At 63.2% G+C, this 114108-nt stretch carries 102 protein-coding genes, 1 tRNA gene and 1 pseudogene (2 of these 104 only partly in view); 52 read left to right on the top strand and 52 right to left on the bottom strand.

The window, feature by feature from the left end; all coding sequences use genetic code 11:
* The 3 genes from dnaK to radC all read left to right on the top strand — a co-directional run.
* A protein-coding gene (gene dnaK / locus QF118_RS02210) for a molecular chaperone DnaK (protein ID WP_282301009.1) crosses the window boundary here: on the top strand, positions 1–1816 show its 3' portion. It extends 104 nt beyond the left edge of the window; 1816 of the gene's 1920 nt are visible here — the last part of the coding sequence; its start codon lies off the left edge, out of view; the stop codon is at positions 1814–1816.
* An 80-nt stretch (positions 1817–1896) separates the two neighbouring features.
* Positions 1897–3042, top strand: a complete 1146-nt coding sequence (gene dnaJ / locus QF118_RS02205) for a molecular chaperone DnaJ (protein ID WP_282301008.1) — start codon at positions 1897–1899, stop codon at positions 3040–3042.
* A gap of 97 nt (positions 3043–3139) precedes the next feature.
* Complete coding sequence (gene radC / locus QF118_RS02200) at positions 3140–3904, top strand: RadC family protein (RefSeq protein WP_282301007.1); 765 nt, start codon at positions 3140–3142, stop codon at positions 3902–3904.
* 15 nt (positions 3905–3919) lie between these two features.
* On the opposite strand, the gene QF118_RS02195 is transcribed toward radC, so the two are convergent.
* The 7 genes from QF118_RS02195 to QF118_RS02165 all read right to left on the bottom strand — a co-directional run bounded on the left by QF118_RS02195 (position 3920) and on the right by QF118_RS02165 (position 10991).
* On the bottom strand, positions 3920–5482 hold the full coding sequence (locus QF118_RS02195) for a phosphate ABC transporter substrate-binding/OmpA family protein (RefSeq protein ID WP_282301006.1): 1563 nt from the start codon (positions 5480–5482) through the stop codon (positions 3920–3922).
* A gap of 21 nt (positions 5483–5503) precedes the next feature.
* Positions 5504–6475 (bottom strand): translocase, encoded by a 972-nt coding sequence (locus tag QF118_RS02190; RefSeq protein ID WP_282301005.1) that lies wholly within the window; start codon positions 6473–6475, stop codon positions 5504–5506.
* A 341-nt stretch (positions 6476–6816) separates the two neighbouring features.
* A tRNA-Ser gene (locus QF118_RS02185) sits at positions 6817–6906 on the bottom strand.
* A 183-nt stretch (positions 6907–7089) separates the two neighbouring features.
* Positions 7090–8769, bottom strand: coding sequence for a KpsE/RkpR family capsule polysaccharide export protein (locus QF118_RS02180; protein WP_282301004.1), 1680 nt, complete (start codon positions 8767–8769; stop codon positions 7090–7092).
* A complete protein-coding gene (locus QF118_RS02175) occupies positions 8747–9406 on the bottom strand; it encodes an ABC transporter ATP-binding protein (protein WP_282302389.1) in 660 nt (219 codons plus the stop codon). Before QF118_RS02175 ends, QF118_RS02180 begins: the two co-directional genes overlap by 23 nt.
* A 216-nt stretch (positions 9407–9622) precedes the next feature.
* Complete coding sequence (locus QF118_RS02170) at positions 9623–10648, bottom strand: permease (RefSeq protein ID WP_282301003.1); 1026 nt, start codon at positions 10646–10648, stop codon at positions 9623–9625.
* Positions 10641–10991 carry an ArsR/SmtB family transcription factor gene (locus QF118_RS02165; protein WP_282301002.1) on the bottom strand — a complete coding sequence of 117 codons (351 nt, stop codon included), beginning with the start codon at positions 10989–10991 and terminating at the stop codon, positions 10641–10643. The genes QF118_RS02170 and QF118_RS02165 overlap by 8 nt, the downstream gene beginning before the upstream one ends.
* 100 nt (positions 10992–11091) lie before the next feature.
* On the opposite strand from QF118_RS02165, the gene QF118_RS02160 reads away from it, so the two are divergent.
* Positions 11092–11673 (top strand): uracil-DNA glycosylase family protein, encoded by a 582-nt coding sequence (locus tag QF118_RS02160; RefSeq protein WP_282301001.1) that lies wholly within the window; start codon positions 11092–11094, stop codon positions 11671–11673.
* The gene (locus tag QF118_RS02155; RefSeq protein ID WP_282301000.1) at positions 11670–12458 is read left to right on the top strand and encodes an SseB family protein; all 789 of its coding nucleotides are present in this window, start codon (positions 11670–11672) and stop codon (positions 12456–12458) included. The genes QF118_RS02160 and QF118_RS02155 overlap by 4 nt, the downstream gene beginning before the upstream one ends.
* Positions 12459–12597: 139 nt before the next feature.
* On the opposite strand, the gene QF118_RS02150 is transcribed toward QF118_RS02155, so the two are convergent.
* From QF118_RS02150 to QF118_RS02110, 9 genes are all read right to left on the bottom strand, one after another.
* Positions 12598–13602: a P1 family peptidase gene (locus tag QF118_RS02150; RefSeq protein ID WP_282300999.1), complete on the bottom strand. Its 1005-nt coding sequence runs from the start codon at positions 13600–13602 to the stop codon at positions 12598–12600.
* Position 13603: 1 nt separating this feature from the next.
* Positions 13604–15088, bottom strand: coding sequence for a glycerol kinase GlpK (gene glpK / locus QF118_RS02145; RefSeq protein ID WP_282300998.1), 1485 nt, complete (start codon positions 15086–15088; stop codon positions 13604–13606).
* 166 nt (positions 15089–15254) lie between these two features.
* A complete protein-coding gene (locus QF118_RS02140) occupies positions 15255–15995 on the bottom strand; it encodes an SDR family oxidoreductase (RefSeq protein ID WP_282300997.1) in 741 nt (246 codons plus the stop codon).
* Positions 15996–16008: 13 nt separating this feature from the next.
* The gene (locus tag QF118_RS02135) at positions 16009–16734 is read right to left on the bottom strand and encodes an SDR family NAD(P)-dependent oxidoreductase (protein WP_282300996.1); all 726 of its coding nucleotides are present in this window, start codon (positions 16732–16734) and stop codon (positions 16009–16011) included.
* A 115-nt stretch (positions 16735–16849) separates the two neighbouring features.
* Positions 16850–18286, bottom strand: a complete 1437-nt coding sequence (locus tag QF118_RS02130) for an aldehyde dehydrogenase family protein (RefSeq protein WP_282300995.1) — start codon at positions 18284–18286, stop codon at positions 16850–16852.
* Positions 18276–19913, bottom strand: coding sequence for an ABC transporter ATP-binding protein (locus QF118_RS02125; RefSeq protein ID WP_282300994.1), 1638 nt, complete (start codon positions 19911–19913; stop codon positions 18276–18278). The genes QF118_RS02130 and QF118_RS02125 overlap by 11 nt, the downstream gene beginning before the upstream one ends.
* A complete protein-coding gene (locus QF118_RS02120) occupies positions 19910–20725 on the bottom strand; it encodes an ABC transporter permease (protein ID WP_282300993.1) in 816 nt (271 codons plus the stop codon). The genes QF118_RS02125 and QF118_RS02120 overlap by 4 nt, the downstream gene beginning before the upstream one ends.
* Complete coding sequence (locus QF118_RS02115) at positions 20722–21666, bottom strand: ABC transporter permease (protein ID WP_282300992.1); 945 nt, start codon at positions 21664–21666, stop codon at positions 20722–20724. Before QF118_RS02115 ends, QF118_RS02120 begins: the two co-directional genes overlap by 4 nt.
* Positions 21667–21711: 45 nt before the next feature.
* Complete coding sequence (locus QF118_RS02110; RefSeq protein WP_282300991.1) at positions 21712–22656, bottom strand: LysR family transcriptional regulator; 945 nt, start codon at positions 22654–22656, stop codon at positions 21712–21714.
* 132 nt (positions 22657–22788) lie between these two features.
* Between QF118_RS02110 and QF118_RS02105 the strand changes: the two genes are divergently transcribed.
* Positions 22789–23001 carry a hypothetical protein gene (locus QF118_RS02105; RefSeq protein ID WP_282300990.1) on the top strand — a complete coding sequence of 71 codons (213 nt, stop codon included), beginning with the start codon at positions 22789–22791 and terminating at the stop codon, positions 22999–23001.
* A gap of 3 nt (positions 23002–23004) precedes the next feature.
* On the opposite strand, the gene QF118_RS02100 is transcribed toward QF118_RS02105, so the two are convergent.
* The gene (locus QF118_RS02100) at positions 23005–23886 is read right to left on the bottom strand and encodes an alpha/beta fold hydrolase (protein ID WP_282300989.1); all 882 of its coding nucleotides are present in this window, start codon (positions 23884–23886) and stop codon (positions 23005–23007) included.
* 5 nt (positions 23887–23891) lie between these two features.
* Positions 23892–25361: an ABC transporter substrate-binding protein gene (locus QF118_RS02095; protein ID WP_282300988.1), complete on the bottom strand. Its 1470-nt coding sequence runs from the start codon at positions 25359–25361 to the stop codon at positions 23892–23894.
* Positions 25362–25509: 148 nt separating this feature from the next.
* On the opposite strand from QF118_RS02095, the gene QF118_RS02090 reads away from it, so the two are divergent.
* From QF118_RS02090 to QF118_RS02075, 4 genes are all read left to right on the top strand, one after another.
* Entirely contained in the window at positions 25510–26850 is a 1341-nt protein-coding gene (locus tag QF118_RS02090) for a DMP19 family protein (protein ID WP_282300987.1), read from the top strand.
* 83 nt (positions 26851–26933) lie between these two features.
* Positions 26934–27767 carry a 3-methyl-2-oxobutanoate hydroxymethyltransferase gene (gene panB, locus QF118_RS02085; RefSeq protein WP_282300986.1) on the top strand — a complete coding sequence of 278 codons (834 nt, stop codon included), beginning with the start codon at positions 26934–26936 and terminating at the stop codon, positions 27765–27767.
* Positions 27764–28606, top strand: a complete 843-nt coding sequence (gene panC, locus QF118_RS02080) for a pantoate--beta-alanine ligase (RefSeq protein WP_282300985.1) — start codon at positions 27764–27766, stop codon at positions 28604–28606. Before panB ends, panC begins: the two co-directional genes overlap by 4 nt.
* A gap of 81 nt (positions 28607–28687) precedes the next feature.
* Positions 28688–29959 carry an acetylornithine deacetylase/succinyl-diaminopimelate desuccinylase family protein gene (locus tag QF118_RS02075; protein WP_282300984.1) on the top strand — a complete coding sequence of 424 codons (1272 nt, stop codon included), beginning with the start codon at positions 28688–28690 and terminating at the stop codon, positions 29957–29959.
* A gap of 9 nt (positions 29960–29968) precedes the next feature.
* On the opposite strand, the gene QF118_RS02070 is transcribed toward QF118_RS02075, so the two are convergent.
* Complete coding sequence (locus QF118_RS02070) at positions 29969–30940, bottom strand: DUF2125 domain-containing protein (RefSeq protein WP_282300983.1); 972 nt, start codon at positions 30938–30940, stop codon at positions 29969–29971.
* A 67-nt stretch (positions 30941–31007) separates the two neighbouring features.
* On the opposite strand from QF118_RS02070, the gene QF118_RS02065 reads away from it, so the two are divergent.
* The 3 genes from QF118_RS02065 (at position 31008) to QF118_RS02055 (ending at position 35041) form a co-directional block, all read left to right on the top strand.
* Positions 31008–31535, top strand: coding sequence for a gamma-glutamylcyclotransferase (locus QF118_RS02065; RefSeq protein WP_282300982.1), 528 nt, complete (start codon positions 31008–31010; stop codon positions 31533–31535).
* 65 nt (positions 31536–31600) lie between these two features.
* Positions 31601–32773 (top strand): biopolymer transporter ExbB, encoded by a 1173-nt coding sequence (locus tag QF118_RS02060; RefSeq protein ID WP_282300981.1) that lies wholly within the window; start codon positions 31601–31603, stop codon positions 32771–32773.
* Between the two features lie 3 nt (positions 32774–32776).
* Positions 32777–35041: a peptidoglycan -binding protein gene (locus tag QF118_RS02055; RefSeq protein WP_282300980.1), complete on the top strand. Its 2265-nt coding sequence runs from the start codon at positions 32777–32779 to the stop codon at positions 35039–35041.
* Between the two features lie 52 nt (positions 35042–35093).
* Here the strand turns inward: QF118_RS02055 and QF118_RS02050 are convergent, their stop codons facing one another.
* From QF118_RS02050 to QF118_RS02040, 3 genes are all read right to left on the bottom strand, one after another.
* Positions 35094–35294, bottom strand: coding sequence for a hypothetical protein (locus tag QF118_RS02050; protein ID WP_282300979.1), 201 nt, complete (start codon positions 35292–35294; stop codon positions 35094–35096).
* Positions 35295–35401: 107 nt separating this feature from the next.
* Positions 35402–36568 (bottom strand): geranylgeranyl reductase family protein, encoded by a 1167-nt coding sequence (locus QF118_RS02045; protein ID WP_282300978.1) that lies wholly within the window; start codon positions 36566–36568, stop codon positions 35402–35404.
* Positions 36565–37113 carry a L,D-transpeptidase gene (locus QF118_RS02040; RefSeq protein ID WP_282300977.1) on the bottom strand — a complete coding sequence of 183 codons (549 nt, stop codon included), beginning with the start codon at positions 37111–37113 and terminating at the stop codon, positions 36565–36567. The genes QF118_RS02045 and QF118_RS02040 overlap by 4 nt, the downstream gene beginning before the upstream one ends.
* Before the next feature lie 121 nt (positions 37114–37234).
* On the opposite strand from QF118_RS02040, the pseudogene QF118_RS19810 reads away from it, so the two are divergent.
* Together QF118_RS19810 and trxA are read left to right on the top strand one after the other, a co-directional pair.
* Positions 37235–37336: pseudogene (locus QF118_RS19810) on the top strand (hypothetical protein); the annotation flags it as partial.
* A gap of 18 nt (positions 37337–37354) precedes the next feature.
* The gene (gene trxA / locus QF118_RS02035; RefSeq protein WP_394357080.1) at positions 37355–37690 is read left to right on the top strand and encodes a thioredoxin; all 336 of its coding nucleotides are present in this window, start codon (positions 37355–37357) and stop codon (positions 37688–37690) included.
* Between the two features lies 1 nt (position 37691).
* Here trxA and QF118_RS02030 read toward each other — a convergent pair whose 3' ends face one another.
* The 3 genes from QF118_RS02030 to QF118_RS02020 are packed head-to-tail and all read right to left on the bottom strand — an operon-like array spanning position 37692 to position 39268.
* On the bottom strand, positions 37692–38378 hold the full coding sequence (locus tag QF118_RS02030) for a MotE family protein (RefSeq protein ID WP_282300975.1): 687 nt from the start codon (positions 38376–38378) through the stop codon (positions 37692–37694).
* A 9-nt stretch (positions 38379–38387) separates the two neighbouring features.
* A complete protein-coding gene (locus tag QF118_RS02025) occupies positions 38388–38738 on the bottom strand; it encodes a hypothetical protein (protein WP_282300974.1) in 351 nt (116 codons plus the stop codon).
* Positions 38739–38749: 11 nt separating this feature from the next.
* On the bottom strand, positions 38750–39268 hold the full coding sequence (locus tag QF118_RS02020; protein ID WP_282300973.1) for a flagellar basal body-associated FliL family protein: 519 nt from the start codon (positions 39266–39268) through the stop codon (positions 38750–38752).
* A 117-nt stretch (positions 39269–39385) separates the two neighbouring features.
* On the opposite strand from QF118_RS02020, the gene fliF reads away from it, so the two are divergent.
* The 4 genes from fliF to fliP are packed head-to-tail and all read left to right on the top strand — an operon-like array spanning position 39386 to position 42604.
* Entirely contained in the window at positions 39386–40993 is a 1608-nt protein-coding gene (gene fliF / locus QF118_RS02015; protein ID WP_282300972.1) for a flagellar basal-body MS-ring/collar protein FliF, read from the top strand.
* Positions 40990–41598, top strand: coding sequence for a FliH/SctL family protein (locus tag QF118_RS02010; RefSeq protein ID WP_282300971.1), 609 nt, complete (start codon positions 40990–40992; stop codon positions 41596–41598). The genes fliF and QF118_RS02010 overlap by 4 nt, the downstream gene beginning before the upstream one ends.
* Entirely contained in the window at positions 41591–41878 is a 288-nt protein-coding gene (locus QF118_RS02005) for a FliM/FliN family flagellar motor switch protein (protein ID WP_282300970.1), read from the top strand. Before QF118_RS02010 ends, QF118_RS02005 begins: the two co-directional genes overlap by 8 nt.
* 3 nt (positions 41879–41881) lie before the next feature.
* A complete protein-coding gene (gene fliP / locus QF118_RS02000; RefSeq protein ID WP_282300969.1) occupies positions 41882–42604 on the top strand; it encodes a flagellar type III secretion system pore protein FliP in 723 nt (240 codons plus the stop codon).
* A 49-nt stretch (positions 42605–42653) separates the two neighbouring features.
* Here the strand turns inward: fliP and QF118_RS01995 are convergent, their stop codons facing one another.
* The 3 genes from QF118_RS01995 to trhO all read right to left on the bottom strand — a co-directional run bounded on the left by QF118_RS01995 (position 42654) and on the right by trhO (position 46161).
* Positions 42654–44024, bottom strand: coding sequence for an aspartate aminotransferase family protein (locus tag QF118_RS01995; protein WP_282300968.1), 1371 nt, complete (start codon positions 44022–44024; stop codon positions 42654–42656).
* Positions 44025–44138: 114 nt separating this feature from the next.
* Positions 44139–45092, bottom strand: a complete 954-nt coding sequence (locus QF118_RS01990) for an aldose epimerase family protein (RefSeq protein WP_282300967.1) — start codon at positions 45090–45092, stop codon at positions 44139–44141.
* A 148-nt stretch (positions 45093–45240) separates the two neighbouring features.
* Positions 45241–46161, bottom strand: coding sequence for an oxygen-dependent tRNA uridine(34) hydroxylase TrhO (gene trhO, locus QF118_RS01985; protein WP_282300966.1), 921 nt, complete (start codon positions 46159–46161; stop codon positions 45241–45243).
* Between the two features lie 113 nt (positions 46162–46274).
* Between trhO and pncA the strand changes: the two genes are divergently transcribed.
* The 6 genes from pncA to QF118_RS01955 all read left to right on the top strand — a co-directional run bounded on the left by pncA (position 46275) and on the right by QF118_RS01955 (position 53279).
* Complete coding sequence (gene pncA, locus QF118_RS01980) at positions 46275–46868, top strand: bifunctional nicotinamidase/pyrazinamidase (RefSeq protein WP_282300965.1); 594 nt, start codon at positions 46275–46277, stop codon at positions 46866–46868.
* Positions 46869–46964: 96 nt separating this feature from the next.
* Positions 46965–49319, top strand: a complete 2355-nt coding sequence (locus QF118_RS01975) for a PAS domain-containing hybrid sensor histidine kinase/response regulator (RefSeq protein WP_282300964.1) — start codon at positions 46965–46967, stop codon at positions 49317–49319.
* Positions 49256–50545, top strand: coding sequence for a nicotinate phosphoribosyltransferase (gene pncB / locus QF118_RS01970; RefSeq protein ID WP_282300963.1), 1290 nt, complete (start codon positions 49256–49258; stop codon positions 50543–50545). The genes QF118_RS01975 and pncB overlap by 64 nt, the downstream gene beginning before the upstream one ends.
* 63 nt (positions 50546–50608) lie before the next feature.
* Positions 50609–51694, top strand: a complete 1086-nt coding sequence (gene hisC, locus QF118_RS01965; RefSeq protein WP_282300962.1) for a histidinol-phosphate transaminase — start codon at positions 50609–50611, stop codon at positions 51692–51694.
* Complete coding sequence (locus tag QF118_RS01960) at positions 51691–52611, top strand: prephenate/arogenate dehydrogenase family protein (protein WP_282300961.1); 921 nt, start codon at positions 51691–51693, stop codon at positions 52609–52611. Before hisC ends, QF118_RS01960 begins: the two co-directional genes overlap by 4 nt.
* Positions 52608–53279 carry an extensin-like domain-containing protein gene (locus QF118_RS01955; protein ID WP_282300960.1) on the top strand — a complete coding sequence of 224 codons (672 nt, stop codon included), beginning with the start codon at positions 52608–52610 and terminating at the stop codon, positions 53277–53279. Before QF118_RS01960 ends, QF118_RS01955 begins: the two co-directional genes overlap by 4 nt.
* 52 nt (positions 53280–53331) lie before the next feature.
* On the opposite strand, the gene QF118_RS01950 is transcribed toward QF118_RS01955, so the two are convergent.
* From QF118_RS01950 to QF118_RS01935, 4 genes are all read right to left on the bottom strand, one after another.
* Entirely contained in the window at positions 53332–55014 is a 1683-nt protein-coding gene (locus QF118_RS01950) for a flotillin family protein (protein WP_282300959.1), read from the bottom strand.
* A 16-nt stretch (positions 55015–55030) separates the two neighbouring features.
* Positions 55031–55786: an OB-fold-containig protein gene (locus tag QF118_RS01945; RefSeq protein WP_282300958.1), complete on the bottom strand. Its 756-nt coding sequence runs from the start codon at positions 55784–55786 to the stop codon at positions 55031–55033.
* 170 nt (positions 55787–55956) lie between these two features.
* A complete protein-coding gene (locus tag QF118_RS01940; protein ID WP_282300957.1) occupies positions 55957–56895 on the bottom strand; it encodes a sterol desaturase family protein in 939 nt (312 codons plus the stop codon).
* Complete coding sequence (locus tag QF118_RS01935) at positions 56892–57284, bottom strand: hypothetical protein (protein ID WP_282300956.1); 393 nt, start codon at positions 57282–57284, stop codon at positions 56892–56894. The genes QF118_RS01940 and QF118_RS01935 overlap by 4 nt, the downstream gene beginning before the upstream one ends.
* Positions 57285–57415: 131 nt before the next feature.
* Between QF118_RS01935 and QF118_RS01930 the strand changes: the two genes are divergently transcribed.
* Positions 57416–57772: a hypothetical protein gene (locus QF118_RS01930; RefSeq protein WP_282300955.1), complete on the top strand. Its 357-nt coding sequence runs from the start codon at positions 57416–57418 to the stop codon at positions 57770–57772.
* A gap of 478 nt (positions 57773–58250) precedes the next feature.
* Positions 58251–59003, top strand: coding sequence for a Crp/Fnr family transcriptional regulator (locus QF118_RS01925; protein ID WP_282300954.1), 753 nt, complete (start codon positions 58251–58253; stop codon positions 59001–59003).
* A 16-nt stretch (positions 59004–59019) separates the two neighbouring features.
* Here QF118_RS01925 and QF118_RS01920 read toward each other — a convergent pair whose 3' ends face one another.
* From QF118_RS01920 to QF118_RS01905, 4 genes are all read right to left on the bottom strand, one after another.
* Complete coding sequence (locus tag QF118_RS01920; RefSeq protein ID WP_282300953.1) at positions 59020–59526, bottom strand: CBS domain-containing protein; 507 nt, start codon at positions 59524–59526, stop codon at positions 59020–59022.
* Positions 59527–59748: 222 nt separating this feature from the next.
* Positions 59749–60570: an ATP-binding cassette domain-containing protein gene (locus QF118_RS01915; protein ID WP_282300952.1), complete on the bottom strand. Its 822-nt coding sequence runs from the start codon at positions 60568–60570 to the stop codon at positions 59749–59751.
* 1 nt (position 60571) lies between these two features.
* Positions 60572–61696, bottom strand: a complete 1125-nt coding sequence (locus QF118_RS01910) for an ABC transporter permease (protein ID WP_282300951.1) — start codon at positions 61694–61696, stop codon at positions 60572–60574.
* Between the two features lie 83 nt (positions 61697–61779).
* Positions 61780–62730, bottom strand: coding sequence for a sugar ABC transporter substrate-binding protein (locus tag QF118_RS01905; protein ID WP_282300950.1), 951 nt, complete (start codon positions 62728–62730; stop codon positions 61780–61782).
* 177 nt (positions 62731–62907) lie between these two features.
* Here QF118_RS01905 and QF118_RS01900 point away from each other — a divergent pair, with 177 nt between their 5' ends.
* Positions 62908–63912 (top strand): LacI family DNA-binding transcriptional regulator, encoded by a 1005-nt coding sequence (locus QF118_RS01900; RefSeq protein ID WP_282300949.1) that lies wholly within the window; start codon positions 62908–62910, stop codon positions 63910–63912.
* Here QF118_RS01900 and QF118_RS01895 read toward each other — a convergent pair.
* The 3 genes from QF118_RS01895 to QF118_RS01885 are packed head-to-tail and all read right to left on the bottom strand — an operon-like array spanning position 63909 to position 67070.
* On the bottom strand, positions 63909–65042 hold the full coding sequence (locus QF118_RS01895; RefSeq protein WP_282300948.1) for a Gfo/Idh/MocA family protein: 1134 nt from the start codon (positions 65040–65042) through the stop codon (positions 63909–63911). The two genes, QF118_RS01900 and QF118_RS01895, sit on opposite strands and share 4 nt — an antisense overlap.
* 11 nt (positions 65043–65053) lie before the next feature.
* Positions 65054–65947 (bottom strand): TIM barrel protein, encoded by an 894-nt coding sequence (locus QF118_RS01890; RefSeq protein WP_282300947.1) that lies wholly within the window; start codon positions 65945–65947, stop codon positions 65054–65056.
* 19 nt (positions 65948–65966) lie between these two features.
* On the bottom strand, positions 65967–67070 hold the full coding sequence (locus QF118_RS01885; RefSeq protein ID WP_282300946.1) for a Gfo/Idh/MocA family protein: 1104 nt from the start codon (positions 67068–67070) through the stop codon (positions 65967–65969).
* Between the two features lie 123 nt (positions 67071–67193).
* Here QF118_RS01885 and iolD point away from each other — a divergent pair, with 123 nt between their 5' ends.
* From iolD to iolG, 5 genes are read left to right on the top strand one after another with little or no spacing between them, the layout of a single operon-like run.
* The gene (gene iolD, locus QF118_RS01880; protein ID WP_282300945.1) at positions 67194–69062 is read left to right on the top strand and encodes a 3D-(3,5/4)-trihydroxycyclohexane-1,2-dione acylhydrolase (decyclizing); all 1869 of its coding nucleotides are present in this window, start codon (positions 67194–67196) and stop codon (positions 69060–69062) included.
* Positions 69062–70042 (top strand): 5-dehydro-2-deoxygluconokinase, encoded by a 981-nt coding sequence (gene iolC, locus QF118_RS01875; protein WP_282300944.1) that lies wholly within the window; start codon positions 69062–69064, stop codon positions 70040–70042. The genes iolD and iolC overlap by 1 nt, the downstream gene beginning before the upstream one ends.
* 12 nt (positions 70043–70054) lie before the next feature.
* On the top strand, positions 70055–70912 hold the full coding sequence (locus QF118_RS01870; protein ID WP_282300943.1) for a 5-deoxy-glucuronate isomerase: 858 nt from the start codon (positions 70055–70057) through the stop codon (positions 70910–70912).
* Entirely contained in the window at positions 70909–71739 is an 831-nt protein-coding gene (locus QF118_RS01865) for a class II fructose-bisphosphate aldolase (protein WP_282300942.1), read from the top strand. The genes QF118_RS01870 and QF118_RS01865 overlap by 4 nt, the downstream gene beginning before the upstream one ends.
* Before the next feature lies 1 nt (position 71740).
* Entirely contained in the window at positions 71741–72730 is a 990-nt protein-coding gene (iolG, locus tag QF118_RS01860; RefSeq protein ID WP_282300941.1) for an inositol 2-dehydrogenase, read from the top strand.
* A gap of 81 nt (positions 72731–72811) precedes the next feature.
* Here iolG and QF118_RS01855 read toward each other — a convergent pair whose 3' ends face one another.
* A complete protein-coding gene (locus QF118_RS01855) occupies positions 72812–73282 on the bottom strand; it encodes an Lrp/AsnC family transcriptional regulator (RefSeq protein ID WP_282300940.1) in 471 nt (156 codons plus the stop codon).
* Positions 73283–73405: 123 nt separating this feature from the next.
* On the opposite strand from QF118_RS01855, the gene QF118_RS01850 reads away from it, so the two are divergent.
* Complete coding sequence (locus QF118_RS01850; RefSeq protein WP_282300939.1) at positions 73406–76825, top strand: indolepyruvate ferredoxin oxidoreductase family protein; 3420 nt, start codon at positions 73406–73408, stop codon at positions 76823–76825.
* A gap of 296 nt (positions 76826–77121) precedes the next feature.
* Here the strand turns inward: QF118_RS01850 and QF118_RS01845 are convergent, their stop codons facing one another.
* Positions 77122–77592, bottom strand: a complete 471-nt coding sequence (locus QF118_RS01845) for an ester cyclase (RefSeq protein ID WP_282300938.1) — start codon at positions 77590–77592, stop codon at positions 77122–77124.
* A gap of 95 nt (positions 77593–77687) precedes the next feature.
* Positions 77688–78035, bottom strand: a complete 348-nt coding sequence (locus QF118_RS01840) for a DUF2218 domain-containing protein (protein WP_282300937.1) — start codon at positions 78033–78035, stop codon at positions 77688–77690.
* 35 nt (positions 78036–78070) lie between these two features.
* Here QF118_RS01840 and QF118_RS01835 point away from each other — a divergent pair, with 35 nt between their 5' ends.
* On the top strand, positions 78071–78925 hold the full coding sequence (locus QF118_RS01835; protein ID WP_282300936.1) for a LysR substrate-binding domain-containing protein: 855 nt from the start codon (positions 78071–78073) through the stop codon (positions 78923–78925).
* On the opposite strand, the gene QF118_RS01830 is transcribed toward QF118_RS01835, so the two are convergent.
* Positions 78883–79815, bottom strand: coding sequence for an IS5 family transposase (locus QF118_RS01830; RefSeq protein ID WP_282299042.1), 933 nt, complete (start codon positions 79813–79815; stop codon positions 78883–78885). The genes QF118_RS01835 and QF118_RS01830 overlap by 43 nt on opposite strands.
* A 30-nt stretch (positions 79816–79845) precedes the next feature.
* Between QF118_RS01830 and QF118_RS01825 the strand changes: the two genes are divergently transcribed.
* Positions 79846–80487 (top strand): IS66 family transposase, encoded by a 642-nt coding sequence (locus tag QF118_RS01825; protein ID WP_282300935.1) that lies wholly within the window; start codon positions 79846–79848, stop codon positions 80485–80487.
* Between the two features lie 776 nt (positions 80488–81263).
* The gene (locus tag QF118_RS01820) at positions 81264–82196 is read left to right on the top strand and encodes an IS5 family transposase (protein ID WP_282299042.1); all 933 of its coding nucleotides are present in this window, start codon (positions 81264–81266) and stop codon (positions 82194–82196) included.
* A gap of 65 nt (positions 82197–82261) precedes the next feature.
* Here QF118_RS01820 and secA read toward each other — a convergent pair whose 3' ends face one another.
* Positions 82262–84985, bottom strand: coding sequence for a preprotein translocase subunit SecA (gene secA / locus QF118_RS01815; protein ID WP_282300933.1), 2724 nt, complete (start codon positions 84983–84985; stop codon positions 82262–82264).
* Positions 84986–85157: 172 nt separating this feature from the next.
* Here secA and QF118_RS01810 point away from each other — a divergent pair, with 172 nt between their 5' ends.
* The 3 genes from QF118_RS01810 (at position 85158) to QF118_RS01800 (ending at position 87698) form a co-directional block, all read left to right on the top strand.
* Positions 85158–86006 carry a peptidylprolyl isomerase gene (locus QF118_RS01810; protein ID WP_282300932.1) on the top strand — a complete coding sequence of 283 codons (849 nt, stop codon included), beginning with the start codon at positions 85158–85160 and terminating at the stop codon, positions 86004–86006.
* Positions 86007–87233 carry a bifunctional glutamate N-acetyltransferase/amino-acid acetyltransferase ArgJ gene (gene argJ / locus QF118_RS01805; protein ID WP_282300931.1) on the top strand — a complete coding sequence of 409 codons (1227 nt, stop codon included), beginning with the start codon at positions 86007–86009 and terminating at the stop codon, positions 87231–87233.
* A gap of 66 nt (positions 87234–87299) precedes the next feature.
* Entirely contained in the window at positions 87300–87698 is a 399-nt protein-coding gene (locus QF118_RS01800) for a (deoxy)nucleoside triphosphate pyrophosphohydrolase (protein WP_282300930.1), read from the top strand.
* A gap of 397 nt (positions 87699–88095) precedes the next feature.
* Here QF118_RS01800 and infB read toward each other — a convergent pair whose 3' ends face one another.
* The 4 genes from infB to rimP are packed head-to-tail and all read right to left on the bottom strand — an operon-like array spanning position 88096 to position 93405.
* On the bottom strand, positions 88096–90573 hold the full coding sequence (gene infB / locus QF118_RS01795; RefSeq protein WP_282302388.1) for a translation initiation factor IF-2: 2478 nt from the start codon (positions 90571–90573) through the stop codon (positions 88096–88098).
* A 9-nt stretch (positions 90574–90582) separates the two neighbouring features.
* On the bottom strand, positions 90583–91218 hold the full coding sequence (locus tag QF118_RS01790; RefSeq protein ID WP_282300929.1) for an RNA-binding protein: 636 nt from the start codon (positions 91216–91218) through the stop codon (positions 90583–90585).
* A 7-nt stretch (positions 91219–91225) separates the two neighbouring features.
* The gene (nusA, locus tag QF118_RS01785) at positions 91226–92833 is read right to left on the bottom strand and encodes a transcription termination factor NusA (protein ID WP_282300928.1); all 1608 of its coding nucleotides are present in this window, start codon (positions 92831–92833) and stop codon (positions 91226–91228) included.
* 5 nt (positions 92834–92838) lie between these two features.
* Positions 92839–93405, bottom strand: a complete 567-nt coding sequence (gene rimP / locus QF118_RS01780) for a ribosome maturation factor RimP (RefSeq protein WP_282300927.1) — start codon at positions 93403–93405, stop codon at positions 92839–92841.
* 622 nt (positions 93406–94027) lie between these two features.
* Between rimP and QF118_RS01775 the strand changes: the two genes are divergently transcribed.
* Positions 94028–94213, top strand: coding sequence for a hypothetical protein (locus tag QF118_RS01775; protein WP_282300926.1), 186 nt, complete (start codon positions 94028–94030; stop codon positions 94211–94213).
* Between the two features lie 25 nt (positions 94214–94238).
* Here the strand turns inward: QF118_RS01775 and QF118_RS01770 are convergent, their stop codons facing one another.
* The gene (locus QF118_RS01770; RefSeq protein ID WP_282300925.1) at positions 94239–95168 is read right to left on the bottom strand and encodes a heparin lyase I family protein; all 930 of its coding nucleotides are present in this window, start codon (positions 95166–95168) and stop codon (positions 94239–94241) included.
* 344 nt (positions 95169–95512) lie between these two features.
* Here QF118_RS01770 and QF118_RS01765 point away from each other — a divergent pair, with 344 nt between their 5' ends.
* The 11 genes from QF118_RS01765 (at position 95513) to QF118_RS01715 (ending at position 111361) form a co-directional block, all read left to right on the top strand.
* On the top strand, positions 95513–96832 hold the full coding sequence (locus tag QF118_RS01765) for a nucleotide sugar dehydrogenase (protein ID WP_282300923.1): 1320 nt from the start codon (positions 95513–95515) through the stop codon (positions 96830–96832).
* Between the two features lie 16 nt (positions 96833–96848).
* A complete protein-coding gene (locus tag QF118_RS01760) occupies positions 96849–98324 on the top strand; it encodes a glycosyltransferase (RefSeq protein WP_282302387.1) in 1476 nt (491 codons plus the stop codon).
* A 19-nt stretch (positions 98325–98343) separates the two neighbouring features.
* Complete coding sequence (locus tag QF118_RS01755) at positions 98344–99537, top strand: hypothetical protein (RefSeq protein ID WP_282300921.1); 1194 nt, start codon at positions 98344–98346, stop codon at positions 99535–99537.
* A gap of 23 nt (positions 99538–99560) precedes the next feature.
* Positions 99561–100985, top strand: coding sequence for a mannose-1-phosphate guanylyltransferase (locus QF118_RS01750; RefSeq protein WP_282300920.1), 1425 nt, complete (start codon positions 99561–99563; stop codon positions 100983–100985).
* A 4-nt stretch (positions 100986–100989) separates the two neighbouring features.
* Complete coding sequence (locus QF118_RS01745; RefSeq protein ID WP_282300919.1) at positions 100990–102540, top strand: NosD domain-containing protein; 1551 nt, start codon at positions 100990–100992, stop codon at positions 102538–102540.
* The gene (locus tag QF118_RS01740) at positions 102537–103289 is read left to right on the top strand and encodes a hypothetical protein (protein WP_282300917.1); all 753 of its coding nucleotides are present in this window, start codon (positions 102537–102539) and stop codon (positions 103287–103289) included. Before QF118_RS01745 ends, QF118_RS01740 begins: the two co-directional genes overlap by 4 nt.
* A 35-nt stretch (positions 103290–103324) precedes the next feature.
* Complete coding sequence (locus QF118_RS01735) at positions 103325–104641, top strand: alginate O-acetyltransferase AlgX-related protein (RefSeq protein ID WP_282300916.1); 1317 nt, start codon at positions 103325–103327, stop codon at positions 104639–104641.
* Positions 104641–107391, top strand: coding sequence for a tetratricopeptide repeat protein (locus QF118_RS01730; RefSeq protein WP_282300915.1), 2751 nt, complete (start codon positions 104641–104643; stop codon positions 107389–107391). Before QF118_RS01735 ends, QF118_RS01730 begins: the two co-directional genes overlap by 1 nt.
* Positions 107392–107398: 7 nt before the next feature.
* Entirely contained in the window at positions 107399–108415 is a 1017-nt protein-coding gene (locus tag QF118_RS01725; protein ID WP_282300914.1) for an alginate lyase family protein, read from the top strand.
* 47 nt (positions 108416–108462) lie between these two features.
* Positions 108463–109023, top strand: a complete 561-nt coding sequence (locus tag QF118_RS01720; RefSeq protein WP_282300913.1) for an NUDIX hydrolase — start codon at positions 108463–108465, stop codon at positions 109021–109023.
* A gap of 133 nt (positions 109024–109156) precedes the next feature.
* Complete coding sequence (locus QF118_RS01715; RefSeq protein ID WP_282300912.1) at positions 109157–111361, top strand: NADP-dependent isocitrate dehydrogenase; 2205 nt, start codon at positions 109157–109159, stop codon at positions 111359–111361.
* Positions 111362–111457: 96 nt separating this feature from the next.
* On the opposite strand, the gene QF118_RS01710 is transcribed toward QF118_RS01715, so the two are convergent.
* The 3 genes in view from QF118_RS01710 to QF118_RS01700 are tightly spaced (at most 2 nt apart) and all read right to left on the bottom strand, a layout consistent with a single transcriptional unit that may run on beyond the window.
* Positions 111458–112516, bottom strand: coding sequence for a DUF1513 domain-containing protein (locus QF118_RS01710; RefSeq protein ID WP_282300911.1), 1059 nt, complete (start codon positions 112514–112516; stop codon positions 111458–111460).
* Between the two features lie 2 nt (positions 112517–112518).
* The gene (locus QF118_RS01705; protein WP_282300910.1) at positions 112519–113499 is read right to left on the bottom strand and encodes an imelysin family protein; all 981 of its coding nucleotides are present in this window, start codon (positions 113497–113499) and stop codon (positions 112519–112521) included.
* Positions 113499–114108 carry the final stretch of a di-heme oxidoreductase family protein gene (locus QF118_RS01700; RefSeq protein WP_282300909.1) on the bottom strand. Its footprint extends 932 nt past the window's final position, so the window shows 610 of its 1542 coding nt (coding positions 933–1542); its start codon lies beyond the right edge, outside the window — the gene reads right to left on this strand; the stop codon is at positions 113499–113501. The genes QF118_RS01705 and QF118_RS01700 overlap by 1 nt, the downstream gene beginning before the upstream one ends.

Here is a 114108-nt window from a genome sequence, read left to right as displayed (position 1 = left end):
CACCCCCTCGATCGTCGCCTTCACCGAAGACGAACGTCTTGTGGGTCAGCCGGCCAAGCGCCAGGCTGTGACCAACCCGGAAAACACCGTGTTCGGCGTCAAGCGCCTGATCGGCCGTCGCAATGACGACGCGAACCTTGCCAAGGACCGCAAGAACATGCCGTTCGAAGTTGTCGATGGCGGCAACGGCGACGCATGGGTCAGGGCGCGCGGCGAAAAGTATTCGCCCAGCCAGATTTCCGCCTTCATCCTGGGCAAGATGAAAGAAACCGCCGAGAGCTATCTTGGCGAAGAGGTGACGCAGGCCGTCATCACCGTGCCCGCCTATTTCAACGACGCCCAGCGTCAGGCCACCAAGGACGCCGGCAAGATCGCCGGCCTTGAAGTGCTGCGCATCATCAACGAACCCACCGCCGCTGCGCTGGCCTACGGTCTGGACAAGAAAGAAACCCGCACCATCGCGGTTTATGACCTTGGCGGCGGTACCTTTGACGTGACCATCCTGGAAATCGACGACGGCCTGTTCGAAGTCAAATCCACCAACGGCGACACCTTCCTTGGTGGTGAAGACTTTGACATGCGCATCGTCAACTACCTTGCCGAGCAGTTCAAAAAGGACAACGGCGTCGACCTGACCAAGGACAAGATGGCGCTTCAGCGTCTGAAGGAAGCGGCCGAAAAGGCCAAGATTGAACTGTCCTCGACCAGCCAGACCGAAATCAACCAGCCCTTCATCTCGATGGGATCGGACGGTCAGCCGCTGCACCTGGTCATGAAACTGACCCGCGCCAAGCTGGAAAGCCTTGTCGGCGATCTGATCAAGGCGTCGATCAAGCCCTGCCAGGCAGCCCTGAAAGATGCCGGCCTGTCCACCGGTGACATCGACGAGATCGTTCTGGTCGGCGGTATGACCCGTATGCCGAAAGTCATCGAAGAGGTGACCAAGTTCTTTGGCAAAGAGCCGCACAAGGGTGTGAACCCGGACGAAGTCGTTGCCATGGGCGCCGCCATTCAGGCCGGTGTTCTGCAAGGTGACGTCAAAGACGTTGTCCTGCTGGACGTGACCCCGCTGTCGCTGGGCATCGAAACGCTGGGTGGCGTGTTCACCCGCCTGATCGACCGCAACACCACGATCCCGACGAAGAAATCGCAGGTCTTCTCGACCGCCGAGGACAACCAGTCGGCCGTGACGATCCGCGTGTTCCAGGGCGAACGCGAAATGGCTGCCGACAACAAGATGCTGGGCCAGTTCAACCTGGAAAACATCCCCCCGGCGCCGCGCGGCATGCCGCAGATCGAAGTGACCTTTGACATTGACGCAAACGGCATCGTGTCCGTTGGTGCCAAGGACAAGGGCACCGGCAAGGAACAGCAGATCACGATCCAGGCCTCGGGTGGCCTGTCGGATGAGGACATCGAAAAGATGGTCCGCGAGGCGGAAGAAAACGCCGATGCCGACAAGGCCCGCAAGGAACTGGTCGAGTCCCGCAACCAGGCCGAAAGCCTGATCCATTCGACCGAAAAGTCGATCGAGGATCATGGCGACAAGGTCGACCCGTCGACCGTCGAGGCGATCGAACTGGCCGTTGCCGCTCTCAAGGACGAGCTTGAGAAAGACGACGTGACCGCGGACAAGCTGAAGGCCGGCATCCAGAACGTGACCGAGGTCGCGATGCGTCTGGGCGAAGCGATCTACAAGGCGCAGGCGGAATCGGGTGACGATGACGAACCCGCCGCCGCTGACAGCGCAGGTCCGGCCGACGATGATATCGTCGATGCGGACTTTGAGGATCTTGACGACAACAAGCGGGCCTAAGGCCAGCGCCTTCGGAACCAATGGGGGCCGGTCCGGACACCGGGCCGGCCCTTTGCGTTCCGGTACAAGGAGGGCAGATCATGTCCAAACGTGACTATTACGATGTGCTCGGGATCCCCAAGGGCGCGTCGGCCGACGAAATCAAGAAGGCCTATCGCACCAAGGCCAAGGAATTCCATCCGGACCGAAACGCCGACAATCCCGACGCCGAGTCAAAGTTCAAGGAAGCCAACGAGGCCTACGAGGTTCTCAAGGACGCCGAGAAAAAGGCGGCCTATGACCGCTTTGGCCATGCGGCGTTCGAGGGCGGCATGGGTGGCGGCGGTCGACCGGGCGGAATGGGCGGCGGCAATGGCGATTTCGCCAGCGCCTTTTCCGACGTTTTCGACGACCTGTTCGGGGATTTCATGGGGGGCCGTCAGGGCGGGCGCCAACGCGCCGCACGCGGGGCTGACCTGCGCTATAACCTGCGCGTCACCCTCGAAGAGGCATACAGCGGGCTGCAGAAAACCATCAATGTACCGACCTCGGTGCAGTGCGGCGAATGCAAGGGATCGGGGTCCGAAGGCGGCGCCGAACCAACCACCTGCCCGACCTGTTCGGGCATGGGCAAGGTGCGGGCCACGCAGGGCTTTTTCACGGTCGAACGCACCTGTCCGACCTGCTCGGGCCTGGGCCAGATCATCAAGAACCCCTGTGCCAAATGCGGTGGAAACGGCCGTGTCCACAAGGATCGCGCCCTGTCGGTGAACATTCCGGCCGGGGTCGAAACCGGCACGCGCATTCGCCTTGCCGGCGAAGGCGAAGCGGGGATGCGGGGTGGCCCTCCGGGCGACCTGTACATCTTTATCGAGGTCGAACATCACAAGATCTTTGAACGCGAAGGCACCGAATTGCATTGCCGTGTGCCCGTGGCGATGACCGCTGCGGCGCTGGGCGGCGACATCGAGGTGCCGACAATCGACGGTGGCCGCAGCCGCGTGAAAATCCCGGCAGGCAGCCAATCGGGCCGTCAGATGCGTCTGCGCGGCAAGGGGATGCCGGCGCTGCGCGGCGGTGGGCATGGCGACATGTTCATCGAACTGGCGGTGGAAACCCCGGTGAACCTGACTTCGCGGCAAAAGGAGCTGCTGCGCGAATTCGAGGATCTGAGCGAGGACAACAACCCCGAGGCGTCCAGTTTCTTCAAGTCGGTCAAGAACTTCTGGGATTCGATGAAGGGCTGACACGCCTTCCGGACGACAATCGCAAGGGGCGGTGCATTCATGCGCCGCCCCTTGTGCGTTAACCCGCTGCTAACCAGTCCTGCGGCACAATCGCGGGATGACCCGAGGACCGCATTTCTCTGACAGCCAGGCCGCGCTTTTCGATCACGACGAAGCGCCGGAACCGGTCTTGCCGCGTGGTGCGCCCGCGCCGTCCTATATCAAGGACCATCGCGCCCGCCTGCGTGAACGGTTCCTGATCGGCGGTGCGGACGCCCTGCCGGATTACGAGCTTTTGGAACTTGTCCTGTTCCGCGCAATCCCGCGCCGCGATGTCAAACCGCTGGCGCGTCAGCTTTTGGAAACCTTTGGCGATTTCAACGGCGTGGTGTCCGCCCCGCGGGCGCGGCTGAGTCAGGTCAGCGGCGTTGGTGATGCGGTCGTGACGGAACTGAAGATCGTCGAGGCCGCCGCCCACCGGCTGGCCCGGTCCCGGGTGATCAAGAAACACCTGCTCAGCAGTTGGGATGCGCTGTTGGACTATTGCCAGACGGCGATGGCGCATGGCGACATCGAGCAGTTTCGCGTGCTGTATCTTGACCGAAAGAACGTGCTGATCGCGGATGAGGCGCAGGCGCGCGGCACCGTCGATCATGTGCCGGTCTACCCGCGCGAGGTGGTCAAACGCGCCTTGGAACTGAACGCCACGGCGATGATCCTGGTGCACAACCACCCGTCAGGCGATCCGACGCCAAGCCACGCTGACATCGAAATGACCGAGCAGATCCGGCTGGCGGCAGAGGCGCTTGGCATCACGCTGCACGATCACCTGGTCATCGGCAAATCTCGCGAACTCAGCTTTCGCTCAGAAGGGCTTCTTTGATCCGGCGGGGGTGGATCACTTGACCCAGACTTCAACGCGCCGGTTGACTTGCCGACCCCAGGCGCTGTTGTCGCAAGCCATCGGCATGGCTTCGCCAAAGGCCTCGGTCAGGATTTCCACCTGATCGGTATCGGCGGTTTCCGCGGCCTCAAGCACTGCGCGTCGAACGGTATCGGCGCGCTGCCGGGCGATCCGCATGTTTGCATCGGCCGGGCCCTGACCATCCGAGAAGCCGACAAAAACCAGCCTGCGCCCGTCATAGGCCCCCGCTTCGAGCGAGCGCGCCAATTGTTGCACGTTGGACCGCGATTGCGCGTCCAGACGGGACGATCCTGCCTCGAACCGGAACGAGGTGGTCAGGCGGCGCATGGGCGACAGGGTTTCTGTCATCCGCCGCAGTTCGGCCAGCCCGGCATCGCCCTGGGCGACCATGATCGCATTGGTGAACCGATCGCCCTGCAGGTCGACGGGCACCTCTTCGGGCGCTTGATCGACGAAACCGGCGCGGCGAATGACGATCTGCGCCGGGGGCGACCGGGTAAAGGCCAGGAAATCACGCGCCAGGGCGGGCAGGCGGCGGGCCGGAAGGTACAGGAACATCGGCGCGGTCAGCGGGAAATCCTCGGTCTTGATGCTGCGGCGTGCGGCGCGCAGCTGGAACCCGCAAGGCCCGGTCAGGACCAAAGGCTTGGCATTTCCGGTTTCGGAAAAGCTGGCCAGCCCGATGCCAAAGGGGTCTTTGACCACCGCCGCCGACAGCGCCGCCGTTGTCGGATGGCGCGTCACATCGGTTTTCAACTCGGCCCGGGCGGGGGTCAGCAAGCGGTCTTCGACCCCCTGCGACAGACCCGATTCCGCGTCGCGCAAATGCACGCTGACCGGGGCATCGGGGCCGCCCAGTTCGCGCCAGTTGACCAGGCTGCCGGACAGGATGCGCGACAGGTCGGTGGGTGAAATCGCATTGACCGGGTTCACTGGCGCCACGATCGGCACCATGGCGTCCAGCGCCAGAACCCGGCTGCGGTTGGGGTGCAGCAGATCGCCCAGCCCTGCCTCGCGGGCCAGGGCCACTTCGCTCCGGCGGATTTCGCGCAGGGCCATGACGATATCCGCGTCATCGCCCAACAGGTCGGCAAAGCCTTCGTCGGTGGTGCTGACGCGAAAGGTAAAGCGTCCGACCAGCTTGTCGGTCTTGGCATCGCGCAGGGTGTATTGGAAATGCGCACTGTCCTGATCGGTGCGTGTCGCGGTCAGGCCGCTGCGCAGGGCAAAGGCTTCGATCAGGGCGGGCATCAGGACCGATCCGATGGTCGCCGACCCCGAAATCGACAGCTCGGCCACATAGTCGGTCAGCGAAGGGCAGCCGACGCCTTCGCAGAACACGCCGGAACCATCGACCGTCAGTTCGCCATATTGCGTGCGCAGGCGATAGAATTCACCGTCGAAGCCCAACAGGGTTCCGGTCAATTCGACACCGCCATCGCGGGACCGCAGGGTGATGTCCTGCGCCAAAGCGGGCTTGACCGGGCCAGTTACAAAGAAAAGTGCGGCGAGAACCGCCGCACAAAGATATCGCATGAGAAACCCGCTTGCCCCGTTTTAACGTGCGGCGACTTTCAGGTCTTCGACGACGTTTTTCAACACCAGAAAGTCGCCAAGGCTGTCACATTCGGGCATTTCCAGGGTCAAATCGCCCACCCGCAGGGGGCTGCCGTTGTGCAATTGCAGGGTTTGTGCCTCGATCTGGGTGTTGCAGTTGGCTTCGGTCACCTCTGCTTCGATCGACATCAGCACGTCGCCGGCCTGTTTTGCCGTGCCGGTCGGGAAGGAATAAACCTCGACCATCAGGCCCTGCGGCGCGTCGTCCTGACCAAGGCGCACAAGAAAGCCACCTTCGCCCGTGGCGGCGCGCGCCAGGTCCCCGGCTTCGGCCGCCCAGACATGGCCTTGGGTAAAGTACTCCGCAGCGAATTCGCGGGCATGCAGTTGCAGCCCCGCGGGGCCTTTCCATTGCACGGCCACACGGTCGTAGAAGGGCAGCGATGACACCTCGGCGGTGGCTGTGGCGCCTTCGCCGTTGGTAAAGGCGGCGATGAAGGTCGCGGTTTCCGCCAGCGCCGGCACTGTCACTTGCAACGTGCCGTCGGGCGTCATCACGTCGGTGAACATCATGCCCTGATGGTGAATCGTGACGCGTTCGCCTGCATGGCAGGGCGAGTCGACCGAAATCTCGACCATGGCCCCGGCGGTGGTTTCGGCCTCCATGACGCTTTCGCAGGCCAGGCCCGTCGGGGCGCTGTCCGCAGGCTGCGGCATGGGCGCCGCGTCGATCTGCGCGGCGGCCAGCACGACGGGTTCTGTCACGCCATCTATGTCTGGCGCGGTGGCAAGCGGCGGAATGGGGGCGCCCAGCCCCGAAGATGTAAGGGTGATGTCCGACAGCTCGATGGGGGCCGACTGGCTGGCCTGGCCCTGACCGGGAAGGGCAAGACCGAATTGCATGACGTAGCCGATGCCGAGTGCGCAGACCAGCGTGCCACCACCAAGGAGATAGCTCTTGAGACGGGCCATGACAGCCTCCCATGATTAACAGATAGGAAACACTCTGTTCTGGAAAGGTGGCAGGCTTTGGGCGCCCCCGCGGAGTCATTGCGGCATTTCCGGCGCCCTGCGCGCGGCCGGTAAACGACCGGCGGCGGGTCGCCTGGGGCAAACAGACGCCAAAATGGGAGCGAGATTTCGCATCAAAAACCGCTATTCGCGACCCTTCGAGTCCATTGAAGGGCGCCGAGTAACGTGGCGGACGCCGGTATGCGCGTGGCCGCGGGTCAAGCCAACAATCAGCATGTCCGAAGGCATCAACCGCCACCGAAGAGGCGCGGTTCGGCAATGCCTTGGGCGATGATTGATAATGGCGGAGAGGAAGGGATTCGAACCCTCGAGACGGTTCCCCGCCTACACACTTTCCAGGCGTGCGCCTTCGACCACTCGGCCACCTCTCCGCCGACGCGTTTAGCAAAGCGGGGCAGGGAGGTGCAAGCGGTAAATGGGTGTAATCCGCAAGGGCGCGATTTGCGGGCGACGGGGGGCAGGAAGGCGCGCGTTCAGGCATCGAAGCGCGCTGGATTGCACGCAAAGCTGGGCAGGGCCGCTGCCCCGGTGCCTTTGGCAACCGGGGCCTGGGGTCAGCTGCTGACCTGTTCGCGAAGGATCGACGCCGTCAGCGATATCATCAGATAGGCGCCGGCAAAGATCAGGAAGGCCAGGATCGTGTTTTCGAACTTGCGCGGATAGCTCGGGTCTTCGGAGGCGACGGGAACGACCGAGGTCGTCAGATAGCGGGCCTGGGTATCGGCATCCCGGCGGGCCTGTTCCAGGCGCTCAAGCGCGGTTTGCAGCATCAGGTCGCGGGTGGCCAGGTCGGCCTCGGCCAGCTTGATCTGTACGGCCTTTTCGGCCAGCGAATTGCCGCCGCTGGTGGCTGTGGTCATTTCCGCATTCAATTGGGCCAACAGCGCTTCCAGCCGGCGAACATCCCCCTGCGCGCCGTCGACCTTGGCGCGGTTGGGACGGGAGTTGTCGAGCAGCGCCTGGAGTTGCAGCTTCTTTTCCTGAAGCTGCAATTCATAGGTGTTGATCTGCGCGCGGAAGGCTGCGATTCGGCCTTCGGGATCGACGATGTTGCCCTCTTGCTGCAGGCGGACCAGACGTTCCTGCGCCTCGCGGCGGGCGTTGTCGGCGGCGATCAGACCATCTTCGGCGTCCGCAACCGCGTTCGACCGTTTGCGCAGCGACAGGTTGTCGACCCGTTCCTCGGCATAGCCGATCAGGGCGCGCGAAAACTCGGCGGCAACTTCGGGATCGGCGGCCATGATCTCCATCTTGATCACGCCTTCGGTGGGGTCATAGCCGATCTCGATGTTGCGCTTGTACAGCTTGTACGCCTCTTCATTCGACGGATCATCGCCAAGGCGTTGAATCGGGTCGATGAATTCCTGCGTGTAATGCTGTTTGAAGCCGACATCCTGATCAAGGCGCAGCATGGCGTCCTTCGATGTCAGATAGCTTTGCACCGCAATGGCATCTTGGTTGGTCGCGAACTGCGTGCCCGAGAACAAGGAACCCATGGCGCCCGCGGTGCTTTCGGCCTTGAGGATCAGGAATTCGGACTTGGTCGAATACATCGGGGTTGCGACGAAATAGAAATAATACCCGGCAATCAGGGTCGGAAGGCCGACAAAGAAGGCCAGGCGCGTCATCAGCAGCCACATTTTCTTGCGGCGGCGCCCTGCCAGATCCTTTTGGATCTGCATGATTTCCGCGGCACGGCGTTCTGCGGGGCTGGCCATCTGGGTCGACGGCAGCTGTTTCTTTTCGACATCGACGGTCTGGGGCAATTGTACCCGGACCTCGGGCTTTTCCTCGGCGGGCTTTTCGCTGGGTTTTTCGCCGTCCTTGTCGGCGACGACCAGCTCCAGCATGTTGGTGCGCTGGAATGGGTCGATGCCGCGGGCGCGCAGCAGGCGCACGGCGTCGAAATCAGACGTCGGGGCAAGCCCGTTCTTTTGCGCGACGCGGCGGGCCATGCGCAGCTGGCGCCCGGTCAGGCCCTCGCGGCGGATGGCATCCATGTCGGTTTCACCGGCAACCTGCGCGGCGGAATCCACCTGCCCGCTGCGGGGCGCGGCCGAGGCGGGCGCCGCCGGGCGCGGTGTCGCGGGCTGGTCGGGCTGAGGACGCGGTTGCACGGGGCGTTTGGGCACGGCTGTGCCGTCGGCCGGTTGCGGGGCCGTGGCAGCATCCTGCGCGCCGTCGATCGGATCGCGGCGGATGCGGAACTTTTTAGCCTTGGGTTTCGTAGTCATACAGCTGTTTCGCTTCTTCCAAGGTGTCGAACATATGCAGCTTGCCGTCCATCAGGACGGCCGCCTTGCGGGCGAATTTTTCAAGGATCTTCGGCTGGTGCGACACGATGATGATCGTGGTGGTGCGCAGCCGTTCGGCCAGCACATCGCCGGCCTTTTGGTTGAAATCGACGTCGGTGGAATTGGGCATGCCTTCGTCGATCAGGTACATGTCGAAATCAAGCGCCAGCATCAGGGAAAAGGTAAAGCGCGCGCGCATCCCCGATGAATAGGTGCCGATGGGTTGGTCGAAATATTCCTTGAGCCCGCAAAGCCAGCGGCAGAAGGATTCGACATAATCCGGGTCAAGCCCGTACAGCCGTGCGATATAGCGCGCGTTTTCGCGGGCCGAAATCTTGGATATCACGCCGCCCATGTAGCCCAGGGGGAACGAGATGCGGCACCCGCGTCTGATTTCGCCCTCGTCGGGCTTTTCCAGCCCGGCCATCATCTTGATCAGGGTCGTCTTGCCGGTGCCGTTGGGTGCCAGGATGCCCAGGGATTCGCCCAGGTCGACGCGAAAGGACACCCGGTCAAGGATCACCTTGCGCTGGGTGCCTGTCCAAAAGGACTTGCTGACCATGTCGAACTCAAGCATCAGGGTTGCCCCGGTTTTACCAATACCATCCCACGAACGGGTTTCCATTCTGCTACGGGATAAATTTGTCTACATTATGGCCCCTGACGGAAACAAAAACAACGCAGGGCCCCACAGGAGCCCCACGCTTGAAACAGTTAACGACGATTCCTTCGCCGTTCATGGGCGTCGGCCCGCGAAGCTCTGCCGCAGGGCGTTTGTGGCGGGTCGCTCGTCTCAGGCGACGGCGCCCCAGGCCAGTCCCGCGATGACCGATCCGACCAGCGCAAACCCGAGGTAGGCGGCAAAGACGCGCGGTTTGACCAGCGCCCAGACCGCGATGGCGGCAGGGATGCAACTGACTCCGCCCGCCAGGACAAAGCTCATGGCGGCGCCCTGTGCCATGCCCTGCGCCAGAAGCGCATCGACCAGTGGCACGGCGGCATAGCCGTTCAGATAGGCCGGAGCCCCCACCAGCGCGCCCAGCAGGATCGGCATGATCCCGGTGCCGCCCAGGAAACCGGCGATCAGGTCGGCGGGAACATAGTGGATCATCACCGCCTCAAGCACATAGGCCAGCGTCAGCCATTTCAGCAGGAACATGGCGTTGGTCAGGGCCGTGTCCTTGAACACGCCGCGACGCTCGCCGTCTTTCCAGAAGGCCCAGACCGGCGCGCCCTGAAACGGTTTGCGCAGGCCGCAACAACCGCCAACTTGGGGCTTTTCGCGCAGCGGATCGCGGAACACCGGGCTGGAGGCAAAGGCCATGGCGCCAAATCCGCCCAGCAACCCAAGGCCGACGGCGGCCAGCGTTTTGGCAAGCGCAAAGTCAAAGCCCAGCGTGCCTGCGGTGATGGCGAACATGGCCGGGTCCATCAGCGGCGAGGCCAACCAAAAGGCCATGACCGCGCTCAGCGGCGCGCCGACCGCCAGAAGCGCGGCGATAAAGGGGATGACTTCGCAAGAACAAAAAGGTGACAGCCCGCCCAGCAGTGCGGCCAGCAGGATCATCCGGGTTTCGCGCCCTTCAAAGGCCCGGGCCAGCAGGCGTTCGGCCCCCGATGCCTTGAGATAGGCGACCGCCAGAACGGCAAACAGGATAAAGGGCAGCGTGTGCCAGAGCGCCCCGATGGCAAATGTGACCGTGGGCCAGAATTGCGGTGGGTCCAGAACGGCGACCAGCGCCAGAATGACAAGGCTGGCGATCCAGGCCTTGTCGATGCGGGGCAACTGGCGCGGGGTGGGGGCGGTTGTCTCAGTCATTGTCGTGGCCTTTGTGGGTGCAGGTCGCGTCGGCGCAACAGTTCTGCAACAGGTATTGGGACAGGGCCTGCACCTCGGCATAGTCGGCACCGGCACAGATGATAGAGCGCCCTTGCCGGGTTTGTTTGACCAGCCCGGCAGCGGCAAGGATTTTCAGATGATGCGTCAGCGTCGATCCGGTGATGCCGCAGCGGGCACCCAGATCGCCCATGCTGGCGCCTTCGGGTCCGGCCCGGACCAAGGCCTGAAGCACGCCAAGGCGCTGTTCCGATCCCAGTGCGGCGAATTTGGCCGCCGCGGTTTCGGGCGAAAGGGTCGGGGGGATGGGATCTGTCATTTTCATATTTCTAGAGTTGTCGAAATGTGCGAGTCGCGCAAGCATTATTTCGACAAGTGTCGAAATGAGGGGTGCGCATCGCGCAAGCGCGCCCTAGATTACCGGTATGAATAGTCTTGCCGCCGATATCCGCGCCTGTCGCCTGTGTGCCCAGCGGTTCGCCGCAACCGAAACCGCGCATCAGCCGCGGCCGGTGTTTCGCGGCCTGCCCACGGCCCGGCTGCTGATCGCCGGGCAGGCGCCGGGCGCGCGGGTGCATGACAGCGGATTGCCCTTTACCGACCCCTCCGGGGACCGGCTGCGCGAATGGCTGGGGCTGGACAACGATGCCTTTTACGATGCGTCGCGGGTGGCGATCCTGCCCATGGCCTTTTGCTTTCCGGGGTATCGCAAGGGGGCGGACCTGCCGCCGCCGCCGATCTGCGCACGAACCTGGCGCGCGCCTTTGGTCGCCGCCTTTCCAGACATCCGGCTGACACTGGCGGTGGGGGGCTATGCGCAGAAATGGCACCTGCCAGGCACGGGCGGGGTGACCGACACGGTGCGGGCCTGGCGCGACCATCTTCCGCAGGTGATCCCCTTGCCCCATCCATCCTGGCGCAATACCGCTTGGCTGAAGAAGAACCCGTGGTTCGAGGACGATTTGCTGCCCGTCCTGCGCGCCCGCGTCGCGGAGGTGATGACATGACGACAACCCCGATCGATACCGCCCATGCCGCGATGGAGGCCGCGCCGGACGATGACGCCGCGCGCCTGCGGTTCTATGAACGGCTTGCCGATGCAGAGCTGTTCCTGATGCTGACCAGGGAACCGCAGGGCGATGACATCTCGCCCGAAGTGTTCGAGGTACAGGACAGCGCCTTTGTGCTGGGGTTTGATCTTGAGGAACGGCTGTCGGGTTTTGCCGGGCGCGCGGTGCCCTACGTTGCGCTGTCGGGTCGTGCGCTGGCGCGGATGCTGGCCGGGCAGGGAATCGGCCTTGCGCTGAACATCGAGGTCGCGCCGTCGTCGATCCTGCTGCCACCGCAGGCGCTGGAATGGCTGTCGCAGACACTGGACCACGCGCCGTCCCAAGGCGAGGCACGCCCACAAAGCCTGCACGCCCCGACCGGCCTGCCCGAGGCGCTGTTGCAGGCGCTGGACGCCAAGCTGGCGATGACGGCGGGGCTGGCGCGCAAGGCCTATCTGGCGCGCGTGACCTATGAGGGCGGCGGGCAGGGGCATCTGCTGGGAATCACCGGGGCGGTTGCCGGGGCCGAGGGCGCGCTGGCGCAGGCCATCAACGAGGCGCTGGTGTTCTCCGGGCTCGAGGCGGGGGCGCTGGACGTGGCCTTTTTGACCGACAGCGATCCGCTGACGGCGCAACTGGCCGGTGTCGCCCTGCGCTTTGATCTGCCGGAACCCGAGACCCCGGGCCGGGTCGAACGGCTCGCACCCGGATCAGACCCCGACAAGCCGCCGATCTTGCGCTAAACGATCGACGCGGGTTCGGTGGGGCCGGCGTGGAATTTGAGTATTTTTGCCAAGAAGAAGGGCAAAGGGCCAAGAACAGGCCGGGCGCGCGTTGCGCCGGTGGACAGGGACATCTGAGGGCCTGCTGTGTCCGGGCGGATCAGAATCCCAGGTCCTGTCTCAGGGTCGGCAGGGTGTCGCCTGAGGTGGGTGTTGCCTCCCAAACGGCGCGGGCGATGGCGCGGGCAAGGCAGAGGCTGGCGGCGTGGCCGATCCAGGCCAGCTGAATGTCCGGGGCGTCCAAGGGCTTTGCGCCGGTCGCAGCGGCGAATACCAGGTCTCCGTCCATAGGGGTATGCGATGGCTGGATCGCGCGGGCCATGCCGTCGTGGGCCGCGACGGCCATGCGGTGGCACTGGGCCTTGGACAGGATCGCATCGGTGGCGACGATGGCGATGGTGGTGTTGCCGTGCTGTGCCATGGCCTGCAGTTTGCGGCTTTCGGGCAGGGGGTGAAAACCCTTGGCGGGATCGGGGCCAAGACCGCCGAATTCATCGCCGAACTCGGCCGGGGCTGCCCAGAAATGCCGCCCCGAAGGGGTCGTGACGCTGCCCAGCGGATTGACGGCGACCAGCGCGCCGACGGTGATCCCGTCATCGAGGATCAGGCTGGCCGAGCCAAGCCCGCCCTTGTGCATCGCCGTTTGCGCGCCGGTGCCGGCGCCATGGGTGCCTAGGGCGAAATCGGGGCTTGCCGATAGCAAGGCGGCTTTGCCAAGGGCCGGATAGGGGTTGTTGCCCCAGTCCTTTTGCCCGCCGTTCAAAAGGTCAAAGATGATTGCGGCGGGAACGATCGGCACGCGGGCCGAGAGAACGGGAAAGCCGCGCCCCTGCGCATACAGTTCGTCCATCACGCCCTGCGCGGCGGCAAGCCCAAAGGCGCTGCCACCGGATAGCACCAGCGCATCTGCGCCGGGGGCGGTTTTGTCGGGTGCCAGAAGATCGGTTTCACGGGTGCCGGGGGCGCCGCCCTGCACCGCGACCGAGGCGGTGAATGGCGCATCGCCGATCAGGACCGTGGTTCCGGATTTCAGCGCCATGTCTTGCGCATTGCCGACGCGAAGGCCGGCAATGTCGGTGATCAGGTTTTTCGGACCGGGGCGCATCTTAGAACGCCTGCGCAGCGGTGACCGCCCGTTTCCATGCGGCATATTTTTCGGCGCGGCGGTCCTTGTCCATCTCGGGGACAAAGCTGCGTTCGAGCGCCCAGGTGCTGGCAAAGCTGGCCTGGTCGGGGTAGACGCCCGCGCGCTGCCCGGCCAGCCAGGCCGCGCCCATCGCGGTGGTTTCCAGGATTTCGGGGCGGTCAACCTGAGCATCTAGGATATCGGAGAGGAACTGCATGGCCCAGTTGCTTGCGCTCATCCCGCCGTCGACGCGCAGAGCGGTCTGCCCCGGGCTGTCCCAATCGGCCTGCATCGCCTCGAGCAGGTCGCGGGTTTGGTATCCGACGGATTCCAGCGCGGCGCGGGCGAATTCCTGCGGTCCGGAATTGCGCGTCAACCCAAAGACCGCGCCGCGGCATTCGGCGTTCCAATAAGGCGCGCCAAGGCCGGTGAAGGCCGGGACAATGACGACATTCTGGCCGCTGTCCGAGGCTTCGGCCATGGTCTGCGTTTCCTTGGCGTCCTTGATGATCTTCAGCCCGTCGCGGAGCCATTGCACCACGGCCCCGGCGATGAAGATCGAGCCTTCGAGCGCATAGGTCGGCTGGCCGTCCAGCTGATAGGCGATGGTGGTCAACAGGCGGTTTTTCGAGGTGACGGGCGTGTCGCCGGTGTTCAGCAGGGCAAAGCAGCCGGTGCCATAGGTCGATTTCATCATCCCGGGTTCAAAGCAGGCCTGGCCGATGGTCGCCGCCTGTTGATCGCCGGCAACGCCAAGAATCGGGATCGCGGCGCCAAGGTGATCGGGCAGGGCGGTGCCGAAATCGGCGGCGCAATCCATCACTTCGGGCAGCAGGGCCATCGGTACGCCCAGCATGTCGCACATGGTTTGCGACCAGCGCCCTTTGCGGATGTCGTACAGCATGGTGCGGGCGGCGTTGGTGGCATCGGTGACGTGCCGCGCGCCGCCGGTCAGGTTCCAGATCAGCCAGCTGTCGACGGTGCCAAAGGCCAGCTCGCCCGCTTCGGCTCGGGCGCGGGCGTCTTTGACGGTGTCCAGCAGCCAGGCCACCTTGGTGGCGCTGAAATAGGGATCAAGCAGCAGTCCGGTCTTTTCGGTGACGGTGGGTTCATGGCCCGCATCACGCAGTTTCTGGCAAAGGTCGGCGGTGCGACGATCCTGCCAGACGATGGCGTTGTGAATGGGTTTGCCGGTCTTGCGATCCCAGATCAGGGTGGTTTCGCGCTGGTTGGTGATGCCGATGGCGGCAATGTCCGCGGCCGTGATCCCGGCCTTTGCGATCACGTCGCGGCAGGTGTCCAGGGTGGTTTGCCACAGGTCGTTGCAATCGTGTTCGACCCAGCCGGATGCGGGGTAATGCTGGGTGAATTCCTGCTGGGAGACATGGCTGATCTTGAGGGTCCCGTCGAAAAGGATCGCGCGGCTGGAGGTGGTGCCTTGGTCGATGGCGAGAATGTGGGTCATGACAATCCTCTGAAAGGGTGGTTGGCGGGCAGGCTAAGCCTGCCTGTGGGGAATGGAAAGCGGGTCGACGGGGGCACTGTTTCGGCAAAGCCGAAAGGCGCCCACCCGCCGACCCCTTGGTCCGCGCCCGGTGCCAAGGGGGGCGATCAGGGCAAGGGTGGCGCCGCTAGATGCACCGCCCGCCGTCGACCTGCAGGCAGACGCCGGTGATCATGCTGGCCTCGTCCGAGCACAGGTACAGCGCGGCGTTGGCCATGTCTTCGGGGGTGGAAAAGCGGCCAAGCGGGATGGTCGACAGGAACTTGGCGCGCATTTCCGGCGTGTCTTCGCCCATGAAGCTTTTGAGCAGCGGGGTTTCCCCGGCCACCGGGTTCAGGGCGTTGACGCGGATGCCCATGGGGGCCAATTCGACCGCCATGGTACGGGTTGCGGTGTTCACCCAGCCCTTTGACGCGTTGTACCAGTTCAGGTTGGGGCGCGGCGAGATCCCGGCAGTGCTGGAGATGTTCAGGATGGTGCCGGTGCCGCGGTCCTTGAGGTGCGGCACCAGCGCCCGTGCGCCCAGGTAGATCGACTTGCAGTTCACCGCCATGACCCGGTCAAAGTCTTCTTCCGAGATGGTTTCGAGGGGGGCGGGCAGGTGGGTGACGCCGGCGTTGTTCACCAGGATGTCGACCTGGCCCATCACCTCGATGGCGCGGGTGATCATGGCGGTCATGCTGGCGCCATCGGCGACGTCGACATGATGCGCAATGCCGCCGAATTCCTCGGCGACGGCGCGGGCGTTTTCTTCGTTGATGTCGGCGATCATGACCTGTGCGCCTTCGTTCACGAAGCGCCGTGCGATGCCCGCGCCAAAGCCCGATCCGGCGCCGGTGACGATGGCGGTTTTGCCTTGCAGTCTCATGCGGTGTCCTTCCTCAGTAGGTTGCGCGGCCGCCGGACTGGTCAAAGACCGCCGCCGTGGTGAACGAGGCCTCGGCCGAGGCCAGCCAGCAGACCATCGCGGCAATTTCATCGGTGGTGCCAAAGCGCCCCATCGGGATCTTGGATTTCATGTAGGCGATGAATTCCGGCGTCATCTGGGACAGGATCGGGCTTTCGACCACGGCGGGGGCGACGGCGTTGACGGTGATCTGCGTGTCGCTCAGCTCTTTGCCCAGCGATTTGGTCAATCCGATGACGGCGGCCTTCGAGGTGGAATAGGCACTGGCGTTGGGGTTGCCTTCCTTGCCGGCGATCGAGGCGATGTTGACGATGCGGCCAAAACCCTTGGGGCGCATCAGTGCGGCGGCGGATTTGTTGCAGTAAAAGACGCCGTGCAGGTTCAGGTCGATGACCCGGTGCCAGTCGTCGATGGGATAGTCGATGACGGTCGCGTTCGGCCCGGTGATCCCGGCGGAACAGATCAGCGTGTCCAGCCCGCCCATGGCCTGCGCGTCCTGCTGCATGGCGGCATCGACGGCGGCGGCGTCGGTCACATCGACCTGCCGCGACCGCAGGCCCTGCGGCAGGTTGGACAGGTTTTCGGGATTGATGTCCCAGATGGTGACGGTTGCGCCCTCGGCGGCTAGGCGGTTGGCGATCGCCAGCCCGATCCCCGACGCGCCGCCGGTCACGATGGCTGTGCGGTTGTCAAATCTCATGTCGGCCTCTCCCTTTGCGGCCATGTTGTCGCGGTTGTGGGGGCAGGTCCAGTGATTTTGGTATACCAGAGGGGGCGGCGGGAAAGCGGGGCGCTACCCTGCCCTTCCACCCGCGTCAGCCGTGCAGCGCGGCCACCGTCTTGAGCGTTGAGAAACCGTAAAGCGCCTCGAACCCCTTTTCGCGGCCATGGCCGGATTTGCCTGTGCCGCCAAAGGGCAGCTCGACCCCGCCACCCGCGCCGTAATTGTTGATAAAGACCTGCCCCGCGCGCAGCTTTTTCGCCATGCGCATCTGGCGGGCGCCGTTCTGGGTCCAGATGCTGGCGACAAGACCATAGTCGGTGCCATTGGCGATCTGCACCGCTTCGGCTTCGTCGGCAAAGGGGATGATCACCTGCACAGGACCAAAGATTTCCTGCTGGGCCAGCGGGTGATCGGGCGGAACGGGGCCAAACAGCGAGGCGGGGACAAAGTGGCCGGGCAGGTCGGGCGGCATGGCCTGGGCGATCAGCGGCAGATCGGTGGCCTGGGCAAGGAACTGCTGCACGCGGTCCTTTTGCCGGGCGTTGATCAGCGGGCCGATGTCCGGGTCGTCGATGGCCGCGCCGATGCGCTTGCTGCGATAGGCCGTGGCCATGGCCTGGCTGACCTCGTCCAGGCGCGAGTGATGCACAAGAATGCGCGAAGAGGCAGAGCAGGTCTGGCCGGCATTCTGAAGCCCGGCGTTCACCAGGAAAGGCAAGGCAGCCTGCAGGTCGGCGTCCTCAAAGACGATCTGCGGCGATTTTCCACCCAGTTCCAGTGTCACCGGCACGACATTGGCGCCCGCCGCGATCTGCACCGCAGCGCCCGTGGTGACCGAGCCGGTAAAGCTCAGATGCTGGATACCCGGATGCGCGGCCAGGGCGGCGCCTGCCTCGGCGCCCAGTCCGGGCACCACGTTCAGCGCCCCGGGCGGCAGGCCGGCCTGCGCGGCCAGATGGGCAAAGACCAGCGCGGTCAGGCAGGCGCCTTCGGCCGGTTTCAGAACGCAGGCATTGCCCATGGCCAGCGCCGCGCCGACGGACCGTCCGATGATCTGCATGGGGTAGTTCCAGGGCACGATATGCCCGGTCACGCCATGCGGTTCGCGCAGGGTATAGACGGTATAGCCGTCTAGATAGGGGATGGTTTGCCCATGCACCTTGTCGGCCGCTCCGCCGTAGAATTCGCAATAGCGCGCGAGGGCAAGGGCATCGGCCCGGGCCTGCGAGGTCGGTTTGCCGACGTCGAGGGATTCCAGCCGGGTCAGCAGATCGACGTTCTGCAGGACAAGCTGGCCAAGCCGCATCAGGATGCGCCCGCGCTCGGCGGCGGTGCTGTGGCCCCATGTGCCATCCATCGCCGATTGCGCAGCCCGTACCGCCGCGTCGATATCGGCGGCGCTGCCGCGTGCGATCTGCCCGATCTCCTCGCCGGTCGAGGGGTTGCTGATTGGCAGGGTGCCCCCCGCCGGGACCCAGGACCCGTCGATCAGCATGCAAGAAGGGTCAAAGGGCAGGTCAGGCAGCATTCGGGTCTCCGATGTCGGGCAGAACGGGCGCAGCGGCGATCAGCTCTTGGGTATAGGGGTGGCGGGGCGTGTCAAAGACCTGCTGCACCGGACCTTGTTCGACGATTTCGCCCTTGCGCATCACCAGCACGCGGTCGGTGATCGAACGCACGACGCTGAGATCGTGCGAGATGAACAGGTAGGTCAGGCCATGATCCCTGGACAACCGGGCGATCAGATCCAGGATCTGGGCGCGCACGCGCACATCCAGCGCGCTGACGGCTTCGTCGAACAGGATCAGGTCGGGGCGGATGATCAACGCGCGCGCAATCGCGATGCGCTGGCGCTGCCCGCCGGAAAAGGCATGGATATGTTTGTGCTGATCGTCCGGGTGCAGCCCGACGGCGGTCAGCGCCTGTGCGATGGCCTCTTGACGGGCGGCCCCCCTGGGCGGGTTGTCCGACAGGTGAAAGGGCTCTGATATCAGGCGGCCGACACGGTGGCGGGGGTTGAAGCTGCTGTAGGGGTCCTGAAACACCACCTGCATGTGGCGGCGAACCTTTGGGTTGGCGCGGCCATGGTCCAGAACGGGGGCGCCGTTCAGGGTGATCGTGCCGCTCTGGACCGGGTCCAGCCCCAGAATGGCGCGGGTCAGGGTGGATTTGCCACAGCCGCTTTCGCCAACAAGGCCGACGCGTTCGCCCCTGTTGATCTGAAAACTGACGTCGTTCACGGCGCGAAAGGCCCTTGGTGCGGCAAAGGGGTGTTCGCGCGGCAAGGGGTAGTCGCGGCTGACACTCTGGACGCTCAGCAGCGGGGCCGTGGCCGCGACCGGATGCAGGTCGGCCTTGTGGCTCGATGCCTCGAAAAGCTGGCGGGTATAGGGGTGCTGCATCTGCGCGAACAGCTGCCGGGTGGGGGCCTGTTCGACGATCCTGCCCTTGTGCATCACCGCAATGCGGTCGGCCATGTCGGACACCACGGCAAGGTCATGGGTGATCATCAGCAGCGCCATGCGCTCGGTCTTGACCAGATAGCGCAACAGCTTGAGGATCTGCGCCTGCGTGGTGACATCCAGCGCGGTGGTCGGCTCATCCGCGATCAAAAGCTTTGGCCGGTGTGCAATCGCCATGGCGATGGCGACGCGCTGGCGCTGCCCGCCGGACAATTCATGCGGATAGCGGCCCAGCGGTTGGTCAAGGCCGACCTTTTCCAGAGTTTCAAGGGCGCGCGCCCGGGCCTGCGACCGCGACAGGTCAGAGTGGATCAGCAAGGTCTCCATGACCTGCGCGCCGATGGTCTGAAGCGGATTCAGCGCGGTCATCGGTTCCTGAAAGATCATGCCGATGTCGCGTCCGCGATAGGCGCACAAATCGCGTTCGGACAGGGACAGCAGATCGGTCCCCTCCAGCCGGATCGCGCCACTGGCACGGGCGCTTTGCGGCAACAGTCCCATGATGGCCAGCGCGGTCATGGATTTGCCCGACCCGCTTTCGCCGGTCAGGGCGGTGATCTCTGCGGGAAACAGTCTGAGCGAGAGGTCCTTGACGACCGGCTTGTCGTGGATCGTGACATCAAGATGGTCGATGATCAGCTGCGGCACCCAGTTGCCGCTATCGACTTCGCGCCGTTGTTCCGGGGTGATCATGTGCGCAGCACCTTCAGGCGCGGGTCAAGATGGTCGCGCAACCCGTCACCCAAAAGGTTAAGGCCCAGCACCATCAGCACGATGGCAAGGCCGGGGATCAGCGCCACATGCGGCGCCAGCGCGACCATGGTCTGCGCATCGGCCAGCATCCGGCCCCAACTGGGGACGGGGGGCTGCGCGCCAAGGCCGACATAGGACAGGCCCGCCTCGGCCAGGATGCCAAGCGAGAACTGGATGGTGCCCTGCACGATCAGCAGGTTGGTGATGTTGGGCAGGATGTGTTCGGCGCTGATGCGGGTGCGGGATTTGCCGCAGACCCGCGCGGCCAGGATGAAATCGCGCCGCCACAGCGACAGCGCCGCGCCGCGCGACAGGCGGGCAAAGACGGGGATGTTGAAGATGCCGATGGCGATGATCGCGTTGATGGCTCCGGGGCCAAAGATCGCGGTGATCAGGATGGCGATCACAAGGCTGGGAAAGGCAAAGATCAGGTCGTTGCCTCGGCTGATCAATTCGTCCAGCCAGCCGCCCTTGTGGGCGGCGGCGGTCAGGCCAAGGGGCACGCCCAGGCCCATGCCAATGCCCACGGCCACCAGCGCCACCGCGATCGAGGTGCGCGCCCCGGTCATGATCATGCTCAGGATATCGCGTCCGAAATGGTCGGTGCCCAGCAGGTGCGCGCCGCCGGGCGGTTTCAGGCGGCCCGCGATGTTCATGGTTTCGACGTCGAAGGGCGTCCAGATGAACGACAAAAGCGCGGCGACCAGAAAGACCAACGTCAGGAATGCGCCGAAAATCAGGGATTTGGTCATGTCCGCTGCCTTAGCCTGGGATCGACGATGGCATAGGCCAGGTCGGTCATGAAATTGACCATGATGACGGCAAAGACCAGCAGCATGACCACCGATTCCACCACGATCAGGTCACGCTGGCTGATCGACTGAAAGATCAGGCGCCCCAGGCCCGGCAGGTAAAAGACCTGCTCGATGATGATTGCGCCCGCCAGCAGGAACGAAAACTGCAGCCCGATGATCGTCAGCACCGGGATCAACGCATTGCGCAGCCCGTGCCGCCAAAGCGCCTGGCCGCGGGTCAGGCCTTTGGCGCGGGCGGTGCGGATGTAATCTTCGCCCAGAGCGTCAATCAGCGACGATCGCAGCACGCGGGCAAGGATCGCCGCCTGAGGCAGGGCCAGCGCCACGGCGGGCAGGGTCAGGGCGCGCAGGGCCAGCACGGGGTCCTCCCAGCCGGGAAATCCGCCCGACGGCATGAGCCGCAGCTTGATCGCGAACAGCAGCACCAGCAGCATGGCGAACCAGAAGTTCGGGATGGCGACGCCCAGTTGCGTGGCGGCCATCACCCCCAGGTCGGCGGGTTTGCCCCGGCGCGACGCGGCCAGTATGCCGGCGGGCAGGGCGATCAGCGTGGACAGGCAAAGCGCCAGCAGCGCCAGCGGCAACGACACCCAAAGCCGGTCGGCGATCATCCCGGACACCTCTGTCCGATAGGTATACGAGGTGCCGAAATCGCCGTGCATCATGCCGGTGACCCAAGTCAGGTACCGCAGGGCTTTCGGCTGATCCAGGCCCAGTTCGGTGCGTAGCGCGGCAACCGTGTCGGGTTGCGCGTTGATCCCCAGCATGTAGCTGGCCGGATCGCCCGGGGCGACCTCGACCACGAGAAAGATCACCAGCGAGGCAACCGCCAGGCTGAGGATCAATGAGGTCAGTCGGCGGATCAGATAGGCCAGCATGAGGCCACGTTAGGGGCGGAATGCGGGCCGGTCCAGAGGGTTGCGTCAGCCGTCGTTGCCGTTGCTTTCGGATTGCCCCAATACGTCGATCTCCTGGTTTTCGCTGATGTCGCGCAACTCGGCGATGACTTCGGTTTGTGCATCCTGAATGCGTTGCTGGACGGCATGCAGGGCCTGGCCGGCCTTTTCACGGATGTCGTCGTCAAGATCGTCACGCCAGACCGACCAGACCGGGTAGGGAAAGCGCGGCGCGTCAGGCACCAGGAACAGGGCGCCCGCGTCAAGGTGGCGCTTGATGTAACGGGCCGGCAGATAGGCGGCGCGCCCCCGGTTCAGGATGTAATCGGCGGCCAGCGCCCCCAGCGACAGGGTCAGGCCGGGGTTCGTCAATTCGGGCAGTTCCAGCGCGTGGGCATGCAGGAATTCCGGCCCCCAGTCGACAAAGACATAGTGGTCGGCGATGTCCTCAAGCCGGTCCTGCCGGGCCGAGGCCAGCACCAGTTCTTCGTCGACCAGCTTTTCGGCGTTCAGACCGGGGCGCATCTGCGGGTTGTACATCAGGCCGACCTGAATCACCCCTTCGATCAGGAAACGTGTCAGGCGGTCGGGCATGCCCAGTTCGGCCCGCACGCTGAGATCGGGCAGCGTGTCGCGCAGCGCGTCGATCCATTGAAAGCCCAGGCGCGGCCACAGCGAATACTGCGCGCCGATGGTCAGCGACCGGCTGAACCCCTTGGGAATGCCGACCTGCTGGCGCGCCTCTTCCCAGATCTTGATCAGGGAAATCGCATAGCGTTCGAATTCACGCCCCGCCGGCGTCAGTTCGGCCCCCGCCTTGGACCGTTTGAACAGCGGTTTGCCCAACGACTCCTCAAGCCGCTGAATGCGCAGGCTAACCGCTGATTGGGTGACGAACAGCCGGTCGCTGGCACTGACGAATGAGCCGGTGGCCGAAACTTCGAGAAAGGTGCGGACGAGGGTGATGTCCATGTCTATCCATATGTAAAACTCGGAATTAACCGCAATATTATTCGTTTTTCTAACTTGTGGAAAGCCCGTAAACAACACGAGTGCCGCAAAGGGCGGCAGGTTCGACGTTTCCGACGTGGAAAGGACATGAATATGAAAGCTGCTTTTCTCCCCCGCAAAGGTCTGGTCCTGGCTGTGCTGGCAGCCGTTGCGCTAAGCGCATGTTCGGCCGAAAAGGCCTTTGACAACACTGTTGATGCGACGCTGTGGACCGGCAAGACCGCGGTCAGGGCGGGCGCCGGTGTGGTCAAGCTGGGCGCCAAGGGCGCTGGCGCCGTGGCCCGCGCGGCGACGGACGCCGAGTAACCGCTAGGCCAAAGGCAGCAGGAAATCGCGCAGATGCTGCGCGGTCTGTGCCGGATGCTGATCAGGAAAGAAGTGGCCGCCGGGAACGGCGGCCTTTTGCATTCGGGCCAGCCTGTCCGACCATGTGGCCGGAACGTCATAGGCCTGCGCCATGGCGCCATCGGCCCCGTACATCACCAGCGCAGGGCACTGCACCTGTCGACCAAGGTCGGCGGCATCCAGGGCGAAATCCACCTCGATCGCGGCGCGGTAGTCGTCGCACATGGCGCGGATGGTTTCGGGATCGCGCCAGGCGCTGCGATAGGCCTGCAGCTGGCTTGGGTCGAAATCCGACAGCTGCGCGGCGCCCCAGCCCAACAGGCAGCTTTCGTAGAAATGATCGGGATCGGCGCCGATCATGCGTTCGGGAAAGGGTTCGGGCTGGGCCATGTAGAACCAGTGGTAATAGGCCTTGGCCACACCCATGGTCAGATCGTTCAGCAGCAGGTGGGTCGGGACGATGTCCATGACTGTCAGGCTTTGGACCGCCTCGGGTGCGTCCAGCGCTAGCCGATGCGCGGTGCGCCCGCCCCGGTCATGGCCGACCAGGTGAAACCGGTCAAACCCCAGTTGCGCCATCAGCGCGGTTATGTCGGCGGCCATCTCGCGAAAGCTGTAGTGCCTCAGCCCCTTGGGTTTGCCGCTGTCGCCATAGCCGCGCAGGTCGGCGGCGATGACGGTGAAATCCTGCGCCAGAACGGGCGCGATCTGCGCCCACATGGCGCGGGTCTGCGGAAACCCGTGCAGCAAAAGCAGCGGCGGGCCATTGCCGCCGCTCTCGTAGGCGATGGCCACGCCGTTTGGCGTGGCCACCCGGGCGGTAAAGCCGGGGATATGGGCCTGCACGGCGCTTACTCGGTCCAGCGCACGCCGGTCAGATCGGTCGCCTGGGTCGGCTGGTTCTGCCACAGCCCTTCCAGCCGCGCATCGGCGACGGTGGGAAAGGCCAGCTGGAAAAGGTAGCCGTTGACGTAATCCTTGGCGATCATTTCCTGGGCCTGGCGCAGCAGGGCGCTGCGCTGTTCGGGGTTCGACGTGGCGGTCAGTTCCGTCATCAGGGTCTGGAACGGCACGCTGTCATACTGGAAATAGTAATCCGGCCTTGCATAGATGTTGATGTCCATGGGTTCGGTATGGCTGACGATGGTCAGGCCGAAATCCTTGCCGCGGAACACCTCTTCGAGCCACTGCGCCCATTCCAGATTGGTGATCTCGGTCTGGATGCCCACGGCGCGCAGCTGCGCGGCGATGATTTCACCGCCCCGGCGCGCGTAGGACGGCGGCGGCAGTTTCAGCGTGGTGGTAAAGCCATCGGGCAGCCCTGCCTCGGCCAACAGGGCCTTGGCCTTTTCCGGGTCGTACTGCGACAGGCCGGTCAGATCGACATAGTCGGGGTTGTGCGGGGCGAAATGCGTGCCGATCGGCGTGCCAAGGCCGAACATTGCCCCGTCGATGATTTCCTGGCGGTTGATCGCATGCGCAATTGCCTGCCGCACCTTCACGTTGTCCAAGGGGGGCAGTTTGTTGTTGGTCGACAGGATGGTTTCGCCCTCGGTGCTGCCGGACAGGACCTGAAACCGCGGATCGGCCTCGAACTGCGGCAGGTTTTCGGGCGCGGGAAAGCCGGCAAAGGCGTCGATATCCTGCGCCATCATCGCGGCAAAGGCGGCGGTCGGGTCGCTGATGAACTTGAACGTTGCCTCGGTCAGCGCCGGTTTGTCACCCCAATAGGCATCGTTCTGCACCAGATGGATGCTGTCGCCCTGGGTCCAGTTGTCAAACTTGAAAGGGCCGGTGCCGATGGGGGTCTGTTTGATGGCCTCGATGCTCTCGGGGGCCACGATCACCGCGTCGCCCCAGGCCATGTTGAACAGGAAGCTGCCGTTGGGCTGCGTCAGGGTCACGGTGACGGTCTGCGGATCGGTCGCCTCGACGCTGGCGATTTCGCCGAACAGCGCCTTTTGCGCGTTCTGGCTGTCCTCGGCGCGGGCGCGGTCCAGGGTGAACTTGACGTCCTCGGCGTCCATCGTCGTACCGTCGTGAAAGGTCACGCCGCTGCGCAGATGAAAAGTATAGGTCAGCCCGTCTTCGGAAATCTCCCAGCGCTCGGCCAGCCCGGGCACGACCGAACCGTCCGAGGTAAAGCGGGTCAGCCCCTCGAAGACGTTGGAGTAAAGCACGCTGTCGATGGCCCCGGCGGCGGCCGAGGTCGGATCAAGGTGCGGCGGTTCAAGCTGCAGACCGATGGTCAGGTCGGTCTGCTGGGCAAGGGCGGCGCTGCCGGTCAGCAAGGCTGCGGCAAGGGTAAGACGAAAGGTCATGACTGGAAGCTCCCTGAGAACGGTCTGCCCGAGTGTTCCCGCAACCGGGCAAGCAATCAAGCCCCGGCGTGGAAATGTCCGTTTCCTGCCCAAGTTGGCCCAAAAATTTCGGTTAACCATGCTCAAACCGTCAGGAAAGGGCTGCGTCATGCTTGGAAAACTGAAACATCTGCTGGGTGGCAAGGCCTCGGCCGAGGCCTTTCAGGCGCGCAAACCCGGGGGCGGCAAACGGTTTTCCGGCGAAGCACCGCCGCAAGAACCGCCGGCCGCGAATAGCGCGCCGCCCCGGCTGGACCGGATCGTGGTTCCGCAATCGGCCATGGATGCCCTGCCGGATGACCCCGCGCCGCTGGTGCAGGCCATCGTGAATTACACCAATCAGATGACCGGGCAGGGCCGCTACAAACGGACGGAATTGCCCGCCGCTGCGATCCAGGCCTTTCACTGCGACTATTATCTTGCGCAGGTACTGAACGGGGGACACGCTCAGTTCGTGGGCAACACAAGGGCGCTGATCGAAGAGACGTTCTGCGACGTGGTCGAAGGACTGCGCGCGATGGGGGCGACGGACTACCTGATCCTTGCCCGGTCCGGGCAAAAGTGGGTGCGTGAAAACCCGCAAGAGGCCGCGCAACAGACCGGGTTCGAAGGCGGCATTGCCGAATCGCTCAGCCGTCTGGACGGGCCTTTTTACCAGTTGAACCGCAAGACCCCGCTGCAAGGTGCCATTGCCGCATGGATTGCCGGCCATCCCCAGCTTCACGTGGTTCCGGACGACCAGCTTGCCGCCGAATTGCAGGCGCTGGCCCTGGCCAATCCCGAACGCGGCCGGCGTGATGCGATCCTTGAATGCGCGTCCATTGCGGCCCGTTTCGCCAATCCCCTTCAGGTGGGGGCGGCGATGGCCTGCTGGCGGTCCGGCGAGGCCGATTTCCTGCTGGGTCTTGGCAACGGGTCGTATCGCGATGTCGAGGGCGAACAGCGGATGGCCTTTGCGTTGCGCGCACTTGGCGGCCCCCGTTTCCTGGTTCCGGTCGAAGGCCGCGGCGTGACGCTTTACGACTGTATCCGGCACGACAATTCCCACCTGCCCGAGAACCCGCTTAAGGCGTCGATGGACGATATCAGAAGGTTCCGGCCCGATGAGCTTGGCGAAAAGCTGGCCGAAGTGTCCGAGGCCGACATTGCCACCGCGATGGCGCTGGCAGACAGGCTAAAGCTGGGGGCGGCCCTGCACCTGTTGAAAACCCGCATTCCGGGCATGAAGGCGCTGCCTGCGCTGACCATCGTGCACGCCGGGCCGTCGACTGACGGCAGCGAAACCTTTGTCTGTTCCTACGTCGAAAACAACGAGGCCTGGATGCTGAAGGTCGGGGCCGAGGGCGCGATTTTCATCAAGCCGGGCAAGGATGCAAAGCCGGTGACAGGCGCCAGCCGGGCCGAGATCGACTTTCATGCCGAAACCCACAGGATCGAAGGCCTGCGCTAAGGGCGGCGCGCAGAAAGCCTCTGGTTCTGCAATGCAGCAAATGCTAGACCTGCGCGCAACTTTGTTGCGCGGAGGAGGCGGGCATGAGTGCGACGGCGAAAAAACGGGCCCCGATGCCCGAGGATATCCTTGCCCGCAAGGGGGGTGAACCTCTGGTCAGTCTGACCGCCTACACCACCCCGATGGCGCAGATCATGGACCCGCATGTTGATTTCGTGCTGGTCGGCGACAGCGTCGGCATGGTGCTGCACGGGCTGGCCTCGACCGTCGAAGTGACGATGGAGATGATGATCCTGCATGGCAAGGCGGTGGCGCGCGGGCTGTCCAGCGCGATGATGGTGATCGACATGCCGTTTGGCAGCTACGAGGAAAGCCCGCAGCAGGCCTTTCGCAACGCGGCGATCCTGATGAAGGAAACCGGCGCGGGCGCGGTCAAGCTGGAAGGCGGCGTCGGCATGGCCGAAACGATCCGCTTTCTGGTGGCGCGCGGCATTCCGGTGATGGCCCACGTCGGGTTGACGCCGCAGTCGATCAACACGCTGGGCGGTTACAAAGTGCAAGGGCGCGGCGATGCGGGCGACGCATTGATGCGCGACGCGCAGGCCGTGGCCGATGCAGGGGCGTTTTCCGTGGTGCTGGAAAAGGTGCCCGAAGGGCTGGCCAACCGCGTGACGGCGCAGGTGGCCATTCCGACGATCGGCATTGGCGCCAGCGCGGGTTGTGATGGGCAGATCCTTGTCGTCGACGACATGCTGGGGCTGTTCACCGCCTTCAAGGCCAAGTTCGTGAAACGCTTTGCGACGCTGGGCGAAGACGCGGATGCGGCAATTGCCGAATACGCGCGCGCAGTGAAGGCGCGGGAATTTCCGGGGCCGGAACATGTCTTTGGCGATGCAGCCCCCGAGGCCCGCAAATGACGCCGCCGATCATTCGCACCAAGGCCGAGCTGCGCGCGCAGGTCGATGGCTGGCGCCGCGCGGGCGAGGTTGTCGGCGTGGTGCCGACCATGGGCGCGCTGCATGATGGGCACCTCAGCCTTGTCGCGGCGGCCAAGGCGGCCTGTGACCGGGTGATCGTGACGATCTTTGTGAACCCCAAGCAGTTCAACAACCCCAGCGATCTGGACAACTATCCCCGCACCGAAGAGGACGACGCCCGCAAGCTGGCGCGCTTTGAGGTTGACGCGCTGTACGTCCCGGGGGTCGATCAGATCTATCCCGAGGTCTTTGCAACCACCGTTTCGGTGGCGGGTCTGACGGATGTTCTGTGCGGCGCGCATCGGCCCGGGCATTTCGACGGGGTGGCGACGGTGGTGACCAAGCTGTTCACCCAGACCCGCGCCGATAAGGCATTCTTTGGCGAAAAGGATTTCCAGCAATTGCAGGTGGTGCGGCGGATGTCTGCAGACCTTGATCTGGATGTCGAGGTGGTCGGCTGTCCGACGATCCGCGAAATGGACGGGCTGGCCATGTCGTCGCGCAATCTGCTGTTGTCGGACCGTTCGCGCGTCAAGGCGCCGGCCCTGCATCAGGCGCTGGAAGACATGGCAGAGGGGTTGCGCGGCGGCGCATCGGCCAGCGCCCTGGCACAAGAGGCGCGCGCCCGGATTCTGTCGGCAGGCTTTACCGAGGTGGAATACCTGGACCTGCGCGCCAATGACGACCTGTCGTTGTTGGAGCAGCCCGATCGCCCCGCGCGGCTTTTGGTGGCGGCCTGGCTGGCCGGTGTGCGTTTGATCGACAATATCGCGGTCTGAGCGGCGTGCGGGGTGCAACCCGCCCTGCAGCCCCTTGCACCCGGCCGGAATGGCGTCACAATCCGCGGCGGAGGTGATGGCATGAGCGATGGTTTGAGCAAACGTATCGAAGGCAAGCGCGACGATCTGGTTGCGCTGACCCAGGACCTGATCCGCATTCCCACGCTGAACCCGCCGGGCGATTGCTATCGCGAGGTTTGCGAATACCTGCGCGCAAGGCTGGCGCCGCGCGGCTTTGACTGCCAGTTGATCCGCGCGACAGGCGCGCCGGGCGACAGCGACCGCTATCCGCGCTGGAACATCGTGGCCCGTCGCGAGGGCACCCGGCCCGGCGATTGCGTGCATTTCAACAGCCATACCGACGTGGTCGAGGTCGGGCGCGGTTGGACACGCGATCCTTTTGGCGGCGAGGTTGATGGCGACCGGGTTTATGGACGCGGCGCCTGTGACATGAAGGGCGGGCTTGCCGCCAGCATCATCGCGGCCGAGGCCTTTGTCGAAGAGCACCCCGATTTCGCCGGGGCGATCGAGATCAGCGGCACGGCAGACGAGGAATCTGGTGGTTATGGCGGCGTCGCCTATCTGGCCGAGCAGGGCTTTTTCAACCCCGAGCGGGTGCAGCATGTGATCATCCCGGAACCGCTGAACAAGGACCGCATCTGTCTGGGTCATCGCGGCGGTTGGTGGGCCGAGATCGAAACCAAGGGCGAGATCGCCCATGGCTCGATGCCCTTTCTGGGCGATTGCGCGATCCGGCATATGGGGGCGGTCTTGGACGCCTTCGAGGAGCAGTTGTTCCCAGCGATGGCGCAGCGCCGCACGGCAATGCCCGTGGTCCCCGAAGGCGCGCGGCAATCGACGATGAACATCAGCGCCATCCACGGCGGATCAGAGGAACTGCCCAAGGATTACAGCGGTTTGCCCGCCTGCTGCGTGCCTGACAGCTGCCGCATCGTGATCGATCGGCGCTATCTGGTCGAAGAAAGCTTTGACGCGGTGCAGGGCGAGATCGTCGGCATCCTCGAAGGGTTGAAAGCCTCGCGCGACCGGTTCGACTATGACCTGCGCGAAATCAACAGGATCGTGCCCAGCATGACGGATCGCGACGCGCCCGTGGTGACGACCGTCGCCGAGGCGGTGCGCGAAGTTCTGGGCAAGGCCCCGGATTTTGTCGCTTCGCCCGGGTCCTATGACCAAAAGCACATCGACAGGATCGGGCGGCTGAAGAACTGCATCGCCTATGGTCCCGGGGTGCTGGACCTTGCGCACAAGCCGGATGAATGGATCGGCATCACCGATATGGTGGATTCCGCCAAGGTCATGGGGCGGGCGCTGGAAAAGCTGCTGACCTAGGCGGTGGACCTATCTAAGCCGGATGCGGGGGGCCTTGCCCAGCGGAATGATCCCGAGCGAGACATTGCCGTCATTAAAACCGAAGGTCAGGTCCAGTGTCGTCTTGTTTCCCGAAAGCGAAGCGACAAGCCCCATGGTCTGCGTCAGGAAATCCGCCAGTCCTTCGGGCAGATCACCGGCGGCGCCGGCGCCTTCCAGCAATTCGCGCCAGTTCACCGCGCGCAGGGTTGCGGTGCCGTCCAGCCGCCCCTTGTTGTCGACCTCCCAGTCGCCGGTTGCCTTCAGCTCCAGCTTGTTGGCCTTGTATTCGGCCAGGGGCAGGACGATGCGGGTTGGCTGGGGCTTGTCGGATTTCAGGGCGTCGCGGGTCCAGACCTCGTCAAAGCTGACCTCGGCCCGCAGGGTGATTTCGTCGATCTTGCCGTCCGGCGCCGGGCCAAGCGTACCCGACGCGCCGGCAATGGCCGCCGCGTTCAGCCCGATGCGCATCAGCCGGGGGTCGGCGTCATCGACGGCAACGCCAAGGTTCAGCCCGGCCATGGCCAGATTGGTCGGGCCTGAAATGTTCAGCACCACGGCCTCGAGATTGCTGCGCAGAATGCGGTCATCCTGAATCACCAAAGAGGCGCGCAACCCGTCCGAGCTGATCTGGTGTTCTCCGGCCTCGGTCGTCACGGTCTGGTTGTCGGGCCAGGCGAAAATCCAGTGCTCGGGGCGATAGACCAGCGAAAACATCTGGAAGAAGGGCGCGCGCCAGGTGGTCTGGTTGTCGGGGTTGGCCAGCACAAGGTCCGTCAGGGTCACGTCCAGCCGATTGGGAAAACCACGCACACTCAGATCGCTGTAGGATGCGTCCCAGCCGTCTTGCTGCCGTTCGGCGAACCAGCGTTCCAATCCGCTGCGCAGGTTGTGCGCCTGCAAAGCCCAGAATCCCGCGTACAAAATCGCTGCGACAGAAATGGCAAGGACAAGACGTTTCAACCCACAGACCCCTTTCAAACAGAATCCATCTGGTGTCTACAGGCGCAAATCGGCAAGGACCAGAACCATGACGCTTTGGGTATTCGGATATGGCTCGCTTTTGTGGCACCCCGGGTTCGAGGTAGCCGAGCAGCGCCATGCCCGCGTGGCGGATTTTTCGCGCAGCTTCTGCATGCGCTCGATCCACCATCGCGGTAGCGAGGAAAACCCCGGACTGGTGCTGGCCCTGGACGAACATCGCGGCGCCCTGTGCGAAGGGCTGGCCCTGCGCGCCGCCCCCGGCACCGAAGAGGCGACGCTGGACTATCTGCGCGAACGCGAACTTGTCTCGGCGGCCTACCTGGAAAAGGTTCTGACACTGGATCTGAACGACGGAACCCGGATCGAGGCGGTTTCCTACGTCATCGACCGCGATCACGTGCAGTATTGTCGTCTGCCCCTGGAAGAGCAGGCGCAGATCATCGCGCAGGCGCATGGCGGGCGGGGCCCGAACAGCGAATACCTGTTCAACACCGCGGCGCACCTGGTTGACCTGGGCATTCCTGACGCCGAACTGCAATGGCTTGTCGATCGGGTAAGGGCGCTGAGCGCATAAACCCTTGGCTTGTGTGCGCTAACCGCTTACGTTCCGGCTAGCAGAACAAACGCGTCAGGTGTCCTATGGACCAGCCCGACCTCGAGGCCGAGCTTCATTTTTCCCAGCCTGTCCGTCAGGTGACCCTCATGCTTGTCGTGTTGGGCCTGTCCATCGTCGGGGCCTTTCTGGCCCTGCCGCGGGTCCTGCCGGTCTTTGAAAGCAACCCCTACCTGAACGGTTTCATCCTGTTCGTCTTTGTCATCGGGGTGCTGGCCTGTTTCTATCAGGTGGTGCAGTTGATCGGGTCGGTCCGCTGGATCGAACGCTTTGCCGCGCCGGGCGATCAGCAAGGGTCGCGTGCGGCGGCCCCGCAATTGTTGGCGCCGCTGGCTGCCCTGCTGCGGCGGCGCGACAAGCGGATGCAGATCACCACCACATCGACCCGGTCGATCCTGGATTCCGTCGCCACGCGCATCGACGAAGCGCGCGAGATCACGCGCTATATCGTATCGCTGCTGATCTTCCTGGGCCTTTTGGGCACCTTTTACGGGCTGGCCACCACGGTGCCTGCGCTGGTCGACACGATCCGCAGTCTCGCCCCGCAAGAGGGCGAATCCGGAACCGAGGTTTTTGGCCGCCTGATGAGCGGCCTCGAAAGCCAGCTGGGCGGTATGGGGGTGGCCTTTGCCTCATCCTTGCTGGGGCTGGCCTGTTCGCTGGTCGTGGGGTTGTTGGAACTGTTCGCCGGGCATGGTCAGAACCGGTTCTACCGCGAGCTTGAGGAATGGCTGTCCACCATCACCAAGCTCGGCTTTTCCCATGGCGAAGGCGAAGGGCCCGATCTGGGCGCTGCCGGTATCGTCCTGGACCGCATGGCCGAACAGATCGAGACCCTGCAATACCTTTTCGCCCAGTCCGAACAGGGCCGGTCCGAGGTCGACAACCGGCTGGGTCAGCTGGCCGATTCCATCGAACGCATGACCGAACGGATGGAGGCGACAGCCCCCACCGCATCGTCGATGGCACGCATCGCCGAAGGGCAGGAACTGCTGGCCGAGGCGATCCGCGAAAAGGAAACCAGCGAAGGGCTGGACCCCGAAAGCCGGATGCGCCTGCGGTCGATCGACGTGCAGATGCTGCGCCTTCTCGAAGAAATCAGCGCCGGGCGGCAGGAAAGCATGGCCGAGCTGCGCACCGAAATGGGCGCCATCGCGCGCAGCCTGTCGACCATCGCCAAGCGCGCGTCGGGGGGCTGAGCCATGGCCCTGTCACGACGCACCGGCGCGCGGTTTCAGGCCTCGATCTGGCCGGGCTTTGTCGATGCGATGACGGGGCTTTTGCTGGTCCTGACCTTTGTGCTGTCGATCTTCATGATCATCCAGTTCGTGCTGCGTGAAACCATCACAGGGCAAGAGGATCAGCTGAACACGCTGTCCACCGAAATCGCTGCATTGGCGCAGGCGCTGGGCGTGCAGGAACGCCGCAACACGGCACTGACCAATCGCCTGGGCGAGTTGGAAGGCACCTTGTCCAACGCCGAAACCCAGCTGGCCCAACAGCTGCGTATCATCGACACGCTGACGGCGACTCGCGACCGACAGGCGGCGGAACTGGACGCGGCGCAGGGCCAGATCACCGATTTCGAGGCGCAGGTCGCGTCGCTTTTGGCGCAGCGCGACGAAGCGCGCGAGGCGGTGGCGGATCTGACCAGCGCGCGGGATGAACTGAGCGCACGGCGCGCCGCGCTTGAGGCGCTTGTGGCTGATCTGCGCAAGGAAAACGCCGATGCCACCGCCCAGATCACCGCGCTGACCGGCAAGGCGGATGAACTGGCCACGGCGCTCAGCGCCGAGGAAGAGGCCAAGCTGCTGGAGGCAGAAGCCGCCGCCGCCCTGCGCGCGCGGCTTGAAAACGCCGATGCCGAACTGACCGCCATGACCATGGCGCTCGAGGCCGAGCGCAAGCGCGCCGAGGAAACGCTGACCCTGCTGGCCGCCGCGCGCGAGGCGGAAACCGATCTGAACGCCCGTCTGGCCGCCGCCCTTTTGGCCGGCGAGGACGAGGCGCAGGCCCTGCAGACCAAGCTGAACCAGGCGACAACCGAGATTGCGCAACTGTCCGCGACCCTTGCTGACACTCGTGCTGCAGGGGCCGAAACCGACGAACGGCTGTCAACACTGCGTGAACAATTGTCAGACGAACGCGCCGCCCGAACCGCGGCCGAGCGCGCTTTGAACAATGAACAGAAAACCCGCGAGGCGATCGAACGCGATCTGACCGCATCGCAAGGTGCGACCGAGGCCGCGCAGTCGCGCCTGTCGGACCTGTCGGCGCAACTGGCCGCCGCGCTTGCCCGCGTGACCGAGGCGGAGTCGCTGCAAACCGAACTGGATGCCCTGCGCCAGCGCAATCAGGCCCTGGTCGCTGAAATGTCGGGTGCGCAAAGCGCGTCGCAGCAGTCGCAGTCGCAATTGCGGTCGGAAAACGCGCAGCTGAGCGCCGCCCTGCAAGAGGCGGAAAACCGCGATGCGCGCCGCGAGGCGTTGATCGAAGAGCTGCGCCAATCCCTGGCCATCGCGGAAGCCAGTGCGCTGGAACGCGTCGGCGACGCCAGATCGCTTGAGGAAAAGCTGGCCGAGGCCCTTGCCGCCCGGCTGAGCGCCGAGGCCAGCGTCGAGGAAACCCGCGAAAAACTGGCCGCCGCCCTTGCCGCGAAAAAGGCCGCCGAGGCCAACGCCGCCGCGCGTATTTCCCAGGCCGAAGAACGCCAGTTGCTGCTTTCGCAGGCCCGCGAGGAACTGGCCCAGTCCGAGGAACGCACCAGCGCGGCGCAAAAACAGGCGGAATTGCTAAACCAGCAGGTTGCCGCGCTGCGCCAGCAGTTGGGCCAGTTGCAGGCGCTTCTGGATGAATCCCAGGCCTCGGACGAGGCCGCGCAGGTGCAGTTGCAGAACCTTGGGTCGGAACTGAACGCCGCGCTGGCCCGCGTCGCCGCCGAGGAACGCCGCCGCCGCCAGTTGGAAGAGGCCGAGCGTATTCGTCTGGAAGAGCAGGCCAAGGATCTGGAAAAATACCGCTCGGAATTCTTTGGGCGGTTGCGCGATGTGCTTAGCGACCGCGAAGGCATCAGAATCGAAGGCGACCGATTTGTCTTTTCCTCCGAGGTCTTGTTCCAGCTGGGTGATGCCGAGTTGTCGGATGAGGGCAAGGCCGAGATCGCCAAGGTTGCTGGCCTTTTGCGCGATGTCGCGGACCAGATCCCCGAGGGCATCGATTGGATCATCCGCGTCGATGGCCACACCGATGATGTGCCCCTGCGCCCCGGCGCGGCTTTTCAGGACAACTGGGAGCTTAGCCAACAGCGCGCGCTGTCGGTGGTGCGGTACATGATCGACGCCTTGGGCATCCCGCCAAACCGGCTTGCGGCGAATGGGTTTGGCCAGTTCCAGCCGGTCAACCCGGCGAACACCGCCGAGGCCCGCGCCCAGAACCGCCGGATCGAATTGAAGCTGACCGAACGCTAGGTCTGTTTCGCGCTGGCGTGGCGGCAAAAAGCCCGGAGATCAGGGAAACATTTTACCCGTATGCCTGGTTTCTGGCAGGCGACACCAAACCGCCGCGCAGGCAGCCAAGGGTGATCAGGGCAAACCCGATGCCGAAACCGCAGCCAAGATAGAGACCGGCGGCCTGCATCGCGGAAAAGTTCCAAAATGCCAGCCCCAAAATGGCCCCGACCATGCCGATGATGCTGCCGAAAAGAAATCCGAAGACTGCCATGGTGAACCTCCTTGCGCCAAGATGGCGGGTAAATCCTTAAAAAGAATTAAGAGGGGGGAAATGTGGCGGGAAAACGTCAAGGCTGGGACGCGCGTGCGTCGAATACCTCAGATTCCTCGCAATACCTTGAGCGCAAAGCCCGGAAGGCGGCCAGCCATGTGCCGCATCAGGGGGCCATATTCAGTTTCGCCAGCCATCAGGCGAAAATACTCGGTTCGCAATGTGCGCGATGACCGAAAACTGCGAATGAACGCCGGGCGCAGCCGTTCCCGGAACATGATGTTGCGCAACAGACAGGCATGTCGCAGCCCCTGATGCGTGGGCTTCAGGGCGTGGCAGTAATGCGCCAAGGCCTGATCCGGCGCTGCCCGGGACAAGGCCGTGATGGCGGCCCGCGCTGCCAATTCACCGCTTAAAAGCGCGTGGCCGATGCCTTCTCCGGTGATCGGATCCACAAGCCCGGCGGCATCCCCGGCCAGCAGGATGCGACCCTTGCCCGGTACGCTGCGAAAGGCGCCGAAAGGTAGGAACTGGCCTTTGACAGGCAGATCGCCGGGCAGGTTCAGGCGCTGCTGATATGCAGCGAGCGCGGACTTCATGTCGGCGTTGCGAGCCATAACGCCGCCGATCCCGACAGTTGTCCCGCTTGCCTTGGGAAACCGCCAACCATAGCCCCAGTCGGCCGCCCCGAAGTCAATCCTGACCGGCGCGGTCGTGTCCGTTTCGGGATGTTCGACTTCCAGCGCAAACCCGATCCTGTCCCGGTCAAAGGCCTGCCCGAACAATTGTCTGGCGGTCGGACTGTTGACGCCATCCGCCGCAATGATCAGGGGTGCGATCAGGCGCAGACCATTCAGGGTCAGGCAGTTGTCACCTGTGTCCAGCGCGCCGCCTTGACCGGTAAAATCAGCGGCCCCGGCATCCAGCGCCTGCGCCACCAGCGTCGCGTCCAGCGCATGACGCATCCCCAGATACAGGGGGGCCACGCCGGTGGTCAGGCCCAGGTCCTGGCCAAAGCCGAAAAATGAAAAGCGATCACAGGTGACAAGCGGAATATCCGGCAGGGCATCCCCGAAAATCCGCCGATAGTGCCCCATGGCCCGGCCGGTGATGCCGCCGCCACACAGCTTTGGACGGGGAAAACGCCGTTTGTCGACCAAGGCCACCTGCAAACCGGAAACGGCGGCCGTTCGGGCCGCCGCTGCGCCGGCTGGACCGGCTCCGATCACGATCAGGTCGAAGTGGCGCGTTCGCGCCGCCGTGCCTTGTTTCACAGAACGGTGACAGGGGTGCCCACCGGCACGCGACCGTAAAGGTCGATCACATGTTCGTTGATCATCCGGATGCAGCCGTTCGACACCGAACGCCCGATCGAACTGGGCGCGGTGGTGCCGTGGATGCGGAAAAACGTGTCGCGACCGTTCTGGAACAGGTACAGCGCCCGCGCGCCAAGAGGGTTGTCCGGGCCGCCAGGCTGGACATATTCGTTGTCCTTGAACCGGCCATAAGCACCGGGATCGCGATCGATCATCTCATCGGTGGGGCGCCAGGTCGGCCACTCCTTCTTGGCGCCGATATTGGCGCTGCCGGTGAATTCCAGACCGGCCTTCCCGACGCCAACGCCATAGCGCATGGCCTGACCGGGGGCCTCGACGAAATAGAGGAAATGCGCGCGCGGCATGATCAGGATCTGGCCCGGGGCAAGGTCCTTCTTGATTGCGACCTTTTGCGGCCGAAAGACCGGATCGACTTCAAAGGCATAGGCGGGCATTGCGACGCTTGCAGCAGCGGCGGCAACAAAGGTTCGGCGGGTAATCATGGCAGCACTCGTTCTTTCATTGGTCTTTGGGAATTTTGCCCGAATGGGCCTGAAAATCAATCCCGAGGTCGGGAATGGCTTGTCACGATGGCGTGCGAGACACATATAATGATTTCAATATATGATGGAGATTCCAATGGCTGGCCTCAAACTTGTCTGTCTGGATTGTGCGCAAACGAACCGGGTACCTAAGGAAAAGCTGGGCAAAGGGGCCAAGTGCGGCACCTGCGGAGCGCCCCTGATGCCGTCGAAACCCGCCGAGATCGACGCCGCGACACTGGCCATGGCTGCGCGCACGGATGACGTGCCTCTCTTGGTGGATTTCTGGGCGCCCTGGTGTGGCCCGTGTCGCATGATGGCACCGGAATTCGCCAAGGCGGCGCAGACGTTGCACGGCAGTGCGCGTCTGGCCAAGATCAACACTCAGGATCACGCGCAGGTTGGCGGCACCTATGGCATTCGCGGAATTCCGACGATGATCCTGTTCGCAGGCGGGCGCGAGCGCGCGCGGCAATCCGGCGCAATGCCAGCCCAGCAGATTGCCGCCTTTGCCAGTGACGCCATGCGCAAAGCCTGACTCACTGTTTGGGAACCTCGGCGTTGCGTCCGGCCAGAACCACGCTGATCGTGTAGGCCGCGCCGGGGGTCAGCCCCGCCATGATCGCTGCCGCCGAATCGGATCGCATGCGGCCAAGGAACCCTGCGGCGAATTCAGGGTCCATTTGCTCGAACAGGGCAGCGGCCTGTTTCGGCTTCATGTTGGCATAAACATCGGTCAGGCGCGTAATATCGTCCTCGGCGGCGGTCTGCGCCAAAGACAAAGTCCCCCTAAGCTGATTTTCCGCAGCTTCCAGCTCGGCCAGCTTCCGGTCAATTTCCTTTTCCGCAAGGGTCAGCGCCTGCATGCGGACTTCGATGTCCTGTTCGCGCTCCTTGATTCGGCTTTCCCGTTTGTTGAGGGATTCGATCAGGGGCATGATCTCGGCCTCGCCGACCCGTTGAATCGCCCCGGTCGGGGCGTCCAGCCCCGGGGAATGGGCGTTCGCGGCGGTCTGCATTTGTCCGGAATGGGCCGCTGTTGCCGGCATTTCATGGTCGGTTGACGACCCCTCTCGGGCAAAAGCCTCGCCGGCGCCGACCGCCGCGCGAAGAACGGCCGAGGCAATCAAGAGACCGCCGATCGTGGTCAGGGCGCCGCGCATCTTGCGCCGCGGTTTGCCCTTGGGCGCAGGGACAGGCGGTTTGGCGGTTTTCGCTTTGGCCATTTGCGTTCCTCAGTTTCTGGGGTGACGGAAAAAGACGTTGTCCGGTTGCGGTTTCTGAGGCGGCTCTGCGGCCTGTTGCGGCAGGTCATGCATCGAGGCGACATGCAGCTCCAACCGCCTGGCCACGTCTTCGGCGCGGGCGGTCAATTCCTCTAGCGATTTCGATGAATGGCCAGCACTGGCCTGCGCTGCGCTCAGCGTCTTGGTCAGATCATCGACCTGGGCCGACAGGACCGCCACGGCCCCGCCGACACCGTTTTCAAGGTCGGTGAATCGCGTCAGCCGCCGCGACAGAATAAAGCAGTAGAAACCCGCCCCCAAAGCCCCTGCGACAAGCAATATGTCTGCAATCAAGTCCATTCCTATCCCTTTCAGTTCAGTACAAATTCCAGAACGAGCAAGTCACGGATGCGGCCCTCTCCGGCCACCATGCTTACGCGTCTGAGCATTTGGGAGCGCAGTTTCACCAGCGCGCCAGGTTGTTCGAGCATCGCCGGGTCAAGGGCGCGCAAATAGCTGTTCATGACATCCTGGACGCGCGGCAACAGCCCCTCGACCTCGGCGGCATATTGTTTGGGGACCTCAAGGCTGCCGCGAAACCGCAAGTGATCCGCCTGCGCCGTTGGTCCAAGCGAGATCAGCAGCTGCGGCACCTCGACAAAGGCGATGTCGGCAAGCGGGGCGTTGTCCACGGGCACGGCCTGCCCTTCTTCGCCGCTGGGCGATTCGGCGGCGGCCTTTTCCCCGCCCCCGCCACCAAGCATGCCGGACGAGACGGCAAAGAAACCGCCCCCGCCACCGGCCAGCGCCAGGACGATGCCGATGATCAAGGGAAGCTTGGAAGGCTTGCGCGCTTCCTCTTCCTGTTCCTCGACGGTGGTGTCAGCCATTCTTAACCTCTTTTTCGATCTGAAACCGTTATAGACGCAAAGGGGCTAACTGATTGTTAAGGCGAATGGTCCAACCTTGGTCGCAACCGAACAGAACGTTTGGAGCGGAGGTCGAACTTGCAGCAGATCTTTTCAGTCTGGAACGCATTGAGTGGGCGACAAAGGGTCGTCGTATTGGGCGCAACGGGTGCCATGGTGCTGGCGGTCCTCGGGCTTGCCCGCATGGCCTCGGCTCCGAACATGTCCCTTCTGTATGCGGGGTTGGAAAACGGCGCCGCTGGCGAAGTGGTCCAGGCCCTGGAAAGCCGCGGGGTTCCCTTTGATGTGCGCGGCGGCGCGATCTTTGTACCGGACGGGGAGCGCGATGCGCTGCGACTCACCCTGGCCAGCGAAGGGTTGCCGGCGAACAATTCGCAAGGCTACGAACTGCTGGACGGGCTGTCGGGTTTCGGCACCACGTCGCAGATGTTCGATGCCGCCTATTGGCGCGCAAAAGAGGGTGAGCTGGCCCGGACAATCGTGTCGAACCCGCAGATTGCCACGGCGCGGGTGCATATCGCCAACAGCAGCGCGAATCCCTTCCAAAGGGATGTGACGCCGACGGCCTCCATTTCCGTGACGACAACGGGCGGCGTCCTGTCCCCGCAACAGGCACGGGCGTTGAAATTCCTGATCGCATCGGCGGTCCCCGGACTGGATGCCGAGGATGTGGCGGTGATTGATGGCAAGGGCGGCCTGATCGGCGCCGAGGCTGACGGTGCAACCGGCCCTTCGGCCGATGACAAGGCAGCCCAGCTGCGCGAACGGGTGCAGCGCCTGATGGAGGCGCGGGTCGGCACCGGCAACGCGGTGGTCGAGGTCAGCGTCGACACCGTGACCGAGGCGGAATCGATTCGTGAACGGGTTTTTGACCCCGAGGGCCGCGTCGTCATCTCGACCGATACCGAAGAGCGCAACGACAGCTCGGAAAACTCCGGTTCCGGGGATGTCAGCGTCGCGTCGAACCTGCCCGACGGGCAGGCGGGCGGCGGGGAAAACTCGTCTGCCAAGACTGCGGAAACCCGGGAACGCATAAACTATGAGGTCTCGGAAACCATGCGCGAGGTCACCCGCGCGCCTGGGGCCATCAAACGTCTGACTGTTGCCGTGCTGGTCAACGGCACCTACGAGACCGGCCCGGACGGCTCGCAGACCTTTGTTCCGCTGGCCGAAGAGGAACTGGGCGCGTTGCAGGCGCTGGTGTCTTCGGCGGTAGGATTCAACGCGGATCGCGGCGATGAAATCACCATCCGGTCCCTGCCGTTCGAACGCCCCGAGGGGCTTGGCACCGGGCCGATCGAACCCGGGCTGTTCACCGGCTCGATCGATACCATGCGGTTGATCCAAATGGGGGTCCTGGCGGTGGTCGCGCTGATTTTGGGGCTGTTCGTTGTACGTCCTGTGCTTGCCAAGCCGGCGGCCTCGGGGGCGGTTGCGGCGGCGCTGCCTTCGCCGGATGGCGACAGCCCGGTGGCGCTGGATGGTGAAATCGACGATGGCGGCTTTGCCGATCTTCCGGTCATGGCCAGCGGTGGCGATTTCGGCGGCATGGGCATGGTCGACTTCGATTCTCAACCTGACGAAGACCCGGTCGAACGGCTTCGCAACCTGATCGAGGAACGCAAAAGCGAGACTGTCGAAATCCTTCGCAGCTGGCTCGAGGAAGAAAAGGAGGAGGTCGGATGACAGCCCTGAGGCAACTATTCGAAGACTTCGGTGGCGCGGCCCCGACCGTGCCGGTCGAAACGGCGCCCGCGTTCAACGAGGCAGACCTGGAAGGCCAGCGGCTGGAAGCGTTCGAAAACGGGTTCAAGGCCGGCTGGGATGACGCGATCAAGGCGCAGTCCGACGACAAGACGCGGATTTCGAGCTCATTCGGTCAGCACCTGCAGGATCTGTCCTTTACCTATCACGAGGCTTGCAGCCAGGTGATGAACGCGATGACACCCTTGCTGAACGAAATGGTGAACGTCTTGTTGCCCGGAATGGCTCGCGCCACCATCGGCGCCCATATCGTCGAAAAACTTCACGAAATGTCGCGGGAAATCGGCACGCTCGAGGTTCAGATCGCGGTGTCCCCCGGTAATGTCGAGGCCGTGTCAGGCCTGCTGGAAGAAGACTTCGGCTTTCCTGTCCGGCTGATCGAGGATTCGACACTGGCCGATGAACAGGCAGACATCCGGTTCGGCAAAACCGAAAAGCAAATCGATCTTGGGGAACTGGTCCGGTCCGTTTCGGAGGCGATAGCCGGGTTTGCCCATGAAAATCAAAGAAAGCTCGCAAATGGATAACGCCCAAACCGCTGTGAAGAGTGAGCAATCGACGCCGTTCACCTCTGTCCCGATCGAAATCACCGTCTCGGTTGGCCGCGCCCGTCCCCTTGTCCGGGAGTTGCTGCAATTGGCAGAAGGCTCGGTCCTGCCCTTGGACAAGCGCCTTGAGGATCCGGTTGAACTGTATGTGGGTGAGCGCCTGATCGGCATCGGTGTCCTTGAGGTCGTCGAAGGCGATGGGCAAAGCCAGCTGGCCGTCCGCCTGACCGAAGTGGTCGACCTGCAGACGCCCGCCTAGTCAATGCGCAGCGTTTTCCTTGCGGCAGGCCTTTTGGCGCTGCCCCTTGCTGCGCAGGCGCAATCCGTCGCGATCGACCTAGGCGAAGGCGGCTCGGTGACGGCCACCAGCGTCCAGCTGATCGTGCTGATCACGCTGCTCAGCCTTGCGCCTGGCATCGCCATCATGGTCACCTGTTTTCCCTTCATGGTGACCGTGCTGGGCATTCTTCGGCAGGCCGTGGGGCTGCAGCAGTCGCCGCCGAACATGCTGATCGTCAGCCTTGCCCTGTTCCTGACGTATTTCGTGATGGAGCCTGTTTTCACCCAGGCTTGGGAAACCGGCGTGCAACCGCTGCTGGACGAACAGATCGAGGTCGAAGAGGCGGTTTCGCTGACGCTGGAACCGTTTCGTGGTTTCATGGCAGGCCGCACCGATCCCGACACCTATCGCGCGATGGCCGACCTGCGCCCCGATGCGGCACAAACCGCCCTGGCGCCCGAGGCACCGCTTTCCGTCCTGATCCCCAGCTTCATGCTGTCCGAGGTGGCGCGGGCTTTTCAGGTGGGGTTTCTCATCTTTCTGCCCTTCCTGATCATCGACCTTGTTGTGGCGGCGGTGCTGATGTCGATGGGCATGATGATGGTGCCACCCGCGATCGTATCCTTGCCGTTCAAGCTGGCGTTCTTTGTCATCGCGGATGGCTGGGCGCTTTTGGCTGGTAGCCTGGTGCGCGGGTATTTCTGACCCCTCGGGCGGGTGGTGCGGGGCTGTTGCCCCGCAGCCGCGATCCCGGTCAGCCCAGCACTTCGGCGACGGCCTGCGCTGTCTTGCCGACAATCTCGTCGGCCTCTTCCCGGGTCAGGCAGAAAGGCGGCGCAAATCCGAGGATGTCGCCCTGCGGCATGGCGCGGGCGATCACGCCGCGGGACAGCAGCGCCCCGGCGATCCGCGGCCCGACCTTTTCCGAAGCGTCGAAAAAGCCGCGCCCCTCGCGTGTCTTGACGAACTCGACCGCGCAAAGCATGCCCTCGCCGCGGACCTCTCCGACATGGGCATGCCCGCCAACGGCGTCGCGCATTGCCGCGTTGAGATAGCGGCCGGTCTCGCCCGCCTTGTGCACAAGGTTCAATTCGTCGATCAGCTTGAGGTTGGCAACGCCAGCCGCCGCGCCGATCGGGTGGGCGGAATAGGTCCAGCCATGCCCGATGGGGCCGTTTTCATCGGTTCCGCGCTCAAGAACCTTCCACATCTTGTCCGACACGATGGACCCAGACAAAGGCGCATAGGCCGATGTCAGGCCTTTCGCGATGGTGATCAGGTCGGGCTTCATCCCGTAGTGCTCTGAGCCGAACATCGTGCCAAGGCGACCAAAGCCGGTGACCACCTCATCGGCGACCAGCAGGATGTCATGCTTGTTCAACACTTCCTGGATGGCGGCCCAATAGCCGGCCGGGGGCGGAACGATACCACCTGTTCCCAGCACGGGTTCACCGATGAAGGCGGCGATGGTGTCGGCACCTTCGCGGTCGATCAGCGCCTCCAATTCGGACACGCAATGGGCGACAAAACCCGCTTCGGTCATGTCCAGATCGGGGCGGCGGAAGTAATAGGGCGCTTCGGTGTGGACGACCTGCGCCAGCGGCAGGTCGAATTTCTTGTGGAACAGCTCAAGCCCGGTAAGCGACCCGGTCATCAGGCCCGACCCGTGATAGCCGCGCCAGCGCGAGATGATCTTTTTCTTTTCGGGGCGGCCAAGAATGTTGTTGTAATACCAGATCAGCTTGACGTTGGTTTCATTCGCGTCCGACCCGGACAGCCCGAAATAGACCTTGGACATGTGGTCGGGCGCGCGGTCCAGTACCATCTTGGCCAGGGTGATCGACGCCTCGGTGCCGTGACCGACATAGGCGTGGTAATAGGCCAGCTCTTTCGCCTGCGCGGCGATGGCATCGGCAATATCCGTGCGGCCATAGCCGACGTTCACGCAATAAAGACCGGCAAAGGCATCCAGCAAGCGGTTGCCGTCGCGGTCCTCGATGTGACAGCCCTGACCGCCGGTTATGATCCGCTGCGGCGTGACCCCGCGCGCGAACTCGGCCAGATGGGTCGAGGGGTGAAAGAAGTTCTCGCGGTCCCATTGGTCCAGCTGATCGTTCCTGAGCATTGATGTCTCCTGCGGAAAAGGGGGGATTCTTGCGGGCACCATAGGCCTGTGTTGCGCCGGGCGAAAGCAGGGCAACGACAGGGTGTTGCATACAACCGACCTAAGCCGGGGATTTCAGTCCTTGGCGATGCGGATTGTGGTCCGCTGCCGGTAGGGCGCATCAGGTGTACAAAGGATTGAGCCGAAATCAGGCGTATTGACGGTGTTCGGGAAATCCTGCGCTTCGACGCAAAAGCCTGCGAAGGGGTCGTGGGGGATGTCGGGATGGGGGGTGCCATAGGACGAAAGCATGTTTGATGTATACAACTGGAGCCCCTTTCGGTCTGTCCAAAGCGTCAGGGTCATGCCGTCGGGGGCGCGGACCGTCACCTTGGGCCCTGCTGCCTGATCCAGCGCGAAGTTCAGGTCATAGCCCAGGTTTTCGGGATCGACCGCGTCCAGCAGGCGCGGTGCGCGCAGGTCGTATCGCGTGTCATCGACGGGCAGGATCACCCCGGTCGGGATCAGGTTCTGGTCGACGGGCGTGTAATGCGATGCGGCTATCTGAAAGCTGTGATCGCGGATCGTGCCCCGCCCAGCGAGATTGAAATAGACATGTTGCGCCAGGTTGATCGGGGTTTTGCGATCCGGGGTTGCCGTCATGTCCCAGGTCAGGGCCGGCCTGTCCAGCGTCAGCCGCACCACGAAATCCACCGCGCCGGGATAGCCCTGATCCAGATGCGGCGAGTGCAGGCGCAGGTTCACGGCGCGGTCGCCTTGCGGCTCCATCTGCCAGTTCTGCCAGCCAATCCCGCCGGGCCCGCCATGAAGATGCGGGCGTTCGCCACGGGAGGTCAGTTTCCAAATCTGCCCGTCCAGTTCGAACTGCGATCCAGCGGTGCGATTGGCGATGCGCCCGACGACGATGCCCATGGATTTGGGGTTCTCGCGGTAGTTTTCCATGTCATCATAACCAAGGACGACCCGCCGCCCCGCGACCGTCCAGTCCTGAATGGCGCAGCCCATCGACAGGACGGTGATTTCCGTGTCGCCGTCGCGCAGGGTGTGGGTCTGGATGGGGTCGTGCATCTTGGCCTCCGGTCGCATGCAGGACCGACGTATCAGAGGACTGGGCAGCAGCATAGCCCGGCGCGCAGAGCCTTGGCGGCGGTTCAAGGGGGCGCTGCCCCCTCGGCCTGCGGCCTCACCCCCGGAGTATTTTTGACCAAGAAGAAGCCTAAAGGTCGTCGCTGACATCCGAGTGCAGGTGACGCTCGCCGCGGGCTTCGGCCAGGGCGATCTGTTTCTGCCGTTCGCGAAACCGGCGTTTGTCCGATTCGGTGGTTTCGTGGATGCACAGGTGGCAGGACACGCCGTGTTCGTATTCGGGGCGATGCCTGTCCTCGGGCAGGATCGGGCGGCGGCAGGCATGGCACAGCTGATGCGGGCCTTCCTTGAGGCCGTGTTCGACCGACACCCGGCCGTCGAAGACAAAGCAGGCACCGTTCCAGGTGCTGTCGTCCTGCGGCACCTCTTCGAGATATTTCAGGATGCCACCTTTGAGGTGATAGACATCCTCGACCCCCTGGCTGAGCAGGTAGTTGGTGGATTTTTCGCAGCGGATGCCGCCGGTGCAGAACATGGCGATACGCTTGTTGTGAAAGCGGTGCTTGTTGTCCTGCCACCAGGCGGGGAAGTCGCGGAACGTATCGGTTTTCGGGTCTACCGCGCCTTCGAAGGTTCCGATGGCGACTTCGTAATCGTTGCGGGTGTCGATCACGGCGACATCGGGCGAGCGGATCAGTTCGTTCCAATCGGCGGGCTCGACATAGTGGCCGACGCTGGCGCGGGGGTCCACGTCGGGCTGGCCCATGGTCACGATCTCTTTCTTCAGGCGGACCTTCATCCGGGCGAAGGGGCGTTCGGACGCGTCAGAGAGTTTCCAGATGATATCGGCGCAGCCGGGCAGCGATTTGATGTGCGCCAGCAGGGTGTCGATACCGGCGGCGGGCCCTGCGACGGTGCCGTTGATCCCCTCGCTAGCCAAAAGCAGCGTTCCGGTGATCTGGTTTTCGCGGCACAGGTCCAGCAGTGGCCCGCGCAGGGCGGCCGGATCATCGAAGCGGGTAAAGTGGTAGAGGGCGCAGACTGTAAACATGGCTGTCAAATAGGCGCGAAAGGGGCGCCTTGCCAAGCGGGTGAGTTGCCGCATTGCGGTTGCGGTGGCTGCAGCGCGCGCCTAACCTTGACGGACAGGAAGGGAGTTTGCCCATGCACGGACTTGTCGTCATCGACGTTCAGAACGATTTTTGCCCCGGGGGCGCCCTGGCCGTCAGCGGGGGCGACGAGATCGTCCAGCCGATCAATGCGCTGATGACGCAATTCGAAGCGGTGATCCTGACGCAGGATTGGCACCCTGCCGGGCATTCGTCCTTTGCCTCTCAGCATCAGGGGGCTGCGCCCTTCAGCGTGACTCAGATGCCCTATGGCGCACAGGTTCTGTGGCCGGATCACTGTGTTCAGGGATCGCCGGGCGCAGGCTTTCACATGGAGTTGGAGACTGACCGCGCCGATCTGATCATCCGCAAGGGGTTTCGCCCCGAGATCGACAGTTACAGCGCCTTTTTCGAAAATGACCACAAGACCCCGACGGGGCTTGAGGGGTATCTGCGCACGCGCGGGATAACGTCGCTGACGCTGGTCGGGCTGGCGACGGATTTTTGCGTCAACTTTTCGGCGGTGGATGCGGCCAACCTGGGCTTTGATGTCACCGTCCGGCAGGATCTGTGCCGCGCGATCGACATGGATGGCAGTCTTTCGGCCGCGCGCGAAGGCATGGCCAAGGCGGGCGTGCGTCTGCTTTGAACCCGGGCGCCGGGCATCCAGATGGCAGGGCGTATCGCGTTCGCCATTTCTAAAGATTCCGTGGCTAGACAGGGCTTGCCCCTGAAGTGAGCCACCATGCCTGCCCAAGACGGATCTGACGCAACAAACGCATTGGACGCCTTTGAGGCGCGATACGGGCGGTCCGCCCTGTTCGAGCGCTATGCCCGGTCGCGCATCGGGCAGTTCTGGCTGCGCCTGGTTTGCATCATGATCGGCGCAACCTACCTTTGGGTCTTTTTTTCGCCTGCCGTTGCCTCGTTTGGGTTGGCCTTTGCCCTGCTTGGGGACGTGGTCGAACTGACCGTGTTGCAGCGGGCGCGGGGTTGGAACCGCGCGGGAATGCCTATTGGGAAAGTCTATCTTTGGACGACTCTGGCAGGTGCAGTGCAGGGGGCATCGGTCGCGGCGGGCATTCTGCTTTTGATAGTCGGCGCACCCAGTCAGGATGTGGAGCTTGTGGGCCTGTGCCTGTTGATGGCGGCATCGGTCAATGCGGGCTTTTCCCTTACCCATCACCCGCCAGTGTCCAGGGTCAAGCTGGCCATTTTCGCCACCATCGCCGCCGGTTTCCTGTGGGAGGAGGTCGTTCTGGAGGCGCAGGCCGATCTGGCTGAAATCACACATATCCTTGAAATCGCGCTGCTGACCTATCTGACTTATACCTTTGTCAATTTCTCCGTGCGTTCGTGGAACAAGCGGCTGGGCAATGAAAAGGCGCTGATCGAGGCGGCTGAGCGCCTGAACAAGGCAAACAAGGACCTGGCCGACCATCAGCGCGAAATGCGCGAATTGTCGCTGGTTGCGCGCCATGCCAATGACAGCGTGATCCTGTTCGACCCCGAAATGACCATAACCTGGGTAAACGAGGCGTTTACGCGGCTGACCGGCTACTCTCGAGAGGAGGCCGTGGGCCAAAAACCCTGGGTTCTGCTCAGCGGGCCTGAAACCAGCCCCCTGACCGGGCAAGCGCTGGAAAAGGCGGTGCGGGACAAGACGCCGTTCCAGACGCGGCTGCTGAACTATTCGAAAAGCGGCGAAAAAATCTGGTTCGATATCAACCGCGTGCCGGTCAAGGGGCCGGATGGCGAGGTTGAAACCCTGATTTCCATCGAGCGCGATGTCACCGAGATTCAAAAGCATGAACAGGTGTTGGCGCAGGCCAGCGTCCGCGCCGAGGAGGGCGCGCGTGCAAAGTCGATTTTCCTGGCCACCATGAGCCATGAAATGCGCACCCCGTTGAACGCCATTCTCGGCATGGCGGATCTGTTGGCCGACGGTGATCTGGGGGACGAACAGAACGAATATGTCAGCACGATCCAGTCGGCCTCGACGTCGTTGTTGGCGCTGATCAACGACGTGCTCGATTTCTCGCGGCTCGAGGCGGGCAAGGTCGAATTCGAAAACGCGCCCCTGTCCCCGGCCGAAACGGTGCAGGACGCAGCGCAGATGCTGCGGACGATGGCACGGGAAAAGGGGGTGTTCCTGGATGTCGCGATAAAGGAAACGCTGCCAAAGATGGCCTTGGCCGATGCTGGCAGGATACGGCAGATCCTGATCAACCTGATCGGCAATGCGGTGAAGTTCACCGATACCGGAGGCGTGACCGTGACAGCCGAGGCTGCCGAAAACACGGCAGGCTGGCGGATGCGGGTGGTGGTTCGCGACACGGGAATAGGGGTGCCAGAGGATCGGGCCGAGCATATCTTTGGCGAGTTCCAGCAGGCGGATGCCGCCACGACGCGCAGGTTTGGCGGCACCGGGCTTGGTCTGCCGATCTCTCGGGCGCTGGCACAGCGGATGGGCGGCAACATCACCTTGCTGCCGCAGCCGCCGGACGGTGGGTCCGCCTTTGAAATGACGGTGCAATTGCACCACCCCCGCGCGGGGGCGGCCCCGGTGCAGGACAGTCATGGGGCGGTGCATCTGGATCTGGCGACCAAGCTGCGGGTTCTGGTGGCCGAGGACAACGCCACCAACCGCCTTTTGGTGGCGCGTTTTCTAAAGAACGAACCCGTGACCCTGAGCGAGGCGAGGAATGGCCGCGAGGCGCTTGAGATGATCATCGACGAATTGCCTGACGTGGTCTTCATGGACATGTCGATGCCAGAGCTGGACGGGCTGGAAGTGACGCGCATGATCCGCGCGCTGGACATCCCGCAACCCTTCATCGCGGCGCTGACGGCAAATGCCTTTGAATCCGATCGCGCGGCCTGCGCAGCGGCGGGCATGGATGACTTTGTGACTAAGCCGTTGCGCCGACAACATTTGATCGCGGCACTGCTGCGCGCAACCCGGGGGGAGAAACCGCTTTCACAAACCCACTTGGATGGCGTATCACGACCGGGCGCCGAGAGAGGGACGGAACCTTGGACATCGCCACCCGCGTCTGGAACCACAAATGGAAAATCGATCCGATCGTCCGGTCGTTGATCGATACCGATTTCTACAAGCTGCTGATGTGCCAGTCCGTGTTTCGCAACAAGCGCGACACCAACGTCACCTTCAGCCTGATCAACCGGTCGAAACATGTGCCTCTGGCCAATCTGATCGACGAGGGCGAGCTGCGCGAACAGCTGGACCACATTCGCAGCCTGCGCCTGACCCGCGGCGAAAGCACTTGGCTGCGCGGCAACACCTTTTACGGCAAACGGCAGATGTTCACGCCCGAATTCATGGGCTGGTTCGAGAACCTGCAACTGCCGCCCTATCACCTTGAACGGGTCGGCGATCAGTACGAACTGACCTTTGAGGGCAAATGGCCTGAGGTCATGCTGTGGGAAATCCCGGCGCTGGCCGTCTTGATGGAATTGCGCGGTCGCGCGGTCCTCAAGGACATGGGCCGCTTCGAAATTCAGGTGATGTATGCCCGCGCCATGACCAAGCTGTGGGAAAAGGTCGAACACCTGCGCGCCGAGCCGGGCGTGCGCATCGCCGATTTCGGCACGCGTCGGCGGCACAGCTTTTTGTGGCAGGACTGGTGCGTTCAGGCGATGCTCGAAGGGCTGGGCAGCAGCTTTGTCGGCACCTCGAATTGCCTGATCGCCAAGAACCGCGATCTTGAGGCGATCGGCACCAACGCCCACGAACTGCCCATGGTCTATGCCGCACTGGCCAAGGACGACGCGGCGCTGGCCCAGGCCCCCTACGAGGTGCTGGCCGACTGGCACGAAGAACACGAAGGCAACCTGCGCATCATCCTGCCCGACACCTATGGCACCGAAGGGTTCCTGCGTAACGCGCCGGACTGGCTGGCGGGCTGGACCGGCATTCGCATCGACAGCGGCGATCCAGCAACCGGGGCCGAAACCGCCATTCGATGGTGGAAAGAGCGCGGCGAGGACCCGACCAAGAAGCTGGTGATTTTCTCGGACGGTCTGGACGAGACGAAGATCCTTGAGCTCTATCGCCAGTTCAATGGCCGGGTGCGGGTTTCCTTTGGCTGGGGCACCTTGCTGACCAATGATTTTCGCGGCCTTGCGCCGAATGACGGGCTGGCCGCCTTTTCGCTGGTCTGCAAGGCAGTCAGCGCCAACGGCGCGCCCACGGTCAAGCTGTCGGACAATCCCAACAAGGCGATGGGCCCGGCCGAAGAGATCGCGCGCTACAAGCGGGTGTTCGGCGTCGGTGATCAAGTCGCCCAAGAGGTGATTGTCTAAGGCGTTTCGCGCTTTTCTTGGTCGCCGTGGGCGGGTAAGCACGTCTCCGCAAGGAGGCACCCCATGTCCAAGATCGAACCGCAGCCGGGTATCATGGAAATCGCGCTTTATGTCGGGGGAAAATCCCGCATCGAAGGCGTGAACAATGTCATCAAGCTCAGCTCGAACGAAAACCCGTTCGGGCCCAGCGATGCCGTCAAGGACGCGGTCACCCGCGCCGCGCACGAGCTGCATCGATATCCCTCGACCGACCATGCCGAATTGCGCGCCGCCATCGCCGAAGTGCACGGCGTCCAGGCCGACCGCATCATTTGCGGCGTCGGATCGGACGAGGTGCTGCACTTTCTTGCGCAGGCCTATGCCGGGCCGGGCGACGAGGTGATTTACACCCAGCATGGCTTTTCGATGTACAAGATCATGGCGCTGTCGGTGGGCGCGACGCCCGTCGAAGTCCCCGAACACGAACGCGTTGTCGATGTCGATGCCGTTTTGGCGGCCTGCACCGAACGCACGCGGCTGGTCTACATCACCAACCCGGGCAACCCGACCAGCACGATGATCGGCCTGTCCGAGCTGGAGCGTCTGGCCGAGGGCATTCCGCCGCAGGCGATCCTGGTGCTGGACGGCGCCTATGCGGAATTCGTCGACGGCTATGACGGCGGCGCCCGCATGGTCGAAATGCGCGACAACGTCGTGATGACGCGGACCTTTTCCAAGCTTTACGGGCTGGGCGGGATGCGCGTCGGCTGGGGCTATGGTCCGCGCGAAATCATTGATGTGCTGAACCGTGTCCGCCAGCCATTCAACCTGTCGACGGTCGCGCTGGCCGCTGCCGAGGCCGCCGTGCGGGACAAGGCCTATGCCGAGTACTGCCGGGCCGAAAACGCCCGCCTGCGGGTCTGGCTGGCCGAGGCGCTGGGCGAACATGGCGTGCCTTGCGATACATCCATGGCGAACTTTGTGCTGGCGCGTTTCGGCAGCCAGGACGAGGCCGAGGCCTGCGACACCTACCTGCAAACCCAGGGCATCCTGGTGCGCCGGGTGGCGGGGTACGGCCTGCCGACGGCGCTGCGCATCACGGTCGGGGACGAATCCGCCTGCCGCCGGGTGGCGCACTGCGTCGGGCTGTTCAAGGCGGGCGAACGATGACTGTCGTTTACGAAAAGGTCGCGTTGATCGGTCTGGGGCTGATCGCCTCTTCGATGTTCTGGGCGATGAAGCGTGGCCATGTGGCCGGCCATGTCAGTGGCTATGCCCGCAGCGCCGAAACCCGCGATACCGCACGCCGGATCGGGCTCTGCGACACGGTTTGTGACAGCGCCGAAGAGGCGGTCAAGGACGCTGACCTTGTGGTTCTGGCGGTGCCTGTGGGCGCGATGGCCAGCGTGGCACAGGCAATTGCGCCCTACCTGAAGGCAGGGGCGACGGTGACGGATGTCGGGTCGGTCAAGGGGACGGTGCTGTCGGCCGTGGGCCCGCATATCCCGCAAGGCGTGCATTTCGTGCCCGCGCACCCGATGGCAGGAACCGAGCATTCCGGCCCCGAATCCGGCTTTGCCACGTTGTTCGACAACCGCTGGTGCCTGATTGTCCCGCCCGAAGGCGCGGATGAAACCGCCGTCGTGCGGCTGGAGGATTACTGGAAGGCGCTGGGCGCCAATATCGAACGGATGGACCCCGAGCATCACGATCTGGTCTGCGCCGTGGTCAGCCACATCCCGCACCTGATCGCCTATACGATGGTGGGTGTCGCGGACGATTTGCAGCGCGTGACGGATCAGGAAGTCATCCGGTTTTCGGCCGCGGGTTTCCGGGATTTCACCCGGATCGCCGCCAGCGACCCGACAATGTGGCGCGATGTTTTCCTGACCAACAAGGACGCGACAATCGAGATGCTGGGCCGCTTTACCGAAGAGCTGTTCGCCCTTCAGCGGGCCATCCGAACCGGCGATGGTGAGCAGCTTCATGCCTATTTCACGCGCACCCGGGCCATCCGGCGTAGCATTCTGGAGGCCGGACAGGATACAGATGCACCCGATTTTGGTCGCGCAAAGGTGGAACGGTGAGGCTTTTTGGACTGGCGGTCTGTACGGTTTTGGCGCTGGGCGCCTGTGGGGGGCGGACCGAGGCCCCGAAGGCGCAAAGCGATGTCGACGGCGTTCGCGGGTTTCTGAAACAGGCGTTTTCCCGCGATGATGGCGCCGCCGTGGTTGGCGGCGGGCTTTGCGGCGATCCGGCCCTGGTCGGCGAGGCCATCGGCAAAGTGCCGGGAAATGGCGTTTGCGGGATCGACAATGCGGTGCGCCTGCGTGCGGTCGGCGACGTGCAACTCAGCCAGCCTGCGACGATAGATTGCCAGACGGCGCGCGCGCTGAAAAAGTGGCTGGTCACAGGGGCCAAACCGGCGGTGGGCAAGCGCGGCGGCGGCGTCACGGGCCTGCGTGTCGCGGCGCACTATGCCTGCCGGACGCGCAACAACCAGCCGGGGGCCAAGGTATCGGAGCACGGCAAGGGCAAGGCCATCGACATCGCGGCGGTGCAACTGGCCGATGGCAGCGAATTGTCGGTGTTGCAGCATTGGGGCGGCGGCAAGGACGGCAAGGCGCTGAAAAAGATGCATTCAGCCGCCTGTGGCCCGTTCGGCACGGTGCTTGGCCCGAAATCGGACCGGTTCCACCAGGACCATTTCCATTTTGATACGGCCAGCCATCGCGGCGGGCCCTATTGCAGGTAAGGCGGGTTACAAACCCGCCCTACGCTGGTTTCGCAGGCCTTGCCGCGGGTGATCAATCATTGGGCTGATCGGTTTTGGCCGCAGCGGGCTTGGGCGCCGGGGGGCTGGCAGGGGCATCGCCGCCAAGGGCGCCGTTGACCAGCCCGGAAATGCTGCCATCCATGGAAATGCCCAGTTCATCCCCCAGCTTGCGCAGGGCGGGCATCTGCACGGCCATGCCCATGATCGAATCCAGCGCCTGGTTGACCACCGGTTTGTCACCGTCCGCTCCAAGGCCGGCGCCAAAGCTGCCACCACCCAGCCCAGAGACCTGGTGAATGCGGATCGAATCGATCTTTTCGGCGGGTTTCACCGCTTCGGCGATGATCGCAGGCATCGCTTGCAGGCGGGCCAGCGCGATCTTCATCGCGATCAGTTCCGCGCTCAGCGCGTTTTCGGCGTCGGTGATGGCGCGGGTGCCCTCGGCCTCGGCCAGCATGTCCTTTTTCTTGGCCTCGGCGCGGATGGAAATGGCATCGGCATCGGCCTGCGCCTCTTCGCGGCGGGCGTCGGCGCGGTCTTGCGCGGCATCCTTTTCGGCCTGCGCCGCCAGCTTGATGCGGGTCGCTTCGCGCTCGGCCTCGCGGGCGGCTTCGATCAGGGCGATCTGTTTCAGACGCTCGGCCTCGGCCACCTTCTTGGCGGTTTCCACTGCTTCCAGCGCCTTGGTCGCCTCGGCCCGGGCCAGGTCAGCCGAAGCGCGGGCGCGGCTTTCTTCTTCGGACTTCTTTGCGATGATGATCTGACGTTCCTGGTCGGCGACTTCCAGTTCGCGCTCCTTGGCGATCTCGGCCTCGCGGATCTTGCGTTCACGCTCGATCTCGGCGCTGCGGATGGCCTCTTCGCGGGCGATGCGGGCGCGTTCGGTTTCGCGCAGGCTGTCTTCGCGGCGGGCGGCGATTTCGGCCTCTTGCGCGGCCTGCATGGTCTGAACCTGCTGGATCTGCTCGATGCTGGCCTGCTTTTCGTCGCGCTCGATGGCAAGGCGCTGGCGCTCGGCCTCCATTGCGGCGCGGCGCACGGCGACCTCGGCCTCGGCGTCGATCTGGGCGCGCTCTTTCTTCGAGGTCGCGATGACCTCGGCCAGGCGGCGCATCCCCACCGCGTTGAAGGCGTTGTTTTCATCCAGCGCCTCGAAGGGGGTCTGGTCAAGCGCCGTCAGCGACACGGATTCCAGCGACAGGCCGTTCTTGAGCAGGTCTTCGGAGACTGTGTTCTGCACTTCCTGAACGAAATCGGCGCGATTTTCATGCAGGCTGTCCATCGACATCTGCGCGGCTACGGCGCGCAGACCGTCGATCAGCTTGCCCTCGATCATCTCGCGCAGCTGTTCGACGTCAAAGGTGCGATCGCCCAGGGTTTGCGCGGCGCGAGCGATGCCTTCGTCCGTGGGCTGGACCGAGACATAGAATTCGACACCCACATCGACACGCATCCTGTCCTGGGTGATCAGGGCGGCGTCGCCGTCGCGCTTCACCTCAAGTCGCAGGGTCTTCATGTTGACCGGGCTGACCTCGTGCAGCAGCGGCACGACGATGGTCCAGCCATCCATGATGACCTTTTTGCCGCCCTGGCCGGTGCGGACAAGACTGATTTCCCGGGTCGTGCGCTTGTAAAGGCGGCCGACGACAAGGCCTAGCAGCAGCAAGAGGGCAAGAAAGCCCCCGACGATGATCAATAGGGTGTTCAGATCCATAATGATTTCCTGGTTGTCAAAGGGTCAGCGGCACCAAAAGGTAGCCCTTGGTCTGCCTGTGGCGCAGGACCAGAACTTCGGTCCCTTGCGGAATGGCGATATCGTCGCGCAGGGGTTCGGCGCGCAGGTAATGGGTGTTGCCATAGCGGTCGGTCACGCGCACTTCGGCGGGGCGCCCGCGCGCGGCGGTGCCCTGGGTGATGATGCCGGGGCGGCGGCCCAGGTGGCGTTCGGACAGGGACTGGGTTTCGGTCTTGGGCAGCAGCCGGGCAAAGATCGCACCGAATTTGCGGGCAAAGCCAAATGCCAGGACCAGCACCGGGACGGTGACCAGCGTGGCGGGCAGCGCACTGCCCAGAACCGAGACAGCGATGCTTTGGACCGCGATCCCGCCAGCGCCAAAGGCGAAAAACACCGCACCCAGCCAGATCAGCGCGGGCATCCTGCCAAAGCCCAGCCAGGCCGCGACGCCGCCCATGCCATTGGCCGCGTCGGGCAACTGCCCGTCGACATCAAGATCGGTATCGGCAAATCCGGGCAGTTCAAGATCGGCGGTGTCGATGTCCAGACCGTCAAGATCAAGGTCGATGTCCAGATCCCCAAGGTCGGGCGCGTCCATATCCAGATCGGGGCCATCCAGCCCCTCTCCGCCCATCCCCAAAAGCGTGCCGCCGAGAATGGCAAAGACCAGTTCAAGCGCCAGAAGCGCGAACAGCAAGGCAAGAGCGATGGTAAAGGGCACAAAAGGCCCGGTCAGGAAGGGATCAAACATATGCGTCTTCGTGATTTGTATGCAACGGCATACCTTTCATATGGGGCCTCACGCCTGCGTTACAACAAGGTTTGTCCAATTTTTGCATGACCGCCAAGGGCTTGTGCCAAGAGTGGCGCAAAACCCGCGGGTTGAAAAGTCAGGATTTCCGGCGACGTGCCGGGCCTGGTCTAGGGCTTCGTGGAAAGCCCCGGTTTGCCCTTGTCCTGCGGATTGCGGGCAAGATGCCTGGCCTTGATCATGGCCGAGGTGTCACGCGATCCATCATGGCTCCAACCCGGGGGGGCGACGGCGTACATCAGGCGGTCACGCCATGTGATGCCTCTTTGGGTGACGTCCTTCCAGATGCCGACCCATTCGTGAAAGGCGACGCGGATCGGGTTGAAGGTGCCAAGGTTTTGGACAAGGCCATAATCCACCTTTTCATCGGACTGCTCGGGCACGAAAGTGCCGAACAGCTTGTCCCAAATGATGAAGACTCCGGCGTAATTGGCATCCAGATAGCGCGGGTTGCGCCCATGGTGAACCCGGTGGTGGCTGGGCGTGTTCATCACCGCTTCGAACCAGCGGGGCAGTTTGTTGATGGCTTCGGTGTGAATCCAGAATTGGTAGATCAGGTTCAGCCCGCCGCAAAACAAGACCATTGCCGGATGAAACCCCAGCAGGATCAGTGGCGCGCGGACCACCATCATGAAGGTAAAGGTATAGGTCCAGGTCTGGCGCAGGGCGGTGGTCAGGTTGTAGTGCTGGGACGAGTGGTGATTGACGTGGCTGGCCCAGACCCAGCGGATGCGATGCCCAAAGCGGTGCACCCAGTAATAGCGCAGGTCATCCAGCACAAAGCACAGCACCACGACGCCAAGCGAGGTGCCCAGATCCAGCGGCGTGATCGCCCAAAGCATCATGAAGAACCCCCAGGCGACAAACCCCAGCGCGATTCCCGCCGCGACGTTCCCGGCCCCCATGATCAGCGATGTGACGGCATCGCGGGTTTCATAGCGCCCGCCGGTTTTGCGGGTCTTGATCCACAGCAGCTCGATCAGGATCGCGGCGATGAAGAACGGCACGGCCAGTTGCACGACATCGGGGTAGGTCAGCGTATCGGTCATGCAAAGGGTCCTAGTTCCTGTTTCCAGATCCGTGTCTCGGCTTCGGTCAGGCGCAGCGACAGGCGGGGGGCGGCATAGTCGTCAAGGCGCAGCGTCAGGCCCTTGGGCGACGGGTCCAGTCGGGCCTTGGTCAACAGGCGCGCGGTGCTGTCGGCGCCCATGGCCCAGACGATCCCGGGGCCCTTGGGGGTTGCGACTAGCGCGGCATTGCCGGTTTGGCAAAGGGTGACGCGATGCACCGGCACATCGGGAAACTCGCGCAGCCAGGCGGCAACCGCCGCGTCGGTGTTGTCAAACCGGCGCGGTTCGGCAAAGCCGAACAAATAGGTCAGTGCGGCGATCCCAGTGATGCCGAACAGAACCAGTGCAATCAGAATATGCAGCGGCATGACGTCCTCCCCGCGCCATTGTGCGCGGACCGGGGATTGTGTCAAAAGCGCCGTGGCGTCAGAGGCGGATTTTCTTTGCCTGTCGAAATCCGGCCTTGGCGAATCGCGGATGGTAGGGCCGTAGGGCCGAAATGTGGCGAACCCGTTCACGTCTGATCAACAGAGTGGCCGCGCGCCCCTTGATTGTCTGGCAGCCCGCGTCCAATCCGGCAAATGTGGCAGCAAAGGGTTGCCCCGCGCCGCAATTTCGCCCAATTCTCTATTTGTTGGTGGGGGCCAACGACCCGGAGCAAAACATGCGCATCCTGATCTTTGTCCTCGCCTTGGCTTCTCAGTCTTTGTCCTTGGCGGGTGTTCCCTCAACGATCAACGAAGGCGCTGTGTTCTCCGGGTCCGACCGAATGGCACACGACGAAAGCGAAAAGTCCAAGGACGACAAGAAAAAAGACAAAACCTGGATTCGCCGCAAACGCACTGTCATTGCGTGACTGACGCTAGGTAAGCGAACTCTCTCTCTCTCTCTCTCTCTCTCTCTCTCTCTCTCTCTCTCTCTCTCTCTCTCTCTCTCTCTCTCTCTTTTCGATGCTCACGAAAAAGGGCGGCTCACTCCGGGGCCGCCCTTTCGCGTTGATGCGCCATGACCGCCGTCGCGCAGCGTTTGGTTTTGCTTGGCTTGAAAAAGGCGGTCTGAAAAACACACAGAGCATAGATTTTCGCCCGACGTCCCCGCCGCATTCCTGTCAGGGGCCTGAAATGCAAATGGAAAACCCGCAAAATCATTTGTTGGCTGAGCACCTGACCGCTTGATTCATGTCAATCGTTCGGGGTTTTCCCGGGGCATACTGAGGGACGAGTGGCAAGGAAAACGGGTAATTACCCCGACCGTCCCTGCGCCAGAATTATTGATGCCCGCTTTGCGAGTGTTCCAGACAAAGAATTGAAGCCCAACGTAGAAAGGTTTCCCCGGTGTCCGCCCAATTGCTTTTGAAAGACCGCCCGCAGCTTGTTTCGAAACAGGCATTGCCATTGAAAAAGGCGGATATTGCCAAGGACTTTCAGGCTGTCCTGTCCCAATATGCCCGGGCTTTTGACGCGGGCAGCACGCTTTTGATCGAGGGCGAAGCCTGCAAAGCCGTCTTTGTCCAAATGGACGGTTGGATGCACCTGTCCAAATCGCTCGAAGGGGGGCAGACGCAAATCATCGAATTTGTCCTGCCGGGGGATGTCATCGACGCCTCCTCGGCGGATGGGTCGACCGCGTCGGGCACTCTGGAAACGCTGACCTGCGGGCGGGTGTCGGTGGTGCCACGGCACATCTGGACCGCGTTGCTGCGGGAAAGGGTCGAACTTCATCGCTTTGCACAACGCATGGATGCTGCCCGTCAGGCACGGCTGGTCGAACGGATGCTGCGCCTTGGCAAGGGTTCGGCGGAAATGCGGGTGGCCTATGCCTTGATCGAATTCCTGATGCGGCTTGATGGCGGCGGCGTGCGGCCCCAATCCCGGTTCAGGATTCCGCTGACGCAACAGCAGCTTGGCGACTATCTGGGGCTGTCATCGGTGCATATCTGCCGGACGCTACGCCGGATGGTCCGCAACGACGTTCTGGATGTTCGGGACCACATGGAGGTGCAGATCAACGACATGGATGCCTTGGTCGCGCTTTCCGGACTGGATCGGCAAGCCTTTCGCAAGGCCATCGTGACACGGCAGTTTTAGGAAAGGCGCACGGGGGTCACAGCCATGTGCCCCGTGCCTCGACGATTTCGCCCAGTGTTTCTCCGGCCAGCCGTTCCGAGTAATGCTCGGCGATGTCGTCGACAGACAGGACACCGACCAGAACCTGGTTCGCGTCGTGCACCGGAAGCCGCCGGAACTGGTTGTCCCCCATTCGGGCGGCGGCGGCTTCGATCGGGTCGGTGTCGCGGCAGCTCAGGATGTTGCAGGTCATCACGTCTCGGACACAGCACTGGCGGGCGGATAGCTGCGCCGCAAGGCAGCGCACAACGATATCGCGGTCCGTGATGACACCAACCAGATGATCGTTTTCCAGAACAGGCAGCAGTCCGACGTTTTCATCCCGCATCTTTTGTGCGGCGGCGCAAAGCGTGGCATTCGTCGCGATTGTGACGGCAGGCTTTTGCATGATCGACGATACGGTCATGTTCGGTTCGGGCGGCCCATCGCCAGAACAGGCGCCAAGTTCGAAACCCGCTTTGCGATCCGGCCCCGGAGGCGACATTTGAATTCTCCATCGTGCATTTGGCAAGAAACGGAATGAACCACAGGGGCGCAGGCTGCGCGGCTGTGGTCACATATTCTGCAATGATTGGGGAATTCTGCCGGGCTGGCATTAACCGGCGTAAAGACGGGCGCAGCCGCATGGGGCACCGTTTCGGGGTGCTTCGGCCCCGGTCAGGCCCCCGCCGAAACCCGGTTCGGCGGGGGCAGTGTTTTCAAACGCTCAGACCGTACCGCCAAGCGAGCCTTCCAGCTGCGCCAGTTCCTGACCGCCGGCCATCAGGTCCTGCAGCTCTTCCGGAGAGATTTCGCCGCGCTTGGCCGTGCCAAGGGTCTGACCGCGATTGAGCACGGTGAACCGATCACCCACCGCCAGGGCATGGCGGACGTTGTGGCTGATGAATACCACGCCGATCCCCTGTTTGCGCACCCGGTCGATCGTCGCCAGAACGTTCGAGGTTTGCCGCACACCAAGCGCCGAGGTCGGTTCGTCCAAAATCAGGATCTTGGCGCCGAAATAAACCGCCCGGGCAATCGCCACCGTCTGGCGTTCCCCGCCTGACAACGTGCCGACAGCCTGATCGGGACCACGCAGGTTGATGCCCATCTTGCGCATCTCTTCCATGGTGACCTCATCAGCCTTTTTCTTGTCGAGAAAGCTGATCCCGGCCACCTTGCGCGTCGGTTCGTTGCCCATAAAGAAGTTGCGGCTGACACTCATCAGCGGGATCATGGCCAGATGCTGGTGCACCGTGGCAATCCCGGCGCTAATCGCGTCACGCGGATCTTCAAAGTGCAGCGGCTTGCCCTCGAAAAAGATCTGCCCCGCAGTGGGTTTGTGCACGCCTGACATGGTCTTGATGAAGGTCGATTTGCCCGCGCCATTGTCGCCCAGAAGGCAATGGCATTCACCGGGTTTCACGTCAAAGCTGACCCCGGCCAGGGCAATGACCCGGCCAAAGTGCTTTTCGATGTTCTTCATCTCGATGATCGGTTGCACATCACCCTTGGGATCGCCGTGATGGAACTTGCTCTCTTGGGTCATCTCAACGTTCCCCCGTGATGATGCGACGGATGTAGGTGTTCAGGATGACAGCCCCCAAAAGGATCACGCCCAGAAACACCCGGAACAGCGAACTTTCGACACCGGCAAAGAACAGGCCCTGCTGCACCACGCCAAAGATCAGCGCGCCAAGGGCCGCGCCCAGCACCGACCCATAACCGCCAGTCAGCAGCGCGCCGCCGATGACCACGGCGATGATCGCCTCGAATTCCTTGAGCAGGCCACGGTCCGCACCCGCGGATCCGAATTCCATCACCTGGCAGACCGCAAAGACGGTGGCGCAGAAGGCGGTGAACATGAACATCAGGATTTTCACGCGGTTGACCGGAACGCCAGAGTTGCGCGCGGCCTCGGGATCGCCGCCCGCGGCAAAGATCCAGTTGCCGAACTTGGTCTTGGTCAGCAGCACATGCCCGAAAAGGATCAGCGCCAGGGCCCAGACGATCAGCATCGGGATGCCGTCGACGACCGGCTGCCCGGCCTTGGTGCCGCGTTCAAAGGTGGCGATCATGCCCGCGTCACCCATCCAGGTGAACAGGCCTTTCAGGATCTTGCCGCCAAAGACCGGCGCCAGCCAATCCCCTTCGGCCTTGTCAAGAATGCCGCCGATTATGGTCTTGCGTTCGATCACCTGCGGCAGAAAAATCGTAAAGCCGCGCAGGATGAACAGGAAGGCCAGCGTCACGATAAAGCTGGGCAGGCCGGTCCGAACCACGATCCAGCCATTGAACGCCCCGATCGCCGTGCAAAGCACAAAGGTCACCAGGATGGCAATCCAGACCGGCCAGCTGTAGGTGACCGAGAAAATGGCGATCATCATGCCCGCAAAACCGATCATCGAACCGACCGACAGATCGAATTCCCCGGCGATCATCAGCAGGCAGGCGCCGACGGCGATGATCATGAACTGTGCGGACACGATGGACCAGTTCATGATGCCTTGGCTGTTGAACATGCCGCTGTCGAAAGCGAAAAGCAGAAAAAAGGTGAACACGGCGATGGTTCCGACGATGCCGCCCAATTCGGGACGGATCAACGCATTACGAAACGCAGAGATTTCCTTGATGCGTTCGTCGGAGTCTGCCGTGGGTTGGGCCGCGTTGGACATGCGACATCTCCCCAGTGACTAGGATTTTCAGGAGCGATTGAGGGGAAGGGCGCCGCGATCCCGGCGCCCTTCCGGGGTGAAGATCAGCGGTATTCGCCCGCGAACTCTTCGATCTTGCCCAGGCCGTCAGCGGTGACGAAACCGGGGCCAGAGTTGATGTTGTTGCCCGGCAGAACGCCATAGCGGTGGTAGTTCGTCAGAACCACGACCGGCAGATAGGCCTGCAGGAAGGGCTGCTGGTCGATACCCCACTGGATGACACCGGACTTGATGCCTTTGACGATTTCGCCGCCAAGGTCGAAAGTGCCAAAGTAGATGTCGCCGGCCATGCCGTTTTCTTCCAGCGCCAGCAGGGTCGGGTCAGCCGAGGTCGGCCCGAGGGTCAGCACGGCGTCAGTGTCGGGGTTGGCCGACAGATAGGCCAGCACGCGGTTCTTGATCTCGGCCGGGTCCTGCCCTGCGTCGATCATCTGGTTGCCAAGCTCGACGCCCAGACCGTCCGCAAAGCCCTGGCAGCGTTCCTGCGAAGACGGCTGAACGATATAGTGGTTCACGCACAGGAACGACCCGATGCCGTCACCCTTGGCGCGCAGACCGGCGGCGTAGCCGGCGTCATACTCGGGCTGACCGACATACATCAGGGCGCCGACTTCACGCGCCTTTTCCGGGGTGCCGGTGTTCATGATGATGACGTCGATGCCGGCATCGACGGCAGCGCGGATCGGACCTTCGAGAATGTCAGGGTCGGCCAGCGTGGTGATGATGCCGTTCGGGCCCGAGGCTGCGGCCTGGTCGATGATGCGTGCCATGTCGGCAAGGTCACCGGTCGGCGGGTTGCGATATTCGACCTCGACGTCCATCTGCTCGCCCGCCAGGGCGATGCCGTTCTTGATGGTGTTCCACCAGCTGTCGCTGTCCGGCGCGTGACTGACAAGAATGTACTTTTCGCCCTCGGCCGATGCGGTCGTTGCCGCAATCATCGGTACTGCGGCAATCGCAGTCGCCAACGCGAGCTTCTTGATTTTCGAACTCATGTGTTCCTCCCTGAATTCTCGATCTTCGAGGCGGGTCAGGCCCGTCTCTTGGGCCTTACCGTAGCGGCAGAACAGATTCGTTGCAACCGGTTGCATCAACGATTTTCATTTAGGGCTGTTCTGGGCCGAAAATCCCGGTAATTTGATACGAACACGTTGAAATATGGGCCTGAACGCATGGCGGTGACATTGAAAGAGGTTGCGGAACGGGCCGGGGTTTCGCGGTCGGCGGTGTCGCGCACCTTTACCGATGGCGCCTCGGTTTCAGAGGTGATGCGGCGCAAGGTCGAAAAGGCCGCCCGCGAATTGGGGTACAGCCCCAATGCGCTGGCATCGTCCCTGACCACCGGGCGCACCAAGCTGATCGGATTGGTGTCGAACAACTTCCACAACCCGATCTTCCTTGAGGTCTTTGATCTGTTCACGCGCGGGTTGCAGGAACGCGGCTTGCGGCCGTTGCTGGTCAACCTGTCGGACGAAACCGATCCGGAAAATTCAGTGCGGATGCTGCGCCAGTATTCCGTCGACGGCGTTGTCGTCGCCTCGTCAACCTTGTCGCCGGGTTTTGCCAAGGCGTTCCGCGATGCGGGTGTTCCGGTGGTGCATTCCTTTGGCCGCTACTCCTCGGCCCCCGAGGTGCACGTGGTCGGGATCGACAACCGCGAAGCCGGACGGCTGGCGGCGCGCACCTTGATCGAACGGGGCTATACCCACGTGGGGTTCATGGGCGGGCCGGAATCGGCAACCTCGACCCAAGACCGCTATACCGGTTTCATGTCCGAAGTCGCGGCGCATCCAAGGATCAAGGTCAGCTATTCCTTTGCCCGCGCCTATTCCTTTGATGCGGGACGTGAAGAGATGCTGCGCCTTTTGCAAAAAGACCCGGCGCAGGCCTATTTCGGTGGCGACGACGTGCTGTCGATCGGGGCGCTTTCGGCGATCATCGACAGCGGGCTTGATTGCCCCAAAGACGTTGGCATCATCGGGCTGAACGACATGGAAATGGCGCGCTGGAACAACATCAACCTGACGACGATCCACCAGCCCATTCGGCAGATCGTGAGTTCGTCGATCGAATTGATGGTGGCCACCCTGGCCGATGGCGACCGCTATCCCGAAGGGCGCATTTTTTCCTGTTCGGTGGTCGAGCGGGGCACATTGCGCCCCGCCCAAAACGCTTAGCGGAACATCGGCGGACGCGCGTCCAGCCATGCACCGTTTTCCTTGGCCGATGCGACAGCGGTATGCACCGCCGCCATTGACCGCACGCCAGCCTCGGCGCCGGGCAGTCCATCGCGCGTCTCGCCTGCGATGGCATCGGCCAAATCGCAGTAGATGTTTGCCACCGCCAGGGGAAAGCCCTCGGGGTGGGCAATCGACACGCGGCTAAGCCGCCGGGCATCTTCGTGCAGCCCGCCTTCGCCTTTTTCGATGATCTGGGTGCGACCGCCAACAGGGGTATAGATCAGCTGGTTCGGCTGTTCCGACGCCCAGCGCAGCCCGCCGGTTTCGCCAAAGATCTGGATGTCGAAGCCATGCTGACGCCCGATGGCAACGGAGGATGTCCAAAGCCGCCCGACCGTGCCGCCGCGCATGCGGAAGTTGACCATGGCGTCGTCTTCCAGTTCGCGCGACGGGATGGTCGAGGCGAAGTCGGCCGACAGCGTTTCGACCTCGTCGTCGCAGACAAAGCTGGCCATGTGCAGCGCGTGAATGCCGCAATCGGCAAACTGCCCGGACACGCCCGCCATCTTGGGGTCATAGCGCCAGCGAACCCGGGGATTGTCGGCGTCGGTGGCGTCGCCATGGTGGCCGTGGCTGAAGTTGGTGACAACCAGTCGGACCTTGCCGATCTCGCCCGCGCGCACCATGGCCCGTGCCTGCCGCACCATCGGATAGGCCGAATAGCAGTAGTTTACCGCGCAGATCTTGCCGGTCTTTGCGGCGACGCGGACGATTTCCTCGCCCTCCTCGACCGTCATGGTCATCGGCTTTTCGCACAGCACGTTAAAGCCGGCTTCGAGGAACGCCTTGGTGATCTCGAAATGCGTGGCATTGGGCGTGGCGACGGTGACAAGGTCGATCCGGTCGTCGCGGCCCTTTTCCCCGGCCAGCATTTCGGTCCAGTCGCCATAGGCGCGGTCCGCCGCGATCCCCAGACGCTGCGCATAATCGCGGCCTGCCTCGGGGCGATGGTCCAGCGCCCCGGCGACAAAGTTGAAACGGCCGTCAGCCTGCGCGCCCAGACGGTGAGCGGGCCCGATCTGGCTGCCTTCACCGCCACCGATCATGCCCCAGTTCAGTTTTTTCATCTTCTGTCTCCTCAGACGAAACCGATGGATTCAAGGTATTCGCGGTTCTTGCGCGCATCGCCCAGCGTGTCGGGGTCCAGCGTCGGGTCGCAGTCCTGTTCGACCGTGCACCAACCTTCGAATCCGGCATCCAGCAGCAGCTGGCGAACGGCAGGGAAATCAACGTCGCCATCGCCCAGATTGCAGAAAATCCCCTGACCGCAAGCGTCGTAGAAGCCGGTGCGGTTCTCGATCGCGCGGGCCTTGACCACCGGGTCGATGTCTTTGAAATGCATATAGGAAATGCGGTCCATATGCCGTTTCATAAAGGCCACCGGGTCAAAGCCCGCATAGGAATGGTGGCCGGTGTCGAAACAGACCTTGAGGATCTTTTCGTCCACCTCGTCCAGCAGGCGTTCCAGTTCCGGCTCAAAATCCATGAAGCCCGCCGCATGGGCATGGATGCCCACGGTCAGCCCGTATTCCTCGGCGCCGATGCGGGCGCTTTCGGCAATTCGGTCGCGGTAGGCGGTCCACTCGGCCTTGTCCATCTGCTCGGCCTCGCTGGCGCGGCCAGCGGTCGGCGCTCGGCGCGGCGAGATGGAATCGATCAGCACCAGGTGCTGCGCGCCATGCGCCTTGAGCGCGCGGGCGGTGCGGTGGGTGGCGTCCAGCACATCGTCCCATGCGTTCGGATCGTGATAGGGGCGGAACACCACGCCGCCGATCAATTCCAGCCCATGTTCGTCCAGCCCGTCGCGCAGCTGGGCCGGGTCCTCGGGCATGAAGCCCACGGGCCCCAGTTCGATGCCCTTGTAGCCGGCCTCGGCGCATTCCTTCAGCACATGCTGCCATGTCGGGTTGCGCGGATCGCTCGCGAATTCCACACCCCATGAACAGGGCGCATTGCCAATTCTGATCGTCATTGTTCGATGTCTCCCGTCATCAGAAATCTTTGATGTCTTTCCATGTTCCGCTATCGGCCGAGGCGATCGTGGCGGCGATCACCCGGTTCACTTCATGCCCGTCGCGGAAGGTCGGCCAAAGGGCCTGACCGGTTTCGATGGCGCGCAGGAAATCCTTGGCCTCGATGATGATCTGGTCTTGATAGCCGGTGCCATGCCCTGGCCCCTGGCAAAAGGGTTCGTAATCCGGATGCGCCGGACCGGTCAGGATCTTGGTGAAACCGCGCGTCGCCTCGGGGCCGTCCATGCGGTACAGCCAAAGCGCGTTCTGATCCTCTTGATCGAACCTGATGGCGCCCTTTGTCCCGGTTATTTCATAGGCATAGCCCATCTTTCGCCCCGTCGAGATGCGGCTGAAATACATCTGCCCCATGGCGCCGTTTTCAAAGCGGCACATCATCTGGGCGTGATCGTCATTGGTGACGGTGCCGCCGGGGCGGGTTTCATGCACGGTTTCATACAGGCCCATGGTCCGCGCAATCGGCCCCATCAGCGCCAGCGCGCCGTTGATCATGTGCGGGGCCAGATCGCCCATCGTGCCATTGGCCATGCCGCTGGTGCGCCATGTGGCGGGGGATTGCGGATCGGCCAGGAAATCCTCGGTATGCTCTCCGCGGAACCAGGTGATGTCGCCGATTTCACCTTCGGCGATCAGCTTGCGCGCGAACTGGCTGGCCGGGGTGCGGATATAGTTGAAGCCCACCATGTTGACCGCGCCCGAGCTTTCGGCGGCGGCAACCATCGCCGCGCTGTCGTCCAGCGAGGCGCCCAGCGGCTTTTCGCAGAACACCGGTTTGCCCAGGGCAAAGGCGGCTTCGGCGATTTCACGGTGGGTTTCCTGCGGGGTGGCGATGATGATGGCCTGAACCTCGGGGGCGTCGACAAGGGCGCGCCAATCATCCGTCGCGCGGGCAAAGCCATAGGCCTTGCGATAGCGCTCGGCGCTTTGCGGGCTGGAGGCGCAGACCATTTCCAGGCGTGGCCGCAGCGCGGTGTCGAAAATCGCGCCCACCGAAGACATGGCAACCGCGTGCGCTTTGCCCATATAGCCACCGCCCAGAATGCCGATGCCGATGTCAGCCATTTCGCCCCTCCCTTTTTTGCGATTATGAATTGCAACCGGTTGCAAAACAGTTATCGTGAGTCTAGACATCTCGCAAGCTGGAATCGACCGGCGCACAGGATTTCCAAGGGAGGGTTCGTGCACATGACCACGACAGAGGGCACCATCCGGCTGACCACGGCCCAGGCGGTCATTCGCTGGCTGGCAAACCAGTATATCGAGATCGACGGCCAGCAGATGCAAGTTTGCGGCGGCGGTTTCGGCATCTTTGGCCATGGCAACGTCACCTGCCTTGGCGAGGCGCTGCATGGTGTGCGCGATGCGTTGCCGCTGTATCGCGGCCAGAACGAACAAAGCATGGGCTTTGCGGCCGCCGGGTATGCCAAGCAATGGCTGCGCCAGCGTTTCATGTTCTGCACCGCCTCGGCCGGGCCGGGCACTGCCAACTTGCTGACCGCCGCCGGGCTGGCCCACGCCAACCGCCTGCCGATGCTGATGCTGTGCGGCGATACCTTCATCACGCGGCTGCCCGATCCGGTGTTGCAGCAGATGGAAAATTTCAACGATCCCACTTTTGGCGTGAATGACGCGTTCAAGCCGGTCAGCCGCTATTGGGACCGCATCTGCCACCCCGCGCAGGTGATCCAATCCTTGCCAGCGGCCCTTGCGACCATGCTGGACCCCGCTGATTGCGGCCCGGCCTTCATTGGCCTGCCGCAGGATGTGCAGGGCTGGACCTATGATTACCCCGAAGAATTCTTTGTCAAAAAGGTGCACCGGATTCGCCGCCAATCTCCGGATCTGGCCGAGATCGAGGATGCCCTGACCGCGCTGAAAGGCGCCGAACGCCCGATGATCATCGCCGGGGGCGGGGTACAATATTCGCGCGCCGTAAAGGAACTGACTGCCTTTGCCGAGGCGCACCAGATCCCGGTGGTCGAAACCATCGCGGGGCGTGCCAACATGCTGGCCACCCATCCGCTGAATATCGGGCCGATTGGCGTGACCGGATCGGACAGCGCCAATGCGGTGGCCGAACGCGCCGACGTGATCCTTGCCGTTGGCACCCGGTTGCAAGATTTCACCACAGGGTCCTGGACGGCCTTTGCCAAGGATGCGCAGATCATCGGCATCAACGCGGCCCGACACGACGCGGGCAAACATATGTCGCTGCCCGTGGTGGGCGATGCAAAACTGTCACTGGCCGCGCTTTCGGTCGCACTGGATTACACCGCCCCCGAAAGCTGGACAGGCTTTGCCAGGCAGCAGCGTGCCAAGTGGGATGCCTATGTAGCGGAAAACGTGGCGCCGGGTAACCGCCCCAATTCCTATGCACAGGCCATTGGCGTGGTGAACGATCTTTGCGATCCGCGCGACCGGGTGGTCGCCGCCGCCGGGGGGCTGCCCGCCGAGGTGACCGCCAACTGGCGCACGCTGGATATCGGAACGGTCGACGTGGAGTTCGGGTTTTCCTGCATGGGCTACGAAATCGCCGGTGCTTGGGGCGCGCGCATCGCGCAGGCGGAACAGGAACCCGCGCAGGACACGATCACCTTTTGCGGTGACGGGTCCTACATGATGCTGAATTCCGACATCTATTCTTCGGTGCTCAGCCGCAAGAAACTGATCGTTCTGGTGCTGGACAACGGCGGTTTCGCCGTCATCAACAAGTTGCAGAACAACACTGGAAACGAAAGTTTCAACAACCTGATTGCCGATTGCCCGACCATCCCCGAACCCTTTGGTGTGGATTTCGTGGCCCATGCGGCCTCGATGGGGGCAGAGGCCGAAAAGGTCGTCAACCCGGCGGAGCTGGCCGAGGCGTTCAAGCGCGCCAAGGCATCGGACAAGACCTATGTCATCGTCATGGACGTCGATCCCTACGAAGGTTGGACCACCGAGGGCCACGCCTGGTGGGAGGTGGGAACGCCGCACATCACCGACAGCGACAAGGTGCGCCGCGCGCATGAAGACTGGGAATCCTCGCGCGGCAAACAACGGCGGGGCGTCTGATGAGCGCGTTGATCGACGGCATCCGAAAGGGCAATTTCGCGGTCTTCGGACGGGCGGGCATGGATATGTTCGCCGATCCACCGGGCACCCGTGCCGATGAGGCGGAAAGCTTTCGCGCCGATCTGGGCGGGTCCTCTGCCAATATCTGCGCCGGGCTGTGCAAGCTGGGCATGAAATCGGCGCTTGTCACTTCGGTGTCCGACGATGCGGCGGGGCGGTTCTGCACCAACCGGCTGCGCCACTACGGCGTCGACACCCGGTATCTCAAGGTGCTTGGCGGCGAATATCGCATTTCCCTCGCGGTCTATGAAAGCTGCATCGAGGATTTCCAGCTGGTGATCTATCGCAACAACGCGGTGGATTTCCAGGTGACTGACGAGGACGTGGACCGCGTCGATTACGGCGCTTTTGGTGCCCTGATCACCGCAGGCACCGTCTTTGCCGCCGAACCGTCGCGCAGTTCGACCTTTCGCGCCTTTGACAATGCCCGGAAGGCCGGGCTGCCGGTGATTTTCGACATCGACTATCGCCCCTACAGTTGGCCTTCGGCGCAGGTTGCCTCGGACGTGCTGACCCGCGCTGGCGAGGAAAGCGACCTGATCGTCGGCAACGACGAAGAATTCGGCTTCATGGCGGGCGGTATCGACAAGGGGCTGGACAAGGCCCGCGAGCTGGCCGCCAAGGGCAAGATGGTGATCTACAAGATGGGCCAGGAGGGCGCGATCACCTTCGCGGATGGAAAGGAAATCCGCACCGGCATCTACCCCGTCACCGCCGTCAAACCCAACGGCGCGGGCGACAGTTTCATGGCCGGCCTGCTGGCCGCAATTGCCGAAGGCCGCCCCCTGCAAGAGGCAGTGCTGCGCGGTTCGGCCTGCGCCTCGATCGTGGTCAGCCAGCCCGGCTGCGCCCCGGCCATGCCGACGACCGCGCAACTCAATGACTTTCTGGCCACTCACCCTGGCCCCACCGAGACCTGAAAGGACAGCCCGATGCATATCGCGCCCCATGACAACGCCAACAAGCCCATCGTCGACGTCGATCACGACCTTGTGCCGCTGAACTACTTCAACATCGTCAAGCTGAAGAAGGGCGAGGTTTTCGAATATGCCGTGCCGGGGTATGAAACCTGCATCGTGCCCGCGACCGGGACGATCGACGTGGATGTGGACGGCGCGGTTTACAAAAAGCTGGGCAATCGCGGTGTCGATGTCTGGGACGGCGAACCCGAAGGCGTCTATGTGCCCGTCGGCGCCAAGGTCCGCATGACCTGCACCAGTGACAATACCGAAACCTTCATCGCCGGTGCGAAATACGACAAGGTGTTGGAGCCCTTCGATGTCCGCGAGGCGGAAATCGACCTTGTGCAATACGGTTCGGACGACACCAAGACCCATCGCAAGATCAAGCATATCCTGGGCGCGAACCAGCATGACAAGGTTGGCCGCCTTCTGGTGAGCGAGCTGTATACCGTCGGCGCTGGCGGCTGGTCGGGGTTCCCGTCGCACAAGCACGACACCGACCGTCGCGACGAAAACGGCGAGTTGATCGAAACCCGCCACGACGAAACCTACAACTTCCGCTTTCGCCCCGACTATGGCTCGGGTCTGCAGATGCTGCAGCGCGAAGACAACGAGCCGGGCGATGCCTATCACATCATGAACAGCTCGACGATCCTGATCGACAAGGGCTATCACCCCTGCTGCACCCTGCCGGGCTATGAGATGTATTATTTCACCATTCTGGGCGGGCTGTCGCAGCGGTCGCTGAAGCAATACTTCCAGCCCACCCACGCGGCGCAATTGCACACGATCCCGGGGATCATGGACATGGTGGCCAAATTCAAATGACGCTTGTAACGCTGTCCGACGTCCTGCAACCGGCCCTGCGCCAGGGCCACGCCGTCGCGGGCCTTGTCACCCTGGGGTGGGAGGACATGCGCGCCTATGTGGCCGCCGCCGAGGCCGAGGGCGTGCCGGTGATCCTGCAGGCCGGGCCATCGTGCCGCGAACACACGCCCCTGCCCGTGCTGGGCGCGATGTTCCGCAACCTGGCCGAAGGGGCCTCGGTGCCCGTCGTGGCGCATCTTGACCACGGTTATACCGCCGAAGACTGCCGTATCGCCATCGACAGCGGCTTTACCAGCGTGATGTTCGATGGTTCGCGCAAACCCCTGGCCGAAAACATCGCCGAGACTGCGGCGATTGCCGAAATGGCCCATGCGGCCGGTGTGTCCTGCGAGGGCGAAATCGGCTTTGTCGGCTATTCCGGCGGCGAAGGCTCTGCCGGGACTGACCCGGACGAGGCGGCGCAATTCGCCCGCGAAACCGGGGTCGACGCCATGGCCATATCGGTCGGCAACGTGCACCTGCAACAGGACAAGCAGGGCGGTTTGGACGAAGCCCGCATTCGCGCCATCGAAGCGGTCACCAAGGTGCCTCTTGTGATCCATGGCGGATCGGGCGTGCCGGTGGCGCAGCGCCGGGCGCTGGCGCAGGGTTCGTCGATCTGCAAATTCAACATCGGGACCGAGCTGCGCATGGCCTTTGGTCAGGCGCTGCGCGAAGCGGTCAACCGTGATCCGGCCCGCTTTGACCGCGTCCAGATCCTGAAAGAAACCCACGACCCGCTGGTGGCCGCCACCCGCACCGTTCTGCAAGCCTTCAAGGGAGCATGACATGCTGAACATCGGACTTTTGGGCTGTGGCCGGATCGGGCAGGTCCATGGCCGCTCGATTTCGCAGATCGCGGGCGCGCGCGTTGCCGCCGTCGCCGACGCCTTTGAGGCGCCTGCAAAGGCGCTGGCCGAAAAGACCGGCGCACAGGTCATGGAGGCCGCCGCGCTGATCGCCAGCGCCGAGGTCGATGCCGTGGTGATCGGAACGCCGACCGACACCCATTATGACCTGATCCATGCCGCCGCCGCGGCCGGCAAGGCGATCTTTTGTGAAAAGCCGGTGGACATGTCCGCCGACCGCATCCGCGACTGCATCAAGGCGGTCGAGGCTGCTGGCGTGCCCTTCATGACCGCCTTCAACCGCCGCTTTGACCCCAATTTTGCCAACGTCCAGGCGCGCATCGCCGCCGGGGAAATCGGCGCGGTCGAGATTGTGACGATCCAGTCGCGCGACCCCTCTCCGCCGCCGGTCAGCTATATCCAAAGCTCGGGCGGGTTGTTTCGCGACATGATGATCCATGACCTCGACATGGCCCGCTTCCTGCTGGGAGAAGAGCCGGTCAGCGTCTATGCGGTGGGCGCATCGCTGGTCGATCCCGAAATCGGCCGGGCTGGCGACGTGGACACGGCGGCGGTGACGCTGACCACCCAAAGCGGCCGGATCTGCCAGATCACCAATTCGCGCCGGGCCAGCTATGGCTATGACCAGCGGATCGAAGTGCACGGCGAAAAGGGCATGCTGCGCGCCGAGAACGTGCTGGAAAACACCGTCGAGATCGCCACCGCCTCTGGTTTCCGCAAGGCCCCGGCGCAGCATTTCTTTCTTGAACGCTATGACGCGGCCTATCGCGCCGAAATGGCGCATTTCGTGGACGCCGTGATCAACCAGCGGCCCGTCACACCCGGCATAACGGATGGGCTGCGCGCGCAGATCCTTGCGGACGCCGCAACGCTGTCCTTTGAAAAAGGGACGGTGATTGCCCTTGGCTGACGCCATCGGCCTTACAGCGCATAGGTGATCCCGCGCGGGCTGGCGGCATGGCTGCCGGTCCCCTATTTGCAGGCTGCGGGATCATAGCGGCACCTCTCGGGTGTGCTTGATCCGCCGTAGCGCAAAGATCGTCGATGTGCCCGCGACGCAGTCCAGTTCCAGCAGGCGGCGCATCAGGATGGATTCGAAATCGGCAATGTCGCGGACAACCATGTGCAGCATGTAATCCCATTCGCCGGTGACCGAGTACACCTCCATGATCGCCGGTTCCGCATCAATCGCGCGCTGAAAGGCGGCGCGGGCCTCGGCGTCCTGCGATTTCATCCGCACCTGGCAATAGACATCCATACCGCGCCCGACCTGCGCCGGGTCCACAAGCCGCACGGGCGGACCGATCACGCCGCGCTCTTCCAGCGCGCGGATACGGCGCCAGACCGTGGCGGCTGACGCATGCGTCGCCTCTGCCAGGTCAGCCACGCTGGCCGAGGCGTCGCGTTGCAGAATCGAAAGAAGTTTCGCTTCCGGCTGTGTGATCTGAGGTTTTTCGGTCATCTGGGCGCCACCTGTGAAAGGTTTCAATCAAATCATGCCCCGGGCGACCCAAGGTTGAAAGCCCTTTTCACGCGGCTCCGTGCAGGATGATCGCAAACCATCCGCATTCCAAGGAGGCCCGGCATGACCGACCAGACCCCGATCCTGCGCGACTACGCCCTTAGCGACCGGTACACCAAGACCCAAGGCCGCGTCTTCATGACTGGCACCCAGGCCATTGTCCGTATCGCGCTGGACCAGGCGCGGCGCGACAAGGCGCGCGGGCTGAACACGCGTGGCTATATCTCGGGCTACCGCGGATCGCCTGTCGGGGGCATCGACCTTGAGATCGGGCGCAATGCGCAGCTGGTGGCCGATGCCGGCGTGACCTTTCTGCCCGCGGTGAACGAGGAATTCGGCGCGACCCAGATGATCGGAACGCAGCAGGTCGAAACCGATCCGCACAAGACCTGCGAGGCGGTCTTTGGCCTGTGGTACGGCAAGGGGCCGGGGGTGGACCGGGCGGGGGATGCTCTCAAACACGGCAATGCCTACGGGGCGTCGCCGCAGGGGGGCGTTCTGGTGGTGGCGGGGGATGATCACGGCTGTGTGTCCTCGTCCATGTCGCACCAGTCAGACGTGGCCTTCATGAACTTTTTCATGCCGGTGTTGAACCCGGCGAACGTGGCCGAATTTCTGCCCTTCGCGGAATGGGGCTACGCGTTGTCGCGGTTTTCCGGCATGTGGGTGGGGTTCAAGGCGATTTCCGAAACCGTCGAATCCGGCATGTCCTTTGAACTGCCGCCGGACCGCGTCTTTGCCACGCCTGATTTCACGCCGCCTGCCGATGGCTTGCACTACCGCTGGCCCGACCTTCCCGGCCCGCAGATCGAGGCCCGGCTGGAACACAAGAAAGCGGCTGTTCTGGCCTTTGCCCGCGCCAACCCCATCGACCGCGCCGAATGGGGCCATGCCGCCCGCTTTGGCATCGTGACCACGGGCAAGGCGCACCTGGACGTGCTCGAGGCGCTGCGCCTGCTGGGCATCGACAGGGCCCGCGCCGCGGCGCTGGGCATCGACCTGTACAAGGTCGGCATGGTCTGGCCGCTGGAGCACAAGGGCGCGCTGGAGTTTGCCCAGGGCAAGGACGAACTGCTGGTCGTCGAGGAAAAGCGCGGCATCATCGAAAGCCAGCTCAAGGAATATTTCTATGACTTTCCGGGCCACAAACCGCACCGCATGGTCGGCAAACGGGACGAGACCGGCAAGCGGCTGATCCCATGGACGCAAGAGCTTGGCCCCGTGATGCTGGCCCGGCACATCGCCGACCGGCTTGACCGCAATGGCATCGACGCGGGCGTTGTCGATCTGGCCGCAAAGGTCACGCCCGAACCAAAACCGATCCAGGTGCCCGGCGCCACCCGGACCCCCTATTTCTGCTCGGGCTGCCCGCACAACAGTTCGACCAAGGTGCCTGACGGGTCCAAGGCCTTTGCCGGGATCGGGTGCCACTTCATGGCGTCCTGGATGGGGCGGAACACCACGTCGCTGATCCAGATGGGCGGAGAAGGGGTGAACTGGGTCGCGCGGTCGCAATTCAACGGAAACCGCCATATTTTCCAGAACCTCGGCGAAGGCACCTATTACCATTCAGGATCGCTTGCCATTCGTCAGGCGATTGCCGCCGGTACGAACATCACCTTCAAGATCCTGTTCAACGATGCGGTTGCCATGACCGGCGGGCAATCCGTGGATGGGCCGATTTCGGTCGAGGCGATCGCCAAATCGGTGCTTGCCGAAGGGGCGCGCAAGGTGGTCATCGTCTCGGACCAGCCGAAACGCTTTCGCCGTGCCCGCCTGCCGGGGGTCGATATCCACGATCGCAGCGCGCTGGACGCGGTGCAGCGCAGGTTGCGCGACATTCCCGGCACCACGGTCCTGATCTATCAACAGACCTGCGCCACGGAAAAACGCCGCCTGCGCAAACGGGGCCGCATGGAGGACCCGAAACGCTTTGCCGTGATCAACCCGCTTGTCTGCGAGGGTTGCGGCGATTGTTCGGTCGAATCCAACTGCCTCAGCGTCGAGCCGCTGGAAACCGAGTTCGGCCGCAAGCGCCGCATCAACCTGAACACCTGCAACAAGGACTTTACCTGCCTGAACGGGTTCTGCCCCAGCTTTGTCACCGTCGAGGGCGGGCGGTTGAAACCCGGGGCAGGCACGGGCCAGGCCGCCTATGACCGCCTGTCAAAACGTCTGACCACCCCGGACCTGCCTGCGCTGGACAAACCCTGGGACATCGTCGTGACGGGTGTTGGCGGAACTGGCGTGGTGACGGTTGGCCAGGTGATTGCCATGGCCGCGAACCTCGAAGGCAAGGCGGCCTCTGTTCTGGATTTCATGGGTTTTGCGCAGAAATTCGGACCGGTGATCAGCTATATCCGCATGGCCCGCGACGAAGGCGCGGTGAACCAGGTCAGGGTCGAACCGGCCTCGGCGGATGCGCTGATCGGCTGCGATATCGTGGTCAGTTCGTCGCCCAAGGCGTCGCAGACCTATCACGCCGGAACGCGCGCCGTGGTCAATACGGCCGTGATGCCGACAGGCGACATCGTGCAGAACTGCGACGCCGACCTGAATGCAGGCGCACGGCTGAACGCCATCGCAGCCGGGGTCGGTGCGTTGACGTCGCTGGACGCCAACGCCCTGTCCGAGGCGCTGCTGGGCGACACGGTCTTTGCCAACGTGATGATGCTGGGCGCGGCCTGGCAGGCGGGGCTGGTGCCGCTGTCACACGCGGCCCTGATGCGGGCCATCGACCTTAACGGTGTCAAACCGGACGACAACAAGCGCGCCTTTGGCTGGGGCCGCATGGCGACGCTGGACCGCGCCGCCGTCGAAGAGGTCGCCGGCCTGACTGCCGCCCCGGTGCAAACGCTGGACGAACGGATCGACCGCCGCGCCGCTTTCCTGACCGACTATCAGGACAAGGCCTGGGCCGACAGCTATCGCGCCGCCATCGCCCGTGTGCGTGCCGCCGAGGTCCGCGTCATGGGCGCGCCCGGTCCATTGACCGATGCCGCCGTGAAAGGGCTGTTCAAGGTCATGTCTTACAAGGACGAATACGAAGTCGCCCGCCTGCACACGCAAACCGGCTTTGCCGAGGGGCTCGCGGATCGGTTCGAGGGGCGGTTCACCATCCGGCACCACCTTGCCCCACCCATGCTGCCCGGAAAGGACGCGCGCGGCCGTCCGAAAAAGCGCAGCTTTGGCCCCTGGATCCGGCCTGTTATGGGTCTTTTGGCCAAGGGCAAGCGCCTGCGCGGCACGCCTTTCGATCCGTTTGGTCAGACGTCAGAGCGCCGAACAGAGCGCGCGTTGATCGCCGAATATCGCGCGGTTCTGGAGCTGCTGGCAGACACCTTGACGCCGGACAGCTTGCCAGGGGCCGTCCTTGCGGCGGGCTCTGTTCTTGAGGCACGGGGGTTCGGACCTGTCAAACAGGCCGCGACCGGGAAGGTCCGCCAAGAGCTGGCCGAGATCTTGAACAAGGGGCAGTTCTGACGACGGCTGGTGCATGATGTCCGCCTTGGTCTGGCGTCTGCTTTGGATCAACGGGAAAGCGGGTGTCCTCTTGTGGCCCCTGAACGCTGGTCTAGACCAGCCAACGCACTCTGGCGCTGCCGATCACGCCGCGGTGCTGCTGGCATCCGCCCCCTTGGAGGGGCGACACGTTTCCGGCCAAACTGGCCGGGCAGGGCGATTACGGCATAAGTCGTCATGGCTCGCCCTTCAAGCAATGAGCATTGGACGGAGCCGCCGAATTCAGCGGCTCCGCCAAAGCACCACTGCGCTGGCGCTTACTTGCCCGACAGCTGCTGCAGCGCACCGGCCCAGTCTTCGACGTGCCAGGACTTGACGATTTTGCCATCCTTCAGTTGGTGGATGTCGATGGTCATGATGTCAAAGCCTCGGCCCTGGCCGTCGACACCAAAGAAGGGGGCAACAGGGGTGCCCGACGCGCGGCTGCGTACGGTCACGAATTCACCGGCCTGGTGCATGTCTTGCACGGACCAGTTCAGGTCGGGGATCACTTTGCCAAAGCCACCGACCTGCCCGATAAAGGCATCGCGGGACTTGTTCTTGACCGAATAGTCGCCGACGCTGACCCAGTTTTCGTCGGTCGCGTCGACAAAGGCCGATACGTGGCTTTCCGAGCCGGGGTTGCTGAGCAGGTCGTAGAATGCGGTCACGGTTGCGGTGTCATCCGCAAAGGCACCGGTGGCCATGGTTGCAACGGCGGCCGAGGCAATAAGGGATTTGAGGGTCATGGCGTTTCCTTTGTCATGATGGTTTGTGGCTAAGTTCATCCGTCACGCTCCCATCGGGGGCGCGTTGGATCGGGTTGGGGTGGCGCGTTGCGCGGTCAGGCCGCTGCAGGCCGCCAATCCAAGTGCGGGTTTTCACGGAAGGCAAAGCGTTCGAGGTGGCTGGTGATCACAGCGATCGTCTTGTCGGTCCCGTCTTTGTCGGGGGCGGTGACCGTCAATCCAAGGCCGGCGGCATCAGCGTTCAGCGCGCAGTGTCCAAACGGCAGCTCAATCCGGCCTGATCCGGGTTCATGCGTGACCGGAACCTTGTGCCCAAAATGCTTGCAAAGCGTGCCCAGAAACCGTTCGGCGTTGTCCGTTTTGAAATATGTGCTCGCGTTCATGGAGGTGTTCCTTGTGTTGTAACGAACATCTATCCCTGCCGCATTGATCCGGGTATTCATCGAATGCGGAAGTGATAATTCGGACAGGCGGAACAATGATCGAGCATCTGCGGCACATGGCAATTTTTGCGCGGGTCGTCGACGAAGGCTCCTTTCGGGGCGCTGCCAAGGCCATAGGCCTGGCGCCGTCACGGGTGAGCGAGACGGTGTCTGATCTCGAAAACTTCCTTGGCGTGACCTTGCTCTACCGGACGACGCGCAAGATCGCCCTGACCAACGAGGGGCGCATGTTCTATGTCCGCGCGGCCGAGATGCTGCGCAGCGCGGAAAGCGGGTTGAACGAGCTCAACGCCCTGTCGCTGGAACCGGTGGGTGCGCTGCATGTGGCGATGCCGGCCTTTCTGGCGACCTCTGAACTGGCCACGGCCGTGGCGGACTTTGTCCTGCGTCACCCGCAGGTCGCCGTTTCGCTTCGCTTTTCTGACGGGCCTACGGATATTGTTGAGGATGGCCATGATGTGACCATCCGCGCCGGATGGCTTGAGGACAGTTCGATGATGTCGCGAAAGCTGGGTGAAAGCGAGCGGATCCTGGTGGCGGGCACGGGGTATGCCGCCGTCCGGCCGCGCCCTGCGCATCCGTCACAGATGGAGGACTGGGATTGGCTGCGGTACAAAAACCGGCCGGACCACACCACGCTGCACGGGCCAGGCGGCGAAACTGTAAAGGTTCTGGGGCAGTCCCGGCTTGAGCTCGACAGCATCGACGCGCTTTATCATTTCACTTGTCAGAACCTTGGCGCGACGGTCCTGCCCGAACATCTCGCCGCCCGTGGCGAGGCTGAGGGAAAATTGGCTCTGTTGCACAAATCGGCTGAACGCCGAGTTTCCCCTTTCCCCGGGCGGACTTATCCTACGACTTCCGTGACGGGCATGCCGAGCGCGGTGTAGCCGTTCAGGACGGCAATGCGGACCTGGAGTTCCGCGACCTGGCGGTCGAAGTCCCGCGCCATGAGCCGCTGGCCCAGCAACTTCATACAATGCATTTTTGTCTCGACGCGGCTTCGGCGGTGGTATCCGCTCCATCGTCGCCAGAGTGCGCGGCCCAGGTATTTCGCCGCGCGCAAGGCCTCGTTTCGCGCCACGGCTCCGGCGGTGATCGTCTTCCAGGGCTTCGCGTTTTTGCGGGGCGGGATGACGGCATGGGCGCCGCGATCTGCAATCGCATCGTGGCATTTGCGCGTGTCGTAGGCGCCATCAGCCGTGACGCTACCGATTTCCTGGTCCTGCGGGATTTGGTCGAGAAGGTCGGGTAGGATCGGCGCATCACCGATGTGGCTCCCGGTGATTTCGACGGCCCGAACCTCCAGCGTTTCCTCATCAATCCCCAAGTGGATCTTGCGCCAGACGCGGCGTTTAGGGCCGCCATGCTTGCGGGCGTGCCACTCGCCTTCGCCCTCGACCTTGATCCCGGTGCTGTCTATCAACAGGTGCAACGGCCCCTTGGAGCCGCGGTATGGGATGTTGACGGCCAAGGTCTTCTGGCGGCGAGATAGCGTGCTGAAGTCGGGCACCGTCCAGTTCAGACCGACCAGCTGCAGCAGGCTCTCGACGAACCCGGTCGTCTGCCGGAGCGCCATGCCGAACAGCACTTTCATCGAGAGGCACGTCTGTATGGCGGCGTCGCTATAGCTCTGCTGGCGGCCACGCCTGCCTGTCGGCACGGCATCCCAGATCATCTCAGGGTCGAACCAGATCGTCAGCGAGCCCCGGCGCTTGAGCGCTTCATTGTAGGCTGGCCAGTTTCTGGTCTTGTAGGTCGGGGGTATGGGTCTGCTCATGCATCCCAGCTACCACGCTGGATTCACGAGATGAATCCCTCACGCGATTTGTGCAACAGAGCCCCTGTAGCCCAAAAGGTGGTCTCCCTGTATCAAGAGCTGTACGCCATTGAACAGGAGATCGCTTGGTCCGATCATGAAACTCGAGCGAGGCTCAGGCAAGAACGCGCGGCGAGTGTCTTCGACCAGATTACAGACATCTGTCGAAGCACTCAGCAATCAGTTGAGCCAGCATCTCTACTTGGAAAAGCGATAGCTTACTTCCTGCGGCATGAAGCAGGTCTGCGGACGTACCTCACAGACGGTCGCATCGAAATCGATAACAATGCCGTAGAACGAGCCATCAGAAAGATTGCTCTGGTCAGAAAAAACAGCCAGTTTGCCGGGTCAGAGATGGCCGCAGACGTATGGATGTTGTTCGCAAGCCTTGTGGCGACATGTGAAGTAAATGATATCGATCCCAGACGATACCTGTTCTGGTTGTGCTTCAAGGCGTCTCAAAGTAAAGTGGACAACATCCCATTCGGAGAGTTGCTTCCTTGGCATTTTGCGGAAGCCGAAGCTCGTGGCGACAGAGATCATCTAAAGTTCATGGATTTTGTATCGGGACACACCGGTCCACGCTACCGTGATGTTAAACCGGGACGCAGTGAAGATCCGATAGATACATGACGGCCGGATGGATGTCCTAGACGAGAAGGAAGAGAGTCGAGTTGAAGCCGACGTCGATACCTGGGCGTGAACGGTCCATGGGATGGAACCAGTTCAACTCAGGCATTAGTCGCCACGGCTCTCGATACGTGATGGAACCGATAGGAAGTCCAGTTCATCGACTCTGTCCAAAATACCAGCTGGTTCGGGTTGCCCGTGCCATTAGGCAACCCGAGGAATATTCAGGTGGGACCATGCGGTCGCCAGTGGTCGCCTCAAGCAGGCGATCACTCGCGCACACGTTTACATGATGCTTGAACCGTCTGACTTGCGAATTGGTCGCACCTTTCCTGGCGTTTCACGACTACGGCCCTAGTAGCTCCGAGGCTCCGTCTGCCATCAACTCCGGTCATTGCCTCTTTCAACCAAATTCTGATTGCTCGCCATGGTATTTCAGCGCTTGTGAACTGATTACGCGCGCAGGACGTCAGGATGTGCGTCAGCCTTACAAAGGCATGTACTCGGCGTACCTGGTAGCGGCTCCGGCTAAGCCGCGTCAGGCGGGTGCGTGTCGTACCACCGTTTGGGGCCCAGCCTACTATTGGCATGCGTCCTGTTTGCAAGGCCCCTGCCCACAACGAATCTCTACGATGTCAAAGAGCGTGAATGTGTCGCTCACCAATGTAAATCGGGATGTTGTCGTCGGCTACTGGAGCCCTCAGGGTCTTGTTGCACCGCTTACTGCACAAATCGCGTGAGGGATTCATCTCGTGAATCCAGCGTGGTAGCTGGGATGCATGAGCAGACCCATACCCCCGACCTACAAGACCAGAAACTGGCCAGCCTACAATGAAGCGCTCAAGCGCCGGGGCTCGCTGACGATCTGGTTCGACCCTGAGATGATCTGGGATGCCGTGCCGACAGGCAGGCGTGGCCGCCAGCAGAGCTATAGCGACGCCGCCATACAGACGTGCCTCTCGATGAAAGTGCTGTTCGGCATGGCGCTCCGGCAGACGACCGGGTTCGTCGAGAGCCTGCTGCAGCTGGTCGGTCTGAACTGGACGGTGCCCGACTTCAGCACGCTATCTCGCCGCCAGAAGACCTTGGCCGTCAACATCCCATACCGCGGCTCCAAGGGGCCGTTGCACCTGTTGATAGACAGCACCGGGATCAAGGTCGAGGGCGAAGGCGAGTGGCACGCCCGCAAGCATGGCGGCCCTAAACGCCGCGTCTGGCGCAAGATCCACTTGGGGATTGATGAGGAAACGCTGGAGGTTCGGGCCGTCGAAATCACCGGGAGCCACATCGGTGATGCGCCGATCCTACCCGACCTTCTCGACCAAATCCCGCAGGACCAGGAAATCGGTAGCGTCACGGCTGATGGCGCCTACGACACGCGCAAATGCCACGATGCGATTGCAGATCGCGGCGCCCATGCCGTCATCCCGCCCCGCAAAAACGCGAAGCCCTGGAAGACGATCACCGCCGGAGCCGTGGCGCGAAACGAGGCCTTGCGCGCGGCGAAATACCTGGGCCGCGCACTCTGGCGACGATGGAGCGGATACCACCGCCGAAGCCGCGTCGAGACAAAAATGCATTGTATGAAGTTGCTGGGCCAGCGGCTCATGGCGCGGGACTTCGACCGCCAGGTCGCGGAACTCCAGGTCCGCATTGCCGTCCTGAACGGCTACACCGCGCTCGGCATGCCCGTCACGGAAGTCGTAGGATAAGTCCGCCCGGGGAAAGGGGAAACTCGGCGTTCAGCCGATTTGTGCAACAGAGCCCAATCACGCCTTCAGGTCAGGCGGCCGTGGCAATGTTTGAACTTGTTCCCCGATCCGCAGGGGCAGGGGTCGTTGCGGCCGGGGTTGCCCCAGGTGTCCGGGTTGGTTTCGTCAAAACCATCCACCAGCGGAGCCGCTTCGGTGGAATCCTCGGCGGTGGGCAGAACCGGTTCGTGGGCGGCTTGGGCCTGCTGCGCGGCTTGCTGCAACTTGGCCTGCTGCTGGGCAAGCTGTTGCATCATTGCGCGCTGCTCTTCCTCGGTCATCGGGCGGACCTGGCTCAGCTGGGTGGTGACCTGTTCGCGCAGACCTTCCAGAAGACCTTCGAACAGCTGGAACGCCTCGGTCTTGTATTCGTTCAGCGGGTCACGCTGGGCATAGCCGCGGAAGCCTACGACCGAACGCAGGTGTTCGAGCGTCAACAGATGTTCGCGCCATTTGGCGTCGATGGTCTGCAACAGAACCTGCTTTTCGATCTGGCGCATGGTGTCGGGGCCAAAGGCCTCGGCCTTTTCGGCCATCAGCTTGTCTGACGCGTCCTCAAGCCGCTCGCGGATCACGTCCTGATCGACTCCGTCCTCTTCGGCCCAGCCCATGACCGGCACGTCGATCCCCAGTTTTTCGATGCAGGCGGCATAAAGCCCCTGAACGTTCCACTGATCGGCATAGGCCTTGGGCGGCGCGTAGGTGTCGACCAGGTCGTCGATAACCTCATGACGCATGTCCTGCACGATTTCCGACAGGTCCTTGGCTTCCATGATTTCGCGGCGCTGGGAAAAGATCACCTTGCGCTGATCGTTCATCACGTCGTCGAATTTCAGCAGCTGCTTGCGGATGTCAAAGTTGCGGCCTTCGACCTTGGCCTGCGCGCGTTCCAGCGATTTGTTCACCCAGGGGTGAACGATCGCTTCGCCCTCTTTCATGCCAAGGGTCGACAGCACCTTTTCCAGACGTTCCGAGCCGAAGATGCGCATCAGGTCATCTTCGAGCGACAGATAGAACGAGGAACGGCCCGGGTCACCCTGACGGCCCGAACGGCCGCGCAGCTGGTTGTCGATGCGGCGGCTTTCGTGGCGTTCCGTGGCCAGGACATACAGCCCGCCAGCGTCCTTGACCGCCTGTTCGTCGGCCTTGTGCTCGGTCTCGATACGTTCGCGGATCGCCTCGGGGTCGCCGTCGGGATCGGCGGCGATGGCCTCCATGATCTTGAATTCGACGTTGCCGCCCAATTTGATGTCGGTGCCGCGACCGGCCATGTTGGTGGCAATGGTCACCGCGCCCAGCTTGCCGGCGTCGGCGACGATCTGCGCCTCCTGCTCGTGCTGGCGGGCGTTCAGGACGTTGTGCTTGTGACCGGCGGCCGTCAGCATCTGCGACAGCATTTCGGACTTTTCGATCGAGGTGGTGCCGACCAGAACCGGTTGGCCCTTGGCATGCGACTCGCCGATCTGCTTGACGATAGCCTCGTATTTTTCGCGGGCGGTGCGATAGACCGCGTCGTCATCGTCGATCCGCGCGATGGGGCGGTTGGTCGGAACCTCGACAACGCCAAGGCCATAGATTTCCATGAATTCCTCGGCCTCGGTCACGGCGGTGCCGGTCATGCCGCCCAGCTTGTCATACAAGCGGAAGTAGTTCTGGAAGGTCACCGAGGCCAGCGTCACGTTTTCGGGCTGGATCTGGCAGCCTTCCTTGGCTTCGATGGCCTGGTGCAGGCCGTCGGACAGGCGGCGCCCGGCCATCATGCGGCCGGTGAATTCGTCGATCAGCACCACTTCGCCGTCGCGGACGATGTAATCCTTGTCCTTGGTGAACAGCTTGTGCGCGCGCAGACCCTGGTTGACGTGGTGCACGATGGTCGTGCTTTCGGGGTCATACAGCGTCTGGCCTTCGGGCAGCATGCCGCGGGCGCGCAGGTTCTGTTCCAGGAATTCGTTGCCTTCGTCGGTAAAGGTCACGTTCCGGGTCTTTTCATCCAGCGAAAAATGCTCGTCCGTCAGGTCGGGGATCAGCTTGTCGATGCCGACATACAGTTCGGACCGGTCATCGGCGGGGCCGGAAATGATCAGGGGGGTCCGCGCTTCGTCGATCAGGATCGAGTCCACCTCGTCGACGATGGCAAAATAGTGGTCCTTTTGATTGATCTGGCTCAGCTCGGACTTCATGTTGTCGCGCAGATAATCAAAACCCAGCTCGTTGTTGGTGGCATAGGTGATGTCGGACGCATAGGCGGCCTTTTTCTCGTCGTCGGGCTGGCGCGGATAGACGACGCCGGTGGTCATGCCAAGGGCGCCATAGACCTTGCTCATCCATTCGGCGTCGCGCTTGGCCAGGTAGTCGTTGACCGTGACGATATGCACGCCGCGCCCGGTCAGGGCGTTCAGATAGGCCGGGAAGGTGGCGACCAGGGTCTTGCCTTCGCCGGTCTTCATTTCGGCGATGTTGCCTTGATGCAGAAAGATCCCGCCCATCAGCTGCGTGTCAAAGGCCCGCAGTCCCAGGGCGCGCTTGGCGGCCTCGCGGCAGTTGGCAAAGGCTTCGGGCAATAGGGCGTCCAGGCTTTCGCCCTCGGCGACGCGCTTCTTGAATTCTTCGGTCTTGGCGATCAGACCTGCGTCGTCCAGCTTTTCGAAATCGGACTCCAGCGCGCTGATCTTTTCGACCAGAGGGCGGGTTGCCTTGATCTTGCGATCATTCGGGGTGCCGAACACCTTGCGCGCGATTTTTCCCAGCATGCCTGTCGTACCTGTTCCCATCTTCGTGTGCGGCATCTGCTTGCCCGCCTCGCACACAGCCCATATGAAACAGGGGAACGACCGGCCACGCAGAGCCTTTTGCGCATGTAAGGGGCGGGCCGCAGAGTGTCAACGCCGCCCGTGTCGCGGCCATGTCTGGAAGGACAAAACGATGTCAAAAACCCTCATGAACCTGAGCGCCGCCGCCTTTGCGGTCATGGCGGCCCTGCCTGCCTGGTCCGAGGAGATTTCCGCCGAAACCGTGATTGCCACCGTTGGCGATACCAAGATTACGCTGGGTCACATGATCATGGTGCGTTCGGGCCTGCCCGAGCAGTACCAGCAATTGCCCGCAGACGTGCTGTGGGACGGCATTCTGGACCAGCTGATCCAGCAAGAGGCCATGGCCCAGGACGACCTGGCCAAGGAAACGCTGCGTGTGCGTCTTGCCATGGAAAACGAACGCCGGTCCCTGCTGGCCGCCGAGGCGATCACCGTCGTGGCCGATCAGGCCGTGACCGATGAGGCCATCCAGGCCGCCTATCAGGCGAACTATGTCGATGGCGTGAAGGGCAAGGAATACAACGCCTCGCACATCCTGGTCGAAACCGAAGAAGAGGCCGCCGCCATCCTGGCCGAGGTCAAGGGCGGCGCCGATTTCGCGGAAACCGCCAAGGCAAAGTCGACCGGCCCGTCCGGCCCCAATGGCGGCGCACTGGGCTGGTTCAGCGCCGGGATGATGGTCGAACCCTTCCAGATTGCCGTCGAAAGCCTGGAAAATGGCGACATCACCGGCCCTGTCCAGACGCAATTCGGCTGGCATGTGATCAAGTTGAATGAAACCCGCGTCATGGCCGCCCCCGAACTGGAGGCCGTCCGCGAGGAAATCATCGGCACGCTGCAGCAGGACGCGGTCAGCGGTTATATTGACGGGCTGGTCGAAAAGGCCGAAGTCTCGAAGATGGACAAGGCAGAGGTCGATCCGTCGATTCTGACCAACACTGAGCTGCTGGAGGACTAAGTGGCAAAACCTGCACCCGTATCGCCCCTCGCACCGGAGAGTTTTCCGGCGCTTCCCGTCATCAAGGGCGTGCGTTTTGCCGCCGTCGAAGCGGGGGTGCGCTATCAAGGGCGCACCGATGTCATGCTTGCACTGCTTGATCCGGGCAGCGTGATGGCGGGGGTCTTTACCCGCTCTGCCACCCGCTCCGCCCCGGTGCTGGACTGCCAGGCCAAGATAGGCGCCGACAGCGATGCCGGCGCCGCGATCATCGTGAACTCGGGCAACTCGAACGCCTTTACCGGCAAGAACGGTGTCCTGTCCACGCAGGCAGTCACCGAAGCCACGGCGAAGGCCTGTGGCTTGCCTGCCGCGCGGGTCTTTTCGTCGTCGACCGGGGTGATCGGCGAGCCGCTGAAACACGACCGGATCATCGCCAAGCTGGACGAACTGAACGCCAAGCTGGACGAAAACGGCATGCAGGCCGCCGCACGGGCGATCATGACCACGGACACCTTTCCCAAGGGCGCCATGGCGGAAATCGAGGTAGGCGGGAAAACCGTGCGCATCGCCGGGATCGCCAAGGGTTCGGGGATGATTGCCCCGGACATGGCAACGATGCTGGTCTACATCTTTACCGATGCCAAGATCGCCCGCGCCGACCTGCAGGCCATCGTCAGCCGGTTGAACGACAAGACCTTCAACTGCATCACCGTGGACAGCGATACCTCGACCTCGGACACGCTGCTGATGGGGGCCACCGGGGCCTCGGGCGTCGATGTCACCGGGAATGCGGCGTTCGAGGCAGCGCTGAGCGACGTCATGCAGGACCTGGCGCATCAGGTGGTCAAGGATGGCGAGGGCGCGACCAAGTTCGTCACCGTCAACGTCACCGGCGCGGCCAGTGACGCAGATGCCCGCACCCATGCCCTGTCGATCGCCAATTCGCCGCTGGTGAAGACCGCCATCGCCGGCGAAGACCCCAACTGGGGCCGGATCGTCATGGCGGTTGGCAAATCCGGTGCGGCAGCGGATCGCGACACCCTGTCGATCAGCTTTGGCGACGTGCTTGTGGCGGAAAAGGGCTGGGTTGCGGAAAGCTACCGCGAAGAGGCAGGCGCCGCCCTGATGAAAAAGCCCGAGATCACCATCAACGTCGATATCGGGATAGGGCAGGGCAAGGCGACGGTCTGGACCTGTGACCTGACGCACGGCTACATCACGATCAACGCCGATTATCGGTCGTAACCCGAAAATCCCGGCAAGGGCGGGGGCAATTCCCCTGGCCTTGCCGACAATGAAACGAGCACGCCCATGAAAATCATCCTTGTGTCCGCGGTTGCGTTGATCGATCCGGACGGCCGTGTGCTGTTGGCGCAGCGGCCCGAAGGCAAATCCATGGCCGGGCTGTGGGAATTCCCCGGCGGCAAGGTCGAGCAGGGCGAAAGCCCCGAACATGCCCTGATCCGCGAATTGCACGAAGAGCTGGGCATCGACACCTGGGCCAGTTGCCTTGCGCCGCTGACCTTTGCCTCGCACAGCTATGACGATTTTCACTTGCTGATGCCGCTGTTTGCCTGCCGCAAGTGGCAGGGCATTCCGCAGCCCCGCGAAGGGCAGACCCTGAAATGGGTCGCGCCAGCGCAGCTGAGGGACTATCCGATGCCGCCTGCCGACATTCCGCTGATTCCCATCCTACGCGACTGGCTGTAAGACGCCCCCGCCAGGTTTGCGATCTTGCGCAACAAAGTTGCGCAGATTCCCCAATATCTTTCGCCTTGCGTCAAAATAACCGGGGGAAACAGGCGCATTTTTAGTCGCTTTTTCTGGATTAATTAACCTTTCCGGCCTACCTTTTCACTTGTCATTGACATTGGGGAGTTCATGGCATGCTGCGAACAATCATACTGGGAAGCTGCGTTTCCGTGCAGGGTCTTTTGGAAAAGACCCTTCCGGATGGGCGCATCTCGGTGCGCGTCGGCGACCGCATCTATACAGGGTCACCGGTTTCCTGAACCCTGTGGCGCTGCTGCCTGGTTCGGATCGTCACCGTAAAACGTAAAAAGGCGCCCCGCAGGGCGCCTTTTTGTTGTTCCAGTGCGGGCCAAGGTCAGTCGAGCGTACGCTCGATTTCCTCGCGCTCGAAAATCTCGATGACATCGCCGGGGCGGATATCGTCGTAATTCTCGAAGGCCATGCCGCATTCCTGACCGGACTGCACTTCGGACACTTCGTCCTTGAAGCGCTTGAGCGTCTTCAGCGTGCCTTCGTGGATCACCACGTTGTCGCGCAGCAGACGCACACCGGCGGACCGGCGGGCGACGCCTTCGGTGACCAGACAGCCAGCAACCTTGCCGACGCCAGTGACCTTGAACACCTCTTTGATGTTCGCATAGCCGATGAAGTTCTCGCGGATTTCGGCGGACAGCAGGCCCGAGGCCGCTGCCTTCACGTCGTCCACAAGGTCATAGATCACGCTGTAATAGCGGATTTCGACACCCTTCTGGTTGGCCGTGTTACGGGCCGAGGCATTGGCACGCACGTTGAAGCCGATGACCGGGCAACCGGACGCTTCGGCAAGGCCAACGTCGGTTTCGGTGATCGCGCCCACGCCCGAGTGCAGCACGCGTACGCGCACCTCGTCGTTGCCGACCTTTTCCAGCGCCTGAACGATGGCTTCGGCCGAACCTTGCACGTCTGCCTTGACCAGGATGGGAAGCTCGGAAATGTTCTCGTCTTCCTTGGCCTTCTGCATCAGCTGTTCCAGGGTCGTCGCGGCGCCTGCGGCAGCGCGCTTTTCCTTGGCAACATTGGCACGGTATTCCGCGATCTCGCGGGCCTGCGCTTCGGTCGCGGTCACGTTCAGCACGTCGCCCGCTTCGGGGGTGCCGTTCAGACCCAGAACCTCGACCGGAACCGAAGGACCGGCTTCGGCGACGCGCTCGCCCTTGTCGTTGATCAGCGCACGGACCTTGCCGTACTGCTCGCCGACAACAAAGATGTCGCCCTGACGCAGGGTGCCGTTCTGAACCAGAACCGTGGCCACGGGGCCGCGGCCGACATCCAGCTGGGCCTCGATCACGGCGCCCTGGGCGGCACGATCGGGGTTGGCCTTCAGTTCCAGGATTTCCGCCTGAAGCGCGATGGCTTCGAGCAGTTCATCAAGGCCCTGACCGGTCACGGCCGAAACCTCGACGTCCTGAACGTCACCGGACATCTGTTCCACGACAACTTCGTGTTGCAGCAGGTCGGTGCGCACCTTGGTCGGGTTGGCGCTGGGTTTGTCGACCTTGTTGATCGCGACAATCATCGGGACCTTGGCCGCCTTGGCGTGGTTGATCGCCTCGACGGTCTGCGGCATCACGGCGTCATCCGCCGCAACCACAAGCACCACGATATCCGTCACCTGGGCCCCGCGGGACCGCATCGAGGTAAAGGCGGCGTGGCCCGGAGTGTCCAGGAAGGTCAGCAGCGAGCCGCTGTCCGTCGTCACCTGGTAGGCGCCGATATGCTGGGTGATCCCGCCGGCTTCGCCTGCGGTTACCTTGGCATCGCGAATCGCATCCAGCAGCGAGGTCTTGCCGTGGTCGACGTGGCCCATGATCGTGATGACCGGGGGGCGACCCTGAAGATCTTCGGGCGCATCGACGACTTCGTTGATCACGTCTTCGACGTCCGCGTCGGAAACGCGGGTCATCTTGTGGCCGAATTCCTCGATGATCAGCTCGGCGGTATCCGCGTCGATCGTCTGGTTCTGCGTTGCCATGATGCCGCTGCTCATCAGCGACTTGATCACGTCGCCGACCCGTTCGGCCATACGGTTGGCCAGTTCGGCCACCGTGATCGCCTCGGGCAGCTGAACGTCACGCACAACCTTTTCGCGGGCCTGGGCACCGCCCATGGCCTTTTGACGCGCGCGCTCTTGCTTGCGCTTCATCGCGGCCATGGATTTCTGACGACCGCCTTCGCCACCAAGGGCCTGGTTCAGCGTCAGCTTGCCGGCACGGCGGCCGCCATCGTCGCGGGCCTTGCCGCGGTTGCGGTCTTCACGCTCGGGCGCAGCCCGGCGCGGGGCCTCTTTTTCCTTGGGGGCGCTGCGGGCGCGCTGCTGTTCGTCCGGGGACGGAGCGGGCGCAGCAGCAGCCTTGGCGGCCTCGGCCGCCTTGCGGGCCTTGCGCTCTTCTTCCTCGGCCTTGGCCTTGGCGCGCTCTTCCGCTTCGCGCTGTTCGCGCTCTTTTTGTTCCTTTTCCGCGCGCAGGCGGTCACGCTCTTCGGTGCGGGCCTTTTCTTCGGCCTCGCGCTGAGCGGTTTCCTCTACCTCGCGTGCCTTGGCGGCCTGCAAGGCCTTAAGGCGGCGTTCCATTTCCGCATCAGAGATGCCGGCCGGGCGCTTTGCACCCGATCCGCCGACCGATCCGCCAGCCGCGCCAGCACCGCCGCCGGCACCCGGCTTGGGCACCACGACTCGCTTGCGCTTGGTTTCCACCACGACGTTCTTGGTCCGTCCGTGGCTGAAGCTTTGCTTCACGTTCCCCGAGCGGGCGCCTCCGCGCAAACCCAATGTTTTCTTACCGTCGTCATCGCTCATGAAGCTCATTCATCCTTTCCGCTGGCCCCTGCCAGCGCGATCCGCGTCAGACGTTCCGACGCGTACACCCTTCAATCTTTGGGCTTCCTCTACAACACGCGGCGCAAGACCGCCAGCGCCAAGCGCTGCATGTATCACAGATTGTCGCCCGAAGGCCATTCCCAGCTCATCCGCCGTCAGCCAACCGATGTATGTGCCGCCATAGGGCGTGCTCAGTTTCGACTTGCCACGGCTTGATCCGTCTTCGGCCTGAATAAGGACGCGGGCTACCTCTTTGGACAGCCAGTCCTTGACCTTTTCGTACCCAGCGACCGCCCCGCCCGATTTGCGCGCAAGGCTGATCAGGTCGATCAGCCGTTTGGCCAGCATCTTCTCGATCAGATCGGGCAGATCGTCCGGCACGGTGACCGGTTGCTTGGCGGCGCGGGCGAACAGCCCCTTTTTCGACGCCTTTTCCAGGGCGTCGCGCTGGGACGCAACATATATGCCGCGTCCCGGCAGTTTTCCAGCAAGATCCGGCACGATCTGCGCATCGGGGCCAACAACAAAGCGGATCAGGCCGGATTTCGGCTGTGCCTCGCCGGTGGCGATGCATTTGCGTTCCGGACCGTCCTCACGGTCTTTGATGTGTCCACCGCGGCTCATGTCCGGCTTATGCCTCGCTCTCTTCAGTTTCTTCGCCGTCTTCCTCTGCCTCAAGCTCGGTCGGATCGACCCAGCCCAGCAGGACGCGCGCGGTCATGACCATGGTCTGCGCTTCGTCCAACGAGACGTCATAGGGTTCCAGCAACCCGTCGTCCTTGACCCGCTGACCATTGACCGAGGTCCAGCCGCCGGCCAGTTCCCAGTCGGCGCAGGTGGCAAAGTCTTCCAGCGTCTTGACGCCGTCCTTGGCCAGGGCCTCGACCATCTGGGGGGTCAGGCCTTCGAAGTTGATCAGGCTGTCCTCGGCGCCCAGTTCGCGGGCCGCTTCCAGTGCCTTGCGGGCCTGCTCTTCCAGGTATTCGCGGGCGCGGGTCTGCAGCTCGTTTGCGGTGTCTTCGTCGACACCGTCGATGACCAGCAGTTCGTCGACCTCGACATAGGCGACCTCTTCGAGGTTGGTGAACCCTTCCGAGACCAGCAGCTGGGCAAAGAATTCATCCAGGTCCAGCGTGTCCATGAACAGCTTGGTCCGGACTTCGAATTCGGCCTGACGACGCTTGGATTCCTCTTCCTCGGTCATGATGTCGATATCAAGACCGGTCAGCTGGGACGCCAGGCGCACGTTCTGACCGCGGCGGCCGATGGCCAGCGAAAGCTGCTCGTCCGGGACCACGACTTCGATACGCTCTGCGTCTTCGTCCAGAACCACCTTGGACACCTCGGCGGGCTGAAGCGCGTTGACCAGGAAGGTCGGCATGTCTTCGTTCCACGGGATGATGTCGATCTTTTCGCCCTGCAGTTCGTTCACCACGGCCTGAACACGGCTGCCGCGCATGCCGACGCAGGCGCCGACCGGGTCGATGCCGCTGTCATAGGAAATGACGCCGATCTTGGCGCGCGAACCGGGGTCACGGGCGACGGCCTTGATCTCGATGATGCCGTCATAGATTTCCGGCACTTCCATCTTGAACAGCTCGGCCATGAACTGCGGGTCGGTCCGCGACAGGAAGATCTGCGGGCCACGCGTCTCGCGGCGCACGTCCTTGATGTAGCAGCGGATGCGGTCGCCGGGGCGATAGCTTTCGCGGCCGATCTTTTCGTTGCGGCGCAGGATACCTTCGCCGCGGCCCACGTCGACGATGACGTTGCCGTATTCCTCGCGCTTGACCACACCGTTGATGATGGTGCCTGCGCGGTCCTTGAATTCCTCGAACTGGCGGTCACGCTCGGCTTCGCGGACCTTTTGCAGGATCACCTGCTTGGCGCTTTGGGCGGCGATGCGGCCCAGTTCCACCGGCGGGACTTCTTCGACAAAGGTGTCACCGACCTTGGGATCGGCCATGTACTGCTTGGCCTGCTCGACAGTGAATTCGGCCTGGTAATTCTCGAACTCTTCGTCTTCGACCACGGTGCGGACGCGGGTAAAGGTCGCCTTGCCGGTGCGGCGGTCGATGCTGACACGAATGTCCATCTCGGCGCCGTAGCGGGACTTGGCCGCCCGGGCGAGCGATTCTTCCATCGCTTCGACGACCAGACCGGGGTCGATCATCTTTTCGCGTGCGACGGCCTCGGCGGTCTGCAAAAGCTCAAGCTGGTTGGCAGAGGTGATTGCCATCTGTCTTACTCCTCCTGGGGCCCTTCGGCCTCGATCTCATCGAATTGGGATTCGTCAACGGGGGCGGCCTTGCGGGCGCGCAGCATTTCCTTGATCAACTCGTCGGTCATGATCAGCTTTGCCTCGACAAGCCATTCATAGTTCAGGCCAACGGTGCCTTCTTCAATGTTGATCAGCACTTCGTCATTCTCGACGCCGGCCAGAACGCCGCGAAAGCGTTTGCGCCCGTCGATCAGGTCGGCGGTTTCCAGTTTCGCCTCGTAGCCTTCGAAGGTCTCGAAATCTTTCAGGCGGGTCAGCGGACGGTCGATGCCGGGGCTGGAGACCTCCAGCGTGTAGGCGTCCGAAATCGGGTCCTGGACGTCCAGCGTTGCGCTGACGGCCGTGCTGATCTGGGCGCACTCGTCGACTTCGATACCGCCCTCGGGGCGTTCGGCCATGATCTGCAGGGTGGGCGTGTTGCCCCCCATCAGACGCAGGCGCACCAGCTCAAAGCCCATGTCCTCGATCACTGGGGTCAGGATCTCGGCCAGGCGTTTGTCGATGGCGGTTTTGGCGATCAGGTCGGTCATGCGGATATGCCTTTCGGGCACGGGTGAATTCTGTACTTGGTCCCAGAACGAAAAAACGGGCCAGCGGCCCGTTGATGCGTCTCCGGTGGGCGGTAGGTTTGGACCCCAGCGCCGCGCTGTTGAGGGGGATATAGGCGGCTTGCCCCTATAGTGCAAGAAGATTCACCGGCAGGGGCCGCAGGGCGGGCCGCTGGCAGCATCCAAACGGCGGCCACCCGCCAGTCTGATCCCGGGGTTTCAGCGTGGCGCGCCCCATTTTAACCATGATTCGGATCAGCAGGGCCGGCGCCCCGGGGCAAAGCGGAAACAGTTTTCGGTGGGCGTTCCGGTTGTCGCGAGGCCTTCAACAAAAATGACCGAAAAACGCCTAATTTCGGCCCCAATTCGCATTTTTCGCCACATTCCCGCCTTGAATGTTATTGCTCGGATCAGGGTTTGGGGGCAAAAAGAAACGGAGCGAAACGATGGTGTTTCTTCTTGCCATGATTGCACTTGCCGCTGTGGACCGCGTGGTTCTGGCAAGGATTTTTGACGAAGGCTGATCTGCACAGCCGACGTTAGCATTCGGGCAAGGGTTTGCCCGCAATATCCATTCGATCGCCCTGAACCAGGAGCTGCCCCTATGAGAACCGAGATCCACAAGATCGCGAAGTCCAGTCATTCCGTCATCGACATGGCCGAAGATACGGTGATGAAGATCGTCCCGAAGGCAGGACGCTTTGCCGGCAAGGCCGATGTGCATTGCGACACCAGCGGGCTTGTCCTGCGCTATCCTGACGGGACCTCGGTCACCATCGCGAACCTGTGACGGTCTTGGGGCCGGGTGATGGCCCCTAATCGACGGCGGGTTCGCCCGCCGCGATGCGCCAGCGGGTGTCCACATCCGCGCGCGATTTGCCGACGCGAAACTCATCATAATAGACGACCAGCGTTGGCTTGGGCCGTCTGCCGTGCGTGTCATCCCAGCGCGTCGTATAGCTGGAAAACACGCCGCGCCGATGGCCGGGGGTGTCGCCTTCGAACAGGCTTTTGGGGGAAACGATCGGACCGCTGTAGTCGCATTTCAGCGCGCCATTGACCCAGACCCGCAGATAGCCATCGGTGCCTTGGGAAAAGTTCGTCTGCATGACCAGATCGACCCAGCTGCGGGTATTGTCCTGCATGTCGAACAGGCGACAGACATACCCCTGGTTTTCGCCGTCGCCCCAGTTGAAGGTGCGGCGCAGGTCCTCGAGCTGTATCACCACGTCGCCTGTGGCGCGTTCCGGACCGGCGCAGATGGCGCGGCGGCAGCTGTCCCAGTTCCCTTCGCCTTCGCCCAGCTGGATCAGCCGGATCGCGGGGTTGGCATCGCCGCCCATGGTCCATTGCCCGAACACCAGCCGCAGCGACTCGTCCCGGAAAAAGCCCGGCACGCTGGAGTTGTAAAAGCTCCAACCATACCAGATGTCTTCGCCGATCTTGGCGGGGTTGCTATCATCCGTCATGCGGATCTCGGCGCGATAGCGGGCGTTGCCGCAATCGCTGCCACCGCAATCGCCGGTGCGCAGCTCATATCGCTCGGCCCGCGCGCCGTAACGCACCGGCGCGCCATCGTCGGCAACGGCATAGCGAAAGTTGTGAGGGGCGGGGCTGAAGAACCGTTCGTAGCCACGCGCAGGCGTCGTCAGGTCGCCGGCATCGGGTGCAAGCCCCGGGATCACCGGCAGGCACCCCGCCAGAAACAGCGTGAAAGACAGGACAACCTGCTTTGCCTTGCGCATTGCCCGCCCCTTTGTGTCCATTCGTCCATATCCTGCCGCCAAACTATAGGGGGCCACGATATATGGTGCAATCAGCGACTTGTTGTGGGTGGCGTGGTTGCGGGCGTGATGGGGTATAGGTTGGCTAACCATATGAAAATAAGTGATATTTATGGCTTTGTGGTCTGGTCCGGTGTTCGAGCCTTCCGCTTGGTAAGCCTTTGGGGACTGTAGCCACTTAACCACAATCGCCAAAAAGTTAACGGCTGTGACCCGGTTTCCTTGCTGCATTCAGGATCAGCCTCATACTGGCCCCAATAAAAAAGCACTGCAAAAGACGGTGTTAACACAATGAGGCAGAAAACATGGCTAGGATCAGTGTCTTTGGCATTGGTTACGTCGGTGTGGTATCGGCTGCGTGTCTTGCGCAGGACGGTCACGACGTAATCGCGGTTGATGTAGACCAGGGTAAAATCGACGCAATCAACGCGGGCATGTCCCCCATCGTCGAGGAAGGGATTGATGATCTCGTCCGCGAAATGGTGGCCAGCGGCAAGCTGCGCGCAACCATCGACTTTGCGAAGGCAATTCACGAAAGCGACCTGTCCTTTGTCTGTGTCGGCACTCCGTCGGCGCCGGATGGGTCGGTCGGGCTGAATTACGTCACCAGCGTTTGCGAAACCATCGGCAAGGCGCTGGCGGACAAGGACGCCTATCATTCGGTTGTCATCCGCTCGACCATCGTGCCGGGCAGCACCGAAACCGCCTGCATCCCGGTTCTGGAACAGACCTCGGGCAAGGTGGCGGGCAAGGATTTCGGCGTGGGCTACTACCCCGAATTCCTGCGCGAAAGCACGGCAATCGCCGACAGCTATGACCCCGGCCTGGTGGTCTTTGGTTTCATGGATGACAAGACCGGCGAGATCCTGGCCCACCTGAACAAAGACATGCCTTGCCCGGTGAACAAGGTCGATATCCGCACCGCCGAGATGGTGAAATACACCAGCAACACCTGGCGCGCGGTCAAGGTGACCTTTGCCAACGAGATCGGCAATATCGCCAAGTCCTGCGGGATCGACGGCCAGACCGTGATGGAAATCCTGTGCAGCGACAAAAAGGCGGCCATGTCGCCCTATTTCATGCGCCCCGGCTTTGCCTTTGGCGGGTCCTGCCTGCCCAAGGACGTGCGCGCGCTGCGCCATCTGGCCGCCCAGAACGACACGCCGTCGCATCTGCTGAACGCCGTGCTGGAGGCCAACGAGGCTCAGATCGCCAAGGCTGAAAAGATGGTCGAGAAAAGCGGCGCCAAGCGCGTCGGCTTTGTCGGCATCAGCTTCAAGCCCGGCACCGACGACCTGCGCGAAAGCCCGCTGGTGTCGCTGGCCGCGCGCCTGATCGGCAAGGGCATCGAGGTGGACATCTACGACCCCTTCGTCAAGGAAGCCTATGACAGTGGCACCCCCGGCGCCGGGCGGGGCAACGAAAGTGTGCCGAACCTGCAAGGCCGTCTGGTCGGTGACCTGGACAAGCTGATCAACGACAGCGGCGCGGTTCTGGTGGGCAACTACTACAACGAAACCGTGGACAAGCTGAAGGCCGCGGCCAAGACGCGCCCGGTGGTCGATCTGACCCGCCTGCACCGTGATCTGGTCAGCGGCGACGGTTACGAAGGTATCTGCTGGTAAGGTGATGCCGGTGACAATGGTCCTTTCCCATCTTGCCTACTTCTCGGTCATCTACCTTTTGGTGGCCGTGATCCCCCAGGGGTTCCTGGGGGAGTTGCACAGCGCGTCCAACGCGGTGTTCATCGTCGGCTTTCTGGGGATGTGGCGCTATAGCTGGGCGCTGACCAACTTTGCACGGGCCATCTATTTTCGCCGGATCGCCTATCCGGTCTGGAAGCGGCGGCACAATCGCCGTTTCTGGGCCAGCAAGGTCAAATCGCACTGCTATTTCATGGTGACGACCTACATGGTCGATGTCGAAGTGACCATCATGGTCTATCGCCGCCTGTTTGAAGCCGCAGCCAATGCCCGCGACGGGGCAACAATTGTCGTGTCGGCGGTGGATGGCAAGGACGTACGTTTGATCCGCCAGTTGTACGAGACGTCCAAGTTCGACATGTCCAATGTTGAATTGATCATCGACCGCATCAAATCTTCGGGCAAACGCGACGCCATGGATAAAGCGTTGCGCATTCTGGCTGACAAGGCACCGACCAAAGACGATATCATGGTCTTTGTCGATGGCGACACGGTTGTGCCGCGCGATATCTGGGCGCAGGCCGCGCCATTCTTTTCCGATCCGCGCATGGGCGCGCTGACCACGGACGAAGCCGCGATCATCGACAAGGAAAACCTGTTCAAGGACTGGTTCACCCTGCGGTTCAACCAGCGTCAGGTGATGATGTGTTCGATGGGGCTGGGCAATCGGGTGCTGACCCTGACCGGCCGCATGTCGGTGTTTCGCGCCACCCTGGCGACCAACCCCGGTTTCATCAAGGGCGTCGGTTTCGACTATCTGGATCACTGGCGTCTGGGCCGCGTGAACTTTCTGACTGGCGACGATAAATCGACCTGGTACTGGCTGCTGCGCAATGGCTATCAGATGGCCTATATGCCGGACGTCCAAAGCCAGTCGGCCGAAGGCCAGCCGCGCCCGACATTTTATGACAGCGCCAAGACGCTTATGGTGCGCTGGTTCGGCAACATGATGCGCACCAATGGCCGCGCGCTGCGCGAAAGCCCGCGCAAGATCGGCTTTTTCACCTGGTGGTCGATCCTCGATCAGCGGGTTTCCATGTGGACCACTCTTGTCGGACCGATTTCCGTCCTGGTGGCCGCCGTGACCGTGTCGCCGACCGTGATCCCGCTGTACATCGCCTGGGTCATGGTCACGCGTTACATGTTCTGCATCATCATCGCGCTTTTCAACGGGCAGTGGTTCCCGGTGACGCATCCTCCGATCCTTTATTTCGGTCAGATTGCGGGCGCTATCATCAAAACTTTTGTTCTTTTCCGCCTCGATAAACAGAAATGGACGCGGCAAGGCAGCGGCGGTTCGGGCAAGGTCATGGCCTTGTACGACCGTGTGAAGGCATGGGAATCCTTTGCCCATCACGCGCTTGCCCTGTCATGGCTGACCATAGCCATCATGTTTCTGAACACGTTCGAATAGGCATGGCGAGGTAATCCAGATGGCAAACGACATCTTCAGACCCGATCCTTCCACCGATCCCGAACAGATCGGTGAACCGGTTGGCGCACCGCAGCCCGATGCCGGTCAGGGATTCGTGCAGCCCAGCGTCAGCATTCTGTATGACATCGGATCTGTCACAGCAGGCGCCGACCAAAGCGGTCAGACCGCCCCGGCGCAGCAGAAACTGCCGCCGGACTTTGGCTATGACGATGAACATCCGCTGCTGAAGCTGCCCTTCAGCCTGACGGTGCAGGGCCAGCGCTATACCGGCGAAAGCCTGTCGCTGATGCAGATCCGCGCCGAGGCGGACGAAGGCAGCCCGCTTGGCGTCGGGTCGCGGCACATCGCTGTCCTGCACATCGCCTTCGAGAATTTCTCGGTTACCCTGCACCCCGAGGTGACAGTCCTGGAAGAGGCCGGCGATGGCCGCAGCCTGTTCCAGTTCGCCAACCCGACGGGCGATCACCTGCCGCAGCTGCGCTATATCCTGAACAGTTTCATCGCCGGTGATTTCGTCACCATCGACGGCATGGTCAGCTATACCGGCCCGGTCGAACCGAAAAAGCCCAAGGGCGAGGCGGGCAAGCAGTCGGTGCTGGATCGCGTGCGGTCGATCTCGGTTGCGGCGGTGTCCGGGCTGTTGATCCTGATGGCGGCCTTTGTCGTGCTCAAGCGCTATACCACGGCCTATGAAATGCACCCGGTTTTCGTCGAACGGGCCGGGCAAAAGATGCGCGCCACCGCGGCGGGCCAGATTTCCTATCTCAACCCCTCGGCGGCAAAGAACGAAGTGCTTTACGCGATTAACGCCAACACCGGCGACGTGCTGAACTTCAAGATGCCCTGCGATTGCGAAGCCGTTGTTTCACAAGGCGTTTCCGAGGGCGCAACTGTTCTTCAAACAGACTTAATTCTGACAATTTTCGTTAATACTTCTGAAGTCAGAGCACAGACTCTGATGAGCATAGAAGGGCTCAATCGGGCGATGAACGGAGACATGGTCACCATGGATCTGAACGACGGGCGCAGCATTCCCGTCACGGTCATCCCCAGCGAAGCGACCACCGCGGCAAGCATGCGCGGCGATCTCTTTGTGCCCGTCGAGCTTGTGGCAGAGGAAGGTGCTTTGACAATGGAGGACGTCGGCAAATCCGCAAGGTTGCGGTTGTCGAAAAGCCTGTTCGGGCTTTGAGAATGAAACGAGAGGCACCAGCCATGACCACGATCTACCCACTGATCATCTGCGGCGGCAAAGGCACCCGACTGTGGCCCCTGTCACGGACTCAAAGCCCCAAGCAGTTCCAAAAGATCAGCGGTCCTGAGTCCTCGACGTTTTTCCAGGTGGCCGTTCAGCGGCACCGGGGCGGGATCTATCAGGACCCTGTCATCGTCACCGGCGTCACGCATCGCGGCACCGTGGTCAAACAGCTGCGCGAAATCCAGTCCGGGGCGCAGATCATCTGCGAACCCATGGGGCGCAACACCGGGCCGGCCGTTCTGGCCGCCGCCCATGCCATTTCGCGCAAGGATCCGGACGCGATCTTTGTCGTGGTGCCTGCCGATCACATCATCGAAGGCCCGCTGAACAAGACCATCGAGGCCTGCATCCCGGCGGCAAAGGCCGGTCACATCATCACCTTCGGGATCGCGCCGCGCTATGCCGAAACCGGCTTTGGTTACATCACCGACGCCGGACCGATGGAGGGGTTCGATACCATTCGCCGCGTCGGCGGTTTTGTCGAAAAGCCCCCGGCGGACAAGGCGCAGGCCCTGATCGACAGCAAATCGGCCTACTGGGCGTCGGGTCTGTCGATGTTTTCGGCCAGCACGATCATCGAGGAATACGCCAAGTTCGACCCCAGAACGGCGGCCTATGTGGCGGATTCCGTCGAGTTCGGCTCGAACACGCCCGAAGCGCTGTACCTGAACGAAGTCGACTTTGCCGAGGCCGCGTCCGAGCCGACCGAAGGCGTCGTCTTTGAAAAGACCGACCGCATCGCCATGGCGACGCTGGACGTGTCCTGGGACGATGTCGGCAGCTGGCTGGCGATGTACAACATCTCGCCGCGCGATCAGAACGGCAACGTGTTGCAGGGCGACGTGATCGCGCTGGATGCGATGAATACCATGGTGCGCGCCGACAGCCGCCTTGTCAGCATCGTCGGCCTGACCGACATCATCGTGATCGACACGCCCGACGCGCTTTTGGTCGCCCGCATGGACGAAACTCAGAACGTCAAGAAGGTGGTCGAACAGCTCAAGGCCAGCCATCGCACCGAAACCGAGGTCCATGCCGAAGCCAAACCCGCCATGGTTCCCTTTGAAAAGCAGAAAGAGCTGTCCAGGCTGGTGGATTCCGACAAGTTCCAGCTGGGCACCGCCGAGATCGAGGTCGGGCGCACCGTCATTCTGGACCAGGGTGCGCGCAACCGTCAGGTCATCGTGGTGCAGGGCAGTGTCCATGCCTCTGGCCCCGGCTGGAGCAAGATCGCCACAGAGGGCGGGCGCATCTATGCCGATGAAAATGGCCCCGTGCGGATCGTCAACAGTGGCGACGACAAGGCCGAACTGCTGTTCGTGACCCTGGAAAAGCTGGAAGTGGGCGCACACCCCACGATGTCGATGGTCAGCAATGGCTAGCGGCGTGGCGCGGACACTGATCCCGGCCCTTGCGGCCGCGATGATGCTCTGCGCCAGCCTTCTGGTCAGCGGCCCCGCGCGGGCTGCGCCCGATCCTGCGCTTGTCCGGCTGACGACGCAGCTGGACCAGCTGTCCGATCTGTTGAAGTCCGATGCCGCTGCGCGCAGCCTTCCCCTGGAGTTGTTGTTGCTGCGCACCGGGTTGACCGGTCTGACCGACGCACTGCCCCGGGCGGGCCGCGATGCAGCCGGGACCGTCGACGCGCCGCCACCGCCGCAGGGCCCGCCCGCGCAGGCCAGCGTGGAAACCTTTCGCACCGCGCTGGCGGTTCTGTCGCAGGTGCATGGCGGTCAGGACAACCTGGACGTCCTTCTGGCCCATCCGGGTGACCGGACCGACGCGCTGACCTTTCGTTCGGGCGTCGTGACGCTGGATCATATCCGTCAAAGCCTGCGTGACACCGGGCTGCAAGCCGACATGGCGCCGGGGCACGATACCCTGCGCGTTCCGGTGATCTTGTGGGAAGACACCCTGTTGCAGCTGGGCCCGCATGACCGCCTGGGCCTCAGCCGTGCCGACGGCGTCTTTGTCATCAGCTTTGGCCGCGTCGAACTGGACGGTGCGCGGGTCTTCTCGGTTGGTGGCGAAAGCCCGACCAGCAAGGACTTCGTGCCGTTTGTCACCATTGCCGGTGGCGGTTCGCTGAACGCCCGGGGCGCAAGTTTCGACGGGCTGGGCTTTGGCAACACGCCCAAGTTTTCGGGGGTGTCGATCGTCTCGCATCCGCTGATGCCCTCGACCGGAAACACCCGGATCGCGGACAGCCATTTCGAAAACCTCGTGACCGTTGCCATGACCGGCGGCGAGGCGGCGGTGATCACCGGCAACCGGTTCTACAACATGCGCAACAACGCCCTGATGCTGGCCAATGCAGTGGGCGCGCAGGTGCACGGCAACCTGTTCTTTGGCGACGGGCCGACCAACGCGGTGCGCGTCCTGGCCGGCTCGGACGATGCGGTGGTGCGGGGCAACGTGCTGCTTGAAGGCGACCGGTCAGGCATTCTGGTCCAGGGGCAAAGTACCCGCGTCGAGGTCAGCGGCAACGTCATCTGGCGGCGCAGCGGCGGCGCGATCAAGCTGTCGGGAACCCGCTGCGGCGTGGTACGTGGCAACGTGATCCTCAACAGCCGCCAAAAGGGCATCGACATCCGCAGCAGCGATGCGACCCAGGTTCATGCCAACACGATCAGCGGCAGCGGCAGCGCCGGGATATGGGTTTCGGCCCAGCCCCGACAGGCCGTCACCTATCTTTCGCAAAACACCCTGCGCGGCAATGGCGCCGGGCTGTCCACGGCCACCGGTGCGCGGCTGTTTCTGGCGGGCAATGATTTTTCGAACCAGTTCCCGCGCCTGATCGACGGCGATCTGACCTTGCAGAACCATGCCATCGTGCGCGATCTGCATGGCAAGACGCCGATGCTGATGAGTGCCTCGGAAACCGTGGTTCCGTCGTCGCTGGCCGCACCCGATTGCAGCGATTGGGGGCAGAAATGAAGGGTCCTCTTGGTGCTGCCGTGATCTGGTGCCTGACGGCGATGCCGGTGCAGGCGCAGACCATCCCCCTGCCATTCCCGGACGATCAGCAGGCGCGCCAGATCAGCGTGACTGTCACCCCCGGTCGCCGCAGCATGAAGGGCCTTCCGGCCGATCTGGTCGCCGCGCGCAGGCGCATGCATGACGGCCAGCCATTGACGGAAACGCAATTGCGCCGCCTTGCCGAAAGCGACGATGGCCTGGCCGCGCAGCTTTTGGTCAGGCGCCTGCTGGCCGAACCCGTCGCGCCCGCCGACTCGGACGTGGCCTATTTCAGCGCCATCGCGGTCGGTGCCGGGCGGGTCTGGACCCTGCCCGACATGATCGACGCGATGAAGCGCCTTGACCCGGACACCGAACCGCGCGACCGGGTGCGCAAGTATATCCAGGTTCTGTATCCGCATGCCTGGGCGGGCAACACGCTTGCGCTCAGCGCGGTGGTGGAATTCAACGGCAAGGGTCGGTTGTTCGGCGCGCTCAGCGATGCCACCCGCGACAGGATCCTTGCGCAAGGCCAGGAAAACGCCGACGGGCGGGTCGAATTGCGCATGGCGCTGGCCTTGCTGGAAAAGGACAACCTTGGTCTTGCCGACCGGCGTCAGGCCCGGAAACTGCTGGACCAGGCCAGCAAATCGACCCATCTGGGGGTCATGGCCACGGCGCAGAACCTTTTGGGACTGATGGACAGGAAATACGCAGCGGACGGCTGACAGGCGAAACACGACAGGGGAGCGGGGGCAAACCTATGACGGGCAGGAACACCAGGACAGGCAGAGGCTGGGCAGCGGCGCTGGCGGCTGTGCTGTGCCTTGGTGCTCCGGCTCAGGCGCAGTCATCGGCCTATGGTTGCTCGGGGCTGGAAACCTCGGATGCCCTGCCCAGCGTCGAGGGCGAGGCCGGCATGTTCTATCGGATCGACCCCGACCTGATGATGGCGCACGGGCTGAGCGATGAAAACATCGCGCATCTGGCCGACCTGTCCAGCGCGCTGAAGGCCCAGGGCACCACGCTGATCTATCTTCCGATGCCGACCAAGGCGCTGGGTCAGCCTTGGGACTTGCCGCGCACGGCGCGTGACCTTGGCTATGATCCGGACGTGGCCGCAACGGTCTATGATCAGGGGCTTGGGCATCTTGCGGCCGCCGGTGTGCGCGCCGTCGACGCGCGCGCGGCACTGGCCAGCGCATCGCGGCAGCAGCCGGCCTATTTCGGCGTCGACAGCCGGTTGACGACCGACGGCACAAGGGCGCTGGCCCGCGCGGTTGCCGCCGTGATCACCGGCGCGCCGTCCCAGCCGGAAAGCGCCTACAGGACCGGTGACGGATCGCTTGTCACGCTGCCCTCGGCCATGCGGTTCGATTTGCAGGAACACTGCCACTCGCCCCTGCCGCGACCGGAAACGCGGCAAAGCGTGATGACGCGCGGCACCGCCCCGGGCCAGGCCTTCGACGCAGAAAACGCCCCGGCGCAGATCGTCCTGGTCGGGACCAAGCTGACAGGCGAGCCGAGCACGAATTTCGCCGGGCATCTGCAGGAACACAGCGGCCTGAGCGTCGCGCAGTATGGTGTTCCCGATGGCGGGGCGTTTGCGGCGATTTCGTCCTACCTGACGTCCCAGGCCTTTCGCCGCGCCCGCCCGGATTTTCTGGTCTGGGAACATCCGGTCTGGTTCAACCTTGGGGCCAATGGTGACCAGCCCATGCGCGAATTGATCGCCGCCGCCGGGCCGGATTGCGCGATTGCCTTGCCGATGGCCTTTGACCGCAACGCCGGGGTTCTGCGGGCCGATCTGTCGCGTCTGGACCCGCAGCAGGCGCATACCCTGTTCCTGGACACCGACGGAGCCGAGGCCGCGACTGCGCGTTTCAGCTTTTACGAGGCCACCGGCCTGCACCGAACGCGCGCGGTCTTTCGCCGGGGTGACCAGCTTTTGACCGGGCGGTTCTATATGCCGATGTCCGGGCTTTGGCCCGAAGGCGCGGTTTCCGTCGAAATCAGCCTGGATGCCCCGTCCGGCCCGGCGCCGCGGCTGTTTGCCTGCCAACACGAGGGGGGCCAGTGATGCGCCGACGTCTGCTTGCTGCCGTGGCGGCGGTGCTGCTGCCGCAGGCCGCCCTGGCCGATCCCCTGCCGATCGAGTTCCTGCCCCCCAACATCGCGCCGCGCGATCTGTGCAACGCGCCGGACACGGGCGCGGGCGAGGTGAACACCGAACAAGGCACCGGTGACCTGGTGCTGACCGACGCTTTGCGCGTCCAGTTCATTGATCAGGACATTCGCCGCCTGCAGCGCGAAGACGCCGCGCGGTGGTTCGATTTCATCGATGCGCTGATCAGCTGGCAGGCGCGGCTGGATTCTGACTTTGCCGGGGTCGATGAAACCTTTGCCCGGATCACCCTGCACCTGCGGGCCCGCAAGATGGACGAGCTGCGCGCGCGCAACCTGATCCCGCAGCTGCGCGCCCGCGTCGGGGAATTGACCAACAACCAGCGTCTGGCCCTGGCGCGCTATTACGAAGACGGCGTCGGCGTTCCGGTCGACATGGCCTTTGCCCAGGAAATGCTGCGCGAGGCGGCCTTTGGCGGCAATGCCCGCGCCCTGACCCAGATTGCCCGTCTGCAACTGCGCGGTGAGCTGCTGGAGGGCTGGGATGCCCCGATGGACCTGACCGTGACCATGGCGCTGGGCGGCATGCTGGGCGAGCTGAACCCAGGTGTCTGCCAGCGTGCTGAACGCATCGCGCAGGAATACCTCAAGGGCGACCTGGTTGTCGCCAATGCCGATATCGCGCAGGCCTGGCGCCGCTTTGCCGCCGACATGGGCGGCGCCGAGGCCGCCTGGCGGGTGGTCGAATACCACCTGAACGCCGATGGCGCGCGCAAGGACATCGAGGAAATGCGCCACTATCTGGCGCGGGCCCGCGAACTGGGGGTTGCCCCCGATGATCGGCAGACCAGCCTGCTGCTGGCCAGCGGCGCGATCACCGAGGATGATCTTGAACGCATCCTTGGCTTTAACCACGATCAGGATCGCCGCCGGGTGCAGCGCAGCCTGATCCCGCATCTGGAACTGGGTCTCAAGATCAATGGCCTGGTGGTGAACAAGGACAGCCTGCGCCTGCAATACCTGCGCGAACAGGCACTGATGCCCGAAGCGCCTGGTTTCGTCTTTACCGATCTGGCCAGGGAATTGATCGAACGCATCGGCCGCTGGAAGGCCGAGCCCGAGGCAATGGACCTGCTGGAAGAGGCGGTGCGCCGCGGCGATGAAAACGGCATGCAGATGCTGGCGGAAATGCTGGTCCGCTATCGCGACGATCCCAGGCGCCTGAACCGGGCGGAAAACCTGTTGCTGGAAACCGTGTCGCGCTTTGGCATGGCCTCGTCGATGCAAAAGCTGGACGCGCTGTATCGCTGCCAGGTCGTCGATGCGCCGCGCCTGCCCGAGGCCGAGCTTTGGGCCGCCAACTACCGCGCCACCCATGACGCCGAGGTCGAGCTGAGCGCCGGGGATGCCCTGACGCTCAGCCCGTTCCGGTCGCCCGAACGGATCGCGCGGCTTCAGACCCATGCCCTGATGGGGCGCACCCAGGCGCGGGCGGAAATGGGCCAGCGGATGCAGTCCAATCCGCTTGTCTCGGACAGGGCGCTGCGCCTTTGGTCCGAACGGATCGGCCGGTCGGACAAGGCGTTGGAAAGCTTTGGCCGGATGGAACTGGACCTGGCGCAATCGCCCGCCGAATGGGATCTGGCGCTGGAGTTCTTTCGCCGGGTCTATCTGAACAACGGCGTGACCTCGGCGCTGGACCTGTCCGTCGCCTTGCTCGAGGATTCCGCCCGCGACCCCGAGATTGCCAAGGAAATCCTGCACCTGCTGACCATGGCCGGCATGCGCGGCGAGGGCGCCTCGATCCGGTTGAAATCGCGCGTGATGGCCGAAAACACCGGCCCGGCGGCCTTTATGGCCAGCGCTGCCCGCGTCTATGAGGAATTCAAGGATGTGATCGAAGACAGGGGCGATTTCCTTGCCCTGATGTTCGCCATCCCCTTTGTGTCCCAGGACAAGGCGGACGATTACATCGACCGCGCCGTGTCGCTGATGAATTGCGGCAACAAGGACGCCGACGAACTCAGCGATGCCTATGCCCTGCGCTTTGATCCGACCCTCAGCCATCACTGGCGGCGGATCACTCTGCATTTCGAAGGCGGCCACCTGTTGTCCAGACTGCGCCTGACGAATGAACAGATGGCATACTTTGACAAGGGCCGCGCGCCGACCCCGCAAGAGGTGGTCGCCCGCACCCGGGCAGATGGTGACCCGGCCGCCGATCTGCGCCTGTTCGACCTGACGGCCAACCCCGACCTGCCGTCCTATGATCCGGCGCTGGCTGCCGAACGGCTGGTGGCCCTGCTGGACCGCGCCGAAGGGCAGGCCTTGTTGCCGCTGTTGCACCGCTATCGTACCGCGCCCGAACCGGTCAGGCAGGCGGCCAGTGCGGCGCGCGACATGGACGACATCTATCGCAAGGCCGCCGAGGCTGGGGACACACAGGCCAGCTATGACTATGGCATGCTGCTGCGCGACCGGGCCAAGGCCCCCGCCGATCTGGGCCGCGCCCTGCACTGGTTGCAAATGGCCGCCGAGGGCGGGCATGATGAGGCCATGGTCGAGCTGGGCTTTGCGCTGGGCCTTGGTCTTGGCGCGCCGCGCGATGCCAAGGCGGCCCTTGACTGGCTGCGCCGCGCCCAATCCGCCAGCAACCCACGGGCCGCCGATCTTGCGCGGCTGATCGGTGCCACTGTTGAACCCTAAGGATATCATGTCCGCCAGATTGCCATTGTTGACCGCCGGGCTTGTCGTCGCCGCGCAGATGGGTCTTGCCCAGGAGGGGGGGTGCCCCGCAGCGCCAGAGCCCGTTCTTGGCCTGTCCTTCGACAGCCGCTACCAGGGCAGCGACGAGGCCCGTGCCACCGTGAACCCAGAAACCGAGGCCGAGGCCGAGGCCGCCCTGAAACCGCTGGACGATTTCATCCGTGATCTTTCGGTCAAGCTGGGCAGCATGCTGGAACAGCCCGCCGAGGACCGCCGCGAGGCGGCCAATTGCCTGATCGGTCAGATCGCGCAATGGGCGCGGGCCGATGCGCTTTCGGACCAGGGGTCGGAAACGACCCAGCTGACGATCGGCGCGCGGCTTGCCAGCTTTGCGATCATCGCCGGCAAGGCCATGCCGCATACCACCGATTACGCCGGGCTGGACGACATTCGCGGCTGGCTGACGCGTCGCATGAACGAACAGATGCTGTTCTGGGAGGTCGCGCCGCCGGGCGCTGCCTCGGGCAACCTGCGGGCCTGGGCCGGGCTGGCGGGGGCCGCCACCGCAGACCTGACCGGCGATGTCGTCTTGCGCGGGTGGTCCACCTGGTCCACCGCCTATGTCCTGTGCCTGGCCAACCCCGATGGCAGCCTGCCCCAGGAGATGACGCGCGGAAAATACGCGCTGCACTACCAGTTGCACGCGCTGTCCCCGCTGGTCACCTCGGTCCTGATGCTGGAACGGCAGGGGGTGTCCTTGATGGATCGGTGCGACGGGGCGCTGGACCGCGCCGTTGCCTTTGCCCTGTCCGATCTGGACAGCGGCGACAGGACCCGGCAGATCACCGGTCAGACCCAAAGTTTTTTTGACGGCACCGCCCGTCTTGAGGATTTCCAGCTGGCTTGGCTCGAGGCCTACCTGGTGCTGAATTCCGATCCCGCGATCGAGAACCTGGCCAGCAAACGCCGGCCCCTGTCCTTTTCAAAGCTGGGGGGCAACCAGACTCTGCTCTGGAAACCCTAGGCTGTCGCGCCTAGACCGGGCGTGGGCTTGGCATGGATGGGGACAACATGGACCATTGGAAAGTGTTGAAAAAGGAAACCGTGTTCGAGGCGCCGCCCTATCTGCGCGTATCGCGGCAGCGGATTGCCCTGCCGGACGGGCGCCAGATTGACGATTTCTACCAGATCCATCTGCGCCCCTTTGCCATCGTGGTTCCGTTCCTTGATGACGGCCGCGTTCTGACGACGCGGCAATACAAACATGGCCCCGGCCGCGTCTGCCTGAACTTTCCCGGCGGTTTCATTGATACCGGCGAGGTTCCGCAACAGGCCGCCGCGCGCGAGATGCTGGAAGAAACCGGGTACCAGGCGGCGCATTGGCTGGCGCTGGGGGATTACGTGGACAATGGCAACCAGCTGGGGTGTCAGGGCAGCTATTTCCTGGCGACCGGCTGCCGCAAGGTACAGGCGCCGGACAACAACGATCTTGAAGACATGCGCGAAGAACTGCACAGCCCCGAGGCGCTGGACCGTGCCCTGTGGTCCGGCGATTTCGCCATCACCCACGGCGCCGCCGCCTGGGCCTTTGCCCGGCTGGCCATGGCGCAAGGCAAGATGCCGCCGGTCTGAAATCTACACTGGATTTTCGGTATCCCATTGCATACAACCGCGACGATTTGCGCAGCCTGCACCATCAGCGAGTGCTGGAAAACGCACTGATGTTGCACTAAGGCAAACGTAGCTTATGAAAGGTTTGGAACAGATGCCTGATCAGAAAACCCCCGATATTATCTACACCAAAGTTGACGAAGCGCCGGAACTGGCCTCGGCGTCCTTCCTGCCGATCATCCAGTCCTTTGCCAGCGCCGCAGGCGTGACGGTCGGCACCAAGGACATCAGCCTTGCGGGCCGCATCCTTGCCACCTTCCCCGAGTACCTGACCGAAGGTCAGCGCCAGTCGGACGATCTGGCCGAACTGGGCCAGCTGGTCAAACAGCCCGAGGCCAACGTGATCAAGCTGCCGAACATCTCGGCCTCGGTCCCGCAGCTGGTTGCTGCGGTCAAGGAACTTCAGTCGCAGGGCTACGCGCTGCCCGACTATCCCGAAGAGCCCAAGACCGACGAAGAAAAAGCCGTGCGTGCCAAGTATGACGGCATCAAGGGATCGGCCGTGAACCCGGTCCTGCGCGAAGGCAACAGCGACCGCCGCGCCGCCAAGGCCGTCAAGGCCTATGCCCAGGCCAACCCGCACCGCATGGGCGAATGGACCAAGGACAGCAAGACGCGCGTCGCATCCATGTCCGGCGGCGACTTTTTCTCGAACGAGAAAAGCGCCACGCTGGCATCGGCCGCCACCGCCAGGATCGTTCTGGAAACCGCCGATGGCGAAACCGTCCTGAAAGAGGGCGTCAGCTATCCCGCGGGCACCGTGGTCGACGCCACCTTCATGTCGGCCCGCGCGCTGGGTGCTTTCCTCGCCGATGAGATCGCCAAGACCAAGGAAGAAGGCACGCTTTTCTCGCTGCACATGAAGGCGACGATGATGAAGGTCAGCGACCCGATCATCTTTGGCCACGCGGTCAAGGCCTTCCTTGCGCCGGTGTTCGACAAGTACGGCGCCGAAATGGACAAGCTGGGCGTGAACCCGAATTCGGGTCTGGGCGATCTTCTGGCCCGCGTCGAAGGCAACGCCGACATCAAGGCCGAGATCGAAAAGGTCATGGCCGAGCGTCCGCCGATGTACATGGTGAATTCCGACAAGGGCATCACCAACCTGCACGTGCCGTCCGACGTGATCATCGACGCGTCGATGCCGGCGCTGATCCGCGCTGGCGGCAAGGGCTGGGGCCCGGATGGCAAAGAGGCGGACACCAACTGCGTGATCCCCGACAATTCCTATGCGCCGGTCTATGACGAGACGATCAACTACTTCAAGGAAACCGGCAAGCTGGACCCGGCCACCGCCGGCACCGTGCAGAACGTCGGCCTGATGGCTCAAAAGGCCGAAGAATACGGATCGCACCCGACGACCTTTGAAATCCCGACCGCAGGCACCGTCAAGATGATCCTCGACGATGGCACCGTGCTGCATTCGCATGACGTCGAAGCAGGCGATATCTGGCGTTCGGCTTCGTCGCGCAAGGCGCCGATCGAAGACTGGGTGCAGCTGGCGATCGACCGTCAAAAGGCCGAAGGCTGCGAAGCGATCTTCTGGCTGGACGCAAACCGCGCCCACGACGCCGAGCTGATCAAATACGTCAAGCCGATCCTCGAAGCCAAGGGCGTTGCGGACAAGTTCAAGATCATGGCGCCGCGCGAAGCGACCCGTGCCTCGCTGGAAACCATCCGCAAGGGCGAAAACTCGATCGCGATCACCGGCAACGTGCTGCGCGATTACCTGACCGACCTGTTCCCGATCCTCGAACTGGCGACCAGCGCCAAGATGCTGTCGATCGTCAAGCTGATGAACGGCGGCGGTCTGTTCGAAACCGGCGCGGGCGGTTCGGCCCCCAAGCACGTTCAGCAGCTGATGGAAGAAAACCACCTGCGCTGGGACTCGCTTGGCGAATTCTGTGCGCTGGGTGAAAGCCTGCAGTTCCTGGCCGATGCCAAGGGGAACGAAAAGGCGCGCGTGCTGGGCAAGGCTGTCGATGCGGCAACGCAGGGCATCCTGGACAACAACCGCAGCCCCAGCCGCAAGGTGGGTGAGCCGGACAACCGTGACAGCCACTACTGGTTCGCCCGCTACTGGGCCGAGGCACTGGCGGCACAGTCCGACGACGCCGATCTGGCCGCGCATTTCGCGCCCATCGCCAAGGCGCTTGCCGAAGGCGAGGCAGCGATTGTCAGCGAGCTGGCCGCGGGTCAGGGCAAGGCGGTCGATCTGGGTGGCTACTTCCACGGTGATGCGGCCAAGACCGCAACCGTGATGCGCCCCAGCGCGACGCTGAACGCCATCATCGGCTGATCGCCCATCGGGCACCGCTAAAAAACCAAGCCCTGCCGGTTCCACAACCGGCAGGGCTTTTGCCATTTCTGGGGGCGGGTCAGCCCCGGGGCAGGGTCATCCGATCCGCACCAGGTGGTTGTCCCAGGCGCGGGCCGCCCGGTGTTGCGGGGTCAACCCGTCGCTGCCGACACGCCAGACGCCGCCCAACCCGTCGGTGGCCACCAGCCCGCCCGGACCGCTGGCCACACCGCACAGATCGGCGCGCCTGTGGCTGGCGACAAAGCCGGCCTGCGTATCGAACAGATGCAGTCGCCCGCCCCGGGGCGAGGTGATGGCCACCAGGCCATCGGCCATCGCGACGCTTCCGGCATAGCCCTGCAGGGTCATCTGCTCGGCCAGTGGTGCGGTGGCCAGAACCGGGGGGTGCCCGCGTCTGTGCAGGCCCAGCAGGGGCGCGGGGTCGGGCAGGTCGCCCTGCCATTGCATCGCAAAGGCGACGGTTTCACCATCCGTGGCCAGATGCCGGATTGAACACAGGCGCAGTTCAGGCTCCAGCGCGACCTGCTCTTGCACGCCGTCCCGGGTGACGTAGGACAGGTTGGGTTGCATGGTGGCCAGGTTCAGCTTGTCGCGGCCCTGGTCGGGATCGGTGCGGATACCGCCATTGGCCACCGCCAGAACATCGCCGGTCAGACGCAGGATGTCGTGCGGGCCGATCCCACCGGATGCGATCTCGCCGATGCGGCGATATCCGGCGTCGCGCGCCCAAAGCCCGATGCGGCCCTGCCCGGTGGCAATGTCGTTTTCCGTGGTGCACAGCAGGGTGCCGCCCTCGATGAACGTGCCGTGACCGTAGAAATGCCGCCCCTCTGGCGCTTGCAGCTGATGCAGGACCGTGCCTGTGACGCAGTCGATCACCAGCGCATAGGTGCCGGGGCGGCGGGCAAAGGCCACCGCCTCGGGGGCTTCGGGGTGGGCTGCGGCGGCGTGGCCGCGGGCAGGCAGCGGAATGCGGAACAGATCGCGCCCGCCCGCATCCAGACCGAACAGGGCAAAGCCGCCACCAGACTCTTTTGCGGCGGCCAGGAACGCGGGGTTTCCGGCATCCGCCCAGACACGCCGCGGCATGGCGGCCGAGGCGACAAGAGCCCCCAGAAAATGGCGTCGCTGCATGGTCAGTCTCCGTCCTGGGAATTGAAGCCGGCAGTCAGGCCAAGGGCGCTGCCGATTTCGCCCTGAATGGCATCGCGGACAAAGCCGATGGATTGCTGCAACACCTCGATCTTCAGCCGCGCAGCCGGATCGCTGACCCCGTCAAAAGTCGCATCATCCAGATCCTTGGCCTGCGACAGCGCCGTTTCAAAGGCCGCATCCGTACGCGGTATGGGCTGGTCGGACAGGTGGCGGGCCAGATCGTGCAGCGCGGTCAGCGACAGGACCACGTTGCGCAGGGACCGCCCCGACCGCCTTGCTTCGGCGCGGGTGGGGCGGGGGCGGTCGAACGTGCCAAGCGGCCGGCCAAGCCGCTGGTCTTCGGTGAACTCCAGGCCGCTTAGAAGGGCGGTGTACAGCGTTTGCGCCGCTTCGTCCGGGCTTAGGTAGGTCGTGTTGCCGGGCGCCCCGGCGGTGTTCAACACCTTGGCAAAGCTGTCCCAGTCGCCGCGCAGGGCCTGCCCGGTCCGCGCCAGATCGGCGGTCATGGCCTGCACCAGAACACAGCCGTGATCGAGCGGGCCATAGTCCGACAGCGTCGGGTCGAACAGCATCAGCTCCAGCGCGAACAGCCCGCGCCCGGCGATGGACACCTCGGCAAAGCTGTCGGGGTCCAGCGCGGCCGCGTCACGGGTTGTGACCAGGTTGGACACGGTTTTGGGGATCAGGCCACGGGTGTCCGGCCAGAAGGCAATCGTCAGGCTGCGCCCGTCCTGTTCCAGCGGACCGAACTGAAGATGCGCCAGGCCCATCCAGGCGTCAAAAGCCTTCTGGTAGGCGGGGTGCAGCGCCGTTGCCCGGCAATCGTCGGCGGCGGCCTGCCGCAACGCTTCGGTGCCTTCGGCAAAGGCGGCCACGCCGGGCAGGATGTGCTGCGCGACGGTTTCGGGCACCCCGGCCATGGCAGGCGGGGTAATCAGCAAGGACAGGATCAGGGCGCGCATCACAGGCTCTCCAGGAATTCGATCAGGGCGGCGCGGTCGGCCGGGGGCATCTGGACCACCCGGGCTTTGGCGGGCTCGGCTTCACCGCCGTGCCACAGGATCGCCTCGAGCAGGGACCGCGCCCGCCCGTCGTGCAGGTAATAGTCGTGGCCGTTCACCTGACGGGTCAGGCCAATGCCCCAAAGCGGCGGGGTGCGCCATTCGCGCCCGTTGGCGCGGCCTTCGGGGCGATCATCGGCCAGACCGTCGCCCATGTCGTGCAGAAGCAGGTCCGAGTAAGGCCAGATCAGCTGAAAGCTTTGCGGGCTGTCGTCGTCCAGCCGATGGGTGACGAATTTGGGCGTGTGACAGGCGGTGCAGCCGGTTTCATAGAACACCTGCTTGCCGCGCAGCACCTGCGGATCGTCCGGATTCCGGCGGGCGGGAACGGCAAGGTTGCGGCTGTAAAAGGTCACAAGATCCAGCCCTTCGGAGTCGATCTCGGTGCCGCGCGCATCGCCGTCGCCGTGCGGGGCGTCCAGACAGGCAGACTGGCCCTGCGTGCAATCGCCGGCGGCAGCGGGGAACAGCGGGGTGGAAATGCCGATATCGCCGGAAAAGGCGGCGGCG

Origin of the sequence: Tropicibacter oceani (assembly GCF_029958925.1) — a bacterium.
Classification (GTDB): domain Bacteria; phylum Pseudomonadota; class Alphaproteobacteria; order Rhodobacterales; family Rhodobacteraceae; genus Pacificoceanicola; species Pacificoceanicola oceani.
This window is presented reverse-complemented; position numbering and strand designations above follow the sequence as displayed.

Bases quoted from the DNA above. Each gene is read 5' to 3' on its own strand.
- dnaJ (WP_282301008.1), top strand. From the start codon at position 1,897: ATGTCCAAACGTGACTATTACGATGTGCTCGGGATCCCCAAGGGCGCG.
- radC (WP_282301007.1), top strand. From the start codon at position 3,140: ATGACCCGAGGACCGCATTTCTCTGACAGCCAGGCCGCGCTTTTCGAT.
- QF118_RS02195 (WP_282301006.1), bottom strand. From the start codon at position 5,482: ATGCGATATCTTTGTGCGGCGGTTCTCGCCGCACTTTTCTTTGTAACT.
- QF118_RS02190 (WP_282301005.1), bottom strand. From the start codon at position 6,475: ATGGCCCGTCTCAAGAGCTATCTCCTTGGTGGTGGCACGCTGGTCTGC.
- QF118_RS02180 (WP_282301004.1), bottom strand. From the start codon at position 8,769: ATGACTACGAAACCCAAGGCTAAAAAGTTCCGCATCCGCCGCGATCCG.
- QF118_RS02175 (WP_282302389.1), bottom strand. From the start codon at position 9,406: ATGCTTGAGTTCGACATGGTCAGCAAGTCCTTTTGGACAGGCACCCAG.
- QF118_RS02170 (WP_282301003.1), bottom strand. From the start codon at position 10,648: ATGACTGAGACAACCGCCCCCACCCCGCGCCAGTTGCCCCGCATCGAC.
- QF118_RS02165 (WP_282301002.1), bottom strand. From the start codon at position 10,991: ATGAAAATGACAGATCCCATCCCCCCGACCCTTTCGCCCGAAACCGCG.
- QF118_RS02160 (WP_282301001.1), top strand. From the start codon at position 11,092: ATGAATAGTCTTGCCGCCGATATCCGCGCCTGTCGCCTGTGTGCCCAG.
- QF118_RS02155 (WP_282301000.1), top strand. From the start codon at position 11,670: ATGACGACAACCCCGATCGATACCGCCCATGCCGCGATGGAGGCCGCG.
- QF118_RS02150 (WP_282300999.1), bottom strand. From the start codon at position 13,602: ATGCGCCCCGGTCCGAAAAACCTGATCACCGACATTGCCGGCCTTCGC.
- glpK (WP_282300998.1), bottom strand. From the start codon at position 15,088: ATGACCCACATTCTCGCCATCGACCAAGGCACCACCTCCAGCCGCGCG.
- QF118_RS02140 (WP_282300997.1), bottom strand. From the start codon at position 15,995: ATGAGACTGCAAGGCAAAACCGCCATCGTCACCGGCGCCGGATCGGGC.
- QF118_RS02135 (WP_282300996.1), bottom strand. From the start codon at position 16,734: ATGAGATTTGACAACCGCACAGCCATCGTGACCGGCGGCGCGTCGGGG.
- QF118_RS02130 (WP_282300995.1), bottom strand. From the start codon at position 18,286: ATGCTGCCTGACCTGCCCTTTGACCCTTCTTGCATGCTGATCGACGGG.
- QF118_RS02125 (WP_282300994.1), bottom strand. From the start codon at position 19,913: ATGATCACCCCGGAACAACGGCGCGAAGTCGATAGCGGCAACTGGGTG.
- QF118_RS02120 (WP_282300993.1), bottom strand. From the start codon at position 20,725: ATGACCAAATCCCTGATTTTCGGCGCATTCCTGACGTTGGTCTTTCTG.
- QF118_RS02115 (WP_282300992.1), bottom strand. From the start codon at position 21,666: ATGCTGGCCTATCTGATCCGCCGACTGACCTCATTGATCCTCAGCCTG.
- QF118_RS02110 (WP_282300991.1), bottom strand. From the start codon at position 22,656: ATGGACATCACCCTCGTCCGCACCTTTCTCGAAGTTTCGGCCACCGGC.
- QF118_RS02105 (WP_282300990.1), top strand. From the start codon at position 22,789: ATGAAAGCTGCTTTTCTCCCCCGCAAAGGTCTGGTCCTGGCTGTGCTG.
- QF118_RS02095 (WP_282300988.1), bottom strand. From the start codon at position 25,361: ATGACCTTTCGTCTTACCCTTGCCGCAGCCTTGCTGACCGGCAGCGCC.
- QF118_RS02090 (WP_282300987.1), top strand. From the start codon at position 25,510: ATGCTTGGAAAACTGAAACATCTGCTGGGTGGCAAGGCCTCGGCCGAG.
- panB (WP_282300986.1), top strand. From the start codon at position 26,934: ATGAGTGCGACGGCGAAAAAACGGGCCCCGATGCCCGAGGATATCCTT.
- panC (WP_282300985.1), top strand. From the start codon at position 27,764: ATGACGCCGCCGATCATTCGCACCAAGGCCGAGCTGCGCGCGCAGGTC.
- QF118_RS02075 (WP_282300984.1), top strand. From the start codon at position 28,688: ATGAGCGATGGTTTGAGCAAACGTATCGAAGGCAAGCGCGACGATCTG.
- QF118_RS02065 (WP_282300982.1), top strand. From the start codon at position 31,008: ATGACGCTTTGGGTATTCGGATATGGCTCGCTTTTGTGGCACCCCGGG.
- QF118_RS02060 (WP_282300981.1), top strand. From the start codon at position 31,601: ATGGACCAGCCCGACCTCGAGGCCGAGCTTCATTTTTCCCAGCCTGTC.
- QF118_RS02055 (WP_282300980.1), top strand. From the start codon at position 32,777: ATGGCCCTGTCACGACGCACCGGCGCGCGGTTTCAGGCCTCGATCTGG.
- QF118_RS02050 (WP_282300979.1), bottom strand. From the start codon at position 35,294: ATGGCAGTCTTCGGATTTCTTTTCGGCAGCATCATCGGCATGGTCGGG.
- QF118_RS02040 (WP_282300977.1), bottom strand. From the start codon at position 37,113: ATGATTACCCGCCGAACCTTTGTTGCCGCCGCTGCTGCAAGCGTCGCA.
- trxA (WP_394357080.1), top strand. From the start codon at position 37,355: ATGCCGTCGAAACCCGCCGAGATCGACGCCGCGACACTGGCCATGGCT.
- QF118_RS02030 (WP_282300975.1), bottom strand. From the start codon at position 38,378: ATGGCCAAAGCGAAAACCGCCAAACCGCCTGTCCCTGCGCCCAAGGGC.
- QF118_RS02025 (WP_282300974.1), bottom strand. From the start codon at position 38,738: ATGGACTTGATTGCAGACATATTGCTTGTCGCAGGGGCTTTGGGGGCG.
- QF118_RS02020 (WP_282300973.1), bottom strand. From the start codon at position 39,268: ATGGCTGACACCACCGTCGAGGAACAGGAAGAGGAAGCGCGCAAGCCT.
- QF118_RS02010 (WP_282300971.1), top strand. From the start codon at position 40,990: ATGACAGCCCTGAGGCAACTATTCGAAGACTTCGGTGGCGCGGCCCCG.
- QF118_RS02005 (WP_282300970.1), top strand. From the start codon at position 41,591: ATGGATAACGCCCAAACCGCTGTGAAGAGTGAGCAATCGACGCCGTTC.
- fliP (WP_282300969.1), top strand. From the start codon at position 41,882: ATGCGCAGCGTTTTCCTTGCGGCAGGCCTTTTGGCGCTGCCCCTTGCT.
- QF118_RS01995 (WP_282300968.1), bottom strand. From the start codon at position 44,024: ATGCTCAGGAACGATCAGCTGGACCAATGGGACCGCGAGAACTTCTTT.
- QF118_RS01990 (WP_282300967.1), bottom strand. From the start codon at position 45,092: ATGCACGACCCCATCCAGACCCACACCCTGCGCGACGGCGACACGGAA.
- trhO (WP_282300966.1), bottom strand. From the start codon at position 46,161: ATGTTTACAGTCTGCGCCCTCTACCACTTTACCCGCTTCGATGATCCG.
- pncA (WP_282300965.1), top strand. From the start codon at position 46,275: ATGCACGGACTTGTCGTCATCGACGTTCAGAACGATTTTTGCCCCGGG.
- QF118_RS01975 (WP_282300964.1), top strand. From the start codon at position 46,965: ATGCCTGCCCAAGACGGATCTGACGCAACAAACGCATTGGACGCCTTT.
- hisC (WP_282300962.1), top strand. From the start codon at position 50,609: ATGTCCAAGATCGAACCGCAGCCGGGTATCATGGAAATCGCGCTTTAT.
- QF118_RS01960 (WP_282300961.1), top strand. From the start codon at position 51,691: ATGACTGTCGTTTACGAAAAGGTCGCGTTGATCGGTCTGGGGCTGATC.
- QF118_RS01950 (WP_282300959.1), bottom strand. From the start codon at position 55,014: ATGGATCTGAACACCCTATTGATCATCGTCGGGGGCTTTCTTGCCCTC.
- QF118_RS01945 (WP_282300958.1), bottom strand. From the start codon at position 55,786: ATGTTTGATCCCTTCCTGACCGGGCCTTTTGTGCCCTTTACCATCGCT.
- QF118_RS01940 (WP_282300957.1), bottom strand. From the start codon at position 56,895: ATGACCGATACGCTGACCTACCCCGATGTCGTGCAACTGGCCGTGCCG.
- QF118_RS01935 (WP_282300956.1), bottom strand. From the start codon at position 57,284: ATGCCGCTGCATATTCTGATTGCACTGGTTCTGTTCGGCATCACTGGG.
- QF118_RS01930 (WP_282300955.1), top strand. From the start codon at position 57,416: ATGTGGCGAACCCGTTCACGTCTGATCAACAGAGTGGCCGCGCGCCCC.
- QF118_RS01920 (WP_282300953.1), bottom strand. From the start codon at position 59,526: ATGTCGCCTCCGGGGCCGGATCGCAAAGCGGGTTTCGAACTTGGCGCC.
- QF118_RS01915 (WP_282300952.1), bottom strand. From the start codon at position 60,570: ATGACCCAAGAGAGCAAGTTCCATCACGGCGATCCCAAGGGTGATGTG.
- QF118_RS01910 (WP_282300951.1), bottom strand. From the start codon at position 61,696: ATGTCCAACGCGGCCCAACCCACGGCAGACTCCGACGAACGCATCAAG.
- QF118_RS01905 (WP_282300950.1), bottom strand. From the start codon at position 62,730: ATGAGTTCGAAAATCAAGAAGCTCGCGTTGGCGACTGCGATTGCCGCA.
- QF118_RS01900 (WP_282300949.1), top strand. From the start codon at position 62,908: ATGGCGGTGACATTGAAAGAGGTTGCGGAACGGGCCGGGGTTTCGCGG.
- QF118_RS01895 (WP_282300948.1), bottom strand. From the start codon at position 65,042: ATGAAAAAACTGAACTGGGGCATGATCGGTGGCGGTGAAGGCAGCCAG.
- QF118_RS01890 (WP_282300947.1), bottom strand. From the start codon at position 65,947: ATGACGATCAGAATTGGCAATGCGCCCTGTTCATGGGGTGTGGAATTC.
- QF118_RS01885 (WP_282300946.1), bottom strand. From the start codon at position 67,070: ATGGCTGACATCGGCATCGGCATTCTGGGCGGTGGCTATATGGGCAAA.
- iolD (WP_282300945.1), top strand. From the start codon at position 67,194: ATGACCACGACAGAGGGCACCATCCGGCTGACCACGGCCCAGGCGGTC.
- iolC (WP_282300944.1), top strand. From the start codon at position 69,062: ATGAGCGCGTTGATCGACGGCATCCGAAAGGGCAATTTCGCGGTCTTC.
- QF118_RS01870 (WP_282300943.1), top strand. From the start codon at position 70,055: ATGCATATCGCGCCCCATGACAACGCCAACAAGCCCATCGTCGACGTC.
- QF118_RS01865 (WP_282300942.1), top strand. From the start codon at position 70,909: ATGACGCTTGTAACGCTGTCCGACGTCCTGCAACCGGCCCTGCGCCAG.
- iolG (WP_282300941.1), top strand. From the start codon at position 71,741: ATGCTGAACATCGGACTTTTGGGCTGTGGCCGGATCGGGCAGGTCCAT.
- QF118_RS01855 (WP_282300940.1), bottom strand. From the start codon at position 73,282: ATGACCGAAAAACCTCAGATCACACAGCCGGAAGCGAAACTTCTTTCG.
- QF118_RS01850 (WP_282300939.1), top strand. From the start codon at position 73,406: ATGACCGACCAGACCCCGATCCTGCGCGACTACGCCCTTAGCGACCGG.
- QF118_RS01845 (WP_282300938.1), bottom strand. From the start codon at position 77,592: ATGACCCTCAAATCCCTTATTGCCTCGGCCGCCGTTGCAACCATGGCC.
- QF118_RS01840 (WP_282300937.1), bottom strand. From the start codon at position 78,035: ATGAATACCCGGATCAATGCGGCAGGGATAGATGTTCGTTACAACACA.
- QF118_RS01835 (WP_282300936.1), top strand. From the start codon at position 78,071: ATGATCGAGCATCTGCGGCACATGGCAATTTTTGCGCGGGTCGTCGAC.
- QF118_RS01830 (WP_282299042.1), bottom strand. From the start codon at position 79,815: ATGAGCAGACCCATACCCCCGACCTACAAGACCAGAAACTGGCCAGCC.
- QF118_RS01825 (WP_282300935.1), top strand. From the start codon at position 79,846: ATGAATCCCTCACGCGATTTGTGCAACAGAGCCCCTGTAGCCCAAAAG.
- QF118_RS01820 (WP_282299042.1), top strand. From the start codon at position 81,264: ATGAGCAGACCCATACCCCCGACCTACAAGACCAGAAACTGGCCAGCC.
- secA (WP_282300933.1), bottom strand. From the start codon at position 84,985: ATGCTGGGAAAAATCGCGCGCAAGGTGTTCGGCACCCCGAATGATCGC.
- QF118_RS01810 (WP_282300932.1), top strand. From the start codon at position 85,158: ATGTCAAAAACCCTCATGAACCTGAGCGCCGCCGCCTTTGCGGTCATG.
- QF118_RS01800 (WP_282300930.1), top strand. From the start codon at position 87,300: ATGAAAATCATCCTTGTGTCCGCGGTTGCGTTGATCGATCCGGACGGC.
- infB (WP_282302388.1), bottom strand. From the start codon at position 90,573: ATGAGCGATGACGACGGTAAGAAAACATTGGGTTTGCGCGGAGGCGCC.
- QF118_RS01790 (WP_282300929.1), bottom strand. From the start codon at position 91,218: ATGAGCCGCGGTGGACACATCAAAGACCGTGAGGACGGTCCGGAACGC.
- nusA (WP_282300928.1), bottom strand. From the start codon at position 92,833: ATGGCAATCACCTCTGCCAACCAGCTTGAGCTTTTGCAGACCGCCGAG.
- rimP (WP_282300927.1), bottom strand. From the start codon at position 93,405: ATGACCGACCTGATCGCCAAAACCGCCATCGACAAACGCCTGGCCGAG.
- QF118_RS01775 (WP_282300926.1), top strand. From the start codon at position 94,028: ATGAGAACCGAGATCCACAAGATCGCGAAGTCCAGTCATTCCGTCATC.
- QF118_RS01770 (WP_282300925.1), bottom strand. From the start codon at position 95,168: ATGCGCAAGGCAAAGCAGGTTGTCCTGTCTTTCACGCTGTTTCTGGCG.
- QF118_RS01765 (WP_282300923.1), top strand. From the start codon at position 95,513: ATGGCTAGGATCAGTGTCTTTGGCATTGGTTACGTCGGTGTGGTATCG.
- QF118_RS01760 (WP_282302387.1), top strand. From the start codon at position 96,849: ATGGTCCTTTCCCATCTTGCCTACTTCTCGGTCATCTACCTTTTGGTG.
- QF118_RS01755 (WP_282300921.1), top strand. From the start codon at position 98,344: ATGGCAAACGACATCTTCAGACCCGATCCTTCCACCGATCCCGAACAG.
- QF118_RS01750 (WP_282300920.1), top strand. From the start codon at position 99,561: ATGACCACGATCTACCCACTGATCATCTGCGGCGGCAAAGGCACCCGA.
- QF118_RS01740 (WP_282300917.1), top strand. From the start codon at position 102,537: ATGAAGGGTCCTCTTGGTGCTGCCGTGATCTGGTGCCTGACGGCGATG.
- QF118_RS01735 (WP_282300916.1), top strand. From the start codon at position 103,325: ATGACGGGCAGGAACACCAGGACAGGCAGAGGCTGGGCAGCGGCGCTG.
- QF118_RS01730 (WP_282300915.1), top strand. From the start codon at position 104,641: ATGCGCCGACGTCTGCTTGCTGCCGTGGCGGCGGTGCTGCTGCCGCAG.
- QF118_RS01725 (WP_282300914.1), top strand. From the start codon at position 107,399: ATGTCCGCCAGATTGCCATTGTTGACCGCCGGGCTTGTCGTCGCCGCG.
- QF118_RS01720 (WP_282300913.1), top strand. From the start codon at position 108,463: ATGGACCATTGGAAAGTGTTGAAAAAGGAAACCGTGTTCGAGGCGCCG.
- QF118_RS01715 (WP_282300912.1), top strand. From the start codon at position 109,157: ATGCCTGATCAGAAAACCCCCGATATTATCTACACCAAAGTTGACGAA.
- QF118_RS01710 (WP_282300911.1), bottom strand. From the start codon at position 112,516: ATGCAGCGACGCCATTTTCTGGGGGCTCTTGTCGCCTCGGCCGCCATG.
- QF118_RS01705 (WP_282300910.1), bottom strand. From the start codon at position 113,499: ATGCGCGCCCTGATCCTGTCCTTGCTGATTACCCCGCCTGCCATGGCC.